The following is a 115,343-nucleotide window of genomic DNA, read 5'->3' as shown; positions in this document are numbered from 1 at the left end:
AGATACACCCGTCACGGCATTGAACAAACCGAGCGGAATTTTAGCAGATGCTTTTTTTAAGTTATTTTCCTCAGCACCAATAACTTCGATAACACGTTCCATATCCGGTTTGCGGCGTTCAAATGGAAGCGGCACAAATTTCTTGCCAGACAAGTACTGTCCTGTGAGCGAGCGCTTATCTTTCATCACTTTAGCTGGTGTACCCTGACTGGAAATCTGTCCGCCATGTTCGCCAGCTCCCGGTCCTACATCAATCAGCCAATCGGCTTCCATCATCGTATCTTCGTCGTGCTCGACGACAATGAGCGTGTTACCCAAGTCACGCATCCGTTTCATCGTTTCAATCAAACGGTCGTTATCGCGCTGGTGCAATCCGATTGATGGTTCATCCAGTACATACAGAACGCCGGTTAATGCTGAACCTATTTGTGTTGCAAGACGAATACGCTGCGCTTCGCCGCCGGATAAAGTTCCTGCAGCACGAGATAACGTCAGGTAATCCAAACCAACATTGTTTAGGAAAGTAAGTCTGTCTACAATTTCCTTTGTAATCATGAAAGCAATTTGACGTTCTTTTTCATTCAGTTCAAGCTCTTCCATGAACTGTTTTACTTCCAATACAGACTGCTCGGTAACGTTGCTGATATGGCTGCCATTGATAAGCACTGCAAGCGACTCTTCCCGAAGACGATGTCCTTTACATTTTGGACATGGGCGTGTATTCATGTATTTCTCCATTTGTTCGCGAATGAAATCAGACGTCGTCTCACGGTAACGACGAGCGATATTTGTCAGTACGCCTTCGAACTCAATGTTGCTTTCACGCACTCTGCCAAAATCATTTTCATAACGGAAATAGATTTTCTCTTTTTTCTTTCCGTTCAGCAAGATATCCAGCTGTGACTCCGGCAGCTTGCCTACCGGTACATCCATATCAATACCAAAATGACTGCTGGCAGCTTCCAGCAGTTTCGGATAATATTGCGAACTAGTCGGTTCCCACGCTGCAATCGCTCCTTCGCGCAGGGTTAGCTCTTTATCCGGAATGACTAAGTCAGGATCAACTTCCAGTTTCGTACCCAAACCATCACAAGATGTGCACGCACCGAATGGGCTGTTGAAAGAAAACATTCGCGGTTCCAATTCACCGATAGAAAAACCGCAAATTGGACAAGCGTGATGCTCACTGAATAGCAATTCCTCCACGCCCATTACATCTACAATTACTCGGCCGTCTCCGAGTGTAAGAGCTGTTTCCAAGCTATCTGTCAAACGGCCTGTGATGCCTTCTTTAATCACAATCCGATCGACTACAACTTCAATGGAGTGCTTCTTCGTCTTCTCCAGGTTGATGTCATCTGAAATCTCCATCATTTCGCCATCTACACGAAGACGGATATACCCTTCTGCACGCAGCTTTTCCAGCACTTTGACATGCTCGCCTTTTTTACCGGAAACAACAGGCGCTAATACTTGCAGGCGGGATCTTTCCGGAAATTCAAGGATTCGGTCAGCCATTTGCTGAACAGATTGGGAACTGATCTCAATCCCGTGCCGCGGGCAAGTTGGACGTCCGACTCTTGCAAACAACAGACGCAAATAATCATAAATCTCTGTTACCGTTCCGACAGTGGAACGCGGATTTTTGCTTGTTGTTTTCTGATCAATACTAATTGCTGGTGACAGCCCTTCAATGGAGTCGACGTCGGGCTTGTCCATCTGGCCAAGGAACTGTCGGGCATATGCAGATAGTGATTCCACATAGCGCCGCTGCCCTTCGGCGTAAATCGTATCAAAAGCGAGCGATGACTTTCCTGAACCAGACAAGCCTGTCAATACGACCAGGCTGTCTTTCGGAATATCTACATCAATATTTTTTAAGTTGTTAGCGCGTGCACCTCGGACTGATATATGTTTCTTCGCCACTTGCTTCACCCTTCCGCTTTAAGTTCCAATACAAGATCACGAAGCTCTGCAGCACGTTCGAAGTTGAGATCGCGCGCAGCCTGTTTCATCTCTTGCTCCATATCGGCAATAACTTTTTCTTTTTCTTTTTTCGTCAGCTTCGTCAAATCCGGCGTATCCTTATTCGGTGTGCCGCTCTCTTCAGACGTGATAGTTGCTTTAATTACATCCCGCACTTCTTTTCGGATCGTCTGCGGCGTGATGCCGTGTTCTTTGTTATATGCTATTTGAATCTCACGACGACGGGTTGTCTCGTCAATGGCTTTCTGCATGCTGTCCGTAATTCGATTCGCATACATAATGACATGACCGTTTTCATTACGTGCTGCACGCCCCATAATCTGAATGAGAGAACGTTCAGAACGCAAGAAACCTTCCTTATCTGCATCCAGAATAGATACTAAGGACACTTCTGGTATATCGAGTCCTTCTCGAAGCAAGTTGATCCCAACCAGCACGTCATATTTGCCGACTCGTAAGTCACGAATAACTTCGATACGTTCCAATGTTTTAATTTCTGAATGAAGATAAGCAACTTTTATCCCGATATCTTTCAGATAATCAGTTAAGTCTTCTGACATTTTCTTCGTGAGTGTTGTAATTAAGACACGCTCATTCTTTTCGGTACGTTTATAAATTTCACTGATAAGATCATCAATCTGACCTTCAATTGGCCGAATATCTATTTCTGGATCAAGCAACCCTGTCGGACGAATAATCTGCTCTACCATCTCAGGTGTATGCTCCATTTCATATGGTCCCGGAGTTGCAGATACATACACAAGCTGTTCGGTCTTTTTCTCAAATTCAGTGAATGTCAGCGGACGGTTATCCATGGCTGACGGCAGACGGAAGCCATGGTCAACAAGCACTTTCTTACGGGCTTGGTCCCCATTGAACATTCCCCTGATTTGCGGGAGCGTAACATGGGACTCGTCAACTACTACCACGAAATCGTCTGGGAAGAAGTCCAGTAACGTATACGGCGTTGCTCCCGCTTCACGGAAAGTAAGATGGCGGGAATAGTTCTCGATACCAGAACAAAAGCCCATCTCACGCATCATTTCCAAGTCGTAGTTGGTGCGCTGTTCCAAACGCTGCGCTTCCAGCAATTTGCCTTGCTCATTAAATACAGCAAGCTGTTCTTTGAGCTCTTCCTCAATATTGCTAATCGCTTTTTTCAAGTTTTCCTCACGCGTGACGAAGTGGGAAGCCGGAAAGATGGCAACATGCTCGCGGTCGCCAATTATCTCTCCTGTCAGCGCATCTACTTCCCGAATACGATCGATTTCATCACCAAAGAACTCAAAGCGAATACAATGTTCTTCTTTTGAAGCCGGAATAACCTCAACAGAATCACCGCGTACGCGGAACGTACCACGCTGAAAGTCAATGTCGTTTCTTGCATACTGGATATCAACAAGGTTGCGGAGCAGTTCATCCCGGTCTTTTTCCATCCCGACACGGACGGAAAGCACTTGGCTCTTATATTCCTCCGGGGAACCCAAACCATAGATGCAGGATACACTTGCTACAATCAGCACATCATTCCGCTCGAAAAGCGAAGATGTTGCGGAGTGGCGCAATTTATCGATCTCATCATTAATGCTGGCATCTTTCTCGATGAATGTATCTGTCTGCGGTACATAAGCTTCAGGCTGATAATAATCATAATAACTTACAAAATACTCTACAGCATTGTTCGGAAAGAATTCCTTGAACTCGCTGTACAGCTGGCCTGCTAGTGTTTTGTTATGAGCTATTACGAGTGTCGGACGATTTATCTCCTTCACCATATTCGATATAGTGAACGTTTTACCAGTACCTGTCGCTCCAAGCAATGTTTGATGGCGCTTTTTCTGGTGAATACCCTCGACTAAGTGATCAATTGCCCGCGGCTGATCGCCTTGCGGACTATATTTGGATACTAACTCAAACGTTTCATTTTCCTTCAACGCCAATTTCCTCCGTTCTATTCATTTCTCATATAATAGCATAAAATATATAAAAATACGAACAAACATTCGTTTAAAATTCTGTATACCCGCTAGTATAGATGTTTACCTAATCTACGAAACATAAACACAGCAGATAGCAAAAAGCCGTCAAAAATGACGGCTTTATCTATTAGTTAGCAGTTTGGTCGTATTGGTTGACCTCAAACAGATCAATTAAATCAACTTTCGGGTTTTTATCGGTGAACCAGCGAAGAGCAAAATCATTCTTGAACAATGCCAAGTATTCTCCTTCACGATCCTGTGCGAGCAAACTGCGCTCGTCGAACAGGCGTTCATCCACTTGCTCAGCTTTCAGCCAGCGTGGGATGCGTTCTCCCATCGATTCCAATACTACTTCTACATTATACTCGTTTTTCATTCGATATTCGAATACTTCGTACTGCAGCTCTCCAACTGCGCCAAGGATGAAGCTGTCATCGCGTTTTCCGCGGAACAGCTGAATCGCTCCTTCTTGCACAAGCTGCTCAATTCCTTTTCTAAATTGTTTTGCTTTCATGACGTTTTTCGCTGATACCTTCTTGAATACTTCTGGCGGGAATTGCGGCAGCTCATCGAATTCGAAGTTTGCTTTTCCTTCCACCAATGTATCTCCAATTCGGTAAATATTCGGATCATATATACCGATAATATCTCCAGCAAAAGCTTCTTCTACTGTATCGCGGGAAGAAGCGACGAACTGCTGTGATTGCGAAAGTTTGATTGGTTTAGCAGAACGAGCAAGCTGGACACTCATACCTCGTTCGAACTTCCCAGAGCAAACGCGCAAGAAAGCAATTCGGTCACGGTGGGCTGGGTTCATGTTTGCTTGAATCTTGAAAATGAAACCGGAAAATTCTTCTTTATCCGGTGATACAACTCCCTCTGTTGTACGACGGCCTCCTGGAGCAGGTGCCATGCTGACAAATGTGTCAAAGAAAGTCTGCACCCCAAATGGCGCTAGGGCGCTTCCAAAGAATACTGGTGTCTGCTCACCTGCAAGTACACGATCTAATGAGAATTGGTCGCCAGCTTCTTCTAGCAATTCCAGCTCTCCTTTTGTGTCTTCAAAGGTAGATTGACCAGTCAAATCAGCATATGCCGGATCATCCAGCTCGCTATATGGAATGTACGTTTCTTCTTCGTTCCCGTTAAAGCGGACAAATTGCTCGTTATGACGGTCGAAGATACCTAGGAAACGTTTGCCCATACCTGCTGGCCAGTTCATTGGATATGTCTCGATATCTAATACTTGTTCAATCTCTTCCAAAAGCTCCAATGGCTCTCGGCCTTCACGGTCCAGTTTATTAATGAAGGTAAAAATAGGGATACCGCGCATACGGCAAACTTTAAACAGCTTCAGCGTTTGTGCTTCAATGCCTTTTGTGGCATCGATAATCATCACAACACTATCCACTGCCGTTAAAGTTCGGTATGTGTCTTCACTAAAATCTTCGTGTCCTGGTGTATCCAGGATATTCACTTGATAATCTTTATAAGGGAAGTTCATTACAGATGATGTAACAGAAATTCCGCGCTGCTTCTCAATTTCCATCCAGTCGGATGTGGCAAACTTACCAGATTTCTTTCCTTTAACAGTACCCGCCGAACGAATAAGGTTACCAAAGACGAGCAGCTTCTCTGTCAGTGTCGTCTTTCCGGCATCCGGGTGGGATATAATTGCGAAAGTCTTACGTTTTTGTACTTCTTCATTTATTTTCATCGGTTCATTACCTGCCGTTCTGTTAGCATTCGTAGAGCGTGTCTATCAACGTGGGCGTTTTTTATCACACTGCGTTAAACCTTCTTTCCGCTCAAAAATCAGTCTTTCTCTACTATACCTAATGTTAGTTGCTTTAGGCAATATCTTCTCTTAGAAGGTTTTTATTGACCGATACAAAGAAAACGCTTTACTATATTGGTAACAAGACTTTCAACAAAATTCGGTTTATTCTGAGGAGAGACAATCATGCTCAAAAAACTATTCGGTAAAAATGTTACGGAAGAAAGTTTTGTAAGCCCTGTCACTGGCAGAGTCGTCCCGCTGGAAGAAGTACCTGACCCTGTATTTGCTGAAAAAATGATGGGTGACGGTGTCGCAATCGAGCCGTCCGATCAAACCATCGTCAGTCCGATTGACGCGGAAGTCGTCCAAGTATTCGAAACAAAGCACGCCATTGGCTTGAAAACCAACATGGGCTTAGAGCTGCTCGTGCATATCGGGCTTGATACCGTAAATTTAAAAGGGGAAGGTTTCGAAACGTTTGTCAAAGTCGGAGATAAAGTTTCTGCCGGTGATAGACTAGTTCGTTTTGAAAAGCCAGTAATCGAAGCAAAAGCAAAAAGCAGCATCACACCAGTGATTGTCACAAACTTTGAAGAAAGTGATTTCACCCTGGAAGCACTCTTCCCCGAGCAAGCAATCGCGGGTGAAACACAAATTTTCCAAGTGAAAAAGAAGTAAGTGCAAGTGAAGCTGATGTAAATAATGACTAACTATCTATATATCCAAACGATACTGCGGATAAATGCGTGTTGTTTGGATTTTTTTACATTGGAGTTTCTGAATAAGGAACAGTAAGTCGAAGTACACTCGACTTGGGGAAAACAGACCTCGTGAATCTCAAAAGTCAATGACAGCTTTCTGTGCTAATTTATGCAAAAGGTGCTTCAGTGTAGTAGAAATCAACTAGCATAGACAGAATACGTAGACTCCTGCGGGAACAGCGCTAGTCGAAGACCTCGAAGCGGCGGCCAAAGCATTGCACCTCATTATCAGAACTCACTACTCTTGATTTACCTCATACTCGTTTTTTATTCTGCCTGGTTGGGGAAGGCTATTGTCATATCTGTTATAATGATAGGATAATGAATTTTTTAGACTGGAGACTGGGCTTTTATGCAATCTTATTTTCTCGATAAACAAGATATCATCAAAGTGACAGGTGATCGTTTCTACCGCAGAGGGTTGGACTATGCCAACAAAGGCCGTGTACAGGGGCTTAGCTTTACACCTTCCATCAATCAATGGAAGGCTGTTGTTCGTGGCACAGAAAACTATCCAGTACGGATCTTTTTCTTTGAGGACGATGACCTTGATGGTGTTTGTTCTTGTCCGGCATATCACACCCACTATACGTGCAAGCATATCGCAGCTGTCTTAATCGCAATCAGTAAAAACCGTTTTGACAGCAACGGTTATACGATAACCGAAGATACATCTCCGCCTGCAGCAGCTCGGCAGACGGATTTCACGGATCGGCTGGTACAAACCTTCGCTTCCTCGGATGAACGCCTGCCATCTAAACAGCCGGAAACATTAAAGCTGGAGTATAAAGTAGAACAGCGCTTTTTGCAGACAAATGGCAACACGGTGCTGGAGGTCGAGCTCAAAGCTGGTACTTCCCGTACGTATATCGTCCGTCTGGCAGAGGATTTTCTCCGGAGTGTGCTTCACCATACGCGCTATCAGCTAACACCAAGCTTTGCTTTTGATCCGAATGTACATATTGTCTCACCAGAGGACAGACACATACTGGGACAATTATTGGAGGCTTGTGAAAATAGTTTTATCCATGAATTCACAGCGTCTTCCCTTCAGTCAGAAAAACGTGCTGTTAAACTGACACCTTCTTTGGCTAAAGACTTGCTGCCCGAGCTTGCTGAAGCTGGTGCCTCCCTTCATCTTCTCCACACGGATGCAATGAATGCATTTCATGTGAGCAGCCAGCCGGCACGCTTGGATTTTTACTTATCAACGGACGAACAAGAAATGCTGCAATTCGGTGTACAAGATATTGCTGCTTATGAATACATTAAAAACTATCATTATCTCGTAAAGGACGATGTGCTCTACCCCGTCCCGCCTGAACAGCGGGAACTAATCAAAGAACTGTTCTCAATCCTGCCTTACCGGCATGATACGCCGCAGACGGTTGCCGATAAAAATGTAAATCAATTTGTATCCCAAGTCGTTGGGAAGCTCGAACAAATTGGTCATGTGCATATCGCTGAAACAGTCCGCAGCAAAGTAGAACTGGCACCTCTTACAGCAAAAGTGTACTTGGATGAAACAGACGATGTGCTGCATGCCAGCGTCGCTTTCCATTATGGTGAGTATGTGATTCACCCTGGACAGAAGCAGACAAATCTTCCTGTTATCAAACGGCAAACTGCTCAGGAAGATGCCGTTTTGCAGCAGCTGCACACATCAGGATTCCGCTTTACTAAAGGTCGCTTTCACTTGCTTAACATGGAGTATATTTATCAATTTCTTCATGAGCACTTGCCTGCTTTGCAGCAAGTAGCGGAAGTGTATATATCTGACCGGGTACAGGCGATGAAGGCAGACGACCAGCATGAAGTGTCCTCTTCTGTTCGCTTGCAGCAGGAAAAAGGCATGCTGGAAATCAGCTTTGATATAAACGGTATATCCGAAACTCATATTAGCAATGTTTTGCAAGCAATGATTGAGAAGAAAAAATATTACCGCATCCCAGACGGCGCCTTGCTCGATTTGGAACAAGATTCAATGGAAAACTTCCAAGACTTTCTGGAGCAGCTGCAGATACGGAAAAGCCAGCTGGATAAGCAGCATATCTTTGTTCCAGTCGCACAAAGCATGCAAGTCGAAGAGGCACTTCACGGAGCCGAGATGGAAGCTGCCTTTCAAACACTTATTGAACGGCTTCGCAATCCGGAACAAATTGATTTCGACCTGCCAGCCGGGCTGAATGCCGAATTGCGTGACTATCAGCTGACAGGCTTCAAATGGATGAAGACACTCGCTTATTATGGTCTCGGCGGTATTCTTGCTGATGATATGGGTCTTGGGAAAACATTGCAGACGATTGCTTATCTCACATCTGAGCGCGAAGCTAATCCAGCATCCCGCCCGTCGCTGATTATTGTACCTTCTTCCCTGCTTTATAACTGGCAGAAAGAATTTGAGAAGTTCGCGCCTCATATGCGGACATTAGTGATTTCCGGATCGGTAACAGAACGGCAAAGTCAGCTCGCGCACTTGACGGATTATGATATTGTCATTACTTCTTATCCATTGTTGCGTGTGGATCATCATGTATATGCAGGGCAGTTATTTGATAGCTTAGTTTTAGATGAAGCGCAAGCAATCAAAAACCATAATACACAGACAGCTAAAGCTGTCGGACTTATCCAAGCCGGGAAACGATTTGCTTTGAGTGGTACACCGATTGAAAACAGATTGGATGAGCTATGGTCGATTTTCCATACCATTTCACCGGGATTGTTCCGCAGCCGCAAAACGTTCACAGAATTTGAACCGGAGAAGATCGCGCAAATTACTCGCCCCTTCATTTTGAGACGGGTAAAAACCGACGTGCTGCATGAACTGCCAGAAAAGATTGAAACAACCACGTATTCTGATTTGACGCAAGAACAAAAAGAAATTTACGTTGGCTACCTCGAACGGATACGACGTAAGATTGACCAGACAATTGCTGAAAAAGGCTTTGACCGAGGTAAATTGGAGATACTCGCCGGACTGACCAGGTTGCGGCAGATCTGCTGTCACCCGTCCCTATTTATTGAAAACTATACGGGGCAATCCGGTAAATTGGAACAGCTGCTGGAAGTTATTCGTGAACTGAAGCAAAATAACAAACGCTTCCTCATCTTCTCGCAATTTGCCAGCATGCTGCAAATTATCAGGGAAGCATTGGATGATACCGACGTCTTTTATTTGGACGGCAGCACCCCTTCCAAGGAGAGAATGCAGATGGCAGAAGCTTTCAATGAAGGAGAAAACGATGGCTTCCTGATTAGTTTGAAAGCCGGAGGCACCGGCTTGAATTTGACTGGAGCAGATACTGTTATACTCTTCGACCTATGGTGGAATCCCGCAGTCGAAGAACAAGCAGCCGGCCGTGCTCACCGAATTGGACAGAAAAATGTCGTGCAAGTTATTCGCCTGCTTACCCGCGGAACAATCGAGGAACGAATTTTCGAACTGCAGCAGCGAAAACGCGCACTAGTAGACCAGATTATTCAACCAGGCGAAACAATGCTGAACACCCTAACAGAAGAAGAAATACGGAGCCTGCTCTCGATGCAGGAAATATAGGAAAAGGAGCAAGCCGCGTCGGCTTGCTCCTTCTTTTTATGGTCCGCTTCTGCCGACCATCGGTGTAAGTACTATAAAAATACTAAACTGTTTATCTTGAAATTAACACTCATTTCCTCGCCTCGTTTAATCTACGTCTCTTATAGTTAATTCTTGTTCTGGTGTAAAACTAACGTAATAATCATAAGTTTCTTCACCATTGACGACGCTGCTATACCCTACTTCAGCTAAATAATAATCGATGGATTCACTGTTCAATTGGTTCTGTATTTCCCGGCTCTGTTGCAGCATTTGTTCTTTCGTCAAATCTCCCTTTTCAATTTCCAGTGTAATGAGAATCGGCTTTGGCGTTTTCAACTGCGGTGTCCATTCCTCAGCAACTTTGTTGTATACTCCCACATCCGTAACCACTGAATCGACTTGCGGCACTTTTTCTTTGAGGAGCGTTAGAATATACCGCTCTGCCTCTGCATTTAGCTTTTCAGATGCCTCTTTGTCAATATTGGATTCATGAATTGTATCGCTATAGACTTCATACGGTTCGAGAGCGGAGACATAGAACGGATAGGTGGTCTCAACTCCTATCGGGTCCTTTTTCACTACATGAAATCGATAAGTGCCATCGGTCCATCCATACCCTGCTGACCGCTTGATCTCATAGTCCATGTCGGGATAAGTTTGTTGTAAAAAAGCTTCCAGGCTCTCCTTTGCTTTGTGTTTGTCGGTTGTATTTCCGCTCATTTGCATGTAGGCGAACACTATGGCAGCAATTAATGAAAATGCAATCAAACTGTATATTATTTTCTTTTTCATGATTAATTTTCCTCTCTTATTTTAACAATGCAGAAGCCGATAATGATTCCGATAAAAGTAATGAAAAGGTGGATAATTAAGGTCGTCAGTGCTATTTGAAGTGCCTCCGAAAAACTTTCAGCATAAAACTCGCCGAACCAATCCGTTATATATAACAAGCAATTCCATATGAAGTTCGGTACGCCCGCTAGCAGGACAGTTACGAGGACCGACCGGTAAAACAGATAGGTGACTGCACCTAAAATAGTATAAGTCAGGATAAAACCACTATTGTCATTCATAATGGTCGTGCTCATCGCCAATATAAAAGCAATTGCTACAAAGAAAATCTGTATTGTCGTCAATTTCACGGTAATCTTACGAATCATTTTTTTAGAAGTACCGCCGGGTTTTACTTCTGCAGGCAGTGGAATTTGTACTTGCTCTGTGACATGGCCGCATGCTTGGCAGCTTTTCAAGTGTTCCTCGATAAATTGCTTTGTCTCCAGCTGCAACAAGTCTTCTTCGTATAAAGGCAAAAGATCTTGTACAATCGTACATTCTTTGCTCATAAATCCACCTCCATTAATTTTTGGATCTTTAGCTTCAATCGGTGAAAAGTCACACGCGCATAGTTCTCTGATTTCCCGATTAAGATGCCAATATCTGCAAAACTCAGTTCTCCGTAGATACGCAGCAAGATGATTTCCCTTGAGACATCATCCAATTTCGAGATATGATGTAAAAGTATTTTTGTATCTTCATTGATTTCCGCCAATTCTTCCAATGAATGTATTTCAGATTGTGGAATCTCTGCAAGCTTTTGCATTAAGCTTTGCTCATACTTGTTTTTCCGGTAATATTTTTTCAGTAAATTTGTCGCAATCTTGAACACCCATGTCGACAAGGTGGAATATCCATTAAATGATCCAATGTTTTTACAGGCCTCGTAAAAGGTATCGTGGCAAAGATCTTGAGCAGTCATCCGATTTCCGGTTTTGGAATAAAAAATGCATAGATTTTCGGATGAATCTTTTCATATTCTTCCTCGAGCTTATTCATAACTGCCCTCACTTTCTTGTTGTTCGTAGTATTAATACCTTGAGCACCTATTTCGTTACAATCATTTTTTAAATATTTCTTTATTAAAAAATTCGGCTTTTGCCTCGCTAATGACAATCCCTCCTCCGCTAATTGGATTTCTCTGTAGCCGAAATGTAATGGGATTCCCTATTGGGCAGAGAAGTGCTAGTACTCTAAACACCTGTACACGTTTATTTGGAAACCCCTCATATATATAACTCTCCATTAACTCCTATAGCATTTCAATGCCTATTTATATCTAACAACCTGAAGAAATTGTACGTCAGTTTCGGAGACTTCTAGAAAAAGAAAACCACTTATCCTTGATAGAATAAGTGGTTCAACTCAGCTGCTAATCGGTGCAGCTTGCTTATGCTGTTCTTGTACAAAGATGATGCCCAATTCGTGTGGTTCACCTTCGTACATGGCGCGTTGTTTGATTCGTATTTCGCCTTGCTCGTCACGAATCTCCATTTTGCAATATTGACTGTTTGATTGAATTGCTTCATAAAAGGAACGTTCTGTCGCGATGCGGATGCCGTTCACTTTCTCAATTCGTTCACCAGGAAGCAGGCCAAGTCTGTCAGCCGGACTATCTGGTATAACAGCTAGCACAAACATGCCTTCGCTGCTTTCGGTATAATAAAAGGCTCGTTTTCGATCTTTGTTTCGGAAGTAAAGGGTAATAGCTTCTCTGCCGATAAGTGCTGCAACAAAAGCAGCAATAGATAAGTAGTACATGTAGATTCCGGCTGCACTTAATGCGAGCGTAAACAAAGCTAATACGAAGATCGCCTTTCCTTGCTGGCGTGCTTCCATAAAAGCTGGACGCCCTTTCGCAATACCATTAATGCCTGTGAGCAATGGTACGAGCAGCAAGCCGTAACTTGTTCCGTTTAGATGGAAGAATGGCCACCAAGGCGCAAACGGTTCAATTGCACCAGCTGGTACGAGCAGAAAGAACGGAATGAACAGCAGCTTACGGAAGCGGTGCTGTCCAATCCAGCGGCCGCGCGGTCCTTTTACGAGTTCTGGCAATGTATCTTCCCGTTTGGTCCGTAACAGCAAGACTGCTTCTGCTAGCATGATAATGCTCATAATGAGTGCAAAACTAATCCAATTCAATCCTGCAATATCCACTGCCCAGCCAGCCGGCAAATAATCGCTGGCGTATGGTGCCGCACCTACAGCAAGCAGAAAACTGAATCCGAATATGTACGCTGCTGACAGCCATGTGAATTGCAGCAGTATTGTCAGCACAATTGTCACAACGCTTACGAGCAGCACAACAGGCGGCGCAATTACAATCCCGGCTCCGATACTCACTGCTGTGAGCAAGATTCCAAAAATGACGGAGAGAGGCCATGTGCCTGTCCATTCTTTACGGAATGCAAACACCTTCGTACCGAAGTTGATACGCTCTTTGCGGATTCTGCGACTCGAAACGAATAGCGTAAGCAGCAGTGCCCAATAAAGCAGCGGATTCAAAAAGAAGTTCCCGACTCCATACAGAAGTTCGGTTAACCAATCATTCACCATTATGTGTCTCTCCCTATAACCATCTCGTATGTATACTGTCTATTTTAACATGCCGTGCAGTGTTTTCCTATGTACAACAGAAAAAGCCTCCCATATTGGAAGGCTTTCTGTTAGTCAGCGAACAGTTCTTGCAACGCTTTGTCCATTTGGTTATCATGTTTGCCATCGCGAACTTGCTCTATAATCTTCGTTTGCAGCAAATCAGCCGTTTCCTGATTTACTTCTCCAGTAGCTTGAAGGTTCTGATCCTGCTGGAACTGTTTGACTGCTGCTGCTGTTTTTTCGTTGAAAAAGCCATCTTTCCGGCTTGGGTCATAGCCTAAACCATCCAGCATAATCTGCAAGTTCTTAATCTTGTCATTATTATCATTGAATTTCAATGTTTCATTTTCATCCAGCTGAATTGGTGAACTATAGAAGTACTCCGGCTGCTCCACTTTCACTGTCGGCTTGATACCTTTTTCGTGAATCCAATCACCATTCGGTGTCAGCCACTTGTACAGCGTCAGCTTCAGCATCGATTCGTTCTCTAATGGCACTGTCTGCTGCACAGTTCCTTTACCGAATGACGTCTTCCCGATCAGTTCATAACCGCCCGCCTGATTCATCGCACCAGCAAGAATCTCGGATGCTGACGCACTGCCTTCATCAATAAGCACATTGATTGGGTAGTCCTTCTTCTTATCTAGCTCTGTATAAAACTCCTGCTTCTTGCCATCTTTATTTTCAATCTGTAAGTATGGCTTCTCACTTGGCACAAAGTTTTTCAGAATTTCTTCCACCGTTGTCAAAATGCCGCCTGGATTTCCGCGTACATCAATGATTAATCCATCGATGTTATCTGCCTCCAGCTTCTTCAAAGCTGTTTCAAATTCACCTGCTGTATTCTCTGAGAAGGAAGTAATCTCAATAATACCAGCTGTCTGACCATTTAATTCCTTTGTATCGGTATAAACCGTCTCAACTGGTATTTCATCGCGTGTTACATCAATCTGCAATTCTTCGGATACACCAGGGCGTTTTACTGATAGCGTAACGGTTGTCCCTTTTTCACCGCGGATCTTGCCAACAGCTTCCTGTAGATTTAGTCCTTGCAGAGAATCTCCATCTACTTCAAGCACTTGATCATTCGGCCGCAAGCCTGCATCTTCTGCCGGTGAATCTTTTATTGGTGCTACAATTGTCACATTGTCCTCGACCATGCTTACCTCAGCACCAATACCTTCAAATGAAGACTCCAGCTGCTGATTCAGCTGTGTAGAAGATGCTTCATCCAGAAAAGAACTATAAGGATCGTTCAGTGTTTCGAGCATCCCTTGAATAGCTCCATTCTGCAGCTGCTGAGCATCTGGCTTGGCCAGGGCATTATCTTTAATCAGCTCATAAGCATTCTCCACTTCAGAAAGGTTACCCGAATCCCGGGAACTCGATTGTAAGCCCGCCTCGTCACCTGCATATGATGTATAGGCATAGCTGCCTCCTGCCCCAACAACCAATGCCACTATAATTGCAATGATAAATGTTGCCTTTTTTATCTGCACGTTCGCCTCTCACCCTTTCCTCACTTGTCCCATCCGTTACTCCTACTACTATGCTGCTCTCCCTCTATCTTATCACTAAAAAACAAAGATGATGTAAAAAAGGCACCTCCATATTGGAGAATGCCTTTTTTCACTTTGGTATTAGAAATATTTCATTGGATCAACTGCATTACTTTTCGCAGCGTTCCATCCACCATCTTCGTGAATTTCGAAGTGAAGGTGGGACCCTGTAGATACACCAGTGTTACCCATTTTTGCGATTTCCTGTCCGCGAGATACACTCTCACCAACAGATACTTCACGTTCGCTCAAATGTCCATAAAGTGTTGCATATGTGCGGCCGTTAATGCTATGCATCACAATAATAACATTACCGTAACCATTCATTGTACCACTGTAGGAAACTCGGCCGCTTGCAGCTGCATGAACTGGTGTACCAATTCCATTGGCGATATCAACACCATAGTGGAAAGTGCCCCAGCGAGCTCCAAACCCAGATGATTTACGACCAGATGCTGGCCATGAGAAGATACCAGCTTGTGCAGACTGCACAGTAGAAGAGCTGCTAGAGCTGCTCTCGGACGTTGCTTTAGAACTAGAAGAGTTTGAGCTAGAAGAGCTTTCTGTGCTCTCAGCAGCTTTTTGTTCTGCGGCTTTAGCTGCAGCTTTAGCTTCTGCTGCTGCTTTGGCTTCTGCTTCTAAATCTGCTTTCTGTGATCGTGCATCTTCTTCTGCTACACGAAGTGCTTCTGCTTGGTTTGCAATAAGATCCTGCTGTTCTTCCGCTGACAAGATTTGATCTTCAAGCTCTGCATATTCATCCTCAAGCTGCTTCTTCAAGTCTTCTTGTTCTGCTGCTTGAGATTTTAAATCCTTTTTAATATCTACAAGTTTATCTTTTTGGTCTTTCAAGTTTTGCTTTTCATCTTCGCGTTCTTGCTTCTGATTTTCAAGCTTCTGTTTAGCTTCTAAGTAACCGTTCAATAATTCTTTATCAGAATCCATGATTGTTGTAACAGCATTCAAACGGTTGATCATATCACCAAAGTTCTTAGAACCCATCAACACTTGCAAGTACTGTACGTCGCCGCCATTCTGCTGCAAGCTGACAAGACGGTCAGAAAGCTTAGCCTCACGCTTCTCAATATCTTTTTCTGTATCGACGATTTCACCGGAAATTTTTTCGATTTTTTGGTTTGTCTCTTCGATTTGCGTTTCTTTTTCTTCTAATGCGTTTTCGTTTTTATCAATCTTGTTATTCAAGCTATCCAGTTTTGCTCGTAAGCTGTCCTGCTCAGCCTGATTCTCAGATTGTTTGGATTCTGCATTATCGATTTGGTTATCCAATTCACTTTGCTTATTGCTATTCTCCTGCTGTTTCTCTTGCAGTTCATTAATCTCACTCTGCAGTTCAGAAGAGGATTTTGCGGACGTTTGAATCGGAGTATGTAGGATTGCTCCAGCAGCTAATACAGCTACAAGAACAGGTTTGATTGTCTTCTTCATTCTATTCTCATTCCCTTTCCTTCTAAGTAAGCTTCGTATAATAGTAGGTTTAGACTTTAAGAAATTTACGGACACTCATGACGCTGCCCCAGACTCCAATTACTGCGCCAATTGCCAGCAATAATCCTGAAAGCTGGAAAGCGAATGGTGCGTAAGGGAGAATTTGCACAAAACCTATGTCGATATTTTGTGATACATTGTTTGACAAGTAATAATAACCACCGAGAACGATCGCAATCGGTATAATCGCGCCCAGCACACCTAGCATTAACCCTTCAATAAAGAACGGCCAGCGTATAAAGGAGTTGGTTGCTCCTACCAATTTCATAATGCCGATTTCTCTGCTTCTGGCGATGATTGTAATTTTAATAGTGTTTGAGATTAAGAAGATGGCTGTAAATACAAGACCAATGATTAATACAGCACCAATGATCCGGGAGTACTTACTAACAGTAAAGAGACTGTCTACTGTTGATTCACCATAATCTACTTTGTCAACACCATCCAATTTGCTGACTTCATCAGCTACCGAGGAAATATCTTGGGGCTTCGATGTTTTTACAACATACGTATCACTTAACGGATTGTCTTGTTCGAACAAATCCCATTCTGTTTGCCCCATATCTTTCATCAGCTGGTTTAGCTGTTCTTCTTTTGAGGAATACGTTACTGTACCAACTTTATCTATTGATTCCAGCTTTGCTTGAAATGCTTCTACTTGATCTTTTTCAAGCGTTGGGTCGAGGTAGACACTCATCTCAACGTCTGATTCTACGTTGGAAGCGAAATTATTCAAATTGAAAACAAGAGCTAGGAATACTCCGACTAAAATGAGCGTAACCGTTACCGCTCCAATGGAAGCGATGGTCATCCAGCCGTTACGGAATATGTTCTTCGATCCTTCACGCAGATGGCGTTTTGCAGTATTAAGCTTCATATCCGTAATCACCTCCTGCTTCATCTCGGACAATACGGCCGTTTTCCAGGGCGATGACACGTTTCTTGATTGTGTTTACAATCTCTTGGCTGTGTGTGGCCATGATAATTGTTGTTCCTGTCTGATTAATATCTTCTAGTATTTTCATGATTCCCCATGATGTATCAGGGTCTAAGTTACCCGTCGGTTCATCAGCAATTACGATTTTAGGTTTGTTTGCAATAGCTCGTGCAATTGCAACTCGCTGCTGTTCTCCTCCAGAAAGTTCATCTGGAAGAGATCTGGCTTTATGCTTAATCCCGACAAGATCAAGCACTTCCATTACACGGTCCCGAATCAATTTTGGAGACTCTTCTATTACTTCAAGCGCAAAAGCGACATTTTCATAGACTGTTAGTTTTGGCAGCAACTTAAAATCTTGGTACACGACGCCGATCTTTCTTCTGATCTGCGGTATTTGACGTTCTTTATATGTGCTCAAATCGATATTATCAATTTTTACAGTTCCTGTGTTCGGCTTCTCTCCACGGAAGATCATTTTGACAAACGTGGATTTACCGGCACCGCTTGGGCCAACTAAGTACACAAATTCCCCATTATCGATATGCACGTTGACTCCATTCAGCGCAGATACGCCATTGGCATAATCTTTATGCACATCTTTCATATCTATCATGTTTAACTCACCTTTTTTATTATTTCATAATCTGCTAAGTATCAGTTGTTATTGTCGAACATTGTTGAAAGCAATCGAACTAGCTCTCAAACCCAAAACTATTATAACATCTTCTTTCTATTTTTTTAGACATATTAATATTACATTTGTGTTTCAATATATGACAATAGACTCGCTTTTTGAAACAATTGATGCAGTTTTCTGTCGTTTCCACTTGTTCCCATAGCTGGATACACAACAAAATACCCATACAGACGTCTGTATGGGTATTTGCTATATTGCTTTTACTGCTGTTTTAGCAGCCAGTCGGCGATTTTCTCCGCTTCTTCTCCTTCAGCTTGCCCGGCAGGCATGCCGCCCTTGCCGTTTTCCATAATATCAACCAGTTCTTCTTGTGTATAATCCGAACCAAGGTTATCCAGCGCTGGGCCGCCGTTTCCGCCGCTCAAGTCCTGGCCATGGCACATGGCGCAGTTGTTCTCATACGCTTCTGCAGGTGTTTCCGCCTCCTTGTTGCCGCCGCAAGCGGTTAAAAGAAGAAGAAAAAGCAGGCTGCCGATGACTATTAGCTGTTTTTTCAAGAGAATCGCATCCTTTTCTGTAAGATGGAAGAACGGTTCAGCTTGTTATGTTACAAGAGTGTTACAGAAACGCTTATAATGTAGAACGCAAGTATGCATTGATAAATGGATCAAGCTGTCCGTCCATTACAGCTTGTGTATTTCCGGACTCTTCATTCGTTCTGTGGTCTTTTACCATCGAATATGGGTGGAACACATAAGAACGAATTTGACTGCCCCAGCCGATTTCCTTCTGTTCACCACGGATTTCGTTCAGCTCTTGCTGCTGTTTCTCGATTTCAAGCTGATACAGCTTTGCTTTCAGCATTTTCATCGCGTGTTCCCGGTTTTTAATCTGAGAACGTTCCGATTGGCAAGTTACAACTGTGTTTGTCGGAAGGTGCGTAATCCGAACCGCCGAATCAGTTGTATTGACGTGCTGTCCGCCGGCACCACTGGAACGATACGTATCAATTTTTAGATCTTCTGTACGGATATCCACATCAATATCGTCATCAAATTCAGGCATTACATCACAAGAAACGAAGGAAGTATGACGTCGGCCTGAGCTGTCGAATGGTGAAATACGGACAAGACGATGCACACCTTTTTCCGCTTTCAGATAACCGTATGCGTTAAGCCCTTTAATCAAGAGCGTTACACTTTTAACGCCTGCTTCTTCACCTGGAAGGTAATCCAGTGTTTCTACTTTGAAATCACGCTGTTCTGCCCAGCGTGTATACATACGAAGCAGCATGCTCGCCCAGTCTTGGGATTCCGTACCGCCTGCACCTGGATGCAGTTCCAAAATCGCATTGTTTCTGTCATATGGTTCGCTCAATAGCATAAGCAGTTCAAATTCATCAACTGATTTACGCATTGCAACGATTTCTTCCTCTAATTCCGCACGAAGGTCTTCATCCGCTTCTTCCTTTACCAATTCTAGGGAAACTTCTAAGTCTTCATGACGGGAAACGAGTTTTTCATAGCCGTCGACTGTTTCTTTCAAGCCGTTCGACTCATTGATAACTTTTTGAGCTGTCTCTTGGTTATCCCAAAATGTCGGATCCAGCATTAGATCTTCCAATTCAGCTATACGAGCTTTCTTCTGATCTAAGTCAAAGAGACCCCCTAAAGTCTGTTAGTTGTGTTTCCATTCGGTCAATTTCATTTCTGATTTCTGCTAATTCCATATTCTTCACCTCATTAGTTTCTCTGACAAATCCTATTATACTCTATGACCGCGACAGAACCTGTGCAACAACCTGCACAGGTTCTTAGGCGTCACTGGCCGTGGCAGTTTTTGTATTTCTTGCCGCTACCGCATGGGCACGGATCATTACGTCCCACCGTATCAGCTTTCACGGCTGGCGCTTTTTTCTTTTTCTTCTCAGCCTGTGTATCATCTCCGCTGACAGCTTGTACACCTTTGGCAACTTGCTCACGCTGCAAATTATCGCGGATTTCCGCTTTTAATACATAACGTGTTACTTCTTCTTTGATGGATGTTACCATCTCTTCAAACATGTTGTAACCTTCCAGCTGGTATTCACGTAGCGGATCATTTTGACCGTAAGCGCGCAAATGAATACCTTGGCGCAGCTGATCCATCTGATCGATATGATCCATCCATTTTGTATCAACTGTACGGAGCAGAATAACCTTCTCAAATTCACGCATTTGATCCGGCGTCATTTCTTCTTCTTTTTGTTTCAAGTGTGTGTGGATTTTCTCCATGAGCAGTTCTTCAATTTCTTCTGCATCTTTGTTTTTCAGTTCATCAACCGTCAGCTTGTCCTGCGGCAGTAAGTTGGCATGTGCATATTCTGCTAAAGCATCTAATGCCCACGCTTCCTCAGATTCTTCTGCTGTATGCGCACGTACAACCATATGAACAGTATCTCTCACCATCTCGTCGATGATTGCATGCAGATCTTGGCTATCGATTACTTCAAAACGCTGCTTGTAAATGATCTCACGCTGTTCACGAAGTACATCATCATAAGATAGAACCGTTTTACGAGAATCGAAGTTATTTCCTTCTACTCGTTTCTGAGCGGATTCTACTGCACGAGACACCATCTTACTCTCAATCGGTGTGTCGTCATCCATACCAAGACGGTCCATCATGCTGCGCATATTATCTGATCCGAAACGGCGCATCAGTTCGTCTTCCATTGATAAGTAGAACTGTGTTACACCAGGATCTCCCTGACGACCTGCACGACCGCGAAGCTGGTTATCAATTCGGCGAGATTCATGACGCTCTGTTCCGATAACTGCAAGACCGCCAAGTTCAAGCACGCCATCTCCAAGTTTAATATCCGTACCACGACCGGCCATGTTTGTTGCGATAGTTACCGCACCTTTTTGTCCGGCGTCTTCGATAATTTCCGCTTCTCGGTGGTGGTTCTTCGCATTCAAGACGTTGTGCGGAACACGAGCGCGAGTCAGCATCTTGCTAATCAGTTCAGATGTTTCTACTGCTACGGTACCGACAAGCACAGGCTGTCCCGTTTCATGGCGAGCCTTGATTTCTTCGACTACCGCACGGAACTTGCCTTCCATCGTTTTGAAAATGTAGTCCGATTTATCTTGACGTGTAATTTCTTTATTCGTAGGAATTACAAGCACGTCCATGTTGTAAATGTTGCGGAACTCTTCTTCCTCTGTCTTCGCTGTACCAGTCATACCAGCGAGTTTCTTGTACATACGGAAGTAGTTCTGGAACGTGATTGATGCAAGTGTCATGCTTTCATTCTGAATCTGCAAGCCTTCTTTCGCCTCGATGGACTGGTGCAAACCATCACTATAGCGGCGGCCTTTCATCAGACGTCCAGTAAAGCTGTCGACGATTACTACTTCGCCTTCTTCTACCACATAATCCGTATCTCGATGCATTGTCACATGTGCTTTCAGCGCTTGGTTAATATGGTGCGTAATGGCAACATTTTTCAGGTCGAATAAGTTTTCAATACCAAAGAACTTTTCTGCTTTGTTAATACCTTCTTCTGTCAGCAAAACAGATTTCGTTTTAATATCGTGCGTATAATCTTCTTCATTTTTCAGCACACGCACAAAGGAGTTCGCCTGTGTGTACAAACTAGCTGACTTTGCTGCTGACCCGGAAATGATTAGCGGCGTACGAGCTTCATCGATTAAGATAGAATCGACCTCATCGACAATAGCGAAATTCAGCGGCCGCTGTACCATCTGGTCTTTATACAGCACCATGTTATCACGAAGATAATCGAACCCTAGTTCATTGTTCGTGCTGTAGGTGATGTCAGCTGCATACGCTTCTTGTTTTTGTTCCCGCGTCATGCCGACACTATTCAGTCCGACAGTCAATCCAAGGAATTCGAATAAAGGACGGTTATTCTCTGCATCACGGCCAGCCAAGTAGTCGTTGACTGTCACGATGTGCACGCCGTCACTGGATAATGCATTCAAATACGCTGGCAGGGAACTGGCGAGTGTTTTACCTTCCCCTGTCTTCATCTCTGCAATATTCCCATTATGAATGGCAATACCGCCGAGCAGCTGCACGTGGAAAGGACGCATGCCAAGCACACGCTCTGCTGCTTCTCTTACAGTCGCAAATGCTTCTGGCAGCAAGTCATCCAGCGTTTCGCCGTTTTGGTAGCGATTCTTGAATTCTGTCGTCTTTTCTTTTAATTGTTCATCTGTATATGCTTTATATTCATCCGCTAAACTTTCAATTTGTTCGGCTGTTTTCTGGGCACGGCTGACTTGTTTTTGCGTACCGTCTCCAAACACCCGTTTTAGTAGTCCACGCATTATAACGCTCCTCTTTAAATCAAAAAAGTATAGTCCAAAAATAATAATAACACTAGGTTTCGCCGTTTACAAGAAAGGGAAATCGACCCATCTGTAAAATAAAAAAATCAGCGACGCCCAGTCCCGGGGGCGCCGCCTTCATTTAAGGAGTAATGACGGATATTCACAATACTTGTAATCCTTGCAATCGCTACATCACCGCTTGAAAGCCACCGTTATTGGAATGCGCAGCCCTAAGAGGGAAAGGCTGCGGCATTCTGGTGGAGTCTTGCGGGGAAAGAGGTAACTGCCCCTCAGAAGACACGTGATCTGGAGGACAAATCACGCTGCATTTGTTCGATGCACCAGCGCTCGAGCTGCTGCTGCTTCCATTGAAGTTCCGCGAGTCTTCGATTGGTCGCCGCAATTATCTCAAGCAGCTGTGTAATCGTCTGCTCATGCTGTGTGAGTTGTGAATGGGAGACTCGGTCGACAGCATAATCTGAATTTCTGATGGTCAGTACCTCCTTTGTTGTAGCTAACTTATTTATACCATCTGTGTTTCCAAACGAAAAACAGCCGTTTTACGAAAACGATGGGACCCTTTCTTCAGAAAATACCCAAATTCGGCACCATCCGACAGATTTCATCTCGATTTTCAAGTAATATCAAGATATTCATTCTCCGTTTTCGTAAAACGAGTAAAATTTTTGTTGGCTTATGAAAAAAGACAGACGCATATGCGTCTGCCTCTTCTATGTGTTTTTATTAATTAGGCTCAATCAGCCCATATCTTCCATCTTTTCGTTTATAGACGACATTTGTATCGTTCGTCGCCGAGTTTGTATAGACGAAGAAGCTATGCCCCAGCATATCCATCTGTAAGATTGCTTCTTCTGAATCCATTGGTTTCAAGTCAAAACGCTTGTTTCGTACAATTTCGAATGAGCTATCATCTGTTTCCTCATCCGGTTCCGTCGTCACAACTGCATTCGCTGCACGCACTGCTCCTTCGTTTTCCATTTCAGCAAATGCATGCTTCGGTGCAGAACCATTCTGACGGGATCGGCGGTTCACTCTCGTCTTATGCTTTCTGATTTGACGCTCAAGCTTCGTTACAACCAAATCAATTGCAGCATACAGATCGACATGACTATCCTCAGCCCGTAAGAGTAAATTCTTCATTGGAATCGTCACTTCAATCTTCGACTCATTGTTGTGCACACTCAAATTCACGTGAACCTCGGAATTGACCGGGGAATCAAAATATCTCTCCAGCTTGCCAACCTTTTTCTCGATGTAGTCTTTGATTGCCTGTGTTGCCTCGACATTCTCGCCACGAATATTGTACTTCATAACAAGTGTCCTCCTTTCATCCTTATGAGGATACTTTCTACATTCCCTTTACAATTCCTTCATAAACCAAGAATGTAATCAGAAAAATAAGAAATAATGTCGAAAACCGTCACAAGTTGGACAAGAAAACTATACATAATAAAACGCTCGGACTCAGTCCGAGCGCTCTTATTTTCGTTTATCTAGAAATCTTCCATCAAGCGTCTGCATGCTCGCATACGGATTGATATACTTCTTGCCTGACTGCTTCTGTTTCTTAATTGTCCGCATATCGAGTTTAAGCTGGTCAAAAATTTGCTGGACATGGGAGCTAATTCGCTCATTCAGAGGCAGCAGAGCTTTGCCCAGTTTTTCCTCCTCTGCGGAGAAAGGCGGCTGCAGCTCCTCCATCTGTTGGGAGCGCGCCTTCATAAGAACAGTTAGGGTTTGTACGACATCTTCCCGATTTTCCGTTGTAACGTGCTGCGAAACCAGGGTATCGAGTTCAACTGTCGTATTATACAATGCTTGCACACGGTTCATCAGACGCTGGCTCCGTTTCCGAATTGCTGCTGCCGCGTCTTTTTAACGACTTCTTTCCATGTGTCACGGAAGTCAGTAACAAACTTTAAAGCCGTGCTTAGGGCCTGCTCATCATTGTTTGTGTTTGCTTGGATCAGCTGCTGATTAATGAAATCATAAAGAGGCATGATTTCATTTGTAATTGAAACCTCTGGATCAAGTGTTATCATCAATTCGCGCATAATATTTTGCGCCTTTTGTATATTAGCATTTTTAGCTTCAATATCCTTTTTATCGATAGCCTGCTGAGCAAATTTGATAAATTTTATACAGCCATTGTACAACATGAGCGTCAGTTCTCCCGGAGAAGCGGTCTGAACTGAATTCTGCTGATACGCCTGATAATTTTGTACTGACATGTTTGTATTACTCCTTTAACGCTTACCCTCCGAAGTTGGACATAAGATAAGCGGATTGTTGGTTCATTTGGCTGATGGCTTGTTCCATGGCAGAGAATTGACGCCAGTAGCGATCTTCAGTTTGTTTTAGGTAATCTTGGAAATCGTCGATGCGAGCGTCTATATCATCAAGACGTTTACCAATGGTGAATTGGTCGTTTGTATACGTCGATTTACCGGCCTTATTGTAAATATTATCCATCGTAGTCTTCAATGTATCTTCAATTCTATTGACTATTCCTCTACCTTCGCCTTCTACATCATTAGAGAATAGCTTATAAACGCCTTCAGGATTCTCACGCAGTGATGCTTTTAACTTTTCTTCGTCAATTATAAGCTTACCATTATCCAGATAATTGTTTGAAGTCGTTATACCTATCTGCGCAAGCTGCGTATATTCACTGCCTGTTTCTACCTTGTTATACCACGCAGAGCGGAGTGAGAATAGACTGTTTTGGAGAACAGAATCTCCCTTTAGCATTCCGCTTTTAGCTTTCTCTTCCCAAAGTTTAATTTCATCTTCCGACATTTCTTTTTTCTGCTCATCCGTCAGAGGCTGATAATCTCGGTAACGCTTCTCGTCAAGTTTTCCATTAACGTCTTCAACAATTTTGTTATAAGAATCAACAAATTTCATAATTTTGTCAAAGGAAGCATCTACATCATTATTAACAGTAACCTTCACTGGGCTGGTTGTTGCCTCTGTAAAATTAAATGTCACTCCGCCTAGAGAGTAGCTATTGCTGTGAGAATCGATTGTTAAGGCTCCATTGTATTTAAACTGGGCATCTTCACCGCCTTGTTCTTTCGTCTGGTCCAGCTGCAAAAACTGCGTGAAGAAGGTATTAGAGAATTCAATTTCCTTACCATCTTTATGAAAATCGCCAGTATCTTTCTTCTCTAAGATTACTTTTTGTGTTTTTTCATCATAAAAAGCACGTACTCCAGCATCTGAATTAGATATGTTTTTCAATATATCGTTCAAGCTATCTGTTGTTTCAAATTTAAAATTGTGCGTTTGCGCAATTCCACTTTCATCATAAGTTGTGAAAGAAAATTCCAAATCAGTTTCCGTAACCTTTGTACCGCCTACAAAAGTTTGAGTTCCAATTGCGGCTTCCGGGTCAAATTCTGCGCTATCAGTTATTTTATTTTGGCTGACATTGATTGCTCCCGTTGCCACTTTTACAACTTCCAAAGAATATGTACCATTGGCACTTGAGGATGAAGCAGTTGCTGTTACGGCCGAACTAGTCGAGGTAGCAGTTTTTGCATTATAAGTTTTAGACAATTTCATGTCTAGTAAGCTATCATCAAGTTTAGATAATGACGTATTAATCTCACGATATGAATCCTGCTGCCAATTTAACTTAGTTTGTTCTTGTTGCATTTTATATAATTTCTGACGTTCTGCATTCATCAATTGCTCTACTAGAGAGTCTGTATCCATTCCGGATGCAAGCCCTCCGACACGCATTGAATTACTACCTGAAATACTATCTACCATGTTATCACCTGCTCCTTATATTTTCTCATCTACGAGAATTCCCATGAATTCTGCCATCTTTGCATAAGCATCTAACAGTTTCTTCGGCGGTATTTCTTTTACAACTTCTTTTGTTTCACTATCGACCACTGTTACATAATAACGCTCCAGCTCTTCGTGAAGTTCGAATTTCATGTTAGTGTGAGTAGGTTCCAAAAACTGATTCATTTTCTCAATTACTTTTTCTATGTCCGCTTTGTCGTAATCAATGTAAGGATTGCTTTCTTCACTAACATTATCCTGTTTATGTACGTTTTCTGCTGCTGCGGGATTTTTGTTACCCGACGGTTGTATAACATGTTGTGAAGCAGAAGGTAATTTTTCTATCATTACAAGCCAACTCCTTGCACATGCATTTCTTTTTATATCGGCGAGATACGCAAGAAGTGTAGACCTAGTAAAAAAAAACACACAAAAAAACGAGCACAGCAACCTGTACTCGCTCTTTCGAAATATAATAACGTTAAACATTCCCGGCATCAATAAGAACAGCTTGTCCAGTTATGTGATCAGCTTCCCGAATGTAAATTAGAAACATTTCCTATCAATTAATAGAAATATGACTGCTTGTCCGGATTGCTTGCGTTAATGTTGCGGTTGTTTTGGCATTAAAGCTAACACCTAGCTGAACTGCTGTCTGAGCTATTTCCGGACGCATGCCGGATATGACTGTTTCCACACCAATCAGTTTCAGTGCATCAACTAAATAGAAGATTTGCTGTGCGACCATCGTATCAATAATGATAACGCCGGATAGATCAATAAATAATAAATCGACGTCCATCTCTGTACATTCACGTAGTGAGTTTTCTAATATAAGCTTTGCTCGATTTGTATCAATATCGCCAACTAATGGCAATAAAGCTGTCGTATCATTTAACAAGATGACTGGCGAGCTAAGTTCATTAATCATTTCCTGCTGCGCCTGCAGCTTTTGATTGGAATAATAATACGTTTCCTCGGTAAACTTCAGAATAACGTCATCGAATGCTTTAATGATAACGCGATTCCATAGCTCAAATGTATCATGTGCAATTGTATCTGTATGTAATTTGTAAAATTCCCGAATTAAATCTAAATGCTGCCCACGCGTAACCATAAACTCACGGATAATCTCATGTATAGGTGTATTCAAATGATTCTCATCTCGCGCAGTGTCCATTATCCACTCTTGGAAGCTCTTTTCAAACGTTTCCTTGTCTTCAATAAAGATGCGGAAGAAATGGAGGTGAAAATCGTAGTTTTGTTGTTTGAGGTAATGGATGGTCTCCGGATCAGTTGCAGCATATACACCAGAGCTGCTTGATTTATCCAGCTGTTCATACCATTTCTCAGTAAGTTCTTTCGCTTTTTGCTCTAAAAACACATACAGATCTTTATTCCTATGCATAGTCCTGTTCCTCCTGGGGGTTCATTTAGCATCTAACCCTTTATTTAATATAAATAAGTTCAGTAAGTTTGTAAATTTATAACTAGTTTCTGGAAAATAACCACTTCTCATGCACTAGGCAGAATAGACTTCTGTGTATTCCCATTTATAATGCGTATCAAACCTCTTTTTTAGAGAAAGTTTAAAAATAAAAACCGCCTTATGAAAAGACGGTTTTACACTGGCTGTGAGAAATTTGTTATCTTCTGTTGGATAAATTGCCACACCCTAACAGATGACTGGTTGTCTTGGAAATGATGCACATGATTCCGAATCTGTTTGCGTTCATCCTTATACCAAGATGGATTTTCTGAAAACGTTGTGAGTGCATCCTGCAGTGCTTCCTGTGTAGTTACCTTAGGTCCTGGCGTCCAATTGGTATAAGAATCTAGAATAAACCCGCGATTTTGCTGATAAGACTGCAAATCTACTGGTGTGAAGACGATTGGCTTATCCAGTAGTAAATAATCAAAATAAATCGATGAATAGTCTGTAATCAGCATATCTGCAAGCGGCATAATTTCATATAAATCCTTACCATATCTTGTCAGCATCTCATCAGTGAGAAGATGGACACGTGTTTGTGTTTCAAAGTGATTCAGAAAAAGCTTCTCTTCTGCGGGATGCAGTTTAACAATTAACTCCAGATTTTCTTTCTCTAAGAAATCATAAAACTTATCTTGATTAAAATCCAACATGCCGAAAAGATTGTCTCGATTCAAATCCGTATCTGACCGTTCACTATGCGCCAACTGACGATAGGTTGGCATAAAGAACACAATTCTGCTTTCGTTCGCATCGATAGCAAATTCTTCTTTTAAGAAATGCGTATCTGGCCGCTGCTGCAGCAAATCATTACGCGGTGCCCCCGTTAATTGAATATGTTCGGGGTTTAGTTTAAAGCAGCGTATTATGAGCTTGCTGAAATACTCGGAATAGGAACATACGTAATTAATACTAGCCCAGCGATCTGCCAAAACATGTTTGTTATGCTCGTTTTTATCCGCAAATCCCATCGCTTTAAGCGGAAAGCCATGCCATGTGTCTATAACCAGCTGATTTGGATTGTACAGCTTTTTGTTATGCTTGATATTCGCTTCTGTAATAACGAGCACATCGGCAGCTTTCACTTTCTCCTGGAATTCCTGCGTTTCTTGTTGATGCAGCAGTTCTACCTCAAATGCATCCTCAATAGCTTTTGGAATGTTTTTAGAGAGTGCGTAGGTGTTTGAGCCGCTGCTATTGCGCGCCACTAATACCATCTTTTTGCGCCCTTCTAATGCGATGGATCGCTCTTCTGGCCGGTAAGATGCGTCTCGATGGATTTGGTCTATTTTCCAAGAGCCTGCCTTGTTGATTAATTCCAATCGGCAATTCACTTTATCCAATCGATCATCGTCTTTCCACCTCTGAATAAGCAGCAGTCGAACAGTTGCTCTAGCATAACGATAGTCTATAGAATCGACTTTCGGATAAGCCACTTGTCTGATTACGTCAGCTTCTATAGGAATGAAGTCTTCCGTAATATAACGTTGTGTAAAAAAGCCTGCTAGATAGTCGACCTCTTCCTCACTTCGCGCAATTAGCTCAGTACCATCTATTGCACATAACAGAATATCGTTTAGCACTTTGTAATAAAGATACTGCGGATCATGAATGGCTTGCGGCGGCAAGTCTGATGCAGTTTCTTCCAGTAAAGCGGTCTCAAGCTTATCAACAACTGATTCGATATAATACTGCTGAATCATCCTCTCGCAGTCTTCTGCTGATGGCAGGTCATGAGCACCGTCAGCGATTGCTGGTAAATCAGCGAGTGTTGGTAACTCCTTATCTGCTTCACCATAAATCGGAACAATACCTCTCGCCAATGCTTCCACTACAAGATGACGTGATTCCTCATAACTTCCGTTCACAATGAGAGCTGTGGCAGTTGTAATATGCTTCCATGGATCTATCATTTCATTTTCCCAAGAAATAGACTGCTCAATACCCTTCTGACGCGCCATGTCTTGAATGACAGGCTTATCCGGTCCATCTCCTATAATGGTCAGAGAAGCTCTATCCCGGAGCGGCTTAAACATCTCAAACAACTCTTCAAAATGATCATCGAACAAGGACAATTCACCTATGTTTACAAAATGAGTTGTATCAGCCGGCCGCGGTATCAACTCATACTTCTCCTTTAAAATTGGTTCTCCTATCATATGCAAGCCCTGTTCTTGGAGAGCATAACGCTGTACCGATTCTTCCAAGTGCTCATTCATGACCAGATGTTGGTCACAGAATTTAAGCGCCTCTTCATACCCGTACGCTTCTGGCACACCTTGCAGCCAAGAGAATATCTGCGGCATTGATCCATGAAGCTGTCCTACTGCGGTTCTGCATACATAACTCATTAACGGTGCCCGCACTGCAATTATGGCATCAGGCTTACCATGATGTTTTAGGCTGTTTGTATATCCTTCAATGAGAGAATCGGGATTCTCGTACTCCAGCCCGCTTTTCTCGCCGTAAAAGTGAATTTCCGGTAGTGATAACTGCCATTCTGTTCTTTCTGGGCGATAGGCTTGAAATACACGTATATGATGACCTCTTGCAGTAAGTAAATGTACTAACTTAGTTAATGTTTGTTCCAATTGGCCGTTGCCATCGGCGTAAATGAGGGCAAAATCAATGTTCATGACATTGTTCCTCTTTTCTAAAAGATTCTTTTCACCTGCCAAGTTCCGTTATTATTAATTAATCTTACCCTAGCTTCCTCTATATTAGCATGCTCGTCCGTTTGATATGAGAAAAGAACAACAGCCTTTGTATATGAATAATTAATGATATTAATTTTTAATTCCCACCAGTGAAAACCATTATTATCTGATAGAGCTTTTATTAAAGTTGAATAAATATCTGTACTTATAAAATTACAAGTTACCACATCCTCTTGCAAACCCTTTACAATATTATTGTTTACTTCATGTGTGAAGTGAATAAGGATGTCATTTATTTTCTCGACAACTTTATCCGATTTGTACATTACCACAGAATTAATACATTTTCTTTGATCTGGAAGAGTAATTTCATTTAGTTGGATTGCGTTAAGCAGGTCTTTTAAATTATTTACATCACCTTTAGGAAAGATCCATCCATTAACACCGTTTTCAACTATATCTCTTGCCCCATCTGTATCAGAAGAAATGACCGCCACTCCCCGACAGAGCGCTTCTATTAATACTAATCCAAACCCTTCAAAATCAGAAGGTAAGACCAGTACAGAGGCATCATCTATCTCATTCCAAGGTTCAGTTCTCCAGCCCAGCCATGATATTTTATCACTAATCTGTAAACTTTCCGCCAGATCATGCAGCATATGCTTATCTGGCCCGTCTCCTATAACGGTTAGGCTCCAGTCTCCTTTCACACCCTTTAATGCTCTCAGCAATACATCAAGCCTTTTTTCTTTATTACTCAGTCGGCCAATAAAAATTATTTTTAATTCTTCAGATCGAGCAATTACATGTTGATTAACATCTACTGGATTACTAATCAAATATACTGGTTGTTCCTCGATATAATCAGTAATTGTACGACCTATACTTGAAGAAATAGCGAGGTGAGCATCACTATAATTTAAATACCTTTCTCCCCCAAAATAGGCTGGAGGTCCATGCAACCAAGATAAGACCGGTGTATTTGGCTTGAAGCGAGCAATAGCTGTCCTGCAAATGTAGCTTAGTATAGGGGCATGCGTTGCTATGATTACATCTGGCAGGTCACTATCTTTCAAAAAGTTTGCATAACCCATTTGCATAGAATGCACCGTCTCTTCTTCCACCTTAGCTTCTTGACCGTAATAATAAATTTCAGTGATTGTTTCCTCCCACTCTCTGTATTTTGGAGGATGTGATTGTAACACACGCACTTTATGTCCTTTATTCACGAGGCCTTTTGATACTGTAGTCAGCACATCTTCTAATCCGCCTTTTCCTTCTGCATACCCTAAAACTATATCTATTAACATGAAACTGCACCTCTGCTTTTCGTTTTTTTTCAATTAAAAACGCACCTACTAATAAGGTGCGTTTTATCATATTTCCAATAACATCTGTTCAAATGTAATGCTATCTTTGTATATATCCAAAGCCTCCATTAGATATGGCTCAGGATCCGAGTCTGTTTCAATTATCTGTTCATAAAAACGGTAATCTCCTTGGAACTTTCCTAAAGCCTCTTTCGCAATTCTATTAGCTTCCTGTTTATTTTCCTGAGCTCTTAACCATAAAATTACATTTAAAAAGTCCTGACTTTCCAGTGTGTGAGATTCAGCTTTCTCATAAAAAGACATTGCAAGGTCTTCTTGTGAAAGTGAGAAGAAGATTCCGCCGAGTTTCGCATAAACGGAGGGTGCAAACAAATTAACATAATCTAGCAGTTCATTGGCAACCTCATAGTTGTTGTATTTAAGCAACTTTCTAATCATATAACAGAATTCTGATGTATACTCCTCTTTTTGTAACACAGACACATCAAATTCCTTGTCAATCAAGAAAGCTAAAAAAGAATTCCTGATGATGCTCTTATAAACCTGACTTAATTCCTGTGAAGGGTTAAGTCTGTTAAGTAAATAAATATCACCAGCGTCCAGGTATTTTTTCTTTAATGCCAAAGCAAGCTTTTGTTCATCTTTCCCAAACAAATCATTCTTTAGTGCCTTGTTTTGTATTAAAGAGATTTTAACTTGAATAATATCTAAGATATTTTCTTCTATTTCGAATTCCTGGGTAATTAAATCTGCAAGCTCATATAACCCATCGTTTAATACAAACAGCAAGACATCCTCCAAGTTATTTTTTAGAAATGGCTTGGCAAAATCCAGTGTTTCTTTAATCGAGGTATGAATTGCGAATAATCTCATAAGGCTTGTAAGAGATTCAAAACAATGATTATTAACATTTAAAGCTTTCGAATAATATTGTACAGCTTTGTCCATATTCTTCTCTATTTCATAAACTCTACCTAATCTCAATGCAGGAAGGTATTCAATAAAATCAGAGCTTTTAACCACCGTTTTAAAAGACGCTCGCTCACTTAATATCAATGTAAATACTTGTTTGGCATCTTCTTTTCTTCCTTGAGCTAGATAAATAGCCCCCTTCATATACAAGAAGTCCGCTGCATCGGAGTAAATTCTTGTTGCATCTTTAAGAATCTCTAATGCATCATTATATCTATTTAACGTAAATAAAGTTTCAATAATATTTAATAAGCATATAGGAACCCAGTTAATAAATGGATCTTCCTTTTTCTTATATGCTTTCAGATAAGCATCAAGGGCCTGCTCATATTTCTTTTCTTTCTTTAATTCATTGCCTAGATTGTAATAGTCAAAGCCCTCTTTTCCTTTTTTTAATTGTAATTTTAATAACTTGGTGTTCCTGTCTGTTTTTGATTTCTTTTTCACTACGTCATCTAAGTATCCAGAGTGATAAGCAATAAGGTCTGATAAATTGACAGTTATATTTTTATTATCTTTGTGTACGAGTTGCTCGTGTATAGCTCTAGTATAATGATATTTACCTGTATTTCTATATAATCTCACATGCTTATTCTCTAATGTACGTGTCCCATCGACACCTACAAAATTCACTATGTTAATAGCAAATACGTCTTCTTTTGTGTACTTTAAGTTATCAATTACATGTTTTGCGTTCCCTGTTTCCAAGAATTCATCTGCATCTAATACTAAAATCCAATCACCTATAGCTTGACTAGCTGCAAAGTTTCTGGCATCTGCAAAATTATTATTCCACTTATAATGAAACAAACGTGCACTTTCGTACTCTTTAATAATCTCAATTGTACGGTCAGTTGAACCTGTATCTACAATAACTATATCGTCAACCAAATTAACTACGGAATCTAAGCAACGTCCAATTACTTTTTCTTCATTCTTCACAATCATGCAAAGAGATACTTGTGGTTTATTCATAATACACCTCAATCTATAAAAATACTGATCCAAATATGTTGGATCAGTATTTTTATAGGCGAAATAAATTCGCCTATAACATTATTATTGTAGAAGTTGCAATACACCCTGCGGCTGTTGGTTAGCTTGTGCAAGCATAGACTGTGCAGCTTGAGAAAGGATGTTGTTCTTCGTGAAGTTCATCATTTCTTCAGCCATGTTAACGTCTCTGATACGAGATTCAGAAGCAGTTAAGTTTTCAGAAGATGTTTGCAAGTTATTGATTGTGTGATCCAAACGGTTTTGGTATGCACCAAGCTTAGAACGCTCAGCAGATACTGTTTCAATCGCAGCGTTGATTGTAGAAATCGCAGCGTTAGCATCACTTTGAGAAGAGATGTTAATACCTGCTGTAGCAGATGCCCCTTCTACTCCTAGAGCAGACGCTCCCATGTCAGAAATATCAAGAGAAATATTTTGATCTTGGTTAGCACCAATATGGAAAGTAAGAGCAGTTCCAGCATCAGTAGAATCAATTTCACCGTTGATTAGTTTCTTCGTGTTAAATTCAGTATCTGTTGAGATACGAGTGATTTCTTGAGCCAACTGATCTACTTCTTTTTGAAGTTCAGCACGGTCTGTATCTGTGTTTGTATCGTTGGCAGACTGTGTAGCCAATTCACGCATACGCTGTAGGATAGAATGAGTTTCGTTCAAAGCACCCTCAGCAGTTTGGATCAAAGAGATACCGTCTTGTGCGTTTTTAGAAGCCATGTCAAGACCGCGGATTTGTCCACGCATTTTCTCGGAGATTGCTAGACCTGCAGCATCGTCTCCCGCTTTGTTGATTTTAAGACCAGAAGATAGTTTTTCTAGTGATCCTTGTGTTGAATTTTGGTTAGCGCTCAATTTGTTGAACGTGTTAAGTGCTGCAATGTTATGATTGATTCTCATTTTAAAAATTCCTCCTTGAGTTTAAGTACAGCCCACATCCTTGTGGTTTTCTTGGTTAGCAGCGGTCGGCCGCCCGCTGCTTTCCTTTGCTGTACTATATATATCGGAGGTTTTTACTAGATGTTTAGCTTTTTTCTTCATTATTTTTTAAGAAATTAAGTAAATCGACTGAGGTATTTGCCGCAGTACTATTCTCCTGCTCGATAGCAAGATAAACTTCCTTTCGATGTATAGTTATTTCCTTAGGGGCATCAATACCCAGCTTAATTTGCTCTCCATCTATACTAAGAATCGTCAATTCAATATCATTACCAATTTTAACTGACTCGCCAACTTTTCTTGTTAGTACAAGCATTATTCTGCCCTCGCTTTCTCAGTCTGCAAAGGGTTGCGTGTAGAGAAGCCATCTGAGAGAATAATCTGTTGACCTTTAAGGGCATCCGTGTTGATAACGAGCGGTGCTTGCAAGTTGATTGTGCTATTCGAAAATGGATTACGTAAAGTTAATATAGATAAAATTTTAACTTGTTCTGGCTTCGTTATTACTAGTTCCGCTTTTGTTTGTTCACTCAAATCGAAAGCATAATCCTGATGGAAATGGTATGGGCTCGCAACGATAAAAGCTACATGAACAGTGACGGTGCTTTGCAGAATCTGAAACAGCGGATTTTCCGGAAAATCAATTAATATAAATGTCTTTTCTTCTGGAAATCCTGGTATTCCCTTGTCAAAACGAATAACCGCCTTCTCATCTACTGACATACCGCCAAAGTATTTTGTTTTAATATTCATTTCAAAACTCCTTATATATTCATCTCGAACCCGTTGACTCCATAGAACTTCAAGTTATCAAAATCCACTTTAAGTGATTGATACTGCGCAATACCTGTATCTACTTGACCACGCTGAAATTCAAATTGAGGTTTATGCGGTGTATTCTTTATTTCGGGCTGATTAACCTTTACATTAATGTTTAATTCAGATGGCTGATAGTCAGACTTAACAGAAAACTGGGAAGGAATCCATCCTATTGCAAAGTCTTTTAGCTTCCGCTCCGCAATTCGCCTTGCTTGATTTGCAATCGGATTCCCGCCATTTTCAATCTCCATCATTTCCTTGCCTTCTTGGACGCGGCGTGTGATGCCTTCCAAGTAAGATTTTTTCCCTAGCTTTGCAAAGTCTTCTGTTCGCTTAAAAACAGATTTTAAATCCATATCATTCCAAGCTTGTGTCTGGTCGATTGTCAGCTTGGATGGTGTCGTATGCATTGTAATTTCAGCATGCGGCTGACGGATTGATTGCTCAGCTTCTGGCTGTTCTATCTGAACCGCAGCATCCGTAATGGTCAAACTAATCTTAGCTTGCTGTGACTGTAATCGTACCTGTGGCATATCCATGTCGATTACTCCTTTCTATACAAAAAGCTCCGCCAGCTGGCAGAGCTTTATACATTTATCTTAAGAAATCCATTAGTGTCGGCTGGATGATACGTGCCCCAGCTGACATTGCTGCTCGGTGTACTGCCTCTTGAGAAGTAAGATTCATAATAACCTCTTCCATTTCGGCATCTTCATTATCGGACATCAGCTTTGTTGCAGAAAGTTCTTGATCATCCAAGCGAGATGCCACTAGGTCCATCCGATTCATGCGAGCACCTAGGTCAGCACGTTCATTCACAAGATTATTTATGTTCTCATCAAGTGCGCCTATGTACTGATCTAGATCCTCATCCGATCCTCCTGAACGAAGTGCAGCAGAAAAGTTTTCCAAGTCATTGAAAAGCTTTTCTCCAAACACATTCCCTCCATTCACGTTCATCTTCACCTCAACGCCTTTGGATAAAGTAAGACTTACTGCATTAGTATTGAAATCAACAGTTGCACTGCCATCCTCATTAATAACGACTGGTGCAGTATCTGTCGCCGATCCATTGAAAATGTATTTCTCGTTAATCTGTGTATTTGCAACGGATGCCAGCTGTTCTTTCAGCTGATCTACTTCTTGCGCGATGTTTCCGCGCTGTCCTTCTTCATACGTGCCATTGCTTGCTTGAACTGCGAGCTCCCGGATTCGCTGAAGAGCACTCGTAGCATTACTCAGTGCAGAATCAGAGTTATCAATCCAAGTTTGCGCTTCGGATAGATTCCGCTTATACTGCTCCACATCTCGCACCTCGGTACGATAACTCATCCCTTTGGTAGCAACAACAGGGTCGTCAGAAGGTTTTGTAATCTTTTTACCTGAAGACAGCTGTTCAGAGTATTTATTCAAGTCGCTGTAACTGTTGCTCAAGTTACTCAGCATTCTATTAGACATCATACTTTGTGTTATACGCATCTGCTACTTACCTCCCTACTAATCCCATGTTGTTGATGATTCTATCAAGCATCTCGTCAACAGCAGTCATGCTGCGGGCTGCAGCGTTGTATGCGTGCTGGAACTTGATCATATTTGTCATTTCTTCATCAAGTGATACACTTGATACGGATTGGCGCTGCATGTCAGCTTGATCTACTAAAGAAATAGAGTTGGCTGCTTGTCTGTTTGCTTCCTGCGCTTTCACACCCAATGTTCCGATCATACCTTCATAGAAACTGCTGACAGAAGTATTACCTAAACCATCCATAGGTGTACGCATTGCTTCAGCAAGTTTCTTCGCATTTTCACCGTTTCCCGAAGTTCCATCGGCGCTCGCCGCGATAAGATCTGGGTTGCCATCAATTTCATCAGAAAGACTGATATTTGCTGCTGCTCCGTAAACCTCGTTACCAGCATCAAAGAAATCAATACCAGATAGCTCGCCAGCCTTTGTATAGCCTGCTTGCTGCACTTCATTCATCGCACTAGCAAAGCTAAATGCCATTTTATCAAGGTTCTGCATCATCTCCGGGTATGTTCCTTTAACAGAACCATCTTCCAAGTAGCCATAAGAGTCTATCAGACCTTTAAGCTCCCCTTTGGATGTAAATTCCTCTACCGCAATTTTGGTTTCGCCAAATGTTACGCTATCTACTGCTTGCATACCATTTTCATCTTCTCCATATTGCACAGATAGTTCCTGGAATGTTTTTGTCTCTGGGTCAACTAGAACTGCTTGTGCAGCACCTTGCTCATCAACTAATGTAATCCTAGCAATTCCCTGTGCCGCTTGAGGTGCTAACCCGCCTGATTTCTCATAATCCACCTTTATATTGACCATGGTTGATAGCTCATCAATAAGCACATCACGTTTGTCATACAAATCATTCGAAACCATACCATGCGGTTCCATATCGGCAATTTGCTTGTTCAATTCATTAATCTGATTCATATAAGAGTTGATGCTCTTTACAGACACATTATCCATCTGATCCTTCAAATCAGTACGAACGTTACTGAAACTGTTCGAAATGTAATTAAACGATTCTGCAACAGCTTGTCCCTTCTGCAAAGCGACAGAGCGAGCTCCAGATTCTTCTGGTGTTGCGGAAAGATCTTGAAGAGAACTCCAGAAATCATCCATTACGGCAGAAAGACCCGTATCAGAAGGTTCGTTAATGACGCCTTCCATCCGGCTTAGCGCATCGGACTTTGTATTCCAATAAGACGCCGTACCTGTTTGCGAACGGTATTGGGCATCCAAGTATGTATTTCTAATTCGTTCAATTGAACCTGCTTCAACACCCGTACCTTGCTGGCCAACGATTTGCGGACGGTTACGACCTGCAGCAGGGTAAGGTGAAATCTGTTCAAAGTTGACACGCTGTCTTGTATAACCATCCGTATTAGCATTAGCTATGTTGTTGCTTGTTGTATATAGTGCTGTTTGCTGCGCAAATAGCGCAGAACGAGCGATTTCTAATCCTTGGAATGTAGATCCCATCTATTTTTCCCCTTTTTTACCGATAGCTTTTCCGTATCTGTGTTATGCTTTGGAGTCGAATAATGAGCGATTTTGCGGTCGCTGCTCGTGTTGACTTGGTGTACCGTAATTCAATGATGAGATGGAGGGAGCAAGCATATCCAGAGAGATTTGCACAAATTGCATCGACTGCTCCAGCAGCTGCTGGTTGAGCGCTTCCTGTGTTTTGAGCTCTGTTACGGCTTCTGTAAGTCCGATTAATTCCGATTCCAATTGTTTGGCAGCTGATTCATCGGTTATCGTTTGCAGTAGCTCTGTCACCGTAGCAGGTACCGGAATACCGGCAGCTGCTGCCCATATCTCTGTTTGCTTGATGCGCAGCTGTTCCAGCTGCGCCGTTGCTTGCACATGCTTCTTTTCTGCCAGCAGCTGCTTTTGCAGGCTGTCCATATCATTTGCTTTCAAGTGATGTGTCTTCAAGCGGCTGATTTCCAGCAGACTGCGGTGCAAGGTATGCAATTTGTTAATCGTTACTAGTAAAGCTTGTAAAGCCATGGTTGCTCCTCCTTGGTCTTATGACCAAAAATCCATCATTTTCTTGGCGGTCTTCTCTGCATCGACTTTGTAATCGCCGTTTTGTACTGCGGCTTTTATCTGTTCCACATAGCTCTGGCGGCTTGCCTGAATTTTGTCGCCTTCCTGAAGCCGTTTTGCTTCCGAGGAAATCTCCAGTTTATCCTGACGCTGACTTGCTTGTTGCAAGTCGGCCTGCTGCTTGAGCTGTTTTGTGTACGGATTGAAACCGGATTGGTTCGGACCTTGTATTTTCAAAGATCTGCACCCCTTTCCAACTTCTTAACACTCTTACAGATAATATCGGTTCATATCGAGGAAATGTTAAGCAATTTAATCGATTTATTTCACTTATCTGTTCCCATTATAATATACGCGCTGCTCACTCGCTTTGGCTGTTTCCCGTTTTTGATCTAATTCAAGCGCCACGTCCAGCTCCTTGCGCATATCATCTTTACAATCTGCACACATTTCGCCTTCAGTAATCTGGTTGCTGCAGTTGCGGCAAGAATAAGACAGCATCGGGAATTGGCTCGGCTGCAGCCTCTTTTCGCGAACAAATTTAATAATCAATGACTCTGGAACTGTCGTTACTTCCGTGATTTGCTGGATCGTCGCTTGGCGATTCTCTCGCTTGCGTAAGTATTGATGCACCATTTGGAAGGAACGTTCTTCCTCTCGATGACAGTTCGGACAAATATCCCGATAATCTCTTGCAAATACGCTTCCACAGCGGACACAATTTGCTAGTTCTAACATAGGCTAACGCCCTCCTCCTAGTATAATAGGAACACCAGAAAGTGTCCTGTTTAGTATAATTATAGCACGTTAAGGTACTTAAGCCGCGGTTTCCGCGACATTTGGCATATGGGAAAGTTACCCCCTGATTAAGGTACAGGCCGCTATTTTTTGTGCGCCATTTTCCTTGAGCACTTGCGCAGCATGTCTCAACGTGGCACCCGTTGTATAAATATCGTCGATGAGTACGGTATATCGCGGACTCTCTCCTAACAAATAAAATGGGTTATCTGCCCTCATCCTGTGCCGCTTGCTGCGCTTAGACTGTTTTTCCCCGTGCTTTCTTCCCAGCACTTCTATTTGGGTGGCTCCTGTAAAATCTGCCAGCTCGGCAGCCTGATTGAAGCCTCTCTCTTGCATGCGTTCGTCGCTCAATGGAATCGGCACAGCAAAATACTGCTGATTACTGAAATGACGCTGAAATAGCTGCCGGAAAGCTTGTTCAAATACTTTTCCAAGTGCATAATCTCCGCGGTATTTCCACTGCGCGACATAATCACGTATAAAATAATTATAACTGTACAGCGATACATTCTTGTCCAATACAGCTTGGTAGTCTGAAGTTTCCCATTGCAAACAATCACTGCATATATCGGACCCTGCTTGCTTCATACAACTTGGGCAACCTTGATTTGTTAGCAGCGGAAAAGAACTTGCGCAGCTTTCACATAAAGACGTGAGGCGTTCCGGCCAAAATAATGTTGACCACATTGGTCTAGCGCTTTTCGGTTCGCCGCAGTACATACAGTTGTTCATAATTTCCTCGCTTGGCGGTTCATATATTGAATTGCCTGTACTGCCTGATCCATCGCTGTGCTTCTTCCTTCATGAAAAAAGACTACTTCCCCCGTCGGATCAGCAGGACTTCGGCCAGCTCGGCCGGCAATTTGCACAAGTCCTGCTTCGTCGAACACATCATGCGCGGCATCTAAAATCGCCACATCCACAGACGGGAATGTGACGCCGCGTTCCAGGATAGTAGTCGTTAAGATGATGGCAATTTCACGATTCCGGAAGGCTTGAACCTTCTCTTCTCTTTCTTTATCGGCAGCATGTACCGTACTGATAAGCGTTTCTGCTGTATTTTTCGAATGGATTTTTTTAGCAAAGGGATGTAATGCTGATATAGCATCTTTCTTCAGCGAATCAGCAAGTGCAACCGTCGGCAGAAACAGAAGCACCTGGCGCGTTGGATTTTTACGTTTTTGCAGCCACGTTAACAGTCCTTTCGGCAAAGATCCCTGCTTCAGTTTCTTGTGTAACCCAAAGCAAATTTTAGAAGATGGTACGGGAAGCGGATTGCCGTGGAAGCGCAGCGGAACAAACACATATGGCAGCGTTTTAGCTTTAATAGCCCGCTTTTCTTTTTTTCGAGGTGTAGCGGTGAGAAAAATAGAGGCGCACGCTGTTTTCTTGGCTTTATCAGAGGCAAAGTGAAGCATGGAATCAGCATGGTAAGGAAAGGCGTCGATTTCATCAATAATAAGTACATCAAAGGCCCGGTAAAAACGGAGCAGCTGGTGGGTCGTAGCTAAAATAAGCTGACCTTCTCCTGTCTTATCCGGGCTGCCGCCATATAAGGCCTGTATCGTGACATTTGGAAAAGCCTCATGAAAACGCGGCAGCAATTCCCGCACAACATCGGCGCGCGGTGTTGCCAGGCAGACCCGCTTGCCTTGCCGGAGGGCACATGTGATACCTTGAAAAAGCATCTCCGTTTTTCCTGCGCCGCAAACTGCATGTGCCAACAGCTTTTCATTCCGCTGTATCGCCCGGTCAATTGCATCGGCTGCGACTTGCTGATGCACAGTCAGCTCCCCGTCCCAGGCACAAGGGGCAGCATGAACTGGCCATTCCGGTTCAGGACCGGTCCATTCATAAAGCTGCTCACAAGCGCTGACTCTGCCCATTTGAATACAGTTCCGGCAATAAAGATGGGTTTGCTCACATTTTTGGCAGGCAATCGGTTGCAGATGAGCACCGCTGGCATTGCAGCGGCTGCAGTATGCCTGTCCTTTTTCTTTGCGAATACCTAGGATTTTCTTGAAGCATTGCTGTTGAAGTGCCTGTTTAAAGAGGGGAGATGAGAGAGGGATTTCACGGCGCAATAGCCTCTTGCCGCTAAAGTGCTTTGGTTCGATTTCCATATAACTGCTCCTTTCCTATTAAAAAAAGGGAAGATAAACTCTCCCCTTTTACACTTTATACCATGTCAGACCGATGGCACCTTCTCCAAGATGGGTACCGATGACTGGGCCAAAATAAGATACATCAATTTCTGAGTTTGGATACTCTGCCTGCATCTCTGCTCGAAGAGCTTCTGCTTCTTCGGGACGATTAGCATGAATAAAGCAAGCTCTCATTTTGTCTCCCCCTGCTGCTTGTTCAGCGAATAAGGACTTGATTCGGCTAAGAGCTTTTTTCTTGGTGCGAATCTTTTCATATGGAACAATGACTTTATCTTCAAAATGAAGCACTGGCTTCACTTGAAGCAAACTTCCGATAAGTGCTTGGGCACCGTTCAGACGACCTCCGCGCTGCAAATTGGATAAATCGTCCACCATAAAGTAAGCAATCATCGTTTGTTTCATCTCATCCAGCCGTTCCAGGATTGCTTCGACGGATGCACCTTGTTTTACCATTTGCGCTGCTTCCATTGCATAATACGCTTGCGGCATACAGCTAAGTTCGGAATCATAGGCATACACATCAATTCCTTCAACCATATCATCAGCCGCTACCATCGATTGATACGTTCCGCTTATACCGCTGGAAAGGTGAATGCTAATAACAGCATCGTATGTTTTGCTCAGTTCCTCCAGCTTCTCAATCACTTTTCCAACAACAGGCTGTGACGTTTTCGGCAAGCTTTTTTGCTGCTTGATTTTCTCATAAAATTCCGCCGTGCTAATATCGACTTCTTCCTCATACGTTGCATCGTCAAAGATGACCTGCAATGGAATCATATGTATATCAAAAGCTTCTCGCTGTTCTGGCGTAAGATATGCTGTACTATCTGTCATGACAGCAATTTTCATACTTATCGGTCTCCCTTACATTTTTTCACTCTTTCTTTTTATCTTACCTTATGACTGTCCTTTTTGCATATGTCTGCTGACCAATTCATTCTCTGCAAGCTGCGTATTTTTTACGTTTTTCTACAGGAGATGCGTAGATTCCTCCATATTTTTGCCGTAAAAAGAGAAAAGCCCGAGCGCATGCCCGGACTTCACATCTTATAAAACTTCAACCCAACCGTTGCGAATTGCAGTAACAACTGCCTGCGTGCGGTCGTTTACATTCATCTTTTGCAGAATATTACTCACATGATTCTTGACTGTTTTTTCACTAATATATAAAGATTCCGCTACGCCGCGGTTGCTCTTTCCGTCTGCAAGCAGCTGCAGCACTTCACATTCCCGGCGTGTCAGCAAATGCAGCGGACGGCGATGCTCGCCAATTTTACTGGAGATGGAAGAGTTGTTTTCCTCTGCTAAGCGACGGTATTCTTTTACAAGGTTATGTGTCACTTTCGGGTGCAAATAGGAACCGCCCTCACTTACAACCTTAATAGCATCAATTAAAGAATCCGCATCCATTTCCTTCAGCAAGTAACCTTGTGCGCCTGTCTTCAAAGCATGTGTAACGTAGTTTTCATCGTCATGGATGGAAAGGATAATAACATTAATATCCGGTCGGTGCTTAATTAGATCAGCTGTTGCTTGTACACCGTTTGTAGTAGGCATGTTGATGTCCATTAGCACGACATCAGGATTGTATTTTTCGACGAGTTCAAGTGCCTCTGAACCGTCATCCCCCTCTGCGACAACCTGGAAAGCTGGTTCAAATTCGAGAATACGCTTTACTCCCTCTCGAAATAGCTTGTGGTCATCAATCAATAATATACCAGTACTCATGTGGTTTGCTCCTCCTACAAATTCATGTCTTTTTTTCTTTTTTAGCTGGATGTTTAAAATGTTTAAAGTAATAATTGTTTTTAAATAAGTCCGTTAACCAGTCTCACGTATCGGATGACGTTAGTGGCATGCTTCTAATTATAAGCACAATTACCTGTTTCTCGCCACTCTTATCCGTCTGTGAGCGGGACTTTGATTAAAACTCGAGTACCTTTCCCAGTTTCCGAATAAAAATTAATGGATCCATCGAGCATTTCTACTCGTTCCCGCATTCCGATTATGCCGAATGAATTCTCTTTCTTCTTGGAAACATCAAAGCCTCTTCCATCATCTACGATACTAATGACGACGAGTTCCTGCATCACTTCTAAGCGAACTTTAATCGTTGTTGGTTCTGCATGCTTAACAGCATTTTGGACCGCTTCTTGTGTCAAACGAAACAATGCTACCTCGTACTTCGGATTCAAGCGTTTTTCTGCTTTTAGAGCGGTAAACTCAATATGAATATTGTTAAATTCCTCAATATTATTCAAATATTTTTTGATGGTAGGCAAAAGTCCAAGATCATCAAGCGCCATTGGACGAAGATCATAAATAATACGGCGAACCTCATAGAGTGAGCTGCGGACCATTTTACGCATATTCCGGATTTCAAGCAGTGCCTCTTCCGTGCTCCTCTCGCGAAACGTCCGATCAACCAGCTCAGAACGAAGCAAGATATTGGCAAGCATCTGTGCCGGACCGTCATGCATTTCTCTCGAAAGGCGGCGCCGTTCTTCCTCTTGTGCTTCAATAATTTTCAATCCAAATTCCTGCTTTTCCTTCGCATCGTGAATCAGCTGGGAAACTTGTTTGAAGTCATCGTTCAGATAGTTGAGAACAACACTGATTTTGCCGACAAGCCCTTCGGCGCGTTTCAATTTTAATTCAAGGCTTTGCAGCCTCCGCTGCGTTTCATCACGCCGCTCCCGAAGAATTTTTTCCTTTTCACGAGACATACGAAGCTCACTTTGCAGCTTATGCGTCTGCTCGTACACTTCCCGGATTTCTTCTTCTGAATAGCGGTCGAAATCGCGGCTCACATCAGACAGACGCATCTTGGAATAGCGAACCTTCTGTTCGAGCTGATCGCCTACTTTAATGATCTCAGCCACTTTTTCCTTTGTGAGCTGCAGATCAGCAAGAAGCTGCTCATACTCTATGCGCGATTCTTCTCCTATGTAAAAAATCTCATCCTTGCTATTCTCGACAGCTTCCACCATTTCTTTGATGATGGAATCGAGCGCTTTGTCTTCGATTTTTTTTGCCATTTTCTTTTTCTCCACCAATCTATTGTGCTATATCATTCGAATTACCTAACTGCTTTTGGGGGGTTACGGAATACTTTTCTGTGTAATTCGTCACATTTTCTGCTATCTTTATATAATGAGTGCTCAAGGAGGTAAAACGCAAGATGCTTACTACTTATTTTACCGTAAAAACGGAAGGCGCACACGAAATTGTTATCCAAAAATCCCGGTTTATTGGTCATGTAAAGCGTGTCGAGACGGAAGAGGAAGCAATCGCTTTTGTACAGAAGATAAAAAAGGAACATAAAGATGCTACCCATAACTGTTCTGCTTACATGATTGGCGAGCACGATTTAATACAAAAAGCCAGTGACGACGGCGAACCGAGCGGTACAGCAGGTGTACCAATATTAGAGGTGCTGAAGAAAAAAGGGCTGAAGGATACAGCAGTAGTGGTAACAAGATATTTCGGCGGCATCAAACTTGGAGCTGGCGGCCTTATCCGTGCTTATTCAGGTTCTGCATCTCAATCGATTGATACAATCGGAGTGGTACAAAGGCAGCTGATGCAGCTAGCCGAGGTGCATATCGATTACACGTTACTTGGGAAAGTTGAGAATGATTTGCGGCAATCCGCTTATACTTTGCAGAACATTGATTACGCTGACCGTGTTATCCTGCATACTGCAATGGAATCAGGTCAAGAGCAGGAGTTTGAAGCATATATAACCGATTTGACCAATGCCCAAGCTGAAATCAAATTCGGCGGACAAGAATATGTAGAAAAAGATGTGTAAACGTCATCGGACGTCTGCACATCTTTTTTTCGACAAAATTTATTCCCCGGGAAATTAATTAGTCCCCTGCTTGATAATCAGCAGCTTTTAACCCGCTCAAAGCTCCTTGATCCGCTATAATCGTTACATTTGGATGCTCCTTAAGGATTGAAGCCGGGAATGCTTCCGTTACATCCCCATAAACAAGTCGTTCCAATACTGCGGCTTTTTGTTCGCCAGCTACTAGCAGCAGCACTTCCTTGCTTTCCATAATGTTTTGAATCCCCATTGTAATAGCATGTGTCGGCACAGCCTCCAAGTTGGGAAAGAACCGAGCATTTGCTTCCCTTGTTGTTTTGTCCAGTTCGACCACATGTGTCCGCTGCTCGAATGGTGTATATGGCTCGTTAAAACCGATATGACCGTTTAATCCGATGCCAATTACCTGCAAATCGATTCCGCCAGCAGAAGCTATCTGCTGCTCATACTTAGTGCAAGCTGCTTCTAAATTCGCTGTTTCACCATTCGGAAGATGTGCAGCAGTTTCCGGTAAATCGACTTGGCTGAACAAATGCTGATTCATATAATAAGCATAACTATTCTCATCGCTCGGATGAATTCCAACATACTCATCTAAATTAAAAGTCGTTGCTTTTGCCAAAGAAAACCGTTTTTCTTTGTAAGCCGCAACTAAAGCTTCGTACAAGCCGACTGGTGTAGAACCAGTTGCAAGCCCTAGGACCGCCTCGGGCTTATGGGAAAGTTTTGTAATAATCTTTTCAGCAGCCATTTGGCTTAATTCTTTATAATCTTGTGCTTTTTCCATTGTGAGCATTCTCATTTCTCCTTCTGATAAGCCAATTTTCCTCTGCAATAGGTTGCCTGTAACGCCAGCTCGTCATCCAGCAGCACAATATCCGCATCCTTCCCTACCTCAAGAGAACCTTTTCGCTCATAAATGCCAAATTGCTTTGCCGGATTTTCTGCTGTCATCTTCACAATATCCGCAACGGACGCATCTGCAAAGTCAGCCATATTTCGGATAGCATCCTTCATTTGCAGCATACTGCCCGCGAGCGTCCCATCAGGCAAGAGTGCTTTGCCATCTGCCACGGTTACAGCTTGTCCGCCCAGATCATACGTACCGTCTTCCAAGCCTTTTCCGCGTAACGAATCCGTAATAAGCATCAATCTCTCAGCACCGACATTTCGGAAAATCAAACGAAGCATCTCTGGTGCAACGTGAATGCCGTCAGCGATTAGCTCACAAGTTAACGAAGTTAGCAGAAATCCTGCTCCTACTGCACCAATATCACGATGATGGATGCCATTCATTTGATTGCACAAATGCGTCAGCTGACTAATGCCATGGGCGGAAGCTTCTTTTATTTCTTCAAAAGTGCTGTCGGTGTGCCCTGCCGCAGCAATGACATTACCTGAAACTAGCATTTCTGTGAACTGATAGTTGTCGTCACGTTCTGGCGCCAAGGTCACCACCTTGATCTTGCCTCCCGCTGTTTCTTGCCATTTAGAAAACAGCGCCGTGTCAGGTTTCTGAATATGCTGCAGCGGTTGTGCCCCTGCTTTTCTTTCGTTCACAAATGGACCTTCTAAATGCACTCCAATCAATTCAGCCTCACCTTGCTTGTTTTGGAACAATCCCACCTGTTCCAAGGCAGATTCAATAGCTGACTGACTTTGGGTAATTGTTGTAGCTAAGAAAGTGGTTGTACCTTCATTCGGCAGCCATGCTGCTATTTTATGCAAGCTTTCCTGCGTGGCATCCATCGTATCGGCACCCGCCGCTCCATGAATATGCCCATCAATAAAACCTGGCAATGCCAAGCGGTGCTTTCCATCCACTTCTAGCGCATATTCAATAGCAGGATTATTTTCGCCCATCTCTACTATTACCCCATTTGCTATACCAATATAACCGTCAATGATTCGATCAGGCGTGTAAATACGGATATTCCGAAGCAATATGTCACCCATTTCCGTTTCCCTTCTTTCCTTATTATCATCTACAGCCTAGCATATTGCGAAAGAGAAAGAAATGAGAATGTAAACGCATTCGTCAGCTTTGATAGATAAACAAAAAGAGCAGCGCCGATTGTCGGTTCGCTGCTCTTTCAGTTATGGCTCGCTGTTCGATATGATTGTAATTCTTGAATTAGCTTTGTCATCATGTCAGTTGTATCATTGATCTGTTTGTTCTCAGTCTGTGAGATTAATTTTACAAGGATGTTTTTGTAGATTTCCTGCTCTTTCACTATGTCACCTCGTTTGGTAAATCGATACTATACGATATGTACGTAAACTGTATCACGTTACACCTAGTGACTATACCACATTTCATGCAAGAACATGTCCAATTTTGTAAAAATAAACATATTCAATTAGGAGCGCTTCCAATAGAGATGGTACAAATTCCTCCCAATAATTACTACAATTAGCCCTGCACATGCCCCAATTGTGTCAATCACCACATCTCCGACATAAGGTGTCCTGCCAGGTGTTAAGCTTTGGTGAAACTCATCAAAACACGCATACAGAACGGAAACAACCAATGCCAGCTGCAGCGACACACGATACTTAAAGCCAAACCCTTTATATAGTGCCGTACATGCCAAGATGGCAAGAAAGAAATAAACAGTAAAGTGAGCTCCTTTTCGAATGAAGAATTCTACAAAGGAATAAATGCCTACTGCCTCCACACTAACTTCGTTTCCATGATAGGTAAACTGGATAGGTGACAAATAAGGCACGAGCGGACTCAAATCGATATGAGAAGCGAGCATCGGTTTGATATCCTGTTCCTGATAGGGGGTAGCGGAAAATAGGTATATAATGATGATACATGCCAGCGGCAGCATCCCATAAACCCATCTTTTTATGCTCATTATTTCCCCTCCCTTTTTCTGGATAAGATTAGATTATAGCATAACCAATCGCATTAGGGCAGTGTATCCTATGCGGTGGTTTACTAAACATTTACATGAAACAGCTTTTCCGCCGGAAATTAATTAGATATAATAAACTAGAAAAACTAGCCAATAATGCTTGTATACTAAAGGAGAACCTATGAAACGATTTGCTGTCATATTAGTCATTGCCGGACTGCTGTTAGTCGGATACGGAGGCTTCGAATGGTATACCACCTCCCAAGCACAAAAAGAGTCCTTGTCAGCTGCTAAATCCATGCTTCACGAAGCACATGCGGCAGAGAAGCTCACTCCCGAGGAAGAGAAAGAAGAAGCAAGTACCTTTGAACCCGGCCAAGGCGATGTTGCCGGTGTCCTGTATGTCCCTAAGATTGACGCGGAATTACCAATTGTGGAAGGCACAGATGCCAACGACTTGGCGAAGGGAGTCGGCCATTATAAAGGAACGGCTTATCCGCTTCAAAATGATCAGATTGTTTTATCCGGGCACCGCGATACAGTATTCCGCAATATGGGCGAAGTAAAAGTGGGCGATACATTTGTCGTGGAAATGCCATATGGTTCTTTTACATATAAAGTTGAAAACACGAAGATTGTTGATAAGGACGATTTAACTGTTATTGTGCCTACTGCGCCTGATGAAGTATTGACAGTTACAACTTGCTATCCATTTTCTTACGTAGGTGATGCACCAGAGCGATTTGTCTGGACAGCTGTACCCGTAGAAACAGAATAAAACCGAGCAGCTCAGGCTGTTCGGTTTTTCGTTTACCTTTTTTGCTTCTTTTTAGTTCTTGCAACCCTGACCAACATAATCCATTCAGTTACCAGGATTTAACTTCTTCTCTACATTTCGCAAATGAATCAAACATTGCAACCGTGCCAGCTCTGCTTCCCCTGTCTTAATTGCATCATATATTTCCTTATGCTCCACATAAATCACTTGTTTATTACGCAGTAAGTCTTCTTTATCTTCAAACGACAAAGCCAGTGCTTTCTTATAAACAGTATCCAAATTGGCAAATGTCTGAATCATGACTGGATTATGCGTCGCTTTCATCACCGCCAGATGAAAAGCGAAGTCCGCATCCCGCCCTTTATGCATCTCGGTACCATCTGCATCCTGCATCAGCTCCAATGCCGCACGCATCTCAGCAAGTTCCTTTTCTGTACGTCGTTCCGCTGCCAGCATTGCTGCTTCTGGCTCCAGAATTTTGCGCATCTCGAATAAGTACTGAAAGCTGGCTAAATCTGATTCATCTACCATCACTTGATGAAAGTATTCACCGTGAAATGCCTGCTCTACATAAGTTCCGCCACCTTGCTTCGAAGAAACAGCTCCTTGTGCTTTTAATTCACTTAGCGCTTCTCGAATGGATGCACGGCTCACACCATATTTTTCACACAGTTTCTTTTCAGTTGGAAGTTTTTGTCCCGGTTCGATTTCCCCTTCAACAATTTGTTCCAAGATTTCGGCCGCAATTCGATGCGCCATTTTCTCCTTCTTCATAATTACGTTCTTTTTCTCCTTTTTGTCTGACAAATATTTTTTAACAGGAATTGTACATTACTATTCACTAATACTTTTCATCACTAAATCGTTGATATATCGCATTTCCCTCTACTCATTTTCTATTTTATCATGCCTTTCTCATACATCAAGATTTTTTTGCCTTACAAATTTATCTTGCAAATTATCGTTTATACCGTTTACAATCACAATAGCGAGGGGGTACTTGTATGGAAAGCGAATTGAAACAGTTAGCACAAACTGGTCCTATTCCTCCGAAAACCTTCGGACAAAAACTCCGCAACGTCGGTCCGGGCTTCGTAACGGCAGCGACGGGTGTCGGAACTGGCGATCTTATCGCCGCGCTTGTAGCCGGTTCAGGCTTCGGCATGATGCTCGGCTGGGCAATTATATTAGGTTCTATCTTCAAATTTTTCCTCACCGAGGGTGTTGGCAGATGGCATCTCGCTACCGGCAAAACGATGCTGCAAGGCTGGCACTCACTAGGTAAATGGGCAACAGGCTATTTTGGCGTCTACAGCATCATTTGGGGTGTGCTTTACGGAGCTGCAGCAGGTTCCACAAGCGCGCTGATGATGCGCTCTATGTTCCCGATTATGCCGCTTTGGGCGTGGGCAATCGTGCATCTTCTGGCTGCGTTCGCATTAATCTGGACTGGAAAATACCTGCTCTTTGAACGATTAATGCTCGTTTTCATCGGTATTATGTTTATTACGGTAGTCGGGACAGCTGTCATCCTGCTCCCGAATATTAGCAACATCATCCAGGGAATAGTTATTCCAAGAATGGATGCTGGCAGTCTCCTGCTTGTTATGGGGTTAATTGGAGGCGTCGGCGGTACAATTACAATGGCTTCTTATGGCTATTGGCTGCAAGAAAAGAAATGGAAAGGGAAAGCTTGGATTTCCATGATGCGCGTTGATAATAGCGTGGCCTACACCGTAACCGCCATCTTCACCTTATCACTTATGGTAATTGGTGCCGAGTTCCTGCACAGCTCTAGCATCAAAATTGAAGGCGAAGAAGGCTTAATCATCCTGTCAGGAATGCTGGGAGAATCCTTTAATGGAGTGGTATCGTGGATGTTTATGCTTGGTGCTTGGTGTGCCGCCTTCTCCTCTTTGCTCGGTGTATGGAATGGCGTACCATATCTGTTTGCAGATTTCATTCGTACGATCCGAAAAAAGGGACAGTCTCAGAATCAGCCAATCTCTGAAAAAGATCCTGCTTATCGTTTCTATCTTTTCTGGCTTACTTTCCCGCCAATGCTGCTGCTCTTCTTCGATAAACCAGTCGGTCTTGTACTGCTTCAGGGAGCACTTGGTGCATTCTTGATGCCATTCTTAGCCATCACACTTATGTGGCTCCTTAACTCGAAGCGGGTGGAACTAGATTATCGAAACGGCTGGGTTACAAATGGCATATTAGGAATTAGCGTCGTATTGTTCTGCGGTTTAATGATCAATGAATTGATCAATATGTTCTAATATGCTGAGGGAAGGCACATATTGTGCCTTCCCTCTCTGTCAGCTTTCAAAATTGACAAACAGCCAAAATAGTAATTATCATTACTATTGGCACTCTTATACTTTCATCACGGAGGACATCATATGAAGCGTTTTAAAATTGGACTAGCTTACCAGATTCTAATCGGACTGGTGCTAGGTATTATTGTTGGTGCAATATTTTATGGCAGCGAGACTGCCGTTAATGTATTACAGCCCCTTGGGGACTTATTCCTGCGGGCAATTAAGATGATCGTTGTGCCGATCGTTATTGCCTCTATCGTTGTAGGGATTGCAGGTGTCGGTGACATCAAGCAAGTTGGTAAACTAGGTTTTAAAACAATTTTGTATTTCGAAATTGTCACAACTATTGCATTAGTCGTTGGACTAGCTTTCGGTAACATCTTCCAGCCAGGTGCCGGTATTGACCGTTCCGAATTAGAAACAACAAGCATCTCTCAATACGAGGAAACGGCCGCAACACAGGAAAATCATTCTGTTGTTGATACTTTCCTAGAGATTATCCCGACAAACGTTTTCCAATCGATGGCGGAAGGTGATATGCTCGCGATTGTATTCTTCTCTGTCTTATTCGGAGTAGGAGTAGCAGCAATCGGGGAGCGCGGGAAGCCAGTGCTTTCCTTCTTCCAAGGCGTCAGCGAAACGATGTTCTGGATTACAAACCTTGTTATGAAACTAGCTCCTATTGGTGTATTTGGCTTAATTGGTGTTACAGTAGCCAAATTTGGTCTGGAATCACTTATTCCGCTAGGTAAACTTGCAATTATCACATACGGAAGTATGCTATTCTTCGTTGTCGTTGTGTTTTCTATTATTGCGAAGATTTGCGGCGTGAATTTGTTCAAAATGCTTCGCATGCTGAAAGATGAATTACTGCTGGCATTCTCTACAGCTAGCTCTGAAACAGTTCTTCCTAAGATTATGCAGAAAATGGAACACCTAGGTGCGCCAAAAGCCATTACATCTTTTGTTGTACCGACCGGTTACACATTTAACTTGGACGGCTCTACGCTTTACCAAGCTTTAGCTACATTATTCATCGCACAAATGTATGGTATTGATATGTCAATTTGGGATCAGCTGCTCGTACTAGGTGTCCTTATTGTCACATCTAAAGGTATTGCCGCTGTACCTGGTACAAGCTTCGTAGTTTTGCTAGCGACATTGAGCGCTGTTGGACTTCCGGCAGAAGGTTTGGCCTTCATTGCTGGTATCGACCGTATCCTTGATATGGGACGTACTGCCGTAAACGTTGTCGGAAACTCTTTAGCAGTTGTTGTTATTTCCAAATGGGAAGGCAAATTCAAACTGAATGAAAAAGCACTAGAAAAAGCAAGCTGAGCCTAATCAGCTTGCTTTTTTCATACCCACAAAATCCGGAAATGCGTGCCGCCTATTATATAGTACAAAAGCGGTAAATCCTCAGCGACTACCTGGCCTATTACATTAACTTTATTGTCCTGCGGCAGCGTACGTCTGGCAATTTGAATTTCGCCTTTATAACGCAGATACAAATCATTGTCTATTGTAATAGCACCCTCTCTCCGCTCTATACAATTGGAAGGCTCTATCTTTACATTCTTGAACATCCCGCTCATACGGGATTCCTCAGAACGAATCACATCACGTGCATTATCTGGACGGTTCTGTGTTCCTTTAGCGAGCAGCTGATGCGCATCACTTGCAGCGCCGAGAGCTTGTGCGCGAAGTGTGAGGGTCCTGTTAGCCAATTGCACTAACGCCTCCTCCGAGACATCCGGGTCACCAATCAAAACTTTATCTACGCCATATGCTTTCAATTCTGTAAAAGCAGCATACGTGCCATAAGTGCGGTGCTGCTCTAATGTTGGTAAACCTTGATACAGCGGACCGCGTCGGTTGCGATCACCCGGGATAAATGCTTGCACCTTTAATCCGTGCGACTGAAACATACGGTTCTTATCTAAAAAGTCACCAAGAGCCAATCCTGTTTCTGGTCGGGGATAAAAATTATGCCACACCTCTGTATGTGCTGCAGATAAACCTTTCTCTATCAAACGAACTAATTGTGCTTCCGTCAACGTACTAGCGTTCAGTGCAATTGTCATCTGTTGCGATAACCGGATAATCACCTCTTCCTCGATTCCATAATCAATTCGCAAACCTGTCAAACCCCAGTCCAAAACAATGTCAGCAGATTGCCAATTCAAGCCGAGTTTCTCCAAGCTGGCTGCAGAGATATCAGCGATGAACTCCATCCCCAATGAAGAAGCGATTGATCCGATGAATTGCAATTTCGTTCGATACACTGATGCATCTTCTTCCGGGATGTGCAGGGAAGTGAACAAGCTCCGGAATCCTGCAGTATAGTACTTTTTAATGCTTTCTTCCTCAATAGAATCGTTTAAGTAGACAGCTATCCCTAACATTGTTGCCCTCCTATGCAGAAGAGGCGCCAGCCGACGCCCTTTACCTTAAATGTCTTTCGCCATCTCTTCTTTGAAGCCGAAGAAATAGGTGAAGAGAAACCCAGCAACGTACGCAGCAACGATACCGATAATATATTGCAGATATTTCCCTTCTGCAATAAGCGGGATTAACGATAGACCAGATACCCCAATGGCTTTTGCACCTGTTGCAAACAAGGCCTGTACGGCACCGCCAGCAGCAGCTCCTAAACAAGCTGTAACGAATGGGCGGCCGAGCGGCAAGGTGACGCCGTAAAGAAGCGGTTCTCCAATTCCAAGAAAGCCAGCAGGCAGCGCTCCTTTAATAATGTTTCGCAGACGTTTGTTGCGTGTTTTTACGAAAATGGCAATCGATGCTCCAACCTGGCCGCCGCCAGCCATCGCTAATATTGGAAGCAATGCCGTAAACGTGAATGTCTGGATCAGCTCTACGTGAATCGGCGTCAATCCATGATGCAGCCCAACCATAACGAGCGGCAGGAAGAACCCAGCTAGCAAAGCACCAGCAACAACGCCGCCCACATCCAAGACAGCATTAATACCAGAAGTGATCCCATCTGACAGCACACCGGCAACCGGCATAATTACAAGCAAAGAAGCTACTCCGACAAACAGTACAGTTAAAATAGGTGTAAAAATAATATCAATACTATTTGGCATAAACTTGCGCACACGCTTTTCAATAAAACTCATCAGCCAAGCTGCGAAGATAACACCAAATAACCCGCCGCGTCCTGGTAAAAGTGTCTCTCCGAAAAGGGTGATATTGGCGAGTGCTGGGTTGAAGAGAATCATTCCGGCAATGGCTCCGAGCACTGGCGAACCGCCAAACTCTTTCGCTGTGTTCCATCCGACTAGAATCGCGAGGAAGCTGAATAAACTGCCGCCGATCAGCTGAAGAATTTGTACAATAGCAAGTGTCGGATCAGCCCCAGCATTGACCGCAAAGCTCACCCCGCCATTAATGATACCGGAAGCGATCAGCCCCGGAATAAGGGGAATGAATATATTTCCGATACGTCGCAGCAAAAACTTAAGCGGTGTTTTATTCATTTCCTTCATCTTTTCGCGTTTAATTTGCGCCTTCTCTTCAAATGTCAGGTTATCTAGTTCAGCAGCTTCTTCACCAACACCAAGTCCGGTCATACGGCTGATCTCATCTGTCACTTTATTAACGGTTCCAGGACCGACGACTATTTGAATCGTATCATCCACGACAACACCCATGACGCCATCAATTTGTTTCAATGCATCAAAATTAACTGCTGCGTCATCCTTCACCCGCATACGAACCCGTGTCATACAGTGCGTTAAAGCAACCACATTATCCGAACCGCCAACCTCGCGAAGGATTTGCTCCGCCAATTGATTCATCTTCGCCATCCTGATTCCTCCTCTTTACACTTTTATCGCTGACCGAACAAACCCTCCTGCTTCCGCTAGCTTCTGGGCAGCATCTTCCTTTGACAAATCAAGCAGCAGCATGACAATAGCCGTCTTCACATGACCATCTGCATGGTTGAATGCATCTTCTGCAAGGCTGTAAGGAGAACCCGTCGCTTCCATGATGATCCGCTTGGAACGCTCTTGCAGCTTGTCGTTCGTTGGTTTTACATCGACCATTAAATTTTCATACACTTTTCCGATGCCAACCATACTGGCGGTCGAAATCATATTAAGCACCAGCTTTTGTGCCGTCCCAGCTTTTAACCGTGTGGATCCAGCCAGGACCTCGGGACCCGTTTCCACTTCAATTGCAATACGAGCGTGCTTGGAAACAGCCGCATCCCGATTGCAAGCGATGCTGACTGCAGCAGCGCCTACAGCTGCTGCATAATCGAGTGCGCCGATTACATAAGGCGTCCTGCCGCTTGCTGCAATCCCAATGACCGTGTCTTTTGCACATAACCCTATTTCCTCTAGCTCTTTTGCTCCAAGACTTGGATTATCCTCAGCTCCTTCTTTTGCCTTCCGAAAAGCCGACATTCCGCCCGCCAGCAAACCTTGCACCATGTAATCTGGTGTGCTGAACGTTGGCGGACATTCAACCGCGTCCAAGATACCGAGTCGGCCGCTCGTTCCCGCACCCGTGTAAATCAGTCTGCCGCCTGCTTGGAAAGTGGCAATCACTTGTTCTACTGCTGCTGTGATTTCTGGCAAAGCCGCTTCTACTGCGAGCGGAACCGATTGATCTTCTTTGTTCATAAGCTGCAGCACTTCTTTTACAGAAAGCTGATCCAGCTGCATCGTGCTTGGATTACGTTTCTCTGTCGTCAATTTATCTAGCATATGCTTCCCTCACTTTTGTTCCGTTTGGAATGTTTGCTGTATTGCCTGACGTGATTTTTCGAGTGCTTCAATGGTATGGTTATAATTTCTTCCGGCTACAGCCGTGTACATAATATCCATGACGTACATTTGCACAATGCGCGAGCTTGTAGCTGCACTGCGTATTTGAGCTTCTCTGGCAACAGTAAACAGCTTGATTTCTGCTAGCTCCTGAAGCCGGTTTTGCCCCACCTTCGTCATTGCAATTGTTGTGGCACCTGATTTCTTTGCCTGCTTCAGAACAGGAAGCAGCTGTTCCGTCTCCCCCGAATAACTAATCGCAAAAGCTACATCATCTGCTGTTAAATTTGCAGCGGAAGCCAGCTGCTGATGCGCATCACTATACGCCGTACACCATTTTCCAATCCTGCCAAATTTCTGTTCTCCATCTTCTGCGACTAAATAAGAAGCACCCACACCATAAAAATCAATTTTACGAGCATGAGCGATTGCTGATACCGCCGTTTCCATGCTTGCTGCATCATTAACCAGCAGCGTCTTTCTGATAGACTGCGTATGCTTCTCCGCAATCGCCTCCATTAAATGTGCCACCGTATCATTCGGCTTGATTTCATGGAATACTCCTTTGTTATCGCTTACATTTTGTAGATCTCCCACAATCTTCAGCTTCAGATTTCTGTATCCTGTCACACCAATCGATTTACACAGACGGATAACCGCCGCTTCACTTGACCCACTCCTATCTGCCAGCTCCTTCACCGTAAGCTGGACCACTTCAGCAGGATGTGCAAGTATGTAATTGGCTGCATGCTTTTCAGAAGGCTTAATTCTTTGCAAATTCTCTCGAAGCAGTGTTAAACCGCCCTTCATCAAAAATCACCTGCTTTCTTTTTAAAATTAAGATTCATAGTTAGAGTATATTATTAAAACTAAATTTCATGAAGGGGTTTGGGAAGATTGTTTACTGCGTTTTTTTCATTGGAGCTTGAGATGAAGGTTGAAGTGGATTATAAAATCATCTAAACTACAGAAATGCAAAAGTACGGGCCTTCATTTTAGAAATTATGAAGTCAATGTTAAGTAGGAACGGTACCCATTTACTCATCTTTTCTACGCTGCCTTTGAAACTTAGAGTGGGTAAAATACCTTGAGCAGATTAATAATCATTAGATACCATAGGAGAAGATACTATGCTACAAAATAAAAAAGCGTCCAAGAAAGCAATACGTTTTGCATTACTTTTATACAGTATTTTAATAGGATTAGCTAGTACTGTTTGCTTTATAATAGCTATTTACTTTGTAATCCCAAAAGATGATTTACCATACATTATAAACCCCTTAATCATAATGGCTGCGGTCATTTACGGTTCATGCGCTATTGCTCTACTAATAAGGGCTATATATTTTAGTAAAGTAAGGATAAATAATGAAGAAGAACAGTAATGAATGAATTCCAATTTGTGTAGTTAAACTTTAAAGGGGTGAAAAAGCCTGTGATGATTTATGGAAGACATCAAATCCAAACTAGCTCGGATTCACATAATTTTAATCTCCCCCCTCCTTCTTACATGCTGCAGTTCTAAAGTGAGCTGCGGAGATATAAAAGTGACTGCTTCTCCCGTTCCAGTTCTTCTTTAGGTACTCGGTAGGATGAAAAGACATTTCAAACAGAAAAAAACAGGAAACAATCCCTGCTTATAACACTATTTTCCATGTGGTAAAATTGGAATGCTGCTGATATTAGTAGATGGCGTTCAATAGTTTAATCGCATTGAAGTCTTTTGCAAAGGATGTTTTAATCCTACTATTTTATTAGGCAGCAAACAGAAGGAGATGCTAACTGTTAAGGAGCTACGATGCCCCTATAAAAACCACACCATGAAAATAATACGATTGAGTTTATGATCTACGCTCTTACTATAGGCATGTTAGGCACAGGTATGTTCGTAACAATTATCTTTTGAGTGGTACCAAAAGAAGACTTGCCTCTTGTCCTCCGCTATTAATCATGGCGTTAGTTCTCTATGGTACTTGTATAGGTGCTTATTCTTACGACGTAAAGTGTTCAGCAATGAAAGAAGCTGAAGTTAAATACAGTTAAGGAGTACGACTGCCTTGTATATAGAAAAAACTTTGTATAAGAAAGCTATCCGTTTTGGTTTATTGTTTTATAGCATCTTTGCCGGGGTAAGCGGAACCATTACTTTCGCTGCCTTTCTTCTTTGGGTAGTACCGAAAGAGGAAATACAAGATGCGTTACTGCCAATTGCTACTTTGGCTATTCCTTTATATGTTACGTGTATTATTTCACTGCTTATACGTGCCAAATTCTTTAGAAAAGAGGATATATAGGTTAGAGAAAAGAAGACTTCCGTTTATCTTTGCAGCCATACTAACTACCCTGCTTCTTACAGGTTGCAGTTTAATCTTATTCCTTTAGGATCAGTTGTAAAGTTAGAAGGAGCGGCGAAGCCTGTTGTCGTTCATGGGTATGAGCAGCAGAAATATGATTCCAAAGAAATTTATGATTATATCTCGGTACCCTTTCCAGAAGGCCATATCAGACCAGATTACAGCATCTTTTTTAATCGGGAGGATATTGAGGAAGTACTGCATGTTGGCTACTCCACCCCTGAGGATAAAAAACTTCGAGAAGAAGCTGATAGCCGGCTAAAAAAATAATTCTATGACTCTTTAGGAATTTACTGCAATAATAGTATTGTCAATAAAAGAAGGTGCTCATATGTTTCCGGAAAACTTAGGATTCCATACGGTAATACGTTTTGGTCTTTTTCTTTATATTATATTTGCTAGTATAGGCGGAACCATACCAGTTGCTACTATACTAATGTACGAACCGCCCAATGTTGGTTTTCTAAAAATGATTGCATTTGTTGCATTATTATTAGTACCTCTTTACAGTTCATGCCTCATTGCTTGGTGGATTAGAGCTAGATCTTTCAAGCGACCAGCCGCAACATCTGACAAAGATATTCACAATAAAAATAACGAATCTATCATACAGCTAAAATCCTTTGTTAAGAAGGCGCTGCGGATTATCCTTCTTGTTCATACCATCGTATTCAGTATCTTTGGCATCATAGTATTCCCTTTGTTTATTTTCTGGGTTATTCCAAATGGTCCTCTTGACACAGGATTAATGCCGTTATCAATCGCTGCTTTCCTGCACTTTGGTACTTGTGTTTTGGCTCTTTGGTATCGATCTATGGTGCCTAAATATTAATTCTTTTTCTTTAGCTACTTTCCGTCTGACCAAAATGATGATACCTACTAGCACGAAAACGGATACAGGTACTATATCTTTCAGAACCGCATTCTCTGACACTAGACTTGTAACCGCTGATATAGCTAGTAAAATTAATATAAGACTATAACTATATTTGGCTACTAACTTCAAAGTATCTCCTCCAAAAAATTACTTATTGATACGTAATGTTATCACGATTACAGCTTACCATATTCAATTTTAGAGATATCTGTTTGTCATCACAAAAAGAGCACTTGCCGGGGCAAGTGCTCTTTATCAACTCCACCACATCGTCGTAGCAGGCTCTGTAATCACTACATTCTTCAAATTATCAACAGCACGCTGGAATCCTTCTTCAATAGACATGAGGGAATCTTCGTGCTCGATGCTTACTACATAATCGTAATCGTAGGTGCGGAGTGCGCTGATCATGTTATTCCACTCTTCTATGCTGTGGCCGAGTCCGACGGTGCGGAAGTTCCATGCGCGTGTTTTGATGCTGCTGTAAGGCTGCATGTCGGTTAGACCGTACATGTTTACGTTGTCGGGATCAATGAATGTGTCTTTGGCATGAAAGTGATGGATGGCGCCGGCTTTGCTGAGAATTTTAATGGCGGCGGTTGGGTCAATGCCTTGCCACCACATGTGGCTTGGATCGAAATTGGCTCCGATTGCTTCACTTGTGAGTTCGCGCAGCTTGAGCATGGTGTATGGCGTGTGTACGAGAAATCCGCCATGCAATTCTAAGGCAATCTTTACTTGATGCTCTTCGGCAAAGGTGCCAAGTTCCTTCCAATAAGGAATTAACTTTTGTTCCCATTGCCAGTTTAAGATATCACCGTATTCAGTCGGCCACGCTGTTACTGGCCAGTTAGGCTTTGTGGCACTTTCCTCTGAACCCGCTACACCTGAAAAACAGTTTACAACAGGAACGGCCATTTTTGCGGCAAGTTTAATTGTTTTGCGCAAAAGCCAATCTGATTCATCCGCAAATGCTTTGTCCGGAGAAATTGGATTGCCATGACAGCTGAACGCGCCAATGGTTACGCCGTACTTCTCAAACGTATCCTGGTATTGCTTGAGCGCTTCCTCGCTCTCCAGCAGCTCATCAATCGGGCAATGTGCATTGCCGGGATATCCGCCAGTACCGATTTCCACAGTATCTAACCCAGCTTTTGTGACACGCTTCAGCATATCTTCTAATGACAGCTCTTGAAACAGAACGGTAAAGACGCCTAGCTTCATGCTTGTTCCCCCTTTTCAATTGCTTCGCCCGTCAGAGAAATAATCTTTTTCGTACTATTGGAGTCTAATGCAGCAAGGATAACCGCCAGTGCAGAGCGCCCTTTTTCTGCAGTAATCGGACAATTCGAATTGTTCTCCAGTACACAGCTGGCAAACGCGTCTACCACACCTGAATTTGTCTGTGTATCTGTGTCATTTGTCTGGATTGCACCGAGAGAATGGTAGCTTCTATCGCCGTTTTGATATTCGACTACCATGGAATAATCCGGGCTGTCCTCTAAGCGGATTATTCCTTTTTCGCCATAAATTATCGTAGAATTGTCTTCCTCTGCTACATACGACCAGCTTGCAGTGAGTGTGCCGATAATACCAGATTTTGTGCGCAGAACGGCGACCGCATTATCGTCTACGTCTGCATAAGGCTTTGCCAGTGTGTCAACAAACGCCGCTACCTCTTGGATGGGTTCATCCAGCAGAAATTCAATTAAGTGGGATTTATGCACACCCAAATCACCGAGTGCACCAATGTACGCTTTATCTTTTTCAAAGAACCAGCTGTTTTTTCCATCAATACTCCATTGCTCGGGACCGCCATGACCGAATGTTGTTCGGAAGCTGTAAATCTTGCCAAGCTCACCTGCTTGAATCAGCTCACGCGCTTTTTTATGAGACGGAACAAAGCTTTGATTATGTCCAATCAGCAATAGCTTTCCGCTTTCCTTTTGCGCTGCAATCATTTCATCAGCTTCCGCAAGTGTGGTTGCCATTGGTTTCTCACAAAGCACATGCTTTCCTGCCTGCAAAGCTGCAATGCTGATAGGGGCATGCAGATGGTTGGCTGCACAAACGATAACTGCATCAAGACGGGGATCTTCAATCAATTCTTCGTATTCGGTATATGCTGTCGCTTGATAAGTTTTGGCGATTTCTTCTGAACGGCTTGGCACAACATCACAAACAGCAGTGATTTCGGTATGCGGGTTTTGTTCCAATTCCGGCAAGTGGCGGTTGCGTGCGATACTTCCTAGTCCGACAACTCCAACACGTAATGTTTTCATAAGATAAACAGTACCTCCAAGTCTATTATTCTTTAACGGATCCGCTTGTCAGTCCAGCAACAATTCGGCGCTGGAACAGAAGGACGAGAACGACAATCGGGATGGTTACAATAACGGTAGCGGCCGTAATATCTCCCCAAGGAACACTAAATTGACTTTGATAGAAAGAGATACCGACCGGAATTGTACGCCAGCTATCCTCGGTATTAATCGTCAGCGCAAATAGATATTCATTCCAAGCTGCGATAAATACAAGAATAGCGGTTGTAAATACGCCTGGTGCAGCCAGCGGGAAGATAATTTTCCGGAAAGTCTGGAAAGGAGTTGCTCCGTCCAGTTTTGCCGATTCTTCCAGCGAAAGCGGAATTTTAATAAAGAATGTCGACAATATCCAAATCGCCAGCGGCAAACTGATTGTAATATACGGAATGACTAAGCCGAGATAGCTATTGCGCAAACCCGCATCTGTAACAAAGTTGAAGATTGGTGAAAGTACGGCGATTTGCGGAAACATAGACGCTGCCAGGACGAGTCCGAGGATCAATCCTTTAAACTTAATTGGCAGCCGGGTAACCGCGTAAGCTGTAAAAGATGCCACAATGATGGAGATAATCGTGGTGAGTGTTGCTACAACAAAGCTATTCAGCATGTACAGCAGCAGCGGGCGTGTTTCCAAAGCAGATGCATAGTTTTCGAATGTCATGTTACTTGAAAACCATTGGAAGGAGGAAAAGATCTCTCCTTGTGGTTTAATTGACGTCAGAAACACCCATATGAACGGAAACATGACTAAAAATACGAAGATAATCAAGAGAATGTAGAAGCCGATACCGGCACGTTTTGTCATTTTATTTTCCTCCTTTGTCTTATTGTTTTAACCTTCCGCTGAACAAATCAGAACCGATAAGCTTGATAAAGATCGTACTGAGCAAGGCAACACTCAAGAATACAATCACACTCAATGCGGAGCCGGCACCGAAATTCTGCTGTTCGAACAAAAGCTTATACGCGTAGACGCTGATGGATTCCGTTGAGTTCGCTGGTCCGCCCCCAGTAAGCACGTAGATCAAATCAAACACACGGAATGCGTCTAATGCGCGGAATAAGACAGCTACCAAAATTGCCGAACGAATCATTGGTAACGTAATGGAGAAAAATTGCTGGAACTTATTAGCTCCATCAACCGCCGCTGCTTCATACAGCGAACGCGGGATTGTCTGCAAGCCAGCCAGCAGCAAAAGTGCCATATACGGCGTTGTTTTCCAGATATCTGCAAACATGACCGAAAACATACCGCCTGCTCCAGTAGAAAGCAAGACGCCTGGATCATCAATAATACCAAGCTGCGCCATATAGTAGGCCATGATGCCGGATTGTCCGTCAAAAAGAAATGTCCACATCATTGCAGCAACCGCTGTCGGTATTGCCCAAGGCACTAATACAGCAGCCCGAACAAGTCCGCGTCCGATAAACACACGGTTGATCAGCAAGGCAACTAGCATACCGATAGCAAGCTCAACGCCAACTGTCACAACAGTGAACAACAGCGTGTTCAGCATTGCTGTCCATGTTCTGCCATTGCCAAGATACTCGGTATAATTTTTGACTCCGACAAAGTTTGGCTCCAAGACGGCATTTTTCGTATTAGACAGCTGGGACTCTAAATCTGTCAGCGGCTGAACGGCACCCTCAGGCGCATCTTCCCGCAACGCTTGAACGGCTGCGGTTTGCTCATCCAACGCTGCAGTAAAGCCATCTGTCCATGCTTCCGGAATTTCTGTCAGCCGGAGATCATCATCATTGACAGGCTGATAATTTTCCAGCATAGTGTTGACTTCTTCATAGCGATCCGCAAGTCCTTCATCTGTTTTTAACAAAGTTTCGTGCTGTTCATCTAATGCGGAAGTGATGTTGTCTAATGTACTTTCTGCGCCAGGCATTGTGTCTCTGACAGCTTCCATCGTGTCATAAACAAGATAGCGATTATCGGCATATGTTTCGAGATTGATACTTAAAGAAGTGATTCTTTCCGCTTTGGAAGGGTCATTGAGGCGGTAATCGAATAAGCTGTTCCACGCGGATAACAAGATAGGCCAGATAATGATAACTGCAATAAGAATAATAGACGGTGCGACCATTGCGTAACCAAGCTGCCGTTCATTCAGCTGGAACCGTCTCTTTTTCGGTTGCTTCATACGCTCAGCTCCTTTATTGATTTACGGATTCCAACGCAGCTTGCATTTTCGTCTCCATCCGTTTCACCGCTTCCTCTGCGGTAATCTCGCCGGCTAGAGCACGTGAAATTTCGATTTGCATGATATCAGATATTTCTGGGTAGATTGGTGTAATTGGGCGGGGGATCGCATTTTGCAAGGAGTTGTAAAAGTCCTCGCTCGCGAGTACTGCACTAACATCGGTAATCTCTTTATCATCGTATAAAGCTTCAATCGTCGGAGCCTTTCCGCCTTCAAGCGCGCTGATTTTCTGGCCTTTTTCTCCGCTCATCCATTTCACAAAAGTCCAAGACGCTTCTACTTCATCTGAGTAACGATTAATCATTCGCATCCAGCCCCCTAAAGCAGAAGCATTTCCGGCGGTGCCGGCAGGGATGGTCGCAATACCAACATTCCCGGCTACTTTTGATACGTTTTCATCATTCGCCGTATCATTCATGTAAGGCCAGTTCCTCGCGTATACGGCATTTCCTTCGTTGAAAGAGGACTCTGTGTCAATCTCTTTAAAGTTAAGTACATTGTTCGGAACAAAGTTACTATTTGCTATGTCGATCATCTTATTGAGGCCTTCAATCGCTTCTGGGCTATTGATTACCACATTCCCATTCGCATCAAGCACCTGCCCGCCATAGGAATAGATATACTCAATCGCATTGGTTACAATCCCTTCATACTGTGCTGCCTGCATTAAATATCCGAATTCTGCTCCTTCTTTCCCCATATTCTCCTGAGCAAGCTGCTCAAGCTCATCCCATGTTTTTGGTACTTGATCGGTTATGTCTGTTCGGTAATAAAGCAGCCCAGCATCCGCATAACCAGGCATCGCATATTGTCTGCCGTTATAACGGCCAGCTTCTACTGTAGCTGGGAAGTACGCGTCCATATTAATTTGATCCCTTTCAATCAGACGATCAAGCGGCAGCACATAATTTGCCTGACCGAATTCTGCGGACCAGACGATATCGGCATCAAATACATCTACTTCCGGACTTCTGCCGCTGAACATTGTCACATACTGGTTATGGGATTGCCCTGAATCGGATGGCATCTCTCGGACAACAACGTCAATGTCTGGATGCTCCTTTTCAAACTCTTTCACTAATATATCTGTGGCGCCAGTTGTATCTGTCCCCCTTGCATATGTAATCTGTACTTTGTCATCACTCGCGCCATCTCCGCTCGTAAAAGCAGAGCAGCCTGCCAGCCCCAGACCGGCCAGTAGGGCAACCATCAGAAAGCCTCGCTTCATCACAGCTCCTCCTCGCAATTTGGTAAACGCTTTCATAAGTCTTTACTCCAGTACCCTAAACCTAAAAACATTAAGCCTAAAAACCATTCATTTCTATTTATTAAACCAAATACAATTGCAATTACACCTGTGCTTACAAATTATATTCGTGTGCGGCTGGAATAGAACTTTCCCGACAGCACAGTTGATTCAGCTAACAACACAGACGTCTTTATACAAAAAAACGAACTAGGCTAAATCCTTTTACAGATTCATGCTAGTTCGTTTTTTACATCAATTCTATATGCTTAAGCAGTAACATCATACCCCTGGTCTTCAATAGCTTCTTTCATTGTATTAACTGTAACGTTTGCTTCGTCATAAGATACAACAACTGTACCAGCTTCCAGATTGACCTCTGCTGCTGATACGCCATCAAGTTTCTGCAAGGCTCCTTCAACGGATACTTTACAATGACCACAGGACATGCCTTGTACGTTTAGTGTCTGTTCCATGCTATTTCACCTCCTTTAAAGGTACGGATTTATAGTTTTGCCCGTTTTAATCGCAGGGCGTTTGCTACAACACTTACAGAACTCAGAGCCATTGCGGCACCGGCAATCCACGGCGCAAGTAATCCAATAGCCGCGACTGGAATTCCTGCTGTGTTGTAGCCAAAAGCCCAGAATAGATTTTGGCGGATATTACGGATAGTGCTATGGCTGATCTTTATCGCTTTTGGCAGGAGCAGCAGCTCGCCGCCAAGTATCGTGACGTCAGCAGCTTCGATTGCCACTTCAGTTCCTGTACCGATAGCAATCCCGATATCTGCTGTCACGAGTGCTGGTGCGTCGTTGACACCATCTCCAACCATGGCGACCTTTTTGCCTTGTAATTGAATTTCTTTTACTTTATCCGCTTTTTGTTCTGGCAGTACTTCTGCAATAACTTGGGTGATACCAACTTGGTTGGCAATGGCTTGCGCTGTTCTTTCATTATCTCCTGTCAGCATGATTACTTCCATGCCGAGCTCTTTTAATTGCTGGATCGCTTCTGGTGCCGATTCTTTGATTGTGTCTGCTACTGCCACGATACCGCGATAGTTTCCGTCAACAGCAAGTAACATAGCAGTTTTACCGCTCATTTCGTAGCTGGTTAATGCCTCTTCAGCGCCCTCCATGTCAATATGGCGGTCATGCATCAATTTACGGTTTCCAACAAGTATTGGCTTTCCGGCAATCGTCGCTTCGATACCGTGCCCGGGTATAGCTGAGAAGTCGTCTACATCTAAGAAAGGAAGATCGTTCTCTGCAGCATGTGCGACAATGGCTTCCGCCAATGGATGCTCAGAGCCTTTTTCTGCACTGGCTAATAACTGCAATGCTTCGGTATCACCAGTAAAATCTGTTACTTCCGGTTTTCCTTTTGTGATCGTCCCTGTTTTATCGAGCACGATTGCTTCTAATTGATGCGTTCTTTCTAAATGCTCTCCGCCTTTAAAAAGAATGCCGCTTTCTGCCGCTCGCCCTGTTCCCACCATGATGGACGTTGGCGTTGCAAGACCCAATGCACATGGACAAGCAATAACGAGCACAGCAATCGCTGCTACTAAAGCAGGTTCAAATTGACCCGGTTCGACAAAGGCAATCCAAATCACAAACGTCACAAGTGCAATGCCAATAACAATCGGCACAAAATAACCGGAAATTATATCAGCGAGCCGTTGAATTGGCGCTTTTGAGCCTTGCGCTTCTTCGACCACTTTAATGATTGATGCAAGCGCCGTATCTTTTCCGACTTTCGTTGCTTCCATTTCAATGGACCCATTTTTATTCATGGTAGAACCAATAAGGCCTGCTCCGGTATCTTTTTCAATCGGAATCGATTCTCCTGTCAGCATCGATTCATCTACAGACGTCCTGCCTTTCACAAGGATACCGTCCACCGGTATTTTTTCGCCTGGCTTTACAAGTAAATGATCGCCCGCTTTTACTTCATCTACAGGAATCATCATCTCTTTGCTATCTCTTATCACACGTGCTTCTTTTGCTTGCAGATGCAGCAATTTGGATAAAGCATTTGTTGTTTGGCTTTTCGCTCTAGCCTCTAAGTACTTTCCAAATAAAATCAACGTAATTAAAATAGCGCTTGTTTCAAAATATAAATGCGGCATATAGCCAGGGTTTCCAATGGTTTTCCCTGCTTCATACAAACTGTAGAAATAAGCAGCGCTTGTGCCGAGTGCAACGAGCACATCCATGTTAGCTCCGCCATTTTTCAGGTTTTTATAAGCTCCCACATAAAATTGCCAGCCGATAATAAACTGAACAGGCGTTGCTAAGGCAAACTGAAACCACGGGTTCATCAATATACTAGGCAAGCTGATACCAAACAAATGAACCAGCATCGTAAGTAATAACGGCGCAGATAAAACGGCTGAAATGATTAATTTTGTTTTCTTCCGTTTTAATTCTTTTTCTTTCTGCGACCGGCTTTCTTCCGCTTCTGCTTTTGGCTTGGCATCATAACCAAGGTTGCGGATTTTCTCAATCAAAGTCTGCTGTTCAATTAAGCCTGTAGTGTATTCGATAACGGCACTTTCTGTCGTTAAGTTAACGGATGCATTCTTTACGCCATCTAGCTTGTTCAGCACTTTTTCAATCCGACTGGAGCAGGCAGCACAAGTCATGCCAGTGATATCGAACTCAGCTTTTTCGGTTTGAACGCCATAGCCGATTGCTTCGATTTTCTTGGTTAAGTCCTCTATCGATGCTTTGTTCGTATCATAATCAACGGTGGCTTTTTCTGTCGTTAAATTAACTTGGGCATCTACGCCGTCCATCTTATTAAGCACTTTTTCCACTCGATTCGAACATGCAGCACATGTCATGCCTGTAATAGCAAGCGTTGTATGATTAGTCTCGCTCACGATACTCCCTCCTTACTTGGAAAATTGCTTCATCACACTCATCAATTCTTCAATCGCTTCTTTGCCTTCACCTTTGGTAATTGCGTCACTAACACAATGATTCATATGGCGCTCTGTAATTGAGAAGCCTACATTCTTCAATGCAGACTGAATCGCACTAATCTGCACTAAAATATCCATACAATAACGGTCTTCTTCCACCATCTTCTGAATTCCGCGCACTTGTCCTTCTATTCGTTTTAAACGATTCATCACGTTTTGCTTTTCATCTTTTGTTCTAGGTGTACTAGGGTGATCATGCAGAAACTTATCCACAGCCATTCCTCCAATTCCTTTATGATTTCAATATACCCTATAGGGGTATATCCGTCAATAAATTACGCTTTTATATACTGTTGCAATACTAGTTATACATTCTATGTAAAATATTTATTTAAAACTTTCTCAGCATAAGCGATTCAATACATAAAAAATAGACTGCCGCCTGGCAGCCTTAGGTGAGTATTTGTTGGTTGGTTGATGAATTCCACTGCATACATTCAACATATAAGGCATATGCAAATTGAAATATGACGGAAATAAAACTCTTCCTTTCAAATAAAACAAAATTGTTACACGTTATTCATTTGATAAAATATATGGTATTGCTGGTTGTCTAACTAATTATTTCATAAGATTACAGCAGTCATTAATTTAATTAAATTCTAGAATTTAATCCAATTTTTTTATAACAATTGAAGAGTTTACATTAATTTGAGTGCCTCCTGCTAAAGTCTGTAAGGTTACTGCAGAAGCAGAACTATGATTGTGTAAGGTAAGAGTATCGCCGGCTGCCATGGCGATTATTGCCTGACCATTGTTTTGCTGAGTTCCGGCACCTGATCCATAAATTGTCCCCGGAACCGGCGCACCATTTAGAAAAAGAGCAAATTGGTTAGGTTCTACACCTGACACTGAGAAAGTAACTTCGTAATCTCCCGGAACAGTTACCGCAATCTCAGCAGCGCCGGGTGCATGAATAATTCCGGGCGTTGTAACTCCAGTTGAATCAAAAATAACAGGAGCCTCTATAGCAACCGTTTGAGGACTTAAGTTGTAAATATAACCATATTGGGTTAATCCAACAATTGGTCCTGTTGCTCCTGTTGCTCCTGCTGGCCCCGCTGCTCCTGTTGCTCCTGCTGGTCCTGCTGGTCCTGCTGGCCCCGCTGGTCCTGCTGGTCCTGCTGGCCCCGCTGCTCCTGCTGGTCCTGTTGCTCCTGCTGGTCCTGCTGGTCCTGCTGGCCCCGCTGCTCCTGTTGCTCCTGCTGGTCCTGCTGGTCCTGCTGGTCCTGCTGGTCCTGCTGGCCCCGCTGCTCCTGTTGCTCCTGCTGGTCCTGCTGGTCCTGCTGGCCCCGCTGCTCCCGTTGCTCCTGCTGGTCCTGCTGGTCCTGCTGGCCCCGCTGCTCCCGTTGCTCCTGCTGGTCCTGCTGGTCCTTCTGGCCCCGCTGGTCCTGTTGCTCCTGCTGGTCCTGCTGGCCCCGCTGCTCCCGTTGCTCCTGCTGGTCCTGCTGGCCCCGCTGGTCCTGCTGGTCCTGTTGCTCCCGCTGGTCCTGCTGGTCCTGCTGGCCCCGCTGCTCCTGCTGGTCCTGTTGCTCCCGGTGGTCCTACTGGCCCCGCTTCTCCTGTTGATCCTGTTGCTCCCGGTGGGCCCGCTGTCCCTGTTGCTCCGGTAGGTCCTTGTATCCCTTGAACCCCTTGTGGTCCAAAAAATCCCCTTGGTCCTCTTAGTTCTTCTTTATTAATTTCACATGTAATATGCTTTCCGCATTCGCATTCACATTCAAATTGTACTTTATCTCTTCTTCTCCTTCTGCACCTTGGACAATTACATTGCTCCTCTTTCATTTTTTTCCCCTTTTCATTGGTTATAAAATATTATATGGGTGCAAAAACTTTAGTGTTATATAAATGGGCGACCAGTGTAATCCAACTGTTACTCTATGCTGACAATAAATTAATAAAAATTTTAACCTCCTTGATTAAACCAAATCAAAATTCACACATAAAGCTGCAGTCGATTTTCTTTAAACATAAAAAAACTAACCCTAATCGCACTTTATGAACTAGGATAAGCAGAAGTGTAGCTTTGGCTTATGAAATTGTTTCAAATCACTTCACTTCGAGTATTCTTCGAAATAAAAAAGATGGCAGAGAAACAAGGTTTCTCTGCCATCTAAAGCGAACATTCTAGTTTGTAAGCGATTACGTTGTATGCAACAGCAATTCCAGTAAATCATAACTTGGCTGCTTGTCGGTTTTTTCGTCCAGCATCGTTTTCAAATCTTTTTGAATGAGCTGGTTGGATTTAATACCGATGGCGTAGCCAGATTCACCTTCCATCAACATTTGCACAGCTTTGACGCCCATTTTATTGGCAAGGATTCGGTCAAATGCAGATGGTTCGCCGCCGCGCTGGATAAATCCTAAAACGGTTGTTCGCACTTCTATATTCATGTGTTCTTCGATATGCTGCTGCAGTTCATCCAAATCGTACATCCGCTCCGTCACGACAATGATATTATCATTCCGGCCCTTGGATATTTTATCCTGCAGCTTCTCACAAATTTGTTCTGGGCTTAATTTGTATTCTGGTGTAGAAATGATATCCCCTTCACCAGCGATTGCAGTAAATAACGCCAAATCGCCGCAATGTCTTCCCATTACTTCGACAATAGTCGTTTTGTTATGGGATAAGCCTGTATCTTTGATTCTGCCAATCGAGCTTAATACAGTGTTGAGTGTTGTATCAAAGCCGATGGAGTAATCGGTGTAATCCAAGTCGTTATCGATTGTTCCTGGAATTCCAACAACTCTAACACCTAATTCGTGCAGTTTTTGTGCACCTTGAAGTGATCCTTCACCGCCGATAACAATAACATCTGCAATCCCGTAATTTCGCAGCACGTCTACTGCCTGTTTTCTTCCGGGTTCATCCATGAAAGCCAGAGAGCGGGATGTCTTCAGAATCGTGCCGCCTTTGTTAGCAATTGTCTCAACATCCGGTGTGCGCAAGATGGATAACTTATCCTCAATCAACCCTTGGTACCCGCCTTCTACACCGTAAACTTCAATATTGTGGTAGTTTGCACTTTTCACGATGGCGCGTATGGCCGCGTTCATTCCTGGTGAATCTCCTCCGCTAGTAATGACAGCTATCTTATGTATCATTTTCTTCACCTCTCCACTATATGTCTTACACTTATTATACAACAATACAAGTAAAAAGAAGTATAAAAGACAGGCAATATGCCTGCCTTTTGTTTAAACAGAAATAACCAGTTTCCCGATCATGCTGCCAGCTTCCAGCCGCTTATGTGCTTCTTGGAGGTTTTTCGCTGTAAGGCCTTTCAGTTCTTCCGCCTTTGTGGTGCGCAGACGCCCTTCCTCGAGTAGCTCTGCCACCTTGGTTAATATCTCGCCTTGCTTATATTTGCTGTCTGTCTGATGCAGTGTACGAGTAAACATGTACTCCCAAACAAGCGTCAAGCTCTTCGAAGTTAAATCTGTCAGCTTGATTCCTTCCACCGGTCCTGTAATCGCCGCAATGATACCTTCGGGTCTAATGACCTCGATAATATCATCCCACGCCTTGTCCAGCTGGTGCATACAAAAAACATAATCAACCGTATCATTATCAAAATCTAGTGCTTCCAGCTGCGGATGAAGCGGTTTATGGTGATTAATCGTCCGTTCTGTTCCGTGCTGATTGGCCCATTTTTCTGTTTCTTCCCTTGAAGCAGTGCCTATAACAGTCAATCCATGCAGTTTCGCAAGCTGTGATGCAATAGAGCCAACGCCGCCAGCTGCATTAATCAGCAAAATTGTTTTCCCTTTGTTCGCTTCGATATCGAGTGGAATATGCATTTTCTCAAACATTGCTTCCCATGCTGTAAGTGCTGTTAACGGAAGTGCAGCAGCATCTGAGAAGCTAAGATTGGATGGTTTCTTCGCAATTACTTGGTGATCGACGAGCTGGTATTCGCTATTCGATCCTTGACGCGCAACAGATCCAGCATAAAAAACCTCATCACCAGGCTCGAATCCTTGTACATCCTCGCCTACTTCTTCAATAACACCAGCAGCATCGAAGCCAAGAATGCGGAAGTTGCCATCATCTTCTTTCATTTTTCGCTGCTTCGTATCAACTGGGTTCACACTCACAGCTTTTACTTGTACTAAAACGTCTCCGCCTTTTGCAACAGGCTTGTCCAACTGCTCTTCAATGAAGCAATTTTCCTCATCAACAGATGTGTTCTTATAAATACCAATAGCTTTCATCTTTTCTCCTCCTTTTTTCTCTCTGTTTATGTAAAAGCCGTCATCTCATCAGACGGCTTTGTACGCTCATTTCTTTGCTAAGCGCAAAATCGGCTCCAGAGCTTCTGTATTTCCGTAATTAGGGACTACAGCTGATGGTGCCGCTGCCCATTCCACTGCATTACAGATAACGGTTTGCACATTTTTATCATAGTAAGTCGGGTACGTTTCATGCCCAGGCCGGAAGTAGAATATCTTCCCTTTTCCTCGATTATACGTACAGCCGCTGCGGAATACTTCGCCGCCTTCAAACCAGCTGATAAATAAAGTGTGATCTGGTTCCGGTATATCAAAATGCTCGCCGTACATCTCTTCTTGCGGAAGCTCAAAATACTCTTCCAGACCTCGTGTTATCGGATGACTTGGCTGCACCACCCAAATTCGTTCTTTCTCTCCGTCCTCGCGCCATTTTAAATCACAAGTTGTTCCCATCAAGTTCCTGAATATCTTACTGAAATGAGCAGAATGCAATACGATTAATCCCATACCTGCCAAAACACGCTTTTTCACACGCTCGACCGCATGATCATTCACTTCTGCATGGGCTTTGTGCGCCCACCAAATCAGCACATCGGTTTGCTGCAGCGTTTCTTGATCCAATCCTTGCTCGGGATCATCAAGTGTACGAGTTTGTACAGCATATCCTGCTTGCTCTAAAAATTCAGCAATTGCTCCATGAATTCCTCGGGGGTAGATGCTTCTTACCGTGTCGTTTTCCTTCTCATGACGAAATTCGTTCCATATGGTAACGCGCATAAGATGCTCCTTCTTCCTTTTTTTAATCCTATTCCCCTTGCTAAGTAGCTACCCTGTTCTCTACTAGATTATGCAGTGAATCTCATTTTACTAATTACATTAGCCCTTTTCCCGCTAACTCCTGCCTAGAGAAAAAAATCCTGCTAAGATTTCAGCAGGATCTAACTAATTAAAACGGCACCATATACGAGCGCCCCCAAAATCACAAAAGCCGGATGCACTTTCCATCTTTCCATAAGGAAGTAGCTTGCCACCGCAAGGATAATGGTATGTATCCAACCCGCACTTTCATAAGACGTGTGGAAAAAGCTGATTGCCATACCAGCGAGCAATACTGCAATTGTTGGTCGAATATAAGCCGTCATTCTTTTTACCCGAGGAGAGTCCTTGAACTTCGCTAACAAACTTAGCAGTCCAATCATTAAAATAAGCGACGGAGCGACAGTAGCAAACAAACCAATCGCTGCACCCAGAACGCCTGCCTGCTGGTAGCCAATTACACCAGCGAGCTTCGTGGCTATTGGTCCCGGAAGCGCATTTGCCAGGGCGAGCGTCTGGCTGTAATCTGCTGTTGACATCCAGCCGTATCTGTCTACCACTTCATTTTCGATGAGCGGAATCGTAGCCGGACCGCCGCCATATCCGATAATCCCCGGAATAAAGAAAGCCAGGAAAACCTGCCAATAAATCATGCGTCTTCCTCCTTCTGTTTCTCCGGTTTCAGCAATGCAAACAGAAGAAGCGCAAGAATAAGCAAGGCTGGATGAATATGCAGCAGTTCAATCAACACAACAGATGCCAGCAATAACGCGACAATTTGCCAGCTTTTGAGTCCATTGCGTGATTTTTTAAGAAAATCAATTGTCATGACTGCGAGCATTACACCAACAACCGGAATAACGGCAGTTGTCATCCCGCGGATCCACGGCTGATCGCTCAACGCCTCCACAAAAGAAAATAGGATAATTAACAGCACAACAGTTGGAATAACGGTAGCGACAAGTGCACAAATCATGCCAAACCAGCCGCCGACTTTGTAGCCAATATAGCCGGCCAGCTTTGTTGCAATCGGACCTGGCAAGCTGTTTCCGAGTGCCAGCGTATTGCCGAATTCTTCATCATCCATCCATTTATACTGTTTGACGACTTCCTTTTCTACAAGGGGAATCGACGCTGGTCCCCCTCCGTATCCAAAAATGCCGACACGGAAAAATGCTAAAAATAAGTTCCAGTAAATCATGTTTTTCAACCTTTCTAATACGAAGCAATACTGCCGTCTGCTCTTGCTTCGGTTCCTCCATATAACGTGCCGGTTTCAGGATCGCGCCAAATGATTTGGCCGCGGCCGAATGCAGAACGGTCTGCTTTGACCTCAATGTGATGCCCTTTCCGCAGGAGCGCTTCGGCGATATGTTTCGGAAAGTCGGCTTCCACATGAAACGTTTTGCCTTGGATCCACTGCCAGCGCGGTGCATCAAGAGCAGTTTGCGGATTAAGATTAAAATCCAGCATATTCATCACTACCTGGGCATGTCCTTGCGGCTGCATAAAGCCGCCCATTACCCCGAAAGGACCAATCGCTTGCTTGTCTTTGGTCAAAAAGCCGGGAATAATTGTATGGAACGTCTTCTTACCGCCTTGCAGACTGTTCGGATGAGCTGGATCCAGACTGAAATTATGTCCGCGATTTTGCAGCGCAATACCTGTTCCCGGCACCACAAGGCCCGAACCAAAGCCATGGTAATTACTTTGAATAAAGGAAACCATATTTCCTTCATGATCAGCGGCAGCCAAATAAACCGTTCCGCCTTGCTTCGGCTCTCCTGCTTCCGGCTCGCTTGCCAACTCCCCGATTTGCGCTCGTCTTTGTGCAGCATACGTATCAGACAGCAGCTCCTCCACGGTAACCGGCATATGCTTTTCTTCTGTTAAATAAGCATGACCGTCAGCAAATGCCAGCTTCATCGCTTCCATTTGTTTATGATATGTATCAATTGATTCTTTTTCGTGGAAGGTAAAACCTTTTAAGATATTCAGCGCGGACAGCGCAACAAGGCCTTGTCCGTTCGGCGGGATCTCCCATACATCATACCCTCGATAATTCACCGAAATCGGTTCTACCCATTCTGGTTCATAAGCAGCCAAATCATCTGCTGTTAGGAATCCGCCATTATCCGCAGAAAATTCCGCCAATTTAGCAGCTAGTTCACCGCTGTAAAATTCTTTCGCATCTGTGCGAGCAATTTGGCGCAATGTTTCTGCATGGTCAGGTGACTTCCATACATCGCCGATTCCTGGATAATCGCCATTAGGAGCGAACGTGTCAAACCAAGCATTATACATGGTATCGGTACAAGCGGCCCTGAACTTCTTGCAGGCACGCTCCCATAGCTTGGCAACTGTTGGTGTTACCGCAAACCCATTTTCTGCATAGTAGATAGCCGGCTGCAATACGTCCACTAAGGAAAGTTTGCCGAAACGCTTGCTAAGAGCAGCCCAGCCGCCTGGTGCTCCTGGAACAGTGACTGGGATAAAGCCGTGCAGCGGCATTTCTTCATGTCCCTGCTGCTTTACTTTTTCAATGCTAATAGATGCGGGTGCAGGTCCGCTGGCATTTAATCCATACAGCTTATCCTTTATCCAAACAAGCGCGAATGCATCGCCGCCAATTCCATTGGAAGTTGGCTCAACAACGGTTAGCATAGCAGCCGCTGCAATCGCTGCATCAACAGCATTGCCGCCTTTTTTCAGCATATCCAGCCCCGCCTGCGCAGCAAGCGGCTGCGAGGTGGCAACCATCCCTTGCCGGGCAATTGTTGTCGTACGCTGTGAGTGATACGGGTAATACAAATGATCTGTCTTCATTCTGTTTCCCCCTTATGTAGGAAGCCCGGAAAACCGGGCTTATGACCATCCTAGCAAATGGTGGATTGCTTTTGCTACCCCATCTGCTTCGTTTGTATCTGTCTGATAGTTTGCTACTTCTTTCACTGCATCCTGTGCATTACCCATCGCTACACCGCAGCCAACGGCTTGGATCATCTTAATATCATTTAGACTATCACCCATGGCAATGACTTGGTCCATGGGAATACCAATTCGGTCACATAGCTTTTGTACTGCTTCTGCTTTGTTGATACCGACAGCATTGACTTCAATATTTGTTGGACTAGAGTTCGAAAGCTCTAACTCATCTTTATCGGAAAGCGCCTTAATGATAGCATCGCGCTTGTGATCATCTGGTGTGTCAAAACCAAATTTGAGCCAATCGTATTCCTCCATATCAGCCGGAAAATTCCCTCGGAATACATGCTCTGTACTCACTGCCCAATAATGTGTCTCATATTTGTCTGCCAGCCGTTTCATCTTTTTGATTAAGTCATCCTCAATCAAAACACGCTCCAGCAATTCCCCGCCTGCGGTCCAAATTTCACTGCCGTTCACTGTTACAAGATATGACTGTAAACCAAGGTCGTCCGCATATGGCTTACACGTTCGGATACCGCGGCCTGTGCTAAGTACGACATGTATACCTTCTTCCTGTGCTCGCTGAATCGCTTGTTTAGTTGCTTCCGATACTTTATCCTGCGGGGTAAGCATGGTGCCGTCCATATCGAGTGCAATCATTTTATATTGGTTCTGATTCTCTGACATCATATCCGCTCCTTATGTATTTGCCTCGTCTTTATCTAACAGGCTAGTGCTGTCTTCACTTTGTTTCTCAATTGGTTTCCAGTTCGCAGCGAGCGCCGGTAACACGCGCCAATTACTGAAGCTTGGTACCCCTTCTAGTTTACCGCCAAACAAGACTGGCTGCAGACCAGCGTTTCGGCTCCCAATGACGTCATTTTCAATATGATCTCCGACGAAAAAGGTTTCCGATGCACTAGCTTCCACCTCTGCTAATGCCATTTCAAAAATAGCCGGATCTGGTTTTCGCAGTCCAACTGCTTCTGAAATAAGGAGGCTTTGACAATGCCAATACAATCCAAGCTGCTCAATTACCTGCTGCTGCAGCAAAGCTGGTCCATTCGTAACAATGCCCAACGTATAAGACATACTCAATTCCTGCAGCGTTTCCAATGCATCCGGATAAGCAACTGCAAACTGCGCCACACGCTCGAAATAATCCGCTGTCAGCGCTGGCTCTAAATTCACATCTAAAGAGAATTGTGTTAGAAGCTCCTTATAAACAATAGGCTTTTCCACATACCCATGCTGATCCAGAGCAAGAAATGCCTCCTTAAATGCAGACAAATCAACTCCAGTCATGTCCGCTTGAAACTTGTTGTATTGATCCTCTAAAAACCGCTGTAATGTCGTCTGCCGATCATGAATGGTTCCATCCAAATCAAAAAGAATTGCTTTCATCCTGTTGCTCCATTTCCTTTTTCTCCATCATACGCTTTTCAGAAAGGATTGTCAGTAATTTGGTATACTTACAGCAAGGTGGTGACGAGATGAAAATAACTATTTATCATCCACAGCAGGAAAGTACACTGCTATTTCTGCATGGCGGGGGAGTAGGCGGCTGGATGTGGACGCAGCAAATTGAATGTTTCTCAGATTACAGATGTGCTGTAGCAGAATTAGATTTTCGTAAAGAGGGTGCTTCTATTGAACAGATAGCGACTGATTTATTAACGTGGGCAGAGAGCAACAAGGGCGCTGGGAAGCTTGCGCTGATTGGTTTCTCTATCGGAGCACAAATTGCGCTGCAGATGATTAGTAAAAGACCAGACTTGTTTTCTTTCACCATGTTGAACAGTCCGCTTACAGTCGCGTCCAATATACCGCTATTCATGATTGAAGCTGTTGTCCGTTTAACACACCCTTTGATTAAGAACAGGAGCTTTGCAGCATTACAAGCTCGCGTTCTTTGTATTCCTGCTGAAGACTTCGACACTTATTACCAGTACAGCCAACGTATTACCCCCAGAGAACTTGTCCAAACACTTACAGAAAATATGCAGTTTCGTATTCCAGATAGTTTTCACTCGATATCTGCAAACATACTTGTTACAGTTGGTGCTAAAGAAAATCAAATCATGAAAAAATCTGCTCAACTGCTTACCTTAACTAATCCGAATTGCATCAGCATGCTTGTTGCAGATACAGGACACGGACTCCCTTTGACTCATCCCCTATTATTCAACAGCCTGCTCCGACAAAAACTAATCGCCTATCTTTCCTAATACCGATACTCAAAAACGCGCCATTTCGACTTATTGCATCTTAGGTTATATAAATGAGATATATAATATATGAAATAAAAAAAGACCAATGCTCGTGACATTGGCGAACAGCTCCACAACACAATAAAGCTGTTCCAGAGATCCTTGCTACCAAGAGAAATAACCACGCTTACCGGAACAAGCGTAGTTATATCCTTTAGTTTACAATTACTAGCTTACAGCATGGTTTCCACAATATAGCGCATGTTAGTTACCCACAGCCGTAATCTCAACTCCATTTACGATACCTGTCGAACCTCCAAAACCAAAGTTTATCTGTCCATCCTCAACAAGAACCTCCGGTACAACCCTTGTCGTGTAATTGTTTTTAGGGGCAGATATCTGACCATAGTCTTGCCCCTCAATAACTAAATTGGTTCTGGCCGAACCGGTCATGTCTCCAACATATACCTTTACCGCATAGATACCATCAGGCACATCGACGTTGAATTCCCAACCTTTTGTAAAATAACCTAACCAATCACGTATTACATCGTCCCCTGCATTGCGGTCACGTCCAATCATGTTCTCAGCATTAACAATTCCGTATCCGCGTTCGGCAGTATACAAAGTAGTCAAATTAACCTCCTCGAACCCTTCTTTTACTGGGCTTCCAGTTAAACCAAAATCAAATTTCTTCATCGCCTTGCTTGTTGTAAATTGCTTTACCTTTGATAGTGCAGATTCTCCCTTTCCATTTACTGCTGTCACGTAAACATCGTAGCTCGTCTCTTCATCCAAGCCTGTCAAGAAAAGCTGAGGAACTGTTGAAGTACCGACTAATTTATATGCATTGCTGGTTGAAGGCTTGCTGTATATCCGATATATATCTGCCTTCTTGACTGTTTTCCAGGAGATCATGGCACCTGCATTACTAATTTTACTAATCGTTAATTTTGAAGGTTTAGAGGGAACTTTTTTCGGAGGCTCTAGCTTTTTTACATGGTCCGATAATGGAATTTCCAGGCTTCTTATTTCATCTGCTACCAAACGCGCTAGCTGAATAGCACCGTATTCCTGAAAATGTGTGTTATCTTTTGACCCATTTGGAAATGCAGGATAAACACCAGGATCTGTATACAAGAACACAGAAAGCGTTCCTTCTGGGCCAATGCTGTTATAATAAGCAACACTGCGTGCACTTAAGTCAACAACTTTCACATCTAATTCGTCAGCCACTTCTTTCATTCCCTGCACATATTCTGAGAAGCTGACACGGAACTCGCCCGTCTCTTCGTTAAAATCCCGTCTGCCCATTGGCGTGACTAAGATCGGAATAGCACCCCTCTGACGGGCTCCTAACACATAAGACTTCAAATAATTTTTATAATCCGGTACAGAAGCATAACGTTCGGGAACACTGATTGTTGCATCATTATGTCCAAATTGAATCAAAAAGTAGTCCTTCGGTTTTATTACCCTTAAAATGTTATCCAAGCGTCCTTCCTTGATAAAAGTCTTAGAACTTCTTCCCCCAATGGCGTGGTTTTCAAATTCGATATCGGAGGTAAAAAATTGCGGAATCATCTGACCCCAACCAGCTTCTGGTCTCCAGTAATCATCATACGTTTGAACTGTGGAGTCCCCTGCCATATAGACAGTCGGATTAGCTCCTTCCGTTCTTTCTGGAATCTTCTTAATAATTATCGCATTTATCTTGGAATTTGCTTCTGTAAATTTAAAGTTTAGCTGTCCATCTATAAGTGAAATTTCGAATTCATGCTCCTTATATTCACCACTTGCTAGATGCGTACTTTGCACCTTTTGAATATCCTCTACTTGGATACCGATGTTCGTTTCTGCTTCCTCGTCACCAGACAAAATTGTAACAGCATAATCTCCATACACTAAATCTACGTTAAAGGAAGTATCACTGGCGGAAACAAAATCTGATTTCAAAGGATCTGATGTTTTTCTGTCTATTCCGCTTACTTTTGATATATCTTCAAAACCATAGCCAGCTGTCTCTGAATATGCTGTTTCAGGAGTGACAGCCGTATACCCATCTTGTACAGGACTTGCATTGGTACCAAAGTCAAATTTCAATACAGGTGAATCTTCTGCAGCCTTCGTTTGTAAAGGGACGGTACCAAACGAAGTAAAAATAATTAAAAGTACAATTAAGAGCGTCCGTGCTGCATTTCTCTGACTTTTTCTCATTAATTATTCTCCTCTCCTTTTTGATAGCGCTTACATACTCATCTTAACTTCTATCTCACCTGACATATAGAAGATAATCAGACTTTTCTGTTTAATAATCAGTGTATAATTAAAAAAACGAACACATGCAAATTCAATCGTAAGAATTTGCATGTGTTCGTTTTTTACAATTCTTTTCTCTCTATTTTTTCTGCAGCTTTCCGAAGGATTCATTTGTCGCATAATAACCGCTGCCTTTGCCGGTGAATCTTGACAGTTCTTTTAACTCCTCGTCAGTAGCTTCGCCGCGGATATAGAGAAAATAGAGAATATTAATGTCTTCATCCATATCTTCTCCCTCTCCCTCCGTGTCTTTTTTATGCGCACGAAGTTCATCAGCTGCTGCCTCCATCCCCCAGCTGATATGGTGATACAAGTTCTCAAACGTTCTTTCTGCATCTGGAGTGATATTCTCTGCCATATATTCTTGTTTCACACAATCAAGATCATGTGTGCTGATAAACTCAACAAAATCCTTCCCATCTCCGTACTGGAAGAACTCTCCCCATATCTGAGGTGTGCGCTCGCCTAATTGGAAGAGCATCAAATACTTAATTTCAAAGCGCTCTCGTTCTTCTGCATGGCGTTCTCCGCGTTCAGAAGCATCTTCAGTTATTTCTCCATCAAAGAAACGCCGGCAGAAATCTTTATATTCCTCTTCAAACTGACGCATTACTTCCCATAACCGATGAACATCCTTATCAAACAACTCCTTACTGCGGAAGATTGATGCAAGTAAAAAGAAGCGGAACAAGCCGCGAAATTGAGTGTTAATTTTATTTTGACTCCAATCATAATTCTCCTGACGGAATGCATTGTTGATCTTTTCCAGGTAAGAACGGTCCAAAGCATCTTCAAGTCGCTTATAATGTTCTTCATCCACTAAAGAAGTAGGCCTTACTTTCAAAGTATCCCACTCAAGCTTCAGCTGTTCTTTATGCCGATCAGCATTCTGCATCGGGCGCTTCCGTGCTCCCGTATTATAAAATATTGCAATTCCCACCAGTGCAATCGCAACAATAATACTGATAATAGTCATGAACTGATCCAACTGCTTTCTCCTCCTGCCTACCATAAATAGAGCCGACAACACTGTCAGCTCTATTATCCTCCATTACCCTTGCAATACGCGCATTAGTTCTGTATGGAATTTTTCTTTTTCATCGAACAGCAGTCCATGACCGCTATGTTCAAATGGGATTACAGTAGAATTGACAATTCCGCCTGTCATCTCATTGGCAAAATCGAACGGGCAAATCTCATCTTTCTTTCCGTGGAAAATATAAGTCGGTGCACTAATATGCACGAGTTCATCGCGTAAATCTTCATCACGCAGTGCTTCCATTGCTTGAATCGTACCATGTCCGCTTGCTTCAAGCCCAAGATGGAAAAACCATTCCATAAACGGTTCAGAATGCTCTTGAGCAAAAAACATCTCTCGGAAATTCTGAAGTGTATTTGGGCGATCGGTTTGAATTTGTGCAATCATATCGTCTGCTTCTTCCTTCTTCATACCAAACGGATAAGCATCACGCTGTGTAAAAACAGGAGCCGCAGCGGACAATAGAAGCAGCTTATCTACTTTAGCAGCACCATATTTATTCGTATAGCGGATAGCGATTGGTCCGCCCATGGAAAAGCCGACTAAGACAAAATGGTTCAACCCGAGGTGTTCTACTACCTCATGAACAGCCTCCGCTTGTGCATCATATGTGTACATATTCCAAGGTTTATCTGATTTCCCAAAACCAAGCAAGTCAATTCCGATAAAGCGATATCCTTGCTTTGGCAGCTCATTCATTTGATATTCAAACATTTTATGACTTACCGGCCAGCCATGCACAAATACAACTGGTATACCTGTTCCAATATCTTCTGCGAATATAGTGTGTCCTGTTCTAGTTTTAATGTTATGACCCATGATTAGCTCTCCTCGCTATTGTAGTCTCTTTCCCTTGGCTCCTTCTTTTCTCTTGCTCTTAACTCACGGAATAAGAAGAATGCCCCTATAACACCGGATAGTACAGTGAGTACAAGAAACACTGTATAGGCGGTGAAGGCATAGAACAGTAAGAAAACAAGCGCCAGGATAAAGAATCCGAAGTAGCCTGCCAGCTTCATTAAGCCTCACCCTTTCCTGTAGTCTAGTAGTTATATACCCGCTAGACGCCCTTTTTAAGCAAAAGAAAAAGGCATGCTTCTCTTTCGGCATGCTCAATGTGTATGCATTAACACGCCTTCAGAATTGAGAAATGCAATCTCCAGCTCAATCTCCCGATTGATATCATCTTCTAAATCATGCGCTTCCAGCACATCCGCTGCCTCTCCTTTTACTTCTTCCCAAACAGGAAGCATTGTATGATCAATTGTTTCTGCTTCTATTTGGATACGCAGGCTGATAATGCCCTCTGGCTCAAAACCAGCACCTAATACTTCATACGTATCATAAACAGCAAGTTCTTCAACCGCTGTATTATTCACTTCTTCGAGTGCATGGCGAATCATCTCTTCATGCACGTCATTATACGGAACAGGATGAGTAGAGCGATCGGCGAAGAAAAAGAGCAGCCCAGCCATCACCATCGTCCCAGCCATGACGAGACGCAATCCAAAGCTTCGTTTCATCCGCATACCTCCATTCCCTGCTACTATATGCAAGCAGACACGGAAACTTGTCCATAAACTAAAATAGGACAAACAACAGAATGCTGGCACGGCATTCCATGCTAGTGTAAGTTTCACTCAGCGCAAATTTCCGAAGCGGTGCTCTAATCTTAGTTAATGCAAAAAGATCCAGGCAATACTGCTTTAAATCGCAATATTGCCTGGATCTTTAACTCACTAAATTACTATGCTCTTAGCCTCTTTTTATTCATCATTTCGCTTCCGTTTAAACGGCCACCAGTTCAGCTCACCAAGTGTGACGGCGATAGCTGGGATAAGCAAGGGCAGAATAACCAGTCCGTACAGAAGCAGCCCGATAATAATAACAGTAGCAACCTCCAGCAGTGTTAATACACCAGATGGCATCATCGCAGCAAATGTACCTGCCAAAATGATGGATGCGGTAATGATAACCGATCCCATCTTCTTCATCGAATGTATCATACCGCCGTTCAAGTCATCGCGCGCTTCTTCCGTGAAACGATCGAGCAAGAAGATCGAGTAGTCCACCCCGAGAGAAATAAGAATAACAAAGCTAAAGAATGGTACCGCCCAGCTTACACCTGCGTAATCCAAGCCGTTCACAAAGATTAATTCGGTAATGGATATTGCAGTATAGTAAGTAAGCAGCAATGATCCAATCATATACGCTGGAATGACCATAGAACGGAATAGCAAAGTCAAGATTAAGAACAAGCCAACCATCATGATTACCATGGTCCGAGAAAGATCTGTAGTAGACAGTTCCTCTAAATCAGCGTTCGTACTTGTAACGCCGCCATAGACAATTTCCGCATTTTCATAAGGTGTACCTTCCACTTCTGCACGAACACGTTCTTTAATCGTATCCAATGTACGGATTGCTTCCTCCGAGTACGGATCAGCGTCCAAGACAACATCAATCGTGACGCCTTCTCCATCATTGAATGCATACGTATCAATGCTTTGCTGGAAGTCTCCTTCTAGCGCATCTTCCGGAATATACATGCCTGTATCACGCACTGACTCACTTTCACTAATCGCTTGCAGCGTATCCGCTGCTGTTGTTAGTCCGTCAGAAACTTGCGTTAAACCTTCATTTGCAGAACCGACACCATCCGCTAGCTGCTGCAGGGTATCTGTCAGTGTGCCAACTTGCTCTTGCTGGCCTTGCAGCTGCGTATTCGCCTGTTCAAGACCGGATTGAATCTCTCCTAGCTGCTGGCTGATACCAGTCAGCAGCGCAGATGCCTGCTGCACATTGCCTGTTTGCTGCAGCTGCGCGGAAACTTGCTGTAATGCTGTATTGACTTGGCCCAGACCTTCTGTTGCCTGAGACAGCCCGCCGCCTGAAGATCCGCCAGTACCTGTTTGCCCAGTTATTTGGTTCAATCCGTCTTGAACCTGTGACAAACCATCTTGCACATCGCCAATTCCGGTAACAGCTTCGTTGATACCATCAGCAATTTGGCCGTTCTGAGCATCCACATACAAATCATCAATTTTATCGCCTGTCGGCTGTGTGGCAGTTCGAACTTTTTCAACATGATCAACTTTGCTGATTGCATCACTTAACGGATCAAGATAAGGCAATGTATTGCCAGTTGTGAGATTTTCATCATCTTTAATCACAATTTGAATCGGCATTGCTTCGCCTTTGCCGATGGCATCACCAATTGCATTTAGTCCTTTAATTGACTTGTAATCACTGCTGATTTCCTCTGTTGAGTTAAAGGAAACTTGTTCGTCATAAGTCAATACGAACGGAACCGTAATCGCGGCTGTAATTGCCAGGAACAATACTGGCCTGGCAACCGAGTGACGCCCAAGGAAATGCCAAAGTTTGTTATCTCCATGAGAAGCTGCTTTTTTCGAAGGCCAGAATAATTTTTCTCCCAGCGTTACCATGAATAACGGCAGCACTGTTACAAGTACAATCAACAGTACAGCAACCCCGACTGCCACACCTACAGCAGATTGGAAAATCGCAAATTTCGCGAAGAAGATGGATGCAAAACCTACAAACACCGCGATTGCACTGATAAGCAGTGTACGTCCTGCTGTCCGGTAAGCTGTAACAGTTGCCTCGACCTTATCATGTCCGTTCGCCAGCTCTTCCCGGAAACGACTCAGCAGCAGGATACAATAATCGGTACCAATACCGAACAATATCGCCACTAAGAACGTCTGCGTAAAGGTGGAAATCGGGAAGTCCAGTGTATCCACTAAGATGGCCAGAATGCCTTGACTAATCAAATATGTGATGCCAACCGTAATTAACGGCACAAACGGCGTTACAATAGAACGGAATACGAGTAACAGAAGCCCTACAATAATAAATACTGTAATCAGCTCTGTTTTCTTCAATCCTTCTTCAGAAGTATTAGCAAAGTCTTGGTTGATTAACGACGCACCCGTTACATATGCTGTCGTGTCTTCTGGAACAGTTTCATAAATTTCATCTGCAATTTTTTCTATTTCTTTATCTGAACCTTCTACCGTTATCGGCATCATAACAGTTTTTTTGTCTTCAGATGTCATTTGATCCTGAATGTCTTGATTATCAGTCAGCGGTGTTGTAATCTCGTTTACACCGTCAATCTTTTCAACCTTATCAATAACTCCCTGAATCATTTTCTCACTGTCTTCATTTAATGCTTCATCAAGTACAAATACAGCACTTAACGAGTTGCTGTTTTCTCCGGCGTTTTCGAGAATCTCGCTTGCCCGGATCGAGACAGCATCCTCTGGCAGCTGCGTTTGCCCTTTTTCAGAGGCAAGCTGCGTCAAATTCGGCGAAAAGATGGTTAATCCTACTGCAAGCAGGAGGACTGCAGCTGCAATAAGCCACTTAAAACGAATAATTGTTCTCAAGTTTCCTTCTCTCCTTTTTTCAACTGTTCTTTTACATAAGTAAATATACGGATAAACGCTTCTACATCTTCGCTGCAAATATTCTTGAAGAGCGTGCAAAATTCATCATAGATCGCTTCTTCTGCCTGCTGCAGCATACGCTCCCCTTCTGCAGTGATTGCAACAAGCTTTGTGCGTTTATCTCTCTCTGAGTCAATCCATTTTACAAACCCTTTCTCATACAGCTTTTTCAAACGATTGGAAATTGCACTTTTATGTACTTGCTGCACAATTGCCAGATGACCAGGAGAAGCAGGACTGGATAAACTTAAGAATTTAAGCAGCTCTACCTGCTGTGGTGAAATATGCTGGAAGATATCATGTGAGGTGCCTTTATGAAAAATCTCTGTGGCCATGAAGGATACTTCATGGAACAAATCAATTGCGTCTTTTAATCTGTTCAAAATCGTTTACCCCCTATACCAATATAGTTTATACCCTAAACTACAAGCGGTCAATACTTTCACCTAAAAATTTTATATCCCCGTTTATGAAATAAGAAAGCAAATCTAAGCCGATTTGCTGGTTCGATATTTGATTATCTCACAGTCCCTTATTGAACACTTGATACAGCAAACAGGAAGTGGCTGGGGACCTACGATGGTGCTGTAACTGTCCAAATGAAAGAGCAGTAGAAGCGGCGAAAAAAGCCAATAAAGTTATGTCATCGTAACACGTACGGATAATAAGTGGAGGGTATATAATCGTTATGATATGAAACTGCCCAACAATCAGCAGCAGCTGATTAAAGAAGTGGCAAAAGTAAATCCAAACAAAAAGCGGCTTTGCGGCTGAAACGAGTGATGGGGAGAAAAATGTAAAAGCAATTGTCCAAGCATGGTATCCAAGCCAGGAATAAGGAAATACTATTAGCAAGACACCCGTCTCGAAGATACAATCACCCTGCCATAACACACTGAAAACATCCTGCAGATTACCTGCAGGATGTTTTTGTAAAGGAGATACTGATGAATAAACTTCTATTATTTATCCTGCTTGCACTCTGTCTACTCCTGCTGCTGCACCGTCTAGAAGATACGCCTCCCGTAGCGCACAGCTGGCTGACAACAGGGGATGAACGGTATCTTCTTGAAAAACAGTCGGACAGGCTCTTACAAGATAAAAAGCAGCACATCCAAACAATAACAATTGATAAGCAGAAAACGTATCAGCAGATGGAAGGCTTTGGTGCCGCCATGTCCGGATCGAGCGCTTACCTGCTTTCAAACAAGCTTTCTGGTCAAGCACGCGATACACTCTTCGCTGATTTATTTACAGAAAAAGGCATTCATTTATCATTTCTTCGTCATACTATTGGTGCGTCAGATTACAGCGTAGATGCGGATGGCAATTCAGCAACCTATACATATGCAGATCAGCCAGGTTCGCCAGAAGATCCGCTTCGTTATTTCTCAACCGTGCGTGATCAAACTGTCATCAATATGCTGCATAAAGCAAAACAGCATAATCCCAGCCTGCAAATTATGGGCACACCGTGGACAGCACCGCCATGGCTGAAATACGGCGAGCAGACATGGAACGGCTTCTACCTGGATTATACGAAACAAAACACCTATAAAATCTATGCTGAGTATTTCGTTCGGTATTTGAAATCCTATCAGCAGAAAGGTCTGCCAATCGACTATTTATCTGTCCAGAATGAGCCTTTATTTTCTACAGACGCTTACCCAAGTATGACAATGAGCGCAGCCGAGCAGCGTCACTTTATCCAGAACTATCTTGGACCGGCCTTGCAGGAAGCTGGATTAGACACATCGGTCCTGGCTTATGACCATAATTGGGACAAAGGCGAATCCTATGCAGAGACGGTGCTAGACGCCGCTTCTGCCTACACAGCAGGAACTGCCTTTCACTGCTATGCGGGAGATCCTGAAACCGGAAGCGACGTGCATCAGCTCCACCCGAAAAAAGGGATCTACTTTACCGAATGCAGCGGCGGCGCATGGAGTAAGGATTTTGGCAATAACTTAAGCTGGCTTATGGACAAGGTCATCATTGGAGCGACGAGGAATTGGTCGAAAACGGTGCTAATGTGGAATTTAGCACTGGATGAAAAAAACGGCCCTACCAACGGCGGCTGTTCTAATTGCCGCGGCGTTATAACCGTAAACAGTCAAACAGGAGCTATTACGAAAAATGTAGAATATTACGCACTCGGCCATCTCAGTAAGTTTGTTCAGCCTGGCGCAATACGCATTAGCAGCACCCAGCTGCCAAATATACATACAGTTGCTTTCTACGATAAAGAAACAGAAGAAATCATATTCCTAGCAGCGAACACCAGCAGCAAAAAGGAGAAATTCCAACTAGCCGAAGAGGAGCATTATTTGACATACACACTCCCCCCTCTATCAGCAGTTACTTTTACTTGGAAAGAGTCTGGGAAAAACTAGAAATAGTTACTGCTAAAGGCGTATATGTGTGGATTTTTACGGAAGCTGCGGGGAGAGAGCACCGCTTCGGAAATACACTCCGCTTTCCTGCGGGAGTCTCCGTGTATTTCCGGCGCTTATCTTAGTTATGTGAAACCAGCTCTTAGAACAGGCAGAAAGCGGCGCCTTCCCCTGCTGTACGGTCAGTGAGAATACTTAAGCGATGAGATCCCACTGCGATTACTGACAATATTATTTGAATTTCTATACAGCTAAAACGATATTGTCTCAGCCTCTTTTTTTATTCCATTAACGCTAAACTCCGCTCCAGCCACTGTATATAACCCTTCTCTCGTTCGATTGCTCTGGTCAGTACTAAATAATGACCAAACTCGGGAGAAGAAAAATGGATGGGAGCTTTTTGTTCTGCTTCTAGTTCTGTTAGAATTTGCTCAAGCTTTTCTAACTTGCGCTGCCGGCTGTTTAATTGGTTCGAAAATAGCTGCTGTGCTTCCTGCTTGTCCATTGCTGCGATAAAGTAAGTCTTTAGCATAAATTCATCTTTATTGGAGACGTTGACTGCTTCTACCCGCTGGATCCAATCCATTAACTCCGCTGTACCTTTGGCTGTTAAACTGTATAGTTTCTTCTCTAGCTTCTCCCCTTGAATCACTGTTTCAAATGCAATTAATTCTTCCACCACTAGTTTCTTTAACTCCGGATAAATCTGGCTGTGTTTGGCGCTCCAAAATTGTCCGAGTGCTCCTTTAAAAGCTGCTGCGATATCGTAGCCAGTCATTTTGTCTTGTTCCAGCAATCCTAGAATCGCAAATTTTAATACACGCATACATGGTCTCCTTCTTGATGATTTGACAGTAGTATAACACAGCGTTACGCTTAACATGTAATTAGTTACATGTTTTAAATTACACCATTAAGGGGATGTACACGATGAATCCTGATTTAGAGAAGATTGCGACACTCGCAATTGATGTAGCAAAACCAGTCAGTGCTGGGCAAACCGGGCTTGGGCTGCGTCGGTTAATTCCCATTGAATCCGGGACTGCTACAGGAAGAATTGAAGGACGTATTTTACCTGGCGGTGCCGACTCACAAATCATTCGACCGAACGGACGGACAGATTTGTCTGCTCGCTATCTGATTGAAACAGAAGATGGTGACATTATTTATTTAGAAAATAACGGCATACGCCAAGTCGACGCTGCCTATCGCAAGCGTGCTTCCCAAGGAGAAATCATCCCGCCGGAGCATGTGTATTTCCGGACGGTCCCTGTCTTTGAAACGAGCAGTGAAACGTACAGCTGGCTGATGGACAAAATCTTTATCGGAGCAGCAACCCGACTGGAAAATCAAGTATTGCTGGAAATTTATCAAGTAAATTGAGGAGGAATAAACATGCAAGAATTTATTGGGAGTCATATGATTTATACGTATGAGAATGGCTGGGAATATGAAATGTATATCAAAAATGAAGATACAATCGATTATCGTATTCATAGCGGCATGGTCGGCGGACGCTGGGTGAAGGATCAGAAAGTTGATCTGGTTAAACTAACAGAAGGTGTCTATAAAGTTTCTTGGACGGAACCTACTGGCACAGATGTATCATTAAATTTCATGCCTAACGATAAAAGAATGCATGGTATCATCTTCTTCCCTAAATGGGTCCATGAACATCCGGAAATCACGGTTTGCTATCAAAATGATCACATTGACCTGATGCACGAATCCCGCGAGAAATATGAAACGTATCCGAAACATGTAGTACCGGAATTCGCAGATATCACGTACCATCATCAAGCTGGTGTGAACAACGATAAAATCGTTGCTGAAGCACCTTATCCCGGCATGACAAATGACATTAGAGCCGGAAAATTACAATAACGTTAAAAAAGGCGGTCTGCTAAAACGCAGCCGCCTTTTATGTTTCCGCTGGTGTTCCTTGATGGAAAAGCATACGCCAGCCTCCTGGCTGATAACGCCAAATGGAGCTGCGCAGCTGTTCCTTACCAGAAGCTGTGTCGTACGTCCGGAAGGTTGCTAGCACGGTATCCTCAGACAAAACGCGCACGTTAAAATCTTTAATATCCAGCTGAACAGAATCCAATCCGTCTGCTACGAGGTCATCTTTTGTGACACTGCGGCCGGAAGAGCCGTGCTCCAAGAAATCATCTGTTAATAGATTGCTAAACGCGTCAGTAGATAATCTTGTTTCATCCGCCAGCAGCAATCTTTCCAATTTAAGAATCGTTTCTCTTACTTGCAGCTGTTCATCCATGTTTTTACCCCTTCCTTTCCTGCAATAATACGCTTACGACTAATCTATGAAAAGGGTTTCAAAATAATCCGGAAAAGACACAGGAATCTCATTTGTATACAATTGCAAAAACTGGTACAGTATTAAAAAGATGAGGTGACCAAATGGAATTCAAAAGAACGCCGCTTATAGCGGCTGTGCTGAGCTTTCTATTTACTGGCCTGGGCCAGTTTTATAATCAGCAGCATTTGAAAGGAACAATCTTTGTCTTAGTCAATCTGCTGAATTTGTTCTTGATGTGGTTTGTTGTCGGGTTGTTTACCTTTTTCATTTTTTGGATTTACAATATTTATGACGCTTATAAAATGGCGAAACGGGCAAACATGAAGCTTGCACGCCAAAAAGGGCAAGTAGAGCCTTCTCCTAACTAAGACAGCTGTCCGATCTGGCAGCTGTCTTTTTAGATGGAAACAAGGGTGTGATGAAATGCTTCATATGAGCTTGCCTCCAGCAAACGCTGTACATGATCAGGATGCTCGATGATTCGGACGAGCTGCTGATACATACTTGTAAAATCTTCTTCGCAATCTTTTTGAATGCATAACAAACAGACAAATCGCACCGGCTTTCCCGACCAGTCGATTGGCTCTTTTAAGGTGCAAACAACCCACAATGTTTCCTCCACCTGCGCTTCTATCGGATGGGGGACAGCTACCAAATTACCAAAACTAGTCGGCGCCATTTTCTCTCTATCGTACACCGCTTGAAGAAAGTCTTCTCCTACCTTCCCATCCAAACGCAGCATCTCCGCCATATGCGCAAGCACTTCTTCCTTACACGTATATTCCTGCTGAAGACATACATAAGCCGGCTGAATATAACGTATATCCTGTCCGGATTTTAAAAAAGCTTCCAGCTTCGTAATTGCTTGCGTATCCAAGATGACAGGCACTTGGATGACTGGCAGTGGCGAGACATCCGCCTCAACCGGTACAGTGCTGATCACCACATCTGCATCCCAGCTCTTATTCGAGATTAAACGGTAGTATTCAATCGTATCAACGATGTCTAATTTATCCGGAAAAAGAGATTGCAATTTATAACGCAGCAACTGCGCACTGCCATGCCCCGATGCACAAACAAGTAAACATTTTGTCTTCCGCTCTTTTTGCTGCACTCTCTCCAAAGCAGCACCAATGTGCAGCGCCAGATAGCCAATTTCCTCCACCGCCAGCTGAATCTCCATTTCCTCCTCAACTGCACATGCACCGATGACCGCCGCTTCAAATGCAAGTGGATAATGCTGCTTAATGTCTTCCAATAAAGGATTCCGAACATTCATGTCATACATATGCCGATGAATAGCTGGCTTGAGATGGATCGCCAAACCATGAAGCAATTCCAGATCATGACGAAGGTCCAGCTTCGTTTTCTCATGTATCCTGGCTACAATTGCTGCTGCTAAATCCGACATACCCATGTACGTTTGCATTTTCCCTTGTGCGCCGTATTTTGTACCCATTAAGTGAATCGTCATATACGCCACTTCTACTTGCGGAAAAAACAGATGCAGCTCCGCTTCCAGCGCAGCAGTGAGTTGGGCCGCTTCCCGAAACGCTGGCTGCTGGATCATATCCCCCATCTCATCGGGGGCCAGTTCTACATATTGTTTATCTCGTATTCTCCTGCAGGCAATCGCAATATGGGTCACCAAATTTTGTACCGCCACATCAGACAACGCTAGTTGCTTATCGGTCACAAAACGGTGCACGATGTGATGGACAGCTTGAATGTCACTTTCTGATATAATCGCATCGGGCAAATTGTAACCCTTCTGCCAGCCAGACTGATTTGAGAAGAATGCGGATAAAAAATACCGCTTCTCCGTCTCTGTTCCTTTAATTCGAATACCGTATTTTGGCCTTTTCTCTAAATCCAGCCCCGCCTTCTGCAGCAGCTCTCTCACTTGTTTGAGATCATTTTGCACCGTCGGAAAACTGACAAAAACTGCTTGTGCCAAGTCTTCCATCTTCTGATAGCTGTCAGACAAGAGGAGGAGCTGCAGCAGATGATTTACTCTTTCAGCTGGTGTTTCCACTCTTGTATACAGACGCTTCTGCCTTTCCTGAATTTCTATCTGCAAATACTGTTGAAATAACTTTTCATTCGCAACAATCAGCCGATAACCTTGTCCTCTAATCGAAGCTATGACAGCAAGTTCCTCGGCAAGTTCCTGCTGCAGCACCTTTATATCGGAGCGAATTGTCCGTTCCGAGACTGCTAGTTTTTTTGCCAGTTCTTCCGCTGTTTTTATGCTTGATTCAGAAGCCAGGAAAGTTAATACATCTAAGAGCCTTGGCTGCAGCATAAAGCCACACCTCCTATCCACATGCTATGCAAAAAAGGCGATCTGTTGACCGCCCTTACAACTGCCTTTAGACCGAACCTCGCGTCGACGTTTGTTTTGCTAATACTTCATGCAAATAAATGATTTCTTCTGCCATCTCTCTGACCGTCATGGCATTCATCAGATGATCCTGCGCATGCACCATCAGTAGACTTACCTCCGATTGCTGACCTCCTGCTTCTGCTGTAATAAGCTCTGTTTGAATATGATGCGCCTCGTTGATTGCTTCTTTGCTTAGCTGGATTTTTTGCTTCGCTTCTTCAAACTTCTGCTGTCTTGCCAGCGTCATTGCTTCCATTGCATAACTGCGGCCATCACCGCCATGTAAAATTAACTGAAATGCTTTCTCTTCTATATTCATCGCTGCCTCCTTTGGCTGCTAAATGGGTTTCTTACTCGTCTGTTTTCGTTGCAGCCAGCTCACGCTGTCTTGCTTCCTCTTCCTTAATTTGATTTCTCTCCAAAACGCGGAAGAAAGGATAATAAACTGCCATTGCAATCACCAAGTTAACCAGCTGCAGCACTGCCCCTGAAATCTTTCCTCCTGTTGCCAAATATCCCGATATAAGTGGCGGCATCGTCCACGGAACAACGATACCAGCAGGTTTTGCTACTAGTCCGGTACTCATGCCAATATACGTTGTGATAACCATTATGAGCGGTACGGTAATGAATGGAATAATCATAAGCGGATTCAGTACAATCGGCAATCCGAAAATAATAGGTTCATTGATATTGAAAATTGCCGGGCCAGTCGCCAGTTTACTAAGTTGTTTATTTTGTTTCAGCTTCGCTCGCCAAATCATAATTAACACTAATCCAATTGTTGAACCTGAACCACCAACATGAATGAATACTTCAAAGAACTGAGCAGTGAATATATGCGGCAGCTCTTGACCTGCTGCAAAAGCGGCTGCGTTTTCAGCAGTTGCTTTCAGCCAAATTGGCGACATTATACCACCTACGATATTCGCTCCGTGAAGACCGCAGACCCAAAGCAGCACAATCATCAACTCTGCAACAAAACTCCCGATAAAGGAAGAACCAACTAACGTAAGCGGTGATCCAATTACAGTTGAGATTAAATTATGGATATCGCCAAATGATGTCGCTTCAATTAGCAATCGAATAAGCCAAACAAGGATGATAACTGCAAATCCAGGAATAAGTGCTATGAATGACCGAGATACCGCTGGCGGCACACCGTCTGGCATGCGGATAACGATATTTCGTTTCACAATGAAACGATATACTTCGGTAGCAAGCATGGCTACAAGCATTCCGACAAACAAACCGCCGCTTCCGAGCAAGGATACTGGCACGAAGTTGGCTGCAGCACCCTCTACTTCAAATGGGCTGAATGGCGTTGCCAGCAAGAAGGCCGCCAAAGCAATGGCACCTGAAGATAAAGGATCCACGCCATCTGATTCATAAGCTTGCGCCAGTCTGTACGCGATACCAAAACAAGCAAAAATCGCCATCACATCAAAGGTGACATTTACCGGATACTGCAGCTTCGTGTTCCACGATTCCCCGAAAATATTCGCCATAAAATCGGCATACCCCGGTATCGGAAGGTTTCCGAGAATAAGAAATAATGATCCGACGATAATCAATGGCATCGTGAGGATAATACCATCCCGCAGTGCAACCAGATGCCGCTGCGCAGCCAGTCGGCCGGCAAACGGCATTACTTTCATTTCAAGAAAGTCATTGAATTTGCTCATGCTCTTCACCCCTTCTTCGCAACAAGCGATTCAGCATGATGCAGCACATTTTTCCCATTACCAGTTCCATAATCCACACTATTGATTACTTCTACTGGAATCCCACGCTCTGCGCCTACCTTTTTCATTTGAGGCAGCATATAGCGAATTTGCGGTCCAAGCAGCAGCACATCTGCATGTTCAATATGTTTTTTCGCCTGATCAGCGGATACAGCTTGAATGTGATAACCCTTTGCTTCAGCTTCTGCAGCTTTCTGCATTTTGGAGACAAGCAGACTAGTAGACATGCCAGCGGCGCAAACAAGTAAAATATTCATTTCGTTATCCCCCTTTTTGTTCTTGCTTTTACTATACTATGAAAGCGGTTACATTTCCTGCTAGTCTTTTGCCGTTTCGCAACGGAAACATATTTAAATACAAAAACACCAGCATGCAGTTACGCAGCCGGTGTTCTCCTACAATACTTTTATATCCAATAATTGCGCTAATTCTGTACGCAGGCTTTCTAATTCACTAATTCCTTTAAAGTTGGCGAGCAACCCTTGAATAAGCAGCTTCTTAGGTTCCTTTCCTCGCATCTCTTCTTGAATGAGCTCCACTACGCCTTGCAGTTCTTCCATTTCACTGTGAGTTGAATCGAGCTTCAAAATGACAGCTTGCATCCGGTGCAGCACTTGCATGACTTCTTTATCTCTTAACTCTTTCTCAAAAACAGAGGATGCAACAGGTGTGTCTTCCGTCACTAACGGTTCTGTCTTCCGTCTCAGCAAACCAGCCACCATATCATCCATCCGCTCCATAATGTAAGCTGCCGTCCGATCCAAATCAAGCAGCAGCCCGTAAAGCAGCATATCGCCAATAAACTGATATAACATGCCTTCCAGAAGGATACGCAAATCCTTTAAATACGGCTTACTTCTCTCTCCGTAAACATCCAATAAATCAGATTCAGTCTTTCTTCTGCCTGTTTCTCTCACTTCAAGGAAAAACAGTTCCATTTCTTTTCCTATATCTGAGTCGATTTCATGCCGCTGCATGATAATAAAATTTCCTCGCTTGACCATTTCCCGCATAATCGTCGAAAGCTTCAGTTTCGCTTTATCGCGGCTGCTGTGCATTTCCTGCTGATCAACTTTTTCAATTTCCTCGGAAATTAAACGAAAATGATACCGAACAATCTCTGCCAGCAATTCATCCTTCGATTTAAAATAAGAATAAAAAGCGCCTTTGGAAAGTTTGCTTGCCTCCGCAATTTCTTGAATGCTGGCAGCATGATAACCTTTTTTGGCAATAATCTCGGTTGCACGCTCGATGATGATTATTTTTTTCTCCTGCATATTGCCGTCCCTTTCGACTGACCAGTCGGTCATAATGTATTAAAAGTTCATGAACATTTCGTTAATTCTACAATAATAACGTGGAATAAGCTATTAATCTTTCCTATAACCCTGTTATAATTGTTGCATTAACTAGGTGATACTACTATAGTATAGAGGAAGAATGACCAGTCGGTCAAATAGGGAATAGAGGAGCTGGACCGTGAGAAAGTTTATCAACTTTTCGTTAAAAAACAAAGTTGCCGTATGGTTGCTGACCATTATGGTTGTCGTGACGGGTATCTACGCCGGCACGAATATGAAATTGGAAACACTTCCTGATATCAGTGTTCCAGTACTTTCTGTAACCACTACATATCCCGGCGCACCGCCAGAAGAGGTATTGGAAAATGTAACAGAGCCGCTTGAACAGGCGGTACAAAGTTTGGATGGTGTACAGAACCTAAGCTCAACATCTATGCAAAACGCCTCCAGCATTCAATTAGAGTACGCGTACTCGAAAGATTTGGATGAAGCAGAAACAGAACTCAAGGACGCACTGGAAAAAGTGCAGCTTCCAGATGATGCAGAAGAACCAGCAGCATCCCAAATGAGCTTTGACGCTTTCCCAGTTATTACATTAAGTGCTTCGAACAGCAATCAAAGCATTGAAGAATTGACACAAACAGTGGAAGATGACTTACAGCCTGCACTAGAAGGTATTGAAGGCGTCGGATCTGTAGGTATTTCCGGACAGCAGGTGCAGGAAGTACAGATTACCTATGATGAAGATGCCTTAACTGAAAACGGCCTGACCCAGGATACAGTCGGTCAAATCATTCAAAACAGCAGCGACTCTTATCCGCTTGGACTTTACCAATTCGGAGACAGTGAAAAGAACGTCGCTGTTGATGGCAACATTATTAATCTTGACGACTTGCGCAATCTAGAAATCCCGTTAACAGGCGCGGCAAGTGCTCAGCAAGCAGCAGCCGGCCAAGCTGCAGCGGGGCAAGCAGCGGCAGCGGCTCAAGCTGCACAGGCACCAACTGAACTTCCAACTGTTCAGCTGCAAGACATTGCAGAAGTGGAAGTAGTCGGCGAAGTGGAATCCATTTCCCGTACTAACGGTGAGGATTCTATCGGGATCGATATTACAAAAGATCCAAATGCCAACACCGTAGAAGTTGTAAATGCTGTAAAAGATGAGATCAAGCAATTTGAAGAAGATCATGACGGGTTGAGTATCGTATCAACTACGGACCAAGGAGAACCGATTGAGGACTCTGTCCACACAATGGTTAACAAAGCCCTCTTTGGTGCTATCTTTGCCGTCATCATCATTCTTTTGTTCTTGCGCAATATCCGTTCTACGATTATTTCCGTCATCTCGATTCCTTTATCGATTTTAATCGGATTAATCTTCCTATTTGCAATGGATATCAGCTTGAACATTATGACATTAGGTGCCATTACGGTAGCGATTGGACGGGTAATTGATGACTCCATTGTTGTAGTGGAGAATATATACCGACGTATGTCCTTAGCAGATGAAAAACTGCGCGGAAAGGAATTAATTATTGATGCGACACGCGAGATGTTCATCCCGATTCTTTCCTCTACTGTTGTTACGGTAGCCGTATTCCTGCCGCTTGGATTGGTAGAAGGACAAATCGGAGAATTGTTCCTGCCGTTTGCATTGGCAGTTGTATTCTCGCTATTGGCATCCTTACTTGTTGCCATCACCGTTGTACCAATGGTCGCTCATACACTGTTCCGCAAACGATTAAATCGCGGCATTACAGCTGAAGAAGCGGAAACGTATCAACACAAAGAAGAAAAACCTAGTAAACTGGCGAACTTCTACAAGCGAGTCCTGAACTGGACGTTAACACATAAAATTATTACATCTGCCATTGCGGTTGTTTTACTAGTCGGCAGCTTGTTCTTAGTCTTCGTTGTTGGTGTCAGCTTCCTTCCGAGTTCTGGTGAGAAGATGGTCGTAGCATCGTATTCTCCAGAACCTGGTCAAACACGTGAGGACATTCAGGCAATTACGGCGGAAGCTGAAGAAATGCTGCTTGATCGCGAAGGAGTAGAAACACTTCAATACACAATCAGCAGCGGCGGGAATCCAATGGCATTTTCAGCCGGTGATTCTGCGCTCTTCTACTTGGGATATGAAGAAGACTTCGAGGATATCCAAACAGAGACAGAAGCAGTAGTTGAAGAACTGCAAGGAATGACAGATCAAGGCGAATGGGGTTCAATCGACATGACTGGTACTGGCGGCAGCAGTGCGCAGTACTACGTGTATGGTGACAGTGTCGAAGAAATCCAAACTGCATCACAGCAGATCATGGACGTTATGGAGAACAATGACGACCTAACGAATATCGACTCTGACGCTTCCGAGCAATATGATAAATATACAATTGTAGCCAATCAGGAAGAACTGGCAGCGCTTGGCCTGACAGCAGCGCAAGTTACCGGCCAGCTCACCAATATTGGCAGTCAGCCATCACTTGCAACCATTCAAAATGAAGATGGCAAATCATTAGATGTTTACGTCCAAGTAGCAAACGAATCATTTGAAAATAGAGAAGACCTGGAGAACACAACTATCCAGACTTCCCTAGGAACTGAAGTTGCTTTGAACGAGATTGCAGAAATTGAAGACGGCCAGTCTCCAAATACATTACAGCGCCGTGATGGAAAACTTTATGGGACTGTGTCTGCCGATATTAAGAGCAGCGATGTTGCATCCGCTACCGCGGCGCTGCAAGCAGACATAGATGAACTGGAACTGCCAGATGGTGTCAGCATCGACCAAGGCGGAACATCTGAGCAAATTGCCGAATCGTTCAAACAGCTTGGCCTTGCTATTCTGGCAGCCATTGCGATTGTGTACTTTGTTCTTGTGCTGACCTTCGGCGGAGCACTTGCACCATTTGCTATCCTATTCTCCCTGCCGTTTACGGTTATTGGTGCACTAGTAGGATTATTCATCGGCGGCGAAACGATTAGTGTTTCTTCCCTAATTGGTGTATTGATGCTGATTGGTATCGTTGTTACAAACGCTATCGTGCTCGTTGACCGGATTATTCATAAGGAAAAAGAAGGCCTCTCAACTCGGGAAGCCATTCTCGAAGCCGGCGTTACGCGCCTTCGCCCTATCCTGATGACAGCCATCGCAACAATCGGTGCCCTTGCACCACTTGCCTTCGGATTTGAAGGCGGCGGATCGCTCCTTATTTCCAAAGGATTAGGTATCACTGTTATCGGCGGTCTCATCAGTTCTACCTTGCTGACACTTGTTATCGTGCCAATCGTGTACGAAATGACAACCCGCTTCAGCCTGCAAGAGCATCATAAAGCAGAAAGACAGCGCCGCAAGGAAAGAAAACAGGCAAAAAAAGCAGCAAAAAGAGATGAATAAACAAACAGAAAAGCCTGCAGCGCATGACTGCAGGCTTTTCCTTTATTTGGAGGTAAGATGATGAAAAAGAAGAATGATCGCATTTTGTATACAGATGCACCTGACTCCCTCAATTTCCTGCAGTTTGTTCATAATTATGCCAAGCAGGACGCACGCGTATTCCCCAGCATCCCTAATAATCCATGGAAAGTACAAGAACCAAAAGTACTGAAGCCGATGCTGAAAAAGCTATGGAACGAAACATTGTTATCACTTAATCCTTCTACACATATGTACAGCCATGAAGAAGATTTTCAAGCACTCTTTAAAGATGAACAAAGCTTTAACAGCTGCGTGGAAACATTTCAATCATGGTGGGGAAACATGGCTGGTCAAATGGCCGTTGGACGGTTTCTCGGTGAGCAAGAACACTCCTCTCTATACACCTTTTTCCTGTTAACAGAAAAAGATAATCTTGCCATATATTTTACTTATGACAATGAAATTCTGGGTGAAGGTTCGGTTGATGGCCGTATCGTGCTGACGTTAAGAGAAACATTCGTGCAAGAGGAGATGCTTCGAATTGTGCAAGAGCGTTTAATCTGACGTCTCTTATACTGTGTACTTCCAGCTGGTGTGAACGAATTTTTTATTGCATCTAAAACTAATGATTTATACCTCAGAATATCCATAAAACATACAGCAGAGTTTAAAAGCTTGGATAATCCGGATTAATGTATAACTCATTATCTTCCTCCATTTATAATATCTCCTACATTTTACCGCCGGCTGGCTTGCAGCATCAAGCGACATGTATGATATAAATAGTAGAACAACAGATAAAAGACGCAGAAAAATGAATTTTATTTCAGTATTTTCGGCAATTATTATATCCTAATCTTTTAGCTTCTAGATGAAGATAAAGTTAAAACAATAATTTCTGGACGATTAAATATTCTCAAAGGAATTATACTATTTCCGAGACCCCTATTAACAAACATTGAAGTATTATCTAGTTCGTGCCTACCTGCAGTATACTTTGGGAGAATACCTTGGTTGGGAGCAACTAAACCACCGACAAAAGGTATTCTAACTTGACCACCGTGAGCATGACCTGAAAAAACTACATCAATTGGATATTTTGAATACACCGAAAGAAATTCGGGTCTATGAGATAATAAGATTTTGAAATCAGCTTCTTCCATTCCCTCGATTGAATTCTCAATAGCTTCTTCTGTAATACTACGTTCTGTATAAGAATCATTTACATATGCAGGGTCATCAATTCCAATAATTTTTATTTTCTCATGCCCTTTTGTTATGACATCATTTGAGTTTCTCAAAACTTTAACGCCTATCTCATTTAATTCTCTTTCAAGTATGTTAAATCTGCCAGAACTCCACTCGTGATTTCCTGTTACAAAATAAATAGGAGCTATATGTATCAATTCCCTCATTAAGTTCAGACTTGTATCCTCATTATAGTTTTTTGAATCAACCAAATCACCAGTAAAAACTATCAAATCCGGGTTAATTTTAGTGACTTTTTCAACCAGCACATTTTGTCTATCTCCAAAGGCCTTGCTATGAAGATCCGATAGTTGTACTATTTTATAATCATTGAAACTTGCTGGAACTCTTTGTGAACTTATAGTAGATTCTGTTATTACAATTGAATTATTTTGAAAATAGAAGAACAATACTATTGCAATAATAACTATAAAGGTAAATATAAATCGCTTTTTTATCTTCTTCAAAGTCTCACTTCTTTCTTTGTAGATAGAACATTATACCAAATTACGGTTCTTGAGGTCCCGGTTAATTAGTTCTGGCTTTCCAAGTCCGATATAAGGAAGGACATCTCTATATTTCTAAACTACTCAGATTCATATATAGCCTCCCGTAAACACGTGTGTTATTCAAATTACTTAAATGCCACCGGTAGTTATGTGTATCGGAACCTAAAGCAAGGATAATTTGAATATATTTTCTTTTTGTAAACGTACTGTCTAATCCCCTTTTAAGGGATTTTCTATTTTGATAACAAAATAATTTACCATTGATAAATTATTAGTAGAACCAGGTGAAAATCAATTAAAAAAGCCGAACTAACGAGCATCCTGTAAGGAATACCCATTGTTCGGACTTTCGTTTATGAAAACTATGCCTTCATTTCCATTCAGTTAGCGATTTTTGCTTTTAGTCACTAAACTCACAACAATCATAACCACGACATTCACAACCAATGCAATAATCCCCGTATTTACATCATTCCATGCTGCTGGCAGGAATGGGAATAGGTCCACCAAGGTTGTTTTGGTTATCGTAATATAAGCGACCGCAGCTAATCCAGCAAGAATCCCTGCACCTGCACCATACTTGTTGACGAAGTTCCCTTTCCAGAGACTGAAGAACAGTGACGGAGCCAGCTGGGTCATTAAGCTGTAGCCCATCAAAATGATATTAGATAATGTTGCTCCGCCATGCAGTGTGAAAAGGACAGCGACTAAGCTGACAACAGGAACAAGCAGCCGTGCTAGTTTTCCGATTGTTTGTTCGGAAGACTGCGGTGCAAATACGTGATAGATATTCTTTGCTAATAACGTAGCTGTGCTCATTATCAGCAAAGAACCAGGTACTAGTGCTGTCAGTAAGCCTGCTCCTCCTATAATGCCTATCACCCAAGGATCAAAGGTTTCCATCGAGATTCGAATTAAAGCAAGATCCACGTCTTCTCCTTCCAGCCCAGGCACCGTCAAAATGGCGGCGGTTCCTACCAAAAAGACAAACAAAAGCATGAGTGTGTACAGTGGACTGATGATCGCATTTTTCCGGAATACGCGTGCATTTTTCGCTGTATAAGTAGAGCTGAATACTTGCGGCCACATGTAAAATCCTAAGACAAGCAGTAAGACGGTCGAAATAACCCAGGTGACGCTATTTCCTTCATCTGGGAAGCGCAGGAAGTCCGGATTCGCTGTGTGGATAGCTTCGAACATTGGCTGAAAACCGCCAAAATAATGCAGCGGCAAATAAATACCCAGAAAACAAATAACAACTACCATTACGATATCTTTGATCAATGCAGTCCATGCTGATCCGTGTACACCGGAAAGCATTACATAAACCGTTAAACTGATTGCGCCAATCCATACAGCTGTTTCCATGGAAATAGCGCCGTAGGAAGCTTGGGACACGATAATTCCTAATCCCTTCAGCTGTACGACGATAACAGGTATCATGCCAATAACGCCGACTAATGCAACGAGCACGCCGAGATATGGACTGTTGTATTTTTTCACAAAGAAATCCGATTGTGACACAAGCTTGTGTTCTTTTGCATACCGCCAAATGACCGGTAACAGCCAGTACGATACTACATACGACAAACAGATGTACATCAGTACATATAATGCTGGTGCTCCTTTTCCGTATGCCCAGCCGCTGCCGCCGAGAAACGAGAAAGTTGTATATATCTCTCCTGCCATGAGCAAGAAGACGAAGATAGCACTAAACCCTCTCCCCCCGACTGTCCATTGCTCGAGGTCCATTTGTTTTCCTTTGGTAGATCGAATGCCTAAGAAAACAGCTAACAGCAGAAATCCTAATATAATAATAAGTGCACTATTCATTGTTCTTCATCCTCTTTATTTCGTGGATCCAGCTTGTACATGACAGCCAGAATAATACTAGTAAGTACAGTCCATAAAACAATCCAAAACATAACAAACGGCATGGACAGCACAAATGGCTCCACTCTGTTCACGAGAGGAAGAAATCCTAACATCCCGATAAAAGGCAGGACCGTCAGAAAATATAATCGTTTCATGATGTGATCACCTTCCAAGATAATTAGAACGATAAAGTTCTGAAGCTATCATATGCTTATTTTCGACAATTAGCAAAGACCTTTTCTTCATTAAGTCATAAAAAAACAGAGAAAACCGAAATTCGATTTTCTCTGTACAAGTTTACTAGCTATGCATCAAACAAAGAGATCCATAACCAGTACGCCGCCAAAAGCAACAAACGCTAGAATGGTCTCCAGCACTGTCCATGTTCGGAATGTTTCTTTCACTGTTAAGCCCAAATATTCTTTGACCATCCAAAAACCGGCGTCATTGACGTGGGATAACATAAGCGAACCTGCACCCGTGGCGATAACAAGCAACTCCAAATTCACACCGCTCATATGCGTAATAATTGGCGAAACTATACCTGCTGCTGTGGTCAGCGCTACAGTCGCGGACCCAGTTGCAACCCGGATCAGGCCAGCAACAAGAAATGCTAGCACAATTGGAGAAAGAGATAAATTCGTCGACATTTGAGCAATTGTGTCACCGACACCGCTGTCGATGAGCACTTGCTTGAACCCGCCTCCGGCACCAATAATTAGAATGATAGAACCGACAGGCAAAATGCATTCTTCTGTCATTTTCTTTAATCGATCGCGGTTCATTCCCTGACGGAAGCCAAGGAAGTAATAAGCTACAAATACTGCAGCCAATAAAGCTACTAAAGGACTTCCGATAAAAGCGAGCAGTTCTTCTGCCATGTTAGGCAGCTGCAAGTAAGGGCCAACTGCTGACAAAATCATGAGTAACACCGGCAGCAGAATGACAAAGAAACTAATGCCTGTTCCCGGCGTGCTTTCCGGCTGCGTTACTTTAATGAGATTTGGCTCACCTTGCGGAATAACCCGTTTATGCACCCATTTCGCAAATACCGGTCCGCCAAGAATACCAGCTGGTACCGCAATAATGAGAGAATACAGTAACACCATGCCAAGATCTGCTTCATAGATGCTAATCGCTGCAAGCGCTCCTGGATGCGGAGGCACAAGTCCGTGCACAATGGAAAGACCAGCTATGACTGGCAAAGCAATCAGCAAAATGTTTTGCTTGGTCGTTTTGTAAATACTAATTACAAGCGGCAGTACGATTAAAATACCTACTTCAAAAAAGACCGGGATCCCAATAATAAAACCGGCTAAGAACATGGCCCATGGCAATCTTTTTGGCCCGAACTTCTCAACAAAAAAATTCGCCACTTGATTACCAGCGCCAGAGTCAGCCATCATTTTACCAAGTATCGTTCCTAATGCCAGAATGCCGACAAGGTGGCCAAGCACGCCGCCGACGCCAGTTTCATAAGCTTTTACAATTTCATCGAATGAAAGACCTGCTGTGATGGCAAGGAATAGACTTGCGACCGTTAAGCTGATAAACGCATGCCATTTGAAAACCGTAACACCAATAATAACAATAACAATAGCTAATAATGTCATAGATAAAAGATAGAATTCCATGTCGATTTCCCCTCTTCTCGTTGATTAAGCGCTTTCATGAACTAGACAGAGAAAGCCGCATTATTGCAGCATTCTCCGCTGGAAATCAGCAATTCGTGCATATTCTGTTTCGAAAGTCCGAGACAACTGAATATAAATGCTCATCAGTTCTTGGTAAACGTCCACGCATTCCGGATTTGGTGTATGGTGGTGTGTGCGTCCAATCATGTCATTGACAACATCAAATGAATCGATATCACCAAGGCTATACAAACCGAGAACAGCCGCCCCGAGACAAGAGCTTTCATAGCTTTCCGGAATATGCACTTCTTGGTCAAAGATATCGGCCATCATTTGTCTCCATAAGCTTGAACGTGCGAAACCGCCAGTTGCTTGAATCTTTTTCGGACTGCCTGTCAATTCGGTCAACGCTAACAGCACTGAGTAAAGATTGAATAAAACACCTTCCAGAACCGCGCGAATCATGTGTTCTTTCTTATGATGCAGTCCAAGTCCGAAGAAGGAACCGCGAGCATTGGCATCCCAAAGCGGGGCACGCTCTCCTGCTAGATAAGGATGGAATAGCAGGCCATCTGATCCTGGTTTTACGAGTGAAGCAATCTTGGTGAGCACTTCATACGGATCAATACCGAGCCGTGCTGCCGTTTCCGTTTCGGCTGCCCCTAGCTCATCACGCACCCAGCGAAGTACAACACCGCCATTATTTACCGGACCGCCAACGACCCAATGATTTTCTGTCAGCGCATAACAGAAGATACGGCCTTTCGGATCTGTTGTAGGCTTGTCCGTTACGGCACGAATGGCTCCGCTCGTTCCGATAGTGACGGCTACAACACCTTCTTCTACCGCGCCTACCCCAAGATTGGACAGAACACCGTCACTTGCACCGACGATAAACGGTGTTTGCCGCAGCACACCAAGTTCTTCTGCCATCTGTTCTGTCAGACCGACAAATTGATAGGTCGTTGATACCGGTTCAGACAACTGATCAACAGAAACACCAGCAACCGCTAGCGCTTCTTCATCCCAAGCGAGCTTCTTCAAGTTGAACATGCCTGTTGCAGAAGCAATTGAATAATCTACTTTATAGCTGCCGAACAGCTTGAAGAAAACATATTCTTTTATGGAAATGAATTTAGCTGTCTGCTCGAAGACCGCTGGCTGTTCTTCTTTTAACCAACGCAGCTTCGACAATGGCGCCATTGGATGAATCGGTGTACCAGTGCGCTCATAAATGCGATGGCTGTCTGTTTCTTCTTTGATTTTCTCCGTCCATTTTGTTGCTCGGTTATCTGCCCACGTAATGCATGCCGTGAGCGGTTTGTTGTGAGCATCAACAGCAATAACGCTATGCATAGCAGAACTAAAGGAAATACAGCGAATCGCTGCTGGGTTCACACCGCTGATACGAATCGTATCTTTAATGGTCGATCGTACAGCTTGGTATATTACTTCCGGATCTTGCTCAGCTGTTTCAGCTGTTGGTGAATGCAGCGGATATTCAATGCCTTCCTTTGCAATTACTTCACCAGTTGTTGTGAACAGGACAGCTTTCGTACTCGTCGTCCCCATATCTACGCCGATCATATAGGAAGCAGCCAACTTCTTCCCCTCCTTTTGTTAGCGTTTCACCACTGCATGGCCGCCGAATTCATTTCGCAATGCTGCAACTACTTTTCCAGAGAATGTATCTTCATCTAGCGAGCGATAACGCATCATGAGTGACATCGCAATAACAGGTGTTGCTGCTTGCAGCTCAAGCGCCGTTTCCACTGTCCATTTGCCTTCACCAGAAGAATGCATCACACCGCGAATCGCATCCAGTTTTGGATCTTTGCTAAATGCGGATTCTACGAGTTCCATCAGCCAAGAACGAACAACCGAACCGTTGTTCCACACTTTCGCAACATGCTCATAATCAAAGTCAAAATCGCTTTTCTCTAATACTTCAAAGCCTTCTGCAATCGATTGCATCATGCCGTATTCCACGCCGTTGTGGACCATTTTCAAAAAGTGGCCGCTTCCGCTTTTGCCAGCATAATGATAGCCATTTTCTACACTGATTGCTTGGAAGATTGGTTCAATTGTTTTGAACACTTCTGCGTCTCCGCCAATCATGGTGCACACACCGTGGCGCGCCCCGTCCGTCCCGCCGCTCGTACCTACATCAAAGAAATGAATACCATGTGCAGCAAAAGCTTTGGCACGTTCCACCGATTCCTTGTAGTTAGAGTTTCCGCCGTCCATCAGAATATCTCCTTCTGACAGATAGCTCTTTAGCTCATCCAGCACTTTTTCCGTAATTTCTCCAGCAGGAACCATTGACCAGATAATCTTAGGGCTTGGCAGTTTTTCCGCTAATTCTTTTAAAGAAGCAGCTGCTTCTCCCTTTGTCTCAGCAAATTTGGTGCGCGCTTCTTCACTTACATCAAAAGCAACAACCTCAAAATTATTGTCCAACAAGTTCAAACCAAGATTGAATCCCATTTTTCCAAGACCGATTAATCCAATATGCATAATAGATTAGCTCCTTCAAAATAATTTTCAGTTTATGTAACCATAATAAGAAAATAATTTTCATATTGCAAGCGATTACAACGAATTTATGCTATACTAATTCTTAACAATTAGGACGAAAGCGAGCTGATTTTCTTGGCACAGCAAGGTTTAGCGGGCATTCGCTCTCACTATCCGAGGTTAAGTGATAAAGAAAAAAAGATAGCCGATTTTATTCTTAAACAGCCAGAAACGATTGTGCACCAAACAATCAGCCAAGTAGCCGACCATTTGGATGTGGCAGATGCTACTGTCTCCCGTTTTTGTAAGCGAATCGGCTATAAGGGCTATCAAGCATTAAAAATTGCATTAGCACCTGAGATTATGGCACCAAACGACATGCTGCATGAAGAGATTACAGACAATGATGACGCAAAAATGGTAGCCGAAAAAATTTTTCAATCAAATATACGAACGTTGGAAAACACCTTGCAAGTACTCGGTGAAAACGAATTAGAACAGGCAGCTGAACTGCTTCTTTCCGCTAGACGAGCAGAATTCTACGGCTTTGGCGGATCCAATATGGTTGCAATGGACGCTTACCATAAATTTGTCCGTTCGGGTGTACCCGCCTTCGCCTTTCCCGATGCTCATTTGCAGTTAATGTCTGCTTCCCAGCTGTCTAGTGAAGATGTCGCATTCATCTTCTCTCATTCAGGTGCCAGCAAAGATGCCTACCAGCTGCTTCAAACAATCAAGAAATCCGGAGCGAAGACAATCGCCATTACTGGGTTTCCTAAATCGCCGATCGGCCAGCAAGTAGACGTTGCCTTACATACAAGCTCCGAAGAAACAGCGTATCGATCAGAAGCACTCGCTTCCCGAATTGCACAGCTGAGTATTATTGATGCATTGTATGTCACGGTTATTATGCGTCAAAAAGACAAAGCGCAAGCATCCGTGGAAAAAGTTCGGAATGCAATCGCGGCAACGAAAATGTGACCCGCCAGGAACGGACGGGTCAACTTAAAAAAATGCAAAAAAATCGCTATTATTTATCGCCAAAGTGATAGGTTAGTGAATTTCGTATATGATACACTAGCTATATTCAATAGGGACGGTTATAAAGCTGCTTGCATTTTTACAAGCAGCTTTATTTTATCTGTAATCCTGTATATCGCCGTCCAGCATATTAAACTACTGGGAGTAACTGTATATGTCTGTTGTGAAAAGTACGGAACAATTAATTACATTCATGCGGAATTGGCATAAAACAATAAAATCACGTGATCGGATCAAGTCAGCCGTCCTTCGCGAAGAAGTGTATGCTGTTTTGCAAGCTGGTGATTTCCTGGATGACGCTTGGAACGGTTTTTTGCTGCTGGATGCACGGTATGATTTATTGATGGGCAATGTAGAGCTGGCAGAAGAAAAACTTTTGCGGCTTCAGCCTGACCAACTATTAGATCTTCAAGCCTTTCTCTATTATTGTTTTACAGCTCTCGTAAGGTTTCACAGAAAAGAATACCTTGCAGCAGTCGATTTATTCGAAAAAGCGGAGAGTTATATGCATGCAGTAGAGGACGAGGACGAACATGCCGGACTTCATTATAATAAAGCACTGCAATTTTATTATTTGGATATCAATGCATTGTCCATTTTTCATCTGGAAAAAGCAATCGCACTATATGAGCAGTATCCGGCGTATAAACTGAAGGTAGCAAACTGTAAATCGCTGCAAGGTTTAAATCAAATTGATGTGCGCGAATTTGAGAAAGCAGAAACTAATCTTACAGATGCCTTGTCTATTGCCGGAAGCGCCGGGCAAGAAGATTTAGCTGTTGTGTGCCATTTTAATCTTGGACTTATGTATCACAAACAGCAAACAGATGCGAAAGGTATCCCTTACTTGAAGCAAGTCATTGAACATCCTGACCATCCGTTATACATCCAGGCATTGTATACATTGACCCGATCGCTTTACATTTTGGAACGAACAGAAGAAGCGGAGCGCTATTACCGCACAGGGATAGAAGTATGTGAGCAGAAAAACAACAAGGAGTATTACTGGCAATTCACCATTTTATGGTCGAAATATATCGATTACGACAGCATGAATGACGTATATGGTGCAGCCATCTCTTACTTCAAAGAACACGGCTTATTTCACCTCATGCGCATACACGCCAGTGATTATTCTCAGCATCTTTGGGACACACAGCAAACTGATAAATTCGCTTATTATCATAAGTTATCCTTATCAAATGAATTTCAGTGAAACAGACACCTAGAAAAGAGTAAGCGAATCATGGTTTCAGGAGGTATGATGCTGAAACCAGAAAATATTGGCTTTCTATTATCAGAAAAAAATCCAAACATAGCTGCTAGTAACTGCAGTACGTTTGGATTTTTTTAGTTGAAACACCATTCACAGCTTTAACTCAATCCTTCCCTCTCGTCATCAAATCCAGCAGCAGTTGAAATTTCTGCATGACGTCTGTCATATCCAGCTGAAGCGCTTCGTTAATTTGATTAATTCGGTAATTGACTGTGTTCGGATGCACAAAGAGCGCTGCGGCGGTTGGCTTGATTTTACAATTATGCAGTAGGTATAGCTCCAGCGTTTTTAGCAACTCTTTTTTATCATTCGGATCAAGCTGACGTATCTTTTTTAGATCTTCGCTTTCATAGCCAAGTTCCTTGTTCTTATCGGCAATAGCTTGCAGGTAACGGCAAACATGCAAATCTTTATAATACAATGGCACTGGGCGATGGGTGAGTTTTATCGCTTGAATTACTTCTCTAGCTTGTGCAGCGCTTGTTAACATATTAATGGAGTCTCGGTAAACACCTCCGACGCCGCTAAGGATACAAGCTCCTTTATCCTTTGCATAATCGCGAATCCTTTGGATGACTTCCCTAGCTAATGTTTCGATTGGCGAATCAGCTTTCTTACCGCCATGAACGATTAATAATGTGTCATCCTTAATTAACACATGATGTAATTTATCCTCTAGCTGAAGCGATGTTTGCGCTACTTGCTTTAAATCATACAAGAGCTGCTCATCCTGCTGCGGCAGTTCAACAGCTGCAACAGCAAAATAATCCGGCAGCACGACTCCAAATTCCTTTGCCCCCCAGTCCAAATCAGAAGAGTGTTTATACAAATTATTGAAAATATTTTGATAAAACTGATCTTCCTTTTCCTCCTGTTTCAGCTTCGATTTTTGGATGTCATAAATGAGCCGACCGATGTGGAAAGAAATCTCATAAAGAAAATTAACATCTGATGCAGACAACGGCTTCTCCATTTCCTGAATCCAGACATAACCCATAACACGTTCCTCGTGCTTTGCGCTCACCACAATCCTAGTATTTAACCCAATCTCCGGCATCGCTAAGACAGTGAAAGGGCGTTCGTAAGTTTTTAGCTTATTTACGATCCCTGCCTCAATGAATCTTTCGTAAATAGGCAGTGTCCACTTCTTTGTGAATATTGTCTGCTGGTTTGCATCATCAAAATGATGTATATAGTGCGAATTGTACGCCAGCAAGGTATAATCAGCACTCTCAACGATCACCGGTCTTTCCAGCTCAAAGCTTAGCAAATCGATGACAGCATCCAAATCGTTGATGGATAAAACACGATCGAATAACTCCATAACTCATTTCCCCTAAGCATTTTCTTCTATCATAACGGACTCGATACGTTTTGCCTAGTATCTTCCAACTTTTCCATGTGATATATAAATATTAATAACGATTTTACTTAGAAAGCGTTATCTTCTTCTTTTATAGAATTTATAGCTAAATTGTACTACATAATCCTTTCTTCCTACCGATAATAATGTGTAGCCAGTAATATAGCACAGAGAGGAATATAAGACATATATGGAAGAATCTAAAAAGAGAGGTAATTTCTTTACCCGCAAAATTTTACGTAAGATTATTTATCCGATTGTAGCGATGTTTATTTTATCAGGACTCGTAACCGCTTATTTCGGGTACCAATTCAGCCGCAGCACTATGCTGGAAACGCAGACAGAGCAAATGAAAGATCAAACTGTTGTGCAATTAAACAGTATTTACGACTTATTCCTTGAGAATATAGAATCTAATCTGGACAGCATTAGTAAGATGCAATCGCTAAGAAATAACAATATGGACAGATTGGCTGCAACATTTGAAAGTTACGCAAAAGATAACGACAATATAGAGACGATTTTCTATCAGCCAATTGATGGAGAAATCGTCTCTTATCCAGAAGCTACTCTTCCGGAGGATTTTGACCCAACAACACGACCGTGGTACAAGCTTGGTTTAGAATTACAAGAAAAACCCGGTTACACTGACCCATATGTATCAAAAACTACAGGCGAACAAGTCGTCGATGCGGTTCAGCCTATCTTTGACAATAACAACAAGTTAAAAGGAATGCTGATTGTTGAATTTAGACTTTCCTCATTGAAAGGTCTTACAGAGCAAGTACAGGTAGCAGAGACAGGCTATGCGGTTGCTTTTGATTCATCAGGTCATTTCCTTTCCCATCCTAATGAAGAATATTTAGGAACAGACGCGACGGAAAATGATTTTTGGACAAAAATGATGGCTGCCGGTCGTTCTGGTATCGTGCACTATGAATTCGAAGGCGAGAATCGCGCACTAGCATTTACAACCAATGACCGTACTGGCTGGACAATTGCAGCGATTGTTCCGACAAAAGAATTCAGCGATTTAGCGGAAGGAATTATCCCGCCTCTTGTGATCACGGTACTTATCGTTCTAGCAATCGCGCTTCTTGTTACATTCTTCGTTGTCAACTCTGTTGTACGACCTATCAAGGTACTTCGCGATAAGATGAAGTTTGTAGAAGATGGCGACTTGACTGTCCGAATGAATACAAAATTAAATGATGAGATTGGCGACCTATCAAACAGCTTCAATACGATGATTGGCAACATACACGGCATGATGCAGCATAATACAGAGATTTCTGCTAATGTTCAATCTGCATCACAAGCTTTGTCTGCTAATGCGGAAGAAAATTCTGCAATGTCCAGTGAAGTAGCAGCAACAATGGAAGAGATTTCTGCTGGGACACAAAGCTTGGCAGAAATTATAGAACGTAATGCCGTTGCAACGGAGGCTCTATCTCAGAATATAAAACTAGTAGATGCGCACAACCAGCAAGTGTATGAAGAAGCGTTGGTCATGACAGAGTCTGCGAAAGTCGGCGGATCACAGATGCAAGACTTAATTGAGCAATCGAAGGATGCAATTGAAGCTACTGGTAAGATTGAAGAAGCTGTTAAAAGTCTGCAGCAGAAATCCAGCAATATTGGCGGCATTGTGAATACCATCACTGATATCGCCGGGCAAACAAACTTGCTCGCTCTTAATGCAGCGATTGAAGCAGCACGTGCTGGTGAAAGCGGCAAAGGCTTCGCAGTCGTGGCAGATGAAGTTCGCAAGCTTGCAGAACAAACGGAAACAGCATTACGTGATATAGCATCTATTGTACAAGAGATTCAATCGGAAACAGCTGAAACAGCAGCCTTCGCTTCCAAAACTGGTGACGTGGTAAGAGGTCAGGAAACGGCTGTAAATAGTACAAAAGAAATCTTCGTTCAGATTCAAGAAGCAATCGCCCACAATATGGAGCTGACTGCTCAAACGAAGGAAGAAATGAAATCCATGATGGAGCGGGAAGCAACGCTCGCAACCAATACGGGGGAAATTGCAGCAATCAGCCAGGAAACAGCAGCCGGTACAGAAGAAATTACTGCTTCTGTAGCGGATCAAAGCCAATCAATGGAACAGTTGAAAGAACTGGCCGAGAAGCTGGAAGCAGATTCCAATACACTGCAAGAGCAGCTGCAGCAATTTAAATTGTCATAAAAGAACTTGTGAGTTCGAAACAAAGAATGGAGAAGCACGCACCTGTGCTTCTCCTTTTTTATCATTTGCTCCCGAACATCATCTCCCTAATTTGTTCCACCGGCATCTCTTCTCCTGTAAATAACTTATACGCTAATGCCCCCTGCCAAAGAACCATCCCTAAGCCATTAATAGGAACAGCCCCAGCAGCTTCTGCTTGTGCGAGCAATTTGGTTTTTACCGGATTATAGACGACATCACTCACAATCAAGTTATCCCGCAGTACATCCAGCATATCACCCAAAATACTAGAATCATCGTGCGGCTTCATTCCTAAACTTGTCGCATTCGTCAGAATAGCACTTTCCGAGATTTCTTTTCGGAGCGCATCTTTGTCTTCAAACGGAAATACATTAGCCGTTACACCGTACTCTTTCATTTCCCTGTTGATAAACGACACATTATCTTCCGCATTAGCAAAGAGACTGTCTTGTCTGGCAAATACACTCAATTCTTTTATGCCTGATTGTACTAATTGTATGGCGATCGGGGCTGCCACACCGCCAGACCCTACAAGCGTTACCTTTATCCCATCCAGCGGTACGCCATGTTCTTTTAAATTCATCACATATCCAAGACCATCTGTATTATAGCCAATCAGCTTTCCGTCTTTATGGACAACTGTATTGCTAGCACGAGCCAGTCTAGCCGAATCATCCAGCTCATCCACGTACTGCATGATCGCTATCTTATTCGGCATGGATACATTAAATCCTGCTGCACCTAACGCTTTCATACCTTCTACGGAAGCTTGCAAACCTTCCCTTCCAACATCAAAAGCCAAATAAGCATAATTCAGACCACTGATTGTGTAGCCTAAATTATGCATGGCAGGTGTCATACTATGCCCAATCGGGGAAGCAAGCAACCCGATTAACGTCGTCTTGCCGTCAATTTGTGCAAGGTTTTTATCGTTGATCAAGCAGAAACCTCCAATCTAAGATAACATCGGGTCTTTACTTATACCTTATTGTTTGGAGGTTCCTCTCATGAACAAAAACTGCTAAACAAAAGCAGGCAGCGGATCTTCCAGTGCTGTGAAATCCTGCTTTATTTCCTCATCTGTTAATAAGCATAAATCCAGCTCATGCATTATTTTCTCTTCATTCATCTTTATTCCGATAAACACAATCTCCGTCATTCTGTCACCAAAAACAGGATGCCACCTGCTATCCAATTCCGAATCCTCTGCACGCAGCTGTTTTTGATCTTCTTCCGAGTACGCAGCAACCCAAGGACCAGCAGCTTCCAAAGTCAGTGATTGTCCAGCTTGCGATAACAAACCGCTCGTGTTTGGACGTGATGCCAGCCAGAAAAAGCCCTTTGACCGTACTACTTCTTTTGGCCACTGCTCCAGCCAATTCATCCAGCGTTCTGGATGAAA

104 protein-coding genes and 1 pseudogene (2 of these 105 running past the window's edge) are annotated in these 115,343 nt (G+C 43.2%); 20 read left to right on the top strand and 85 right to left on the bottom strand.

Annotated elements, in window-relative coordinates:
• The 3 genes from uvrA to CRO17_RS04340 all read right to left on the bottom strand — a co-directional run.
• Positions 1 to 1,926 carry the 5' portion of an excinuclease ABC subunit UvrA gene (gene uvrA / locus CRO17_RS04350; protein ID WP_097039607.1) on the bottom strand. The gene continues 954 nt to the left of window position 1, outside the view, so the window shows 1,926 of its 2,880 coding nt (coding positions 1-1,926); the start codon lies at positions 1,924 to 1,926; its stop codon lies off the left edge, out of view.
• A gap of 5 nt (positions 1,927 to 1,931) precedes the next feature.
• Positions 1,932 to 3,920: an excinuclease ABC subunit UvrB gene (uvrB, locus tag CRO17_RS04345; protein ID WP_097039605.1), complete on the bottom strand. Its 1,989-nt coding sequence runs from the start codon at positions 3,918 to 3,920 to the stop codon at positions 1,932 to 1,934.
• A gap of 172 nt (positions 3,921 to 4,092) precedes the next feature.
• On the bottom strand, positions 4,093 to 5,682 hold the full coding sequence (locus CRO17_RS04340) for a peptide chain release factor 3 (protein WP_097039603.1): 1,590 nt from the start codon (positions 5,680 to 5,682) through the stop codon (positions 4,093 to 4,095).
• A 246-nt stretch (positions 5,683 to 5,928) separates the two neighbouring features.
• Here CRO17_RS04340 and CRO17_RS04335 point away from each other — a divergent pair, with 246 nt between their 5' ends.
• Both CRO17_RS04335 and CRO17_RS04330 read left to right on the top strand, forming a co-directional pair.
• Positions 5,929 to 6,423 (top strand): PTS sugar transporter subunit IIA, encoded by a 495-nt coding sequence (locus CRO17_RS04335; RefSeq protein WP_097039601.1) that lies wholly within the window; start codon positions 5,929 to 5,931, stop codon positions 6,421 to 6,423.
• Between the two features lie 435 nt (positions 6,424 to 6,858).
• Positions 6,859 to 10,062, top strand: coding sequence for a DEAD/DEAH box helicase (locus CRO17_RS04330; RefSeq protein ID WP_097039598.1), 3,204 nt, complete (start codon positions 6,859 to 6,861; stop codon positions 10,060 to 10,062).
• 126 nt (positions 10,063 to 10,188) lie between these two features.
• Here CRO17_RS04330 and CRO17_RS04325 read toward each other — a convergent pair whose 3' ends face one another.
• From CRO17_RS04325 to CRO17_RS04155, 34 genes are all read right to left on the bottom strand, one after another.
• Positions 10,189 to 10,875 carry a YfjL-like protein gene (locus tag CRO17_RS04325; protein WP_097039596.1) on the bottom strand — a complete coding sequence of 229 codons (687 nt, stop codon included), beginning with the start codon at positions 10,873 to 10,875 and terminating at the stop codon, positions 10,189 to 10,191.
• A 2-nt stretch (positions 10,876 to 10,877) separates the two neighbouring features.
• Positions 10,878 to 11,426, bottom strand: coding sequence for a zf-HC2 domain-containing protein (locus CRO17_RS04320; protein ID WP_097039594.1), 549 nt, complete (start codon positions 11,424 to 11,426; stop codon positions 10,878 to 10,880).
• Complete coding sequence (locus CRO17_RS04315; RefSeq protein ID WP_097039592.1) at positions 11,423 to 11,839, bottom strand: RNA polymerase sigma factor; 417 nt, start codon at positions 11,837 to 11,839, stop codon at positions 11,423 to 11,425. The genes CRO17_RS04320 and CRO17_RS04315 overlap by 4 nt, the downstream gene beginning before the upstream one ends.
• A gap of 443 nt (positions 11,840 to 12,282) precedes the next feature.
• Entirely contained in the window at positions 12,283 to 13,476 is a 1,194-nt protein-coding gene (locus CRO17_RS04305; RefSeq protein WP_097039588.1) for a PDZ domain-containing protein, read from the bottom strand.
• A 110-nt stretch (positions 13,477 to 13,586) separates the two neighbouring features.
• Positions 13,587 to 15,011 (bottom strand): S41 family peptidase, encoded by a 1,425-nt coding sequence (locus tag CRO17_RS04300; protein ID WP_097040082.1) that lies wholly within the window; start codon positions 15,009 to 15,011, stop codon positions 13,587 to 13,589.
• 147 nt (positions 15,012 to 15,158) lie between these two features.
• Positions 15,159 to 16,523, bottom strand: coding sequence for a murein hydrolase activator EnvC family protein (locus CRO17_RS04295; RefSeq protein WP_097039586.1), 1,365 nt, complete (start codon positions 16,521 to 16,523; stop codon positions 15,159 to 15,161).
• 49 nt (positions 16,524 to 16,572) lie between these two features.
• The gene (gene ftsX / locus CRO17_RS04290; protein WP_097039584.1) at positions 16,573 to 17,460 is read right to left on the bottom strand and encodes a permease-like cell division protein FtsX; all 888 of its coding nucleotides are present in this window, start codon (positions 17,458 to 17,460) and stop codon (positions 16,573 to 16,575) included.
• Positions 17,450 to 18,136 carry a cell division ATP-binding protein FtsE gene (gene ftsE, locus CRO17_RS04285; RefSeq protein WP_097039581.1) on the bottom strand — a complete coding sequence of 229 codons (687 nt, stop codon included), beginning with the start codon at positions 18,134 to 18,136 and terminating at the stop codon, positions 17,450 to 17,452. The genes ftsX and ftsE overlap by 11 nt, the downstream gene beginning before the upstream one ends.
• Positions 18,137 to 18,420: 284 nt before the next feature.
• Positions 18,421 to 18,717, bottom strand: a complete 297-nt coding sequence (locus CRO17_RS17695) for a c-type cytochrome (protein ID WP_245864595.1) — start codon at positions 18,715 to 18,717, stop codon at positions 18,421 to 18,423.
• A gap of 73 nt (positions 18,718 to 18,790) precedes the next feature.
• Positions 18,791 to 19,889, bottom strand: a protein-coding gene (prfB, locus tag CRO17_RS04275) for a peptide chain release factor 2 (protein ID WP_425444392.1) whose coding sequence is annotated in 2 segments (ribosomal slippage) — positions 18,791 to 19,816 and positions 19,818 to 19,889 — 1,098 coding nt in all. Because the reading frame shifts where the segments join, the coding sequence is not laid out codon by codon here.
• 91 nt (positions 19,890 to 19,980) lie between these two features.
• The gene (secA, locus tag CRO17_RS04270; protein ID WP_097039577.1) at positions 19,981 to 22,497 is read right to left on the bottom strand and encodes a preprotein translocase subunit SecA; all 2,517 of its coding nucleotides are present in this window, start codon (positions 22,495 to 22,497) and stop codon (positions 19,981 to 19,983) included.
• A 747-nt stretch (positions 22,498 to 23,244) separates the two neighbouring features.
• A complete protein-coding gene (gene hpf, locus CRO17_RS04265) occupies positions 23,245 to 23,832 on the bottom strand; it encodes a ribosome hibernation-promoting factor, HPF/YfiA family (RefSeq protein WP_097039575.1) in 588 nt (195 codons plus the stop codon).
• A gap of 168 nt (positions 23,833 to 24,000) precedes the next feature.
• Entirely contained in the window at positions 24,001 to 24,354 is a 354-nt protein-coding gene (gene fliT, locus CRO17_RS04260; protein WP_097039572.1) for a flagellar protein FliT, read from the bottom strand.
• Entirely contained in the window at positions 24,354 to 24,752 is a 399-nt protein-coding gene (gene fliS, locus CRO17_RS04255) for a flagellar export chaperone FliS (RefSeq protein WP_097039570.1), read from the bottom strand. Before fliS ends, fliT begins: the two co-directional genes overlap by 1 nt.
• Positions 24,753 to 24,774: 22 nt before the next feature.
• Positions 24,775 to 26,298, bottom strand: coding sequence for a flagellar hook-associated protein 2 (locus CRO17_RS04250; RefSeq protein ID WP_245864593.1), 1,524 nt, complete (start codon positions 26,296 to 26,298; stop codon positions 24,775 to 24,777).
• Positions 26,299 to 26,313: 15 nt separating this feature from the next.
• A complete protein-coding gene (flaG, locus tag CRO17_RS04245; RefSeq protein ID WP_097039568.1) occupies positions 26,314 to 26,667 on the bottom strand; it encodes a flagellar protein FlaG in 354 nt (117 codons plus the stop codon).
• Positions 26,668 to 26,881: 214 nt separating this feature from the next.
• On the bottom strand, positions 26,882 to 27,727 hold the full coding sequence (locus CRO17_RS04240) for an STAS domain-containing protein (RefSeq protein ID WP_097039566.1): 846 nt from the start codon (positions 27,725 to 27,727) through the stop codon (positions 26,882 to 26,884).
• A 215-nt stretch (positions 27,728 to 27,942) separates the two neighbouring features.
• Positions 27,943 to 30,447, bottom strand: coding sequence for a CDP-glycerol glycerophosphotransferase family protein (locus CRO17_RS04235; protein WP_097039564.1), 2,505 nt, complete (start codon positions 30,445 to 30,447; stop codon positions 27,943 to 27,945).
• A 17-nt stretch (positions 30,448 to 30,464) separates the two neighbouring features.
• Positions 30,465 to 31,778: a glycosyltransferase gene (locus tag CRO17_RS04230; RefSeq protein ID WP_097039562.1), complete on the bottom strand. Its 1,314-nt coding sequence runs from the start codon at positions 31,776 to 31,778 to the stop codon at positions 30,465 to 30,467.
• 66 nt (positions 31,779 to 31,844) lie between these two features.
• Positions 31,845 to 33,746, bottom strand: a complete 1,902-nt coding sequence (locus tag CRO17_RS04225) for a glycosyltransferase (RefSeq protein WP_097039560.1) — start codon at positions 33,744 to 33,746, stop codon at positions 31,845 to 31,847.
• A gap of 84 nt (positions 33,747 to 33,830) precedes the next feature.
• Positions 33,831 to 34,679 (bottom strand): flagellin Hag, encoded by an 849-nt coding sequence (hag, locus tag CRO17_RS04220; RefSeq protein WP_097039558.1) that lies wholly within the window; start codon positions 34,677 to 34,679, stop codon positions 33,831 to 33,833.
• 124 nt (positions 34,680 to 34,803) lie between these two features.
• On the bottom strand, positions 34,804 to 35,034 hold the full coding sequence (gene csrA / locus CRO17_RS04215; RefSeq protein ID WP_097039557.1) for a carbon storage regulator CsrA: 231 nt from the start codon (positions 35,032 to 35,034) through the stop codon (positions 34,804 to 34,806).
• Entirely contained in the window at positions 35,034 to 35,471 is a 438-nt protein-coding gene (gene fliW, locus CRO17_RS04210) for a flagellar assembly protein FliW (RefSeq protein ID WP_097039555.1), read from the bottom strand. The genes csrA and fliW overlap by 1 nt, the downstream gene beginning before the upstream one ends.
• Before the next feature lie 11 nt (positions 35,472 to 35,482).
• Positions 35,483 to 36,076 (bottom strand): DUF6470 family protein, encoded by a 594-nt coding sequence (locus CRO17_RS04205; protein ID WP_097039553.1) that lies wholly within the window; start codon positions 36,074 to 36,076, stop codon positions 35,483 to 35,485.
• 55 nt (positions 36,077 to 36,131) lie between these two features.
• Positions 36,132 to 37,016 (bottom strand): flagellar hook-associated protein FlgL, encoded by an 885-nt coding sequence (gene flgL / locus CRO17_RS04200; protein ID WP_097039552.1) that lies wholly within the window; start codon positions 37,014 to 37,016, stop codon positions 36,132 to 36,134.
• Positions 37,017 to 37,023: 7 nt separating this feature from the next.
• The gene (flgK, locus tag CRO17_RS04195) at positions 37,024 to 38,541 is read right to left on the bottom strand and encodes a flagellar hook-associated protein FlgK (RefSeq protein ID WP_097039550.1); all 1,518 of its coding nucleotides are present in this window, start codon (positions 38,539 to 38,541) and stop codon (positions 37,024 to 37,026) included.
• A 42-nt stretch (positions 38,542 to 38,583) separates the two neighbouring features.
• The gene (locus CRO17_RS04190; RefSeq protein ID WP_097039548.1) at positions 38,584 to 39,075 is read right to left on the bottom strand and encodes a flagellar protein FlgN; all 492 of its coding nucleotides are present in this window, start codon (positions 39,073 to 39,075) and stop codon (positions 38,584 to 38,586) included.
• An 18-nt stretch (positions 39,076 to 39,093) separates the two neighbouring features.
• Complete coding sequence (gene flgM / locus CRO17_RS04185) at positions 39,094 to 39,351, bottom strand: flagellar biosynthesis anti-sigma factor FlgM (RefSeq protein WP_097039545.1); 258 nt, start codon at positions 39,349 to 39,351, stop codon at positions 39,094 to 39,096.
• Between the two features lie 93 nt (positions 39,352 to 39,444).
• On the bottom strand, positions 39,445 to 39,852 hold the full coding sequence (locus tag CRO17_RS04180; protein ID WP_097039544.1) for a TIGR03826 family flagellar region protein: 408 nt from the start codon (positions 39,850 to 39,852) through the stop codon (positions 39,445 to 39,447).
• 117 nt (positions 39,853 to 39,969) lie between these two features.
• Positions 39,970 to 40,503, bottom strand: a complete 534-nt coding sequence (locus tag CRO17_RS04175; RefSeq protein ID WP_097039541.1) for a ComF family protein — start codon at positions 40,501 to 40,503, stop codon at positions 39,970 to 39,972.
• Positions 40,504 to 40,643: 140 nt separating this feature from the next.
• A complete protein-coding gene (locus tag CRO17_RS04170) occupies positions 40,644 to 42,038 on the bottom strand; it encodes an ATP-dependent helicase ComFA (protein ID WP_097039540.1) in 1,395 nt (464 codons plus the stop codon).
• Positions 42,039 to 42,086: 48 nt separating this feature from the next.
• The gene (locus CRO17_RS04165) at positions 42,087 to 42,929 is read right to left on the bottom strand and encodes a DegV family protein (protein ID WP_097039538.1); all 843 of its coding nucleotides are present in this window, start codon (positions 42,927 to 42,929) and stop codon (positions 42,087 to 42,089) included.
• 198 nt (positions 42,930 to 43,127) lie between these two features.
• The gene (locus CRO17_RS04160; protein ID WP_097039536.1) at positions 43,128 to 43,808 is read right to left on the bottom strand and encodes a response regulator; all 681 of its coding nucleotides are present in this window, start codon (positions 43,806 to 43,808) and stop codon (positions 43,128 to 43,130) included.
• 170 nt (positions 43,809 to 43,978) lie between these two features.
• Positions 43,979 to 45,118: a sensor histidine kinase gene (locus CRO17_RS04155; protein ID WP_097039533.1), complete on the bottom strand. Its 1,140-nt coding sequence runs from the start codon at positions 45,116 to 45,118 to the stop codon at positions 43,979 to 43,981.
• A 143-nt stretch (positions 45,119 to 45,261) separates the two neighbouring features.
• Here CRO17_RS04155 and CRO17_RS04150 point away from each other — a divergent pair, with 143 nt between their 5' ends.
• A complete protein-coding gene (locus CRO17_RS04150) occupies positions 45,262 to 45,894 on the top strand; it encodes a YigZ family protein (protein WP_097039530.1) in 633 nt (210 codons plus the stop codon).
• 58 nt (positions 45,895 to 45,952) lie between these two features.
• Here the strand turns inward: CRO17_RS04150 and nagB are convergent, their stop codons facing one another.
• The 3 genes from nagB to CRO17_RS04135 all read right to left on the bottom strand — a co-directional run bounded on the left by nagB (position 45,953) and on the right by CRO17_RS04135 (position 48,776).
• Positions 45,953 to 46,708, bottom strand: coding sequence for a glucosamine-6-phosphate deaminase (nagB, locus tag CRO17_RS04145; RefSeq protein ID WP_097039528.1), 756 nt, complete (start codon positions 46,706 to 46,708; stop codon positions 45,953 to 45,955).
• Positions 46,709 to 46,710: 2 nt separating this feature from the next.
• Positions 46,711 to 47,868 (bottom strand): N-acetylglucosamine-6-phosphate deacetylase, encoded by a 1,158-nt coding sequence (nagA, locus tag CRO17_RS04140; RefSeq protein WP_097039526.1) that lies wholly within the window; start codon positions 47,866 to 47,868, stop codon positions 46,711 to 46,713.
• Positions 47,869 to 48,272: 404 nt separating this feature from the next.
• On the bottom strand, positions 48,273 to 48,776 hold the full coding sequence (locus tag CRO17_RS04135) for a VanZ family protein (protein WP_097039524.1): 504 nt from the start codon (positions 48,774 to 48,776) through the stop codon (positions 48,273 to 48,275).
• Positions 48,777 to 48,957: 181 nt separating this feature from the next.
• On the opposite strand from CRO17_RS04135, the gene CRO17_RS04130 reads away from it, so the two are divergent.
• Positions 48,958 to 49,554, top strand: coding sequence for a class D sortase (locus CRO17_RS04130; RefSeq protein WP_097039522.1), 597 nt, complete (start codon positions 48,958 to 48,960; stop codon positions 49,552 to 49,554).
• An 84-nt stretch (positions 49,555 to 49,638) separates the two neighbouring features.
• Here the strand turns inward: CRO17_RS04130 and CRO17_RS04125 are convergent, their stop codons facing one another.
• Positions 49,639 to 50,328, bottom strand: a complete 690-nt coding sequence (locus CRO17_RS04125; protein WP_097039521.1) for a FadR/GntR family transcriptional regulator — start codon at positions 50,326 to 50,328, stop codon at positions 49,639 to 49,641.
• Between the two features lie 230 nt (positions 50,329 to 50,558).
• On the opposite strand from CRO17_RS04125, the gene CRO17_RS04120 reads away from it, so the two are divergent.
• Both CRO17_RS04120 and CRO17_RS04115 read left to right on the top strand, forming a co-directional pair.
• Positions 50,559 to 51,836, top strand: coding sequence for an Nramp family divalent metal transporter (locus CRO17_RS04120; protein WP_097039519.1), 1,278 nt, complete (start codon positions 50,559 to 50,561; stop codon positions 51,834 to 51,836).
• 123 nt (positions 51,837 to 51,959) lie between these two features.
• Entirely contained in the window at positions 51,960 to 53,216 is a 1,257-nt protein-coding gene (locus tag CRO17_RS04115) for a cation:dicarboxylate symporter family transporter (RefSeq protein ID WP_097039512.1), read from the top strand.
• Between the two features lie 20 nt (positions 53,217 to 53,236).
• Here the strand turns inward: CRO17_RS04115 and CRO17_RS04110 are convergent, their stop codons facing one another.
• Genes CRO17_RS04110 through CRO17_RS04095 form a run of 4 tightly spaced genes read right to left on the bottom strand, consistent with a single transcriptional unit; the run spans position 53,237 to position 57,481 of the window.
• Positions 53,237 to 54,283: a DUF871 domain-containing protein gene (locus CRO17_RS04110; protein ID WP_097039510.1), complete on the bottom strand. Its 1,047-nt coding sequence runs from the start codon at positions 54,281 to 54,283 to the stop codon at positions 53,237 to 53,239.
• A 45-nt stretch (positions 54,284 to 54,328) separates the two neighbouring features.
• On the bottom strand, positions 54,329 to 55,705 hold the full coding sequence (locus CRO17_RS04105; RefSeq protein WP_097039508.1) for a PTS transporter subunit EIIC: 1,377 nt from the start codon (positions 55,703 to 55,705) through the stop codon (positions 54,329 to 54,331).
• A 15-nt stretch (positions 55,706 to 55,720) separates the two neighbouring features.
• Entirely contained in the window at positions 55,721 to 56,611 is an 891-nt protein-coding gene (murQ, locus tag CRO17_RS04100; RefSeq protein WP_097039506.1) for an N-acetylmuramic acid 6-phosphate etherase, read from the bottom strand.
• A 9-nt stretch (positions 56,612 to 56,620) separates the two neighbouring features.
• The gene (locus tag CRO17_RS04095; protein WP_245864589.1) at positions 56,621 to 57,481 is read right to left on the bottom strand and encodes a MurR/RpiR family transcriptional regulator; all 861 of its coding nucleotides are present in this window, start codon (positions 57,479 to 57,481) and stop codon (positions 56,621 to 56,623) included.
• Positions 57,482 to 57,801: 320 nt separating this feature from the next.
• On the opposite strand from CRO17_RS04095, the gene CRO17_RS04090 reads away from it, so the two are divergent.
• From CRO17_RS04090 to CRO17_RS04075, 4 genes are all read left to right on the top strand, one after another.
• Positions 57,802 to 58,056, top strand: coding sequence for a hypothetical protein (locus tag CRO17_RS04090; RefSeq protein ID WP_097039502.1), 255 nt, complete (start codon positions 57,802 to 57,804; stop codon positions 58,054 to 58,056).
• Positions 58,057 to 58,728: 672 nt separating this feature from the next.
• Positions 58,729 to 58,965: a hypothetical protein gene (locus CRO17_RS04085; protein ID WP_097039500.1), complete on the top strand. Its 237-nt coding sequence runs from the start codon at positions 58,729 to 58,731 to the stop codon at positions 58,963 to 58,965.
• Between the two features lie 63 nt (positions 58,966 to 59,028).
• Entirely contained in the window at positions 59,029 to 59,295 is a 267-nt protein-coding gene (locus tag CRO17_RS18000; RefSeq protein ID WP_097039498.1) for a DUF4176 domain-containing protein, read from the top strand.
• A 61-nt stretch (positions 59,296 to 59,356) separates the two neighbouring features.
• Positions 59,357 to 59,857 carry a hypothetical protein gene (locus CRO17_RS04075; RefSeq protein ID WP_097039496.1) on the top strand — a complete coding sequence of 167 codons (501 nt, stop codon included), beginning with the start codon at positions 59,357 to 59,359 and terminating at the stop codon, positions 59,855 to 59,857.
• 300 nt (positions 59,858 to 60,157) lie between these two features.
• Here the strand turns inward: CRO17_RS04075 and CRO17_RS04070 are convergent, their stop codons facing one another.
• From CRO17_RS04070 to CRO17_RS03990, 17 genes are all read right to left on the bottom strand, one after another.
• On the bottom strand, positions 60,158 to 61,126 hold the full coding sequence (locus CRO17_RS04070) for a sugar phosphate isomerase/epimerase family protein (RefSeq protein ID WP_097039494.1): 969 nt from the start codon (positions 61,124 to 61,126) through the stop codon (positions 60,158 to 60,160).
• A complete protein-coding gene (locus CRO17_RS04065) occupies positions 61,123 to 62,184 on the bottom strand; it encodes a Gfo/Idh/MocA family protein (protein WP_097039492.1) in 1,062 nt (353 codons plus the stop codon). Before CRO17_RS04065 ends, CRO17_RS04070 begins: the two co-directional genes overlap by 4 nt.
• Before the next feature lie 25 nt (positions 62,185 to 62,209).
• A complete protein-coding gene (locus CRO17_RS04060; RefSeq protein ID WP_097039491.1) occupies positions 62,210 to 63,031 on the bottom strand; it encodes a carbohydrate ABC transporter permease in 822 nt (273 codons plus the stop codon).
• A gap of 19 nt (positions 63,032 to 63,050) precedes the next feature.
• Entirely contained in the window at positions 63,051 to 64,379 is a 1,329-nt protein-coding gene (locus tag CRO17_RS04055; protein WP_097039489.1) for a carbohydrate ABC transporter permease, read from the bottom strand.
• Positions 64,380 to 64,392: 13 nt separating this feature from the next.
• Positions 64,393 to 65,667 carry an ABC transporter substrate-binding protein gene (locus CRO17_RS04050; protein ID WP_097039487.1) on the bottom strand — a complete coding sequence of 425 codons (1,275 nt, stop codon included), beginning with the start codon at positions 65,665 to 65,667 and terminating at the stop codon, positions 64,393 to 64,395.
• 287 nt (positions 65,668 to 65,954) lie between these two features.
• Positions 65,955 to 66,161, bottom strand: a complete 207-nt coding sequence (gene copZ, locus CRO17_RS04045) for a copper chaperone CopZ (RefSeq protein WP_097039485.1) — start codon at positions 66,159 to 66,161, stop codon at positions 65,955 to 65,957.
• Positions 66,162 to 66,190: 29 nt separating this feature from the next.
• The gene (locus tag CRO17_RS04040) at positions 66,191 to 68,575 is read right to left on the bottom strand and encodes a heavy metal translocating P-type ATPase (protein ID WP_097039484.1); all 2,385 of its coding nucleotides are present in this window, start codon (positions 68,573 to 68,575) and stop codon (positions 66,191 to 66,193) included.
• 12 nt (positions 68,576 to 68,587) lie between these two features.
• Positions 68,588 to 68,896, bottom strand: a complete 309-nt coding sequence (locus CRO17_RS04035) for a metal-sensing transcriptional repressor (RefSeq protein WP_179636830.1) — start codon at positions 68,894 to 68,896, stop codon at positions 68,588 to 68,590.
• A gap of 390 nt (positions 68,897 to 69,286) precedes the next feature.
• Positions 69,287 to 70,462: a collagen-like protein gene (locus CRO17_RS04030; RefSeq protein ID WP_097039482.1), complete on the bottom strand. Its 1,176-nt coding sequence runs from the start codon at positions 70,460 to 70,462 to the stop codon at positions 69,287 to 69,289.
• Between the two features lie 357 nt (positions 70,463 to 70,819).
• A complete protein-coding gene (gene pfkA / locus CRO17_RS04025) occupies positions 70,820 to 71,785 on the bottom strand; it encodes a 6-phosphofructokinase (RefSeq protein ID WP_097039481.1) in 966 nt (321 codons plus the stop codon).
• 93 nt (positions 71,786 to 71,878) lie between these two features.
• The gene (locus tag CRO17_RS04020) at positions 71,879 to 72,895 is read right to left on the bottom strand and encodes a zinc-binding alcohol dehydrogenase family protein (protein ID WP_097039479.1); all 1,017 of its coding nucleotides are present in this window, start codon (positions 72,893 to 72,895) and stop codon (positions 71,879 to 71,881) included.
• 66 nt (positions 72,896 to 72,961) lie between these two features.
• The gene (locus tag CRO17_RS04015; protein WP_097039477.1) at positions 72,962 to 73,690 is read right to left on the bottom strand and encodes a ThuA domain-containing protein; all 729 of its coding nucleotides are present in this window, start codon (positions 73,688 to 73,690) and stop codon (positions 72,962 to 72,964) included.
• A gap of 161 nt (positions 73,691 to 73,851) precedes the next feature.
• Complete coding sequence (locus tag CRO17_RS04010) at positions 73,852 to 74,382, bottom strand: chromate transporter (RefSeq protein WP_097039475.1); 531 nt, start codon at positions 74,380 to 74,382, stop codon at positions 73,852 to 73,854.
• Positions 74,379 to 74,930, bottom strand: coding sequence for a chromate transporter (locus CRO17_RS04005; RefSeq protein WP_097039473.1), 552 nt, complete (start codon positions 74,928 to 74,930; stop codon positions 74,379 to 74,381). The genes CRO17_RS04010 and CRO17_RS04005 overlap by 4 nt, the downstream gene beginning before the upstream one ends.
• Positions 74,931 to 74,944: 14 nt before the next feature.
• Positions 74,945 to 76,555, bottom strand: coding sequence for a gamma-glutamyltransferase family protein (locus tag CRO17_RS04000; RefSeq protein ID WP_097039470.1), 1,611 nt, complete (start codon positions 76,553 to 76,555; stop codon positions 74,945 to 74,947).
• A gap of 39 nt (positions 76,556 to 76,594) precedes the next feature.
• Positions 76,595 to 77,347, bottom strand: a complete 753-nt coding sequence (locus tag CRO17_RS03995; protein ID WP_179636821.1) for a Cof-type HAD-IIB family hydrolase — start codon at positions 77,345 to 77,347, stop codon at positions 76,595 to 76,597.
• A gap of 9 nt (positions 77,348 to 77,356) precedes the next feature.
• Complete coding sequence (locus tag CRO17_RS03990; RefSeq protein WP_097039467.1) at positions 77,357 to 78,061, bottom strand: HAD family hydrolase; 705 nt, start codon at positions 78,059 to 78,061, stop codon at positions 77,357 to 77,359.
• Positions 78,062 to 78,150: 89 nt separating this feature from the next.
• Between CRO17_RS03990 and CRO17_RS03985 the strand changes: the two genes are divergently transcribed.
• Positions 78,151 to 78,885, top strand: a complete 735-nt coding sequence (locus CRO17_RS03985) for an alpha/beta fold hydrolase (RefSeq protein ID WP_179636819.1) — start codon at positions 78,151 to 78,153, stop codon at positions 78,883 to 78,885.
• A 246-nt stretch (positions 78,886 to 79,131) separates the two neighbouring features.
• Here the strand turns inward: CRO17_RS03985 and CRO17_RS03980 are convergent, their stop codons facing one another.
• The 7 genes from CRO17_RS03980 to CRO17_RS03950 form a co-directional block, all read right to left on the bottom strand.
• A complete protein-coding gene (locus CRO17_RS03980; RefSeq protein WP_097039465.1) occupies positions 79,132 to 81,084 on the bottom strand; it encodes an SGNH/GDSL hydrolase family protein in 1,953 nt (650 codons plus the stop codon).
• A 181-nt stretch (positions 81,085 to 81,265) separates the two neighbouring features.
• Entirely contained in the window at positions 81,266 to 82,174 is a 909-nt protein-coding gene (locus tag CRO17_RS03975; protein WP_097039462.1) for a hypothetical protein, read from the bottom strand.
• Between the two features lie 63 nt (positions 82,175 to 82,237).
• Positions 82,238 to 83,044, bottom strand: a complete 807-nt coding sequence (locus CRO17_RS03970; RefSeq protein WP_097039460.1) for an alpha/beta fold hydrolase — start codon at positions 83,042 to 83,044, stop codon at positions 82,238 to 82,240.
• 2 nt (positions 83,045 to 83,046) lie between these two features.
• Positions 83,047 to 83,244 carry a hypothetical protein gene (locus tag CRO17_RS03965; RefSeq protein ID WP_097039458.1) on the bottom strand — a complete coding sequence of 66 codons (198 nt, stop codon included), beginning with the start codon at positions 83,242 to 83,244 and terminating at the stop codon, positions 83,047 to 83,049.
• A 93-nt stretch (positions 83,245 to 83,337) separates the two neighbouring features.
• A complete protein-coding gene (locus CRO17_RS03960) occupies positions 83,338 to 83,748 on the bottom strand; it encodes a hypothetical protein (RefSeq protein ID WP_097039456.1) in 411 nt (136 codons plus the stop codon).
• Positions 83,749 to 83,991: 243 nt separating this feature from the next.
• The gene (locus CRO17_RS03955; protein WP_097039454.1) at positions 83,992 to 86,640 is read right to left on the bottom strand and encodes an MMPL family transporter; all 2,649 of its coding nucleotides are present in this window, start codon (positions 86,638 to 86,640) and stop codon (positions 83,992 to 83,994) included.
• On the bottom strand, positions 86,637 to 87,083 hold the full coding sequence (locus CRO17_RS03950; protein WP_097039452.1) for a MarR family winged helix-turn-helix transcriptional regulator: 447 nt from the start codon (positions 87,081 to 87,083) through the stop codon (positions 86,637 to 86,639). The genes CRO17_RS03955 and CRO17_RS03950 overlap by 4 nt, the downstream gene beginning before the upstream one ends.
• Before the next feature lie 564 nt (positions 87,084 to 87,647).
• On the opposite strand from CRO17_RS03950, the gene CRO17_RS03945 reads away from it, so the two are divergent.
• Positions 87,648 to 89,093, top strand: coding sequence for a glycoside hydrolase family 30 protein (locus CRO17_RS03945; RefSeq protein ID WP_097039450.1), 1,446 nt, complete (start codon positions 87,648 to 87,650; stop codon positions 89,091 to 89,093).
• A gap of 280 nt (positions 89,094 to 89,373) precedes the next feature.
• On the opposite strand, the gene CRO17_RS03940 is transcribed toward CRO17_RS03945, so the two are convergent.
• Positions 89,374 to 89,919, bottom strand: coding sequence for a PadR family transcriptional regulator (locus CRO17_RS03940; RefSeq protein ID WP_097039448.1), 546 nt, complete (start codon positions 89,917 to 89,919; stop codon positions 89,374 to 89,376).
• Positions 89,920 to 90,023: 104 nt separating this feature from the next.
• On the opposite strand from CRO17_RS03940, the gene CRO17_RS03935 reads away from it, so the two are divergent.
• A complete protein-coding gene (locus CRO17_RS03935; RefSeq protein WP_097039445.1) occupies positions 90,024 to 90,476 on the top strand; it encodes a DUF3237 domain-containing protein in 453 nt (150 codons plus the stop codon).
• A gap of 12 nt (positions 90,477 to 90,488) precedes the next feature.
• Positions 90,489 to 90,977 (top strand): phenolic acid decarboxylase, encoded by a 489-nt coding sequence (locus CRO17_RS03930; protein WP_097039444.1) that lies wholly within the window; start codon positions 90,489 to 90,491, stop codon positions 90,975 to 90,977.
• Positions 90,978 to 91,014: 37 nt separating this feature from the next.
• On the opposite strand, the gene CRO17_RS03925 is transcribed toward CRO17_RS03930, so the two are convergent.
• Positions 91,015 to 91,371: a nuclear transport factor 2 family protein gene (locus CRO17_RS03925; RefSeq protein WP_097039442.1), complete on the bottom strand. Its 357-nt coding sequence runs from the start codon at positions 91,369 to 91,371 to the stop codon at positions 91,015 to 91,017.
• A 143-nt stretch (positions 91,372 to 91,514) separates the two neighbouring features.
• Here CRO17_RS03925 and CRO17_RS03920 point away from each other — a divergent pair, with 143 nt between their 5' ends.
• The gene (locus CRO17_RS03920) at positions 91,515 to 91,781 is read left to right on the top strand and encodes a hypothetical protein (protein ID WP_077307419.1); all 267 of its coding nucleotides are present in this window, start codon (positions 91,515 to 91,517) and stop codon (positions 91,779 to 91,781) included.
• A gap of 29 nt (positions 91,782 to 91,810) precedes the next feature.
• Here CRO17_RS03920 and CRO17_RS03915 read toward each other — a convergent pair whose 3' ends face one another.
• From CRO17_RS03915 to CRO17_RS03895, 5 genes and pseudogenes are all read right to left on the bottom strand, one after another.
• Positions 91,811 to 93,718 (bottom strand): BglG family transcription antiterminator, encoded by a 1,908-nt coding sequence (locus tag CRO17_RS03915; RefSeq protein WP_097039440.1) that lies wholly within the window; start codon positions 93,716 to 93,718, stop codon positions 91,811 to 91,813.
• A 67-nt stretch (positions 93,719 to 93,785) separates the two neighbouring features.
• The gene (locus CRO17_RS03910; RefSeq protein WP_097039438.1) at positions 93,786 to 94,118 is read right to left on the bottom strand and encodes a PTS lactose/cellobiose transporter subunit IIA; all 333 of its coding nucleotides are present in this window, start codon (positions 94,116 to 94,118) and stop codon (positions 93,786 to 93,788) included.
• A 31-nt stretch (positions 94,119 to 94,149) separates the two neighbouring features.
• On the bottom strand, positions 94,150 to 95,484 hold the full coding sequence (celB, locus tag CRO17_RS03905) for a PTS cellobiose transporter subunit IIC (protein ID WP_097039436.1): 1,335 nt from the start codon (positions 95,482 to 95,484) through the stop codon (positions 94,150 to 94,152).
• Between the two features lie 5 nt (positions 95,485 to 95,489).
• A pseudogene (locus CRO17_RS03900) lies at positions 95,490 to 95,816 on the bottom strand (lactose/cellobiose PTS transporter subunit IIB); the annotation flags it as partial.
• 123 nt (positions 95,817 to 95,939) lie between these two features.
• Entirely contained in the window at positions 95,940 to 96,821 is an 882-nt protein-coding gene (locus CRO17_RS03895; protein ID WP_179636817.1) for a TetR/AcrR family transcriptional regulator, read from the bottom strand.
• 202 nt (positions 96,822 to 97,023) lie between these two features.
• On the opposite strand from CRO17_RS03895, the gene CRO17_RS03890 reads away from it, so the two are divergent.
• Complete coding sequence (locus tag CRO17_RS03890) at positions 97,024 to 100,239, top strand: efflux RND transporter permease subunit (protein WP_097039429.1); 3,216 nt, start codon at positions 97,024 to 97,026, stop codon at positions 100,237 to 100,239.
• 60 nt (positions 100,240 to 100,299) lie between these two features.
• Positions 100,300 to 100,824, top strand: a complete 525-nt coding sequence (locus CRO17_RS03885; protein WP_097039427.1) for a hypothetical protein — start codon at positions 100,300 to 100,302, stop codon at positions 100,822 to 100,824.
• Positions 100,825 to 101,120: 296 nt separating this feature from the next.
• Here the strand turns inward: CRO17_RS03885 and CRO17_RS03880 are convergent, their stop codons facing one another.
• From CRO17_RS03880 to gnd, 6 genes are all read right to left on the bottom strand, one after another.
• A complete protein-coding gene (locus CRO17_RS03880; protein ID WP_097039425.1) occupies positions 101,121 to 101,975 on the bottom strand; it encodes a metallophosphoesterase in 855 nt (284 codons plus the stop codon).
• Positions 101,976 to 102,401: 426 nt separating this feature from the next.
• Positions 102,402 to 103,850 carry a sodium:solute symporter family protein gene (locus tag CRO17_RS03875; RefSeq protein WP_097039423.1) on the bottom strand — a complete coding sequence of 483 codons (1,449 nt, stop codon included), beginning with the start codon at positions 103,848 to 103,850 and terminating at the stop codon, positions 102,402 to 102,404.
• Positions 103,847 to 104,047, bottom strand: a complete 201-nt coding sequence (locus tag CRO17_RS03870) for a DUF3311 domain-containing protein (protein WP_097039421.1) — start codon at positions 104,045 to 104,047, stop codon at positions 103,847 to 103,849. The genes CRO17_RS03875 and CRO17_RS03870 overlap by 4 nt, the downstream gene beginning before the upstream one ends.
• Before the next feature lie 156 nt (positions 104,048 to 104,203).
• A complete protein-coding gene (locus tag CRO17_RS03865; protein WP_097039419.1) occupies positions 104,204 to 105,526 on the bottom strand; it encodes a GntT/GntP/DsdX family permease in 1,323 nt (440 codons plus the stop codon).
• Between the two features lie 60 nt (positions 105,527 to 105,586).
• Entirely contained in the window at positions 105,587 to 107,113 is a 1,527-nt protein-coding gene (gene gntK, locus CRO17_RS03860; RefSeq protein WP_097040072.1) for a gluconokinase, read from the bottom strand.
• Positions 107,114 to 107,146: 33 nt separating this feature from the next.
• On the bottom strand, positions 107,147 to 108,043 hold the full coding sequence (gnd, locus tag CRO17_RS03855) for a phosphogluconate dehydrogenase (NAD(+)-dependent, decarboxylating) (RefSeq protein ID WP_097039417.1): 897 nt from the start codon (positions 108,041 to 108,043) through the stop codon (positions 107,147 to 107,149).
• A gap of 135 nt (positions 108,044 to 108,178) precedes the next feature.
• Here gnd and CRO17_RS03850 point away from each other — a divergent pair, with 135 nt between their 5' ends.
• Together CRO17_RS03850 and CRO17_RS03845 are read left to right on the top strand one after the other, a co-directional pair.
• Positions 108,179 to 109,024, top strand: a complete 846-nt coding sequence (locus CRO17_RS03850; protein WP_097039415.1) for a MurR/RpiR family transcriptional regulator — start codon at positions 108,179 to 108,181, stop codon at positions 109,022 to 109,024.
• A gap of 214 nt (positions 109,025 to 109,238) precedes the next feature.
• On the top strand, positions 109,239 to 110,300 hold the full coding sequence (locus CRO17_RS03845) for a tetratricopeptide repeat protein (protein WP_097039413.1): 1,062 nt from the start codon (positions 109,239 to 109,241) through the stop codon (positions 110,298 to 110,300).
• Positions 110,301 to 110,463: 163 nt separating this feature from the next.
• Here the strand turns inward: CRO17_RS03845 and CRO17_RS03840 are convergent, their stop codons facing one another.
• Positions 110,464 to 111,684, bottom strand: coding sequence for a PucR family transcriptional regulator (locus CRO17_RS03840; protein ID WP_097039411.1), 1,221 nt, complete (start codon positions 111,682 to 111,684; stop codon positions 110,464 to 110,466).
• 229 nt (positions 111,685 to 111,913) lie between these two features.
• Between CRO17_RS03840 and CRO17_RS03835 the strand changes: the two genes are divergently transcribed.
• Positions 111,914 to 113,920 (top strand): methyl-accepting chemotaxis protein, encoded by a 2,007-nt coding sequence (locus CRO17_RS03835; RefSeq protein ID WP_097039409.1) that lies wholly within the window; start codon positions 111,914 to 111,916, stop codon positions 113,918 to 113,920.
• Between the two features lie 61 nt (positions 113,921 to 113,981).
• Here CRO17_RS03835 and CRO17_RS03830 read toward each other — a convergent pair whose 3' ends face one another.
• Positions 113,982 to 114,878, bottom strand: coding sequence for a quinate/shikimate dehydrogenase (locus CRO17_RS03830; RefSeq protein WP_425444403.1), 897 nt, complete (start codon positions 114,876 to 114,878; stop codon positions 113,982 to 113,984).
• An 84-nt stretch (positions 114,879 to 114,962) separates the two neighbouring features.
• Positions 114,963 to 115,343 carry the 3' portion of a GTP-binding protein gene (locus tag CRO17_RS03825; protein ID WP_097039405.1) on the bottom strand. 795 nt of this gene lie beyond the right edge of the window, so the window shows 381 of its 1,176 coding nt (coding positions 796-1,176); its start codon lies off the right edge, out of view — the gene reads right to left on this strand; the stop codon is at positions 114,963 to 114,965.

This window comes from Terribacillus aidingensis (assembly GCF_900215625.1).
Taxonomy (GTDB): domain Bacteria; phylum Bacillota; class Bacilli; order Bacillales; family Amphibacillaceae; genus Terribacillus; species Terribacillus aidingensis.
The sequence above is the reverse complement of the archived record's forward strand: the minus strand, read 5'-3'. Positions and strand labels throughout refer to the sequence as shown.

Bases quoted from the DNA above. Each gene is read 5' to 3' on its own strand.
- CRO17_RS04175 (WP_097039541.1), bottom strand. From the start codon at position 40,503: ATGAAGCAAGCAGGGTCCGATATATGCAGTGATTGTTTGCAATGGGAA.
- CRO17_RS03865 (WP_097039419.1), bottom strand. From the start codon at position 105,526: ATGGAATTCTATCTTTTATCTATGACATTATTAGCTATTGTTATTGTT.
- pfkA (WP_097039481.1), bottom strand. From the start codon at position 71,785: ATGATACATAAGATAGCTGTCATTACTAGCGGAGGAGATTCACCAGGA.
- CRO17_RS03965 (WP_097039458.1), bottom strand. From the start codon at position 83,244: ATGAAGCTGGCAGGCTACTTCGGATTCTTTATCCTGGCGCTTGTTTTC.
- CRO17_RS04165 (WP_097039538.1), bottom strand. From the start codon at position 42,929: ATGAAAATTGCTGTCATGACAGATAGTACAGCATATCTTACGCCAGAA.
- CRO17_RS03935 (WP_097039445.1), top strand. From the start codon at position 90,024: ATGAATCCTGATTTAGAGAAGATTGCGACACTCGCAATTGATGTAGCA.
- CRO17_RS04180 (WP_097039544.1), bottom strand. From the start codon at position 39,852: ATGTTAGAACTAGCAAATTGTGTCCGCTGTGGAAGCGTATTTGCAAGA.
- hpf (WP_097039575.1), bottom strand. From the start codon at position 23,832: ATGAAGTACAATATTCGTGGCGAGAATGTCGAGGCAACACAGGCAATC.
- CRO17_RS03945 (WP_097039450.1), top strand. From the start codon at position 87,648: ATGAATAAACTTCTATTATTTATCCTGCTTGCACTCTGTCTACTCCTG.
- CRO17_RS04320 (WP_097039594.1), bottom strand. From the start codon at position 11,426: ATGAGCAAAGAATGTACGATTGTACAAGATCTTTTGCCTTTATACGAA.
- CRO17_RS04340 (WP_097039603.1), bottom strand. From the start codon at position 5,682: ATGAAAATAAATGAAGAAGTACAAAAACGTAAGACTTTCGCAATTATA.
- CRO17_RS04235 (WP_097039564.1), bottom strand. From the start codon at position 30,447: ATGAACATTGATTTTGCCCTCATTTACGCCGATGGCAACGGCCAATTG.
- CRO17_RS03930 (WP_097039444.1), top strand. From the start codon at position 90,489: ATGCAAGAATTTATTGGGAGTCATATGATTTATACGTATGAGAATGGC.
- CRO17_RS03970 (WP_097039460.1), bottom strand. From the start codon at position 83,044: ATGGGTCATAACATTAAAACTAGAACAGGACACACTATATTCGCAGAA.
- CRO17_RS04050 (WP_097039487.1), bottom strand. From the start codon at position 65,667: ATGAAGCGAGGCTTTCTGATGGTTGCCCTACTGGCCGGTCTGGGGCTG.
- CRO17_RS04205 (WP_097039553.1), bottom strand. From the start codon at position 36,076: ATGGATATGCCACAGGTACGATTACAGTCACAGCAAGCTAAGATTAGT.
- CRO17_RS03990 (WP_097039467.1), bottom strand. From the start codon at position 78,061: ATGAAAGCAATTCTTTTTGATTTGGATGGAACCATTCATGATCGGCAG.
- CRO17_RS04065 (WP_097039492.1), bottom strand. From the start codon at position 62,184: ATGAAAACATTACGTGTTGGAGTTGTCGGACTAGGAAGTATCGCACGC.
- CRO17_RS04155 (WP_097039533.1), bottom strand. From the start codon at position 45,118: ATGGCAAAAAAAATCGAAGACAAAGCGCTCGATTCCATCATCAAAGAA.
- CRO17_RS03910 (WP_097039438.1), bottom strand. From the start codon at position 94,118: ATGAATATAGAAGAGAAAGCATTTCAGTTAATTTTACATGGCGGTGAT.
- CRO17_RS04030 (WP_097039482.1), bottom strand. From the start codon at position 70,462: ATGAAAGAGGAGCAATGTAATTGTCCAAGGTGCAGAAGGAGAAGAAGA.
- flgL (WP_097039552.1), bottom strand. From the start codon at position 37,016: ATGCGTATAACACAAAGTATGATGTCTAATAGAATGCTGAGTAACTTG.
- CRO17_RS04000 (WP_097039470.1), bottom strand. From the start codon at position 76,555: ATGAAGACAGATCATTTGTATTACCCGTATCACTCACAGCGTACGACA.
- CRO17_RS04130 (WP_097039522.1), top strand. From the start codon at position 48,958: ATGAAACGATTTGCTGTCATATTAGTCATTGCCGGACTGCTGTTAGTC.
- CRO17_RS03980 (WP_097039465.1), bottom strand. From the start codon at position 81,084: ATGAGAAAAAGTCAGAGAAATGCAGCACGGACGCTCTTAATTGTACTT.
- CRO17_RS03940 (WP_097039448.1), bottom strand. From the start codon at position 89,919: ATGCGTGTATTAAAATTTGCGATTCTAGGATTGCTGGAACAAGACAAA.
- hag (WP_097039558.1), bottom strand. From the start codon at position 34,679: ATGAGAATCAATCATAACATTGCAGCACTTAACACGTTCAACAAATTG.
- CRO17_RS04325 (WP_097039596.1), bottom strand. From the start codon at position 10,875: ATGAAAAAGAAAATAATATACAGTTTGATTGCATTTTCATTAATTGCT.
- CRO17_RS03835 (WP_097039409.1), top strand. From the start codon at position 111,914: ATGGAAGAATCTAAAAAGAGAGGTAATTTCTTTACCCGCAAAATTTTA.
- flaG (WP_097039568.1), bottom strand. From the start codon at position 26,667: ATGATAGAAAAATTACCTTCTGCTTCACAACATGTTATACAACCGTCG.
- CRO17_RS04055 (WP_097039489.1), bottom strand. From the start codon at position 64,379: ATGAAGCAACCGAAAAAGAGACGGTTCCAGCTGAATGAACGGCAGCTT.
- CRO17_RS04250 (WP_245864593.1), bottom strand. From the start codon at position 26,298: ATGGTAGATAGTATTTCAGGTAGTAATTCAATGCGTGTCGGAGGGCTT.
- CRO17_RS03840 (WP_097039411.1), bottom strand. From the start codon at position 111,684: ATGGAGTTATTCGATCGTGTTTTATCCATCAACGATTTGGATGCTGTC.
- celB (WP_097039436.1), bottom strand. From the start codon at position 95,484: ATGAGCAAATTCAATGACTTTCTTGAAATGAAAGTAATGCCGTTTGCC.
- fliT (WP_097039572.1), bottom strand. From the start codon at position 24,354: ATGAACCGTGTGCAAGCATTGTATAATACGACAGTTGAACTCGATACC.
- CRO17_RS03845 (WP_097039413.1), top strand. From the start codon at position 109,239: ATGTCTGTTGTGAAAAGTACGGAACAATTAATTACATTCATGCGGAAT.
- CRO17_RS04035 (WP_179636830.1), bottom strand. From the start codon at position 68,896: ATGGCTGTGGATAAGTTTCTGCATGATCACCCTAGTACACCTAGAACA.
- gnd (WP_097039417.1), bottom strand. From the start codon at position 108,043: ATGCATATTGGATTAATCGGTCTTGGAAAAATGGGATTCAATCTTGGT.
- CRO17_RS03920 (WP_077307419.1), top strand. From the start codon at position 91,515: ATGGAATTCAAAAGAACGCCGCTTATAGCGGCTGTGCTGAGCTTTCTA.
- CRO17_RS04160 (WP_097039536.1), bottom strand. From the start codon at position 43,808: ATGAGTACTGGTATATTATTGATTGATGACCACAAGCTATTTCGAGAG.
- nagA (WP_097039526.1), bottom strand. From the start codon at position 47,868: ATGGGTGACATATTGCTTCGGAATATCCGTATTTACACGCCTGATCGA.
- CRO17_RS04010 (WP_097039475.1), bottom strand. From the start codon at position 74,382: ATGATTTATTGGCAGGTTTTCCTGGCTTTCTTTATTCCGGGGATTATC.
- CRO17_RS03915 (WP_097039440.1), bottom strand. From the start codon at position 93,718: ATGCTGCAGCCAAGGCTCTTAGATGTATTAACTTTCCTGGCTTCTGAA.
- CRO17_RS04170 (WP_097039540.1), bottom strand. From the start codon at position 42,038: ATGGAAATCGAACCAAAGCACTTTAGCGGCAAGAGGCTATTGCGCCGT.
- CRO17_RS04295 (WP_097039586.1), bottom strand. From the start codon at position 16,523: ATGAAGAAGACAATCAAACCTGTTCTTGTAGCTGTATTAGCTGCTGGA.
- CRO17_RS04005 (WP_097039473.1), bottom strand. From the start codon at position 74,930: ATGATTTACTGGAACTTATTTTTAGCATTTTTCCGTGTCGGCATTTTT.
- murQ (WP_097039506.1), bottom strand. From the start codon at position 56,611: ATGCTAGATAAATTGACGACAGAGAAACGTAATCCAAGCACGATGCAG.
- CRO17_RS04335 (WP_097039601.1), top strand. From the start codon at position 5,929: ATGCTCAAAAAACTATTCGGTAAAAATGTTACGGAAGAAAGTTTTGTA.
- ftsE (WP_097039581.1), bottom strand. From the start codon at position 18,136: ATGATAGATATGAAAGATGTGCATAAAGATTATGCCAATGGCGTATCT.
- CRO17_RS04135 (WP_097039524.1), bottom strand. From the start codon at position 48,776: ATGAGCATAAAAAGATGGGTTTATGGGATGCTGCCGCTGGCATGTATC.
- CRO17_RS03985 (WP_179636819.1), top strand. From the start codon at position 78,151: ATGAAAATAACTATTTATCATCCACAGCAGGAAAGTACACTGCTATTT.
- CRO17_RS03960 (WP_097039456.1), bottom strand. From the start codon at position 83,748: ATGAAACGAAGCTTTGGATTGCGTCTCGTCATGGCTGGGACGATGGTG.
- nagB (WP_097039528.1), bottom strand. From the start codon at position 46,708: ATGCTCACAATGGAAAAAGCACAAGATTATAAAGAATTAAGCCAAATG.
- CRO17_RS04115 (WP_097039512.1), top strand. From the start codon at position 51,960: ATGAAGCGTTTTAAAATTGGACTAGCTTACCAGATTCTAATCGGACTG.
- CRO17_RS04015 (WP_097039477.1), bottom strand. From the start codon at position 73,690: ATGCGCGTTACCATATGGAACGAATTTCGTCATGAGAAGGAAAACGAC.
- CRO17_RS03895 (WP_179636817.1), bottom strand. From the start codon at position 96,821: ATGCAGGAGAAAAAAATAATCATCATCGAGCGTGCAACCGAGATTATT.
- CRO17_RS04330 (WP_097039598.1), top strand. From the start codon at position 6,859: ATGCAATCTTATTTTCTCGATAAACAAGATATCATCAAAGTGACAGGT.
- CRO17_RS04090 (WP_097039502.1), top strand. From the start codon at position 57,802: ATGCTACAAAATAAAAAAGCGTCCAAGAAAGCAATACGTTTTGCATTA.
- CRO17_RS03925 (WP_097039442.1), bottom strand. From the start codon at position 91,371: ATGGATGAACAGCTGCAAGTAAGAGAAACGATTCTTAAATTGGAAAGA.
- flgK (WP_097039550.1), bottom strand. From the start codon at position 38,541: ATGGGATCTACATTCCAAGGATTAGAAATCGCTCGTTCTGCGCTATTT.
- CRO17_RS04315 (WP_097039592.1), bottom strand. From the start codon at position 11,839: ATGACTGCTCAAGATCTTTGCCACGATACCTTTTACGAGGCCTGTAAA.
- CRO17_RS04120 (WP_097039519.1), top strand. From the start codon at position 50,559: ATGGAAAGCGAATTGAAACAGTTAGCACAAACTGGTCCTATTCCTCCG.
- copZ (WP_097039485.1), bottom strand. From the start codon at position 66,161: ATGGAACAGACACTAAACGTACAAGGCATGTCCTGTGGTCATTGTAAA.
- fliS (WP_097039570.1), bottom strand. From the start codon at position 24,752: ATGTCAGTACAAAATTATCAGGCGTATCAGCAGAATTCAGTTCAGACC.
- CRO17_RS04305 (WP_097039588.1), bottom strand. From the start codon at position 13,476: ATGGTGAATGATTGGTTAACCGAACTTCTGTATGGAGTCGGGAACTTC.
- gntK (WP_097040072.1), bottom strand. From the start codon at position 107,113: ATGATCGGCGTAGATATGGGGACGACGAGTACGAAAGCTGTCCTGTTC.
- CRO17_RS03870 (WP_097039421.1), bottom strand. From the start codon at position 104,047: ATGAAACGATTATATTTTCTGACGGTCCTGCCTTTTATCGGGATGTTA.
- CRO17_RS04105 (WP_097039508.1), bottom strand. From the start codon at position 55,705: ATGGCGAAGATGAATCAATTGGCGGAGCAAATCCTTCGCGAGGTTGGC.
- CRO17_RS04125 (WP_097039521.1), bottom strand. From the start codon at position 50,328: ATGAAGAAGGAGAAAATGGCGCATCGAATTGCGGCCGAAATCTTGGAA.
- secA (WP_097039577.1), bottom strand. From the start codon at position 22,497: ATGCGTGGACTACTAAAACGGGTGTTTGGAGACGGTACGCAAAAACAA.
- CRO17_RS04110 (WP_097039510.1), bottom strand. From the start codon at position 54,283: ATGTTAGGGATAGCTGTCTACTTAAACGATTCTATTGAGGAAGAAAGC.
- CRO17_RS04070 (WP_097039494.1), bottom strand. From the start codon at position 61,126: ATGAAGCTAGGCGTCTTTACCGTTCTGTTTCAAGAGCTGTCATTAGAA.
- CRO17_RS04230 (WP_097039562.1), bottom strand. From the start codon at position 31,778: ATGTTAATAGATATAGTTTTAGGGTATGCAGAAGGAAAAGGCGGATTA.
- CRO17_RS04150 (WP_097039530.1), top strand. From the start codon at position 45,262: ATGCTTACTACTTATTTTACCGTAAAAACGGAAGGCGCACACGAAATT.
- CRO17_RS03995 (WP_179636821.1), bottom strand. From the start codon at position 77,347: ATGATGTCAGAGAATCAGAACCAATATAAAATGATTGCACTCGATATG.
- CRO17_RS04225 (WP_097039560.1), bottom strand. From the start codon at position 33,746: ATGAATAAACCACAAGTATCTCTTTGCATGATTGTGAAGAATGAAGAA.
- CRO17_RS04075 (WP_097039496.1), top strand. From the start codon at position 59,357: ATGTTTCCGGAAAACTTAGGATTCCATACGGTAATACGTTTTGGTCTT.
- CRO17_RS04060 (WP_097039491.1), bottom strand. From the start codon at position 63,031: ATGACAAAACGTGCCGGTATCGGCTTCTACATTCTCTTGATTATCTTC.
- CRO17_RS03885 (WP_097039427.1), top strand. From the start codon at position 100,300: ATGAAAAAGAAGAATGATCGCATTTTGTATACAGATGCACCTGACTCC.
- ftsX (WP_097039584.1), bottom strand. From the start codon at position 17,460: ATGAAGCTTAATACTGCAAAACGCCATCTGCGTGAAGGATCGAAGAAC.
- CRO17_RS04240 (WP_097039566.1), bottom strand. From the start codon at position 27,727: ATGCATAGGAATAAAGATCTGTATGTGTTTTTAGAGCAAAAAGCGAAA.
- CRO17_RS04020 (WP_097039479.1), bottom strand. From the start codon at position 72,895: ATGAAAGCTATTGGTATTTATAAGAACACATCTGTTGATGAGGAAAAT.
- CRO17_RS04190 (WP_097039548.1), bottom strand. From the start codon at position 39,075: ATGGCTTTACAAGCTTTACTAGTAACGATTAACAAATTGCATACCTTG.
- csrA (WP_097039557.1), bottom strand. From the start codon at position 35,034: ATGCTTGTACTAACAAGAAAAGTTGGCGAGTCAGTTAAAATTGGTAAT.
- CRO17_RS03875 (WP_097039423.1), bottom strand. From the start codon at position 103,850: ATGAATAGTGCACTTATTATTATATTAGGATTTCTGCTGTTAGCTGTT.
- CRO17_RS04095 (WP_245864589.1), bottom strand. From the start codon at position 57,481: ATGAAGGGCGGTTTAACACTGCTTCGAGAGAATTTGCAAAGAATTAAG.
- fliW (WP_097039555.1), bottom strand. From the start codon at position 35,471: ATGAATATTAAAACAAAATACTTTGGCGGTATGTCAGTAGATGAGAAG.